Below are 112009 nucleotides of genomic sequence, written 5' to 3'. Positions count from 1 at the left end.
GAGGTGCCGAATGACCGGTGACCCGCAGCAATCAACCCTGTCGGGTTACAAGATCGAGCAGCTCGAAAAGTCGGTCGCGGAGCTTCGTGAGGCAAACACAGTCCTTGCGGCAGAGTGGCGAGCTGACAACCGTGCGCTGCATGACGAGATCACCCAGATGAAAGAAGCGGAGGCCGCCAAGGAGCGACAGCTGCTGATGGTCGGCATAACGACGCTGGGGGGTATCGTGGTGACGCTATTCGGCGTTCTCTGGACATATCGATCGGTGATTTTCAAATGATGCGAGTGTTTGGCTTTCTCGCGATCTTATGCGTTGCGCTTTCCATTGTGGTGGCGCTCACGGCCTTCAGATATGAGCGCGTGGACAGGACGCAGCCAGTTAGCGGTTTCGGCAAAGTGGAAACCCTGAAGAGCCCAATCGTTGCTGGTGAGGCTCTGCCAGTGCGCATCTGGCGTGAAAAGGCGCGTGGCGATTGCCCGGTGGTCTCCGAACGCACCGCGATCAGCCAAGATGGCGTGGTGTACGACCTGCCGGATGCGGAATGGTCAGGTGGAGCTGCGGACGATCCATATCTCGACTACCAATATCCGACATTGCCTTTCATGTCCGACGGGGAATATCAGCTGCGGGTTGATCTGACTTACTCTTGCCCTGGTGGGCTTACGTTCAAGTACACGCAGCCGCCAGCGTTCTTCAGGATCGCAGACTAACTACCCCAAACATCATAAATCCATGCCCCGCCTGCGGGGTTTCAAAAATTGGAGAATGCTTATGAAGATCAGCGATAGCGGTATCCTTGAGATTGCCGAACATGAAGGAATTGTGCTCGGCCCATATCGGGACAGCGTGGGAGTCTGGACCGTGGGCGTAGGCCATACGGCTGCAGCGGGCGGTCTCAACCCTGCACAAATGCAGCGTGGTATGCCTGCGGACGTAAGTGCTGCTGTTCTGGTTCTTCTGGGGCTTTTCGATGAGGACTTGGATAAGTACGAGGCGCGCGTGAATAGCGCAATCAAGGTGCCGTTGAAACAGCACCAGTTCGATGCGCTCGTGTCTTTCGACTTCAACACGGGTGGCATCTACCGGGCTAAGTTGACCGAGGCGATTAACCGAGGCGATATGCGTGGAGACGGCTTCATGGGCTGGCTCAAGCCGAAAGAAATCATCAGGCGACGCAAGGCTGAACAGGCGTTGTTCCGCACTGGCGACTATGACGCCAACGGCGACAACATCCCCATTTGGCGCGTCGATGAGAGCGGCAACCTGCGCGGCATCCTCAAGACGATCAGCGGCGCGGAAATGCGTCGGCTCATGGCCTCCGCCGGATCGTCCCGGCCAACCTCCACCGCACCGCCAGCCACAGAAACACCCGCTTCCCCATGGTGGGCGTCGATCATCGCGGCAATCTCACGCATCTGGAAAGGAAAATAGTATGGCACTCGCAATTCGCATGATCCTCTATGCCGCGTCCGCATTTATTGCGGGGCTCGGCTGGGCGTCCTTTGACGAAGCGGCCGGCACGATCACGGTCAACATCGATGATATCGTCACAATCATCGCTGGGGCGCTGACCTTCGCAGGCACGTTCATTGCGTCTCGGCTGGCAAAGGCGCGGGGCGGCAAGACATGAGCGCGCTAGGTTCCCTGCTAGTCGGCGCGGCTGGTGGGTTTGGCGTGGGCCTGACCATGGGGTTCCTCATCGCTATATTTTCGCGTGATGGGGTGTGGCCCGGTGTCTGGGCTGGGCTAATCATGGCCACCACTGGAATAGGCGCGGCGCTCGGCCTGCTCGAATGGGTGTTGTCATGAACCGCACCGAAGAGGTGGCGCCGTGTTTGGTCTGAGCCACCTTCAAGCGCAACTAATGGCCAGCGGGGTAGGGGTCTTAATCCTGATCGGCGTGGTGGTTTGGCTGCGCGCTGATGCGGCTGACGACCGCGAGCGCGACCTCCGCGCCAACCAAAACACAGACCGCCTAAAACACATTGAGGAATCGAAAGGAACGCGGAATGAAGTTGAAAGCCTTACTGACAACGATCTGGATTCCGCTCTCTGCCGGGTCTTGTCTACCCCCGAGCAATGTGAGCGGAGACGCTCTGTTCAAGGACGTGAGCCAGCGGCCACCGAAAGCGCAGCCAGCGACGATTGACGCGATTGCGCGGGATCGGCCCGTCGCTGAGTGGATCGTCTATCAGGCGCGGCAGTGTGATGTGCATGGCTGCTTGTGAAATAAAGCCCGTCTCTGTTGATGCAGGGGCGGGCTTTTTGCGTTCTGGGGGATCGAAACGAAAGATTGACCAAATGATTAAAACGCAAAACCGAAAGGCTGAATATCTGGCCGATCTCGCCTTGGAAGGTTTCAAGACCCTAAGGGATGGCCGCGATGTGGCGGTGGTCTTGCCGGATGCGGCTTCGGCAAACGCGCTTATTGATACCGTGGAGGCCATGGGGGCCTATCTCGATATCAAGAGGCGGCGGGCCCGTTTGCCGCGACGCAAGGGCGCGCGCTGCGGTGCCTTGCGGACGGTGGTGGCCGATCGGGTAGCCCCAAAGGCGCTTGCGCATTTTTCCGGCGAGATCATTCTGGCACCGGGTCTTGGCGATAAACATGATGTTTTGAGTTGGCGCCGGCTGGGTGAGATTATGGCCGCGCGCCTGCGGGTGCGCGCTGCCACGCGCTCGGGTGGCTTGGCCTCAACGGCCGATCTGGGAGTGCTCAAGCGGCGGATTTGACGGGCTGGCGGGCTATGTCCCGCGCCCTTTGACGAAATCCCGGTGCCTGGGTCCAGGTGCGTTCTCATAAACTAAAGAAAGGTTCATATTCAGCATTTCAAAATTGTCCTGTCTGTAATGCGAACCCAACTTGCCTGCGCTGCCTTGATCGGTAGCGCGGGCTTTTTTGCGTTTCAGGGAGTGCTTATATGCCCGTTGTGGAAAACCTATCGGAAGCGAGCCGCAAAGATTGGATGATCGACTGTTTCAAACCGGTACTACGCATATCGAGGTGAAATGTTGGGCTTGCGGCCATAGCGTCACACTTAGGCCGCCTGATTTGCCGGATGGTATCACAGATTACGAGTTTGAGAAACGCGCTACCTGCCGCTGCGGCACGGGATGGCCCTACGTCACCAAGTTCCCAAGGAAGGCTCCCATGACGATGTGAAGTCGTATGGTTAAGCAGGCAGCAACAGGTACTCCGCAAAGTCCTCAGTAAACTCGTAACGGTCTGCATTGTTGTAAGTCGTTTCGATGATCGCGCCGTAATTCTGCATCACTTTTAGCATTGGCTTCAGATTGTCGTGGTCCTCGAAGTAGTAAGAAAATATCGGGTTCTGTGGGTCGCTATTGTATGACATGCGTTTTGAGCCGATTATGAACTCGCGAATGAAAGGCGCACCTCCAATATCGGTCCTCATTTCTGCGATCAGGTCAGGCATCTTTTCTTCAAGTTTTTCATAGCTTCTCGAAATGACTATCGCAAAACCGCGAATGCCGAGATAGGCGCGCATTTCAGAAAACTCTTTCCACTCTCTTAGCTGATCCGGCGAATGGCTGCTATCATCTGAAGCGACCAGTCTGCTACACGTCTGACAAAGCCAAATACCGTTTTCAGCTGAGGCCCGTTCATCAACAGTTAATGTATCGTCATACCTTGGCCCACCCTTCGCGGCGGCAGTGATGTGCGCAGCAACACCAATGCTAGCGCTCTTGTCACTACCGTCTGGCCCAATGGTCGGACGTAAGCAGGTCTGGTTCGAGCAACGGTACCCTGCGCGTTGCGCAATAGTTCTTATAACAGGTGCTCTAAAATCATCACGGTTTGTCATGGCTGATTCATACGGCATCGGATATGCTGAGGAAAGCGTAAGGATTGAAACCTGCTAAAAGGCCGTGGAGTGGAAGCTGGTGGGCTTAAGGGCGCAACGGTCATTACTTAATTGTGCACGACCAGGCGTAGCTTTCCGAAACTGGCCGCATTACGCCGTCTTTCCCGAAGTCAAGATATGAGGGATGCTATGGCCGATAATGAGAGCCCGTCAATCGCGGCTTATAGAGAATACGCCAATCGTGGCATCCTCGCGGTCTCGACAATTAACTCTGGTGCGATTCTCGCGGCATTGGCAAACATTGAGAGCTTGCGGGGGCTGGATGGTGTGACAGTCGCCTTTCAAGCGTGGACGGTTGGGCTTGCTGCGGCTACTGCGTGTTGGCTCTTTGCGTACCGTGCAAACGCCGCCTACGCCCGTGCTCACGAAACCTGCGACCGTCTTTTTTCGGCACTAGGCTTGCTGTCTTTCGTTCTCAGCCTCGCCAGTTTTATCTGGGGTTCGTGGGCTATTTCAGCGGCGTTCAATGCAGAGGCCGAGACGGTGGCTAACCTGAGCGAGCGGTCGGCTGACGAATGATTGCGATCGTCATGATTTTTGGTGGGGTAGTTGGGTTTCTGGCATGCCTGGCGGGTTTCGCCTGACTAGATCGCTACAATCAACGGCGGGCATGGCGCAAGGCAACTATCGCGGCTCATCGAGCAATCCATGGCTACGCTTCTTCCGTTGCCAGCATTTCAAATCAAGATGGGAGCGAGGTTGATGGCTGATAAGACTCTGCATGGCAACGGCGAGGATTGCCCGGCCTGCGCGCTGCGCCGGGATTATCTTCGCGAGGCTGGCGCAATGGATCAGGTTGTTTCGTGCAATTTCTGCGGCGGCACGGGGCGGGTGGGCCGCGCGGTTGTTGACATCATTCGTGAGGCGGTTGAGTGGGCGGCCGTGCATTATTGGCCAAACGCTGAAGCGCGTTGGCACAAATCCGAATAGAACAATAGTTTGTCCTAGAAGCCCTCTGATTTGGCGCCAATTTTGCTCGGCGCAATATCTACTATCTCTTTGCGGTGCACTCCACGCGGCTAATTTTAGCGCCGCGGCTTTCGAGGGTGACTTGAGTTGCTGGGCTGGTACTGAGTGCCTGACCTACTTCGACCACTCTGTCAGCGTCATCATACGCTGCGCACGTTATGAGCCAATCACGGTCGGTTTCTGGGATGTGGGCGTAATAGTATCCCCCGTTTTCATCTGGCACGATTGAGTCCACGGGCAGCAATGAGGGCTCGTGGGCTGTTCCCTCGGTTGCCAAGAGGATTACGAAGGAGGCTGCAAGGATCTTTGTCATTCATTGTCCAAGTGCTGAAAAGCACAACTGGAGCACAAGCCAGCCGAATTATCAATTGGGCACTATTCGCCCCCGGTTTTCATTCGGCAGAATCACGTGGGGCACTTTGCTTGTAAGTCACTGATGTCTATAGCGACCAACAATGACCCATGGCGGCGTTAAGTTCCTGACTTTAAACAGAAATGGTAGGCCCGGCAGGACTTGAACCTTTCTAGTGCGATTACAGCGCGTCTTCGGAATTTCACTGTGCGGAGAAGAAGTGGGCTCGGGATCGAAGCCGGGATCAGATAAAAGAGTCTGCGCAGTCGCGAACCGCGCAAATTGATTACCTCATGGCGACATGGCGACATGGCGAGCCACGTTGCTCGGCAAACCAACGGGGCTTCCGGGACCAAGTCGGGGTGCCAAGCGCATCATGGGTGTGTTCGTCGGCAGTGAGGCTAGTTAGGGGACATCCAACTTGTTACGCGTAACAGTTACAACCGCCTCGAAGCTACGCAAACGTGAACGAAACCGGGTATAAATAGGGGTTTAAGCGTGAACATGGTGCGCGGTACAGCCCTCCGAAGGCAGAGGCCAGAGGTTCGAATCCTCTAGGGTCCGCCATTAAATCAATCACTTGATCGATCCGACTGATCTGCGTTTCTGTTACGGGTGACGGTTTGCGCTAACAATTCCGACTGCGCCTCCGTGGATTGGGATGTTTTTCTCGCCAGCAGCGTGAAATCTCATGGAAAACGCTAGAAAGTTTGGGAACGGCTATTTTATCCCGTCGTCCAGATCCGGGAGCAGGAAAGCCGCGGCTCAACCGTTCATTGAGTGGGCCGTTGAGGTGGCGCGGGACTAATATCCCCGCGGTCCGATGAAAGCCCGGATGCGACGCTCTTAGCGCCCTTTCCAGACCGGATCTCGCTTTTCAGCAAAGGCCCGCGCACCTTCGGCGTTATCCTCGGAGCCGTAAAGCACATCGACAGTCTTTAGCTGGCGTTTGGTAACCCGGTTCATGGTGTCCTGAAAGTTGCTATCTTCGGCATCCCGCACGATTTCCTTGATCGCGGCATAGACCAGCGGCGGGCCCGAGGCCAAAAGGCGTGCCATATCCCAGGCCTGCGCCATCAGATCATCTGCCGCGTGGACGTGGTTCACAAACCCCCAGCGGTTGGCTTCTTCGGCGTCCAGCCAGCGCCCTGTGAACAGCATCTCCATTGCGATGTGGTAGGGGATGCGCTTTGGCAATTTGATGGATGCCGCATCGGCCACCGTGCCGGACGTGATTTCGGGCAGTGCGAAACTTGCATGATCCGCCGCGAGGATAACGTCTGCCGACAGCGCCAATTCAAGCCCGCCGCCACAACAAATACCGTTTACCGCAGCGATCACCGGTTTGTTCATGTCGCGCAATTCTTGCAGGCCGCCAAAGCCGCCTACGCCGTAATCACCATCCACCTCGTCGCCATCCGCGGCGGCTTTCAAATCCCAACCGGGGCAGAAGAATTTCGACCCTTCGCCTGTGATAATCGCAACGCGCAAATCAGGGTCATCGCGAAAGGCGGCAAAGGTATCGCCCAAGATACGGCTGGTTTGCAGATCAATGGCATTGGCCTTTGGGCGATCCAGAGTGATTTCAAGTACGGCACCTTCGCGGCGGGTTTTAACGGGGCTTGTCATGTTGTTCCTTTCACCAAAAGCGTATCGGCGATGATCGCGCGGTCTTTTGTACAGATGAGGGGATTGATTTCGATTTCGGCAATTTCGTCGGCGTGGTCGGTGACGAAGTTTTGCAGCTTTAGGGCCGCGTCAACAATGGCGTCTATGTTGGCTGGCTCACCACCGCGATAGCCGCTCAACAGGGGGTGTATTCTTAATCGGCCCAAGGCGTGGCGAATATCTGAGTCCGTGGTGGGCAGCAGCAAGGATTGTCCGTCCTCCAGAATTTCCGTCAGGGTGCCGCCCGCGGCCAATGTCAGGACAAACCCATGGGCGGGGTCCGCGACGATGCCTAGCAAAAGCTCCGCGACAGTGCCGGTGATCATTTCTTCGACTAGGAAGGTTTCGGCCTGCATTGCCTGCGCCGCCGCGCTGACTTGTTCCGCGTCAGTGAGGTTCAGCTTTACCGCGCCGGTTTCGGTTTTATGGGCGACCCCTTCGCCCTTCAGGACAACGGGAAAACCGATCTCTTCGGCGCAAGCGATCACATCCGCGGGGGCGATGCCCGCACGGCTTGTGGGGATATCCAAGCCGTATGCCGCAAGGGCCCGTTTGGCATCGCCTTCGGTGACCGTGATCGTCGTTGCGAAGCTGGGGGCAGGTAGCAGGGGTTGGTGATTTTGGCGCGGCGGCATGCGCGCCGCGCTGATCGCTTCGCAGGCCGTGCCAAAGTCGCACAGCGGCACGATCCCCGCGCCAAGCAGGCGTTTTGCAATTGCTTCGGGCAGGTTTTCCACGATGGACCCAACCACCCCAAAGGGATGGCCCGTTTGACGGGCTGCCTCTTCGATCGCCTCGATTGCAATCATCCAATCATCGGCGGTGCAGTTGTCTAGGCGTGGGAAATCAAGCACCACGAGCGTCAGGTTGATATCATCGCCCGTCATGGCCGCAAACACGGCTGTCATGGCGGCCTTATCGCGCCAGATTTGTGTGTGATAATCCAAGGGGTTCGTCAGATTGACCAGCGAACTGAGGTGCTGGGAAAGCGTATCTGTTTGAGCAGATGTCAGGGGGGGGAAAGTCAGGCCACAGTGCGCGGCGGTATCCGCCATGACGCTTGCCTCGCCGCCTGAGCAGCTTAACGACGCAATGCGCCCCCCGGACAGGTGGCCATGGCAGTGAAACAGCTTTAACGTCTCAAGCAACGCAGCGGGGGAGCCGACCCGCGCAATGCTAAGCCGCGCCAGTACCGCATCTGACCCCGCGCTGCTGCCCGCGAGCGAGGCGGTGTGCGAAATGGTTGCCAGTTGCGATTCCTCCGAGCGGCCCACCTTCAGCGCCACAATCGGTTTGCCGAGCGCACGCGACAGCCGCGCCAGTTCTTCAAAATCCGCGATGTCGCCAAAGCTTTCGATGTAAAGGCCAAGTGCCGTCACGCGGTCGTCGCGGATGACAGTTTGGGCGATGCTGGCAAGCCCTTGCTGGGCCTGATTGCCCGCGGTGATGGTATAGGCAATGGGCAACCCGCGTTGCTGCATCGTGAGGTTGATCGCGATGTTGGACGACTGCGCCAAGATCGCCACGCCGCGTTCAACGGGCACCAGCCCATGTTGATCCGGCCAAAGCGCCACCTGATCCACGGCATTCAGAACCCCGTAGCAATTCGGCCCGAGAATGGGCATTCCCCCTGCTGCGGCCAGCAATTGGTCATTCAGAACGGCGCCGTCGGCGGTTTCTTTGAACCCGCTGGCAAAACACACGGCACCACCTGCTCCCATTTGGTTCAGCTCGCCAACCAGATCGATGGTTGCGCTGCGGTTTACACCGATGAACGTCGCATCCGGCGCGTTTGGTAAATCAGCAAGCGTCTTGAAGGCCGGCAAGCCGCCAACACTGTCTTTTTTGGGATGCACGGGCCAGATATCACCCTTGAACCCGATCTTCTGGTTCTGCTCGATCACGGAGTCGCACCACGCCCCACCGCCGACGACGGCAATGGAACGTGGTCGCAAGAGACGCGCAAGATCACTCATGTCTTGGTCCTAGGCGCCAAGGGGGCGCAATAGATCGCGGCTGATGATGTGGCGTTGGATTTCAGATGTGCCATCCCAAATCCGTTCGACCCGCGCATCGCGCCAGAACCGTTCAATGGGGAAGTCATCCATCAAGCCCATGCCGCCAAAGATTTGCAGGGTTGCATCCGTCACCCGCGCCAGCATTTCCGACGCGTAGAGCTTTGCACTGGCGATTTCGCGGTTAGCAGGCAGGCCTTGATCCAGCCGCCACGCCGCCGCCAATGTCAGGTGATCTGCCGCATCGATTTCGGTGATCATGTCGGCCAGCTGAAAGCTGATGCCCTGATACTTGCCGATCTGCTGACCAAACTGCTTGCGTTCAGCCGCGTAATTCAACGCCATGTCAAAGCAACGTCGTGCGCGGCCCACAGACATTGCAGCGACCGTGATCCGCGTGGCGTAAAGCCATTCGTTCATCACCGCAAAGCCGCCATCGACCTCGCCCAGAACCTGAGCATCCGGCAGGCGGCAGTTGTCAAATTCGAGGATCATGTTCTTGTAGCCACGGTGCGAGACCGATTTGTAGCCATCGCGAATGGTGAAACCGGGCGTGCCGCGGTCGACCAGGAATGTCGTGATGCGCTTTTTGGGGCCGCGCGGCGTGTCGTCTTCGCCGGTTGCCACAAAGACGATCAGGAAATCCGCATGATCCGCGCCAGAGATGAAATGCTTGGTTCCGTTCAGAACCCAGTCACCGCCATCGCGTTTGGCTGTGCATTTCATGCCGCGGACATCGGACCCTGCATCGGGTTCGGTCATGGCCAGTGCATCCATCTTTTCGCCGCGAATGGCGGGGAAAAGATAGCGTTCAATCTGATCGTCCTTGCAGGCCATCAAGATATTCTGCGGCCGCCCGAAAAAATGGTTCAACGCCATAGAGCCGCGGCCCAATTCGCGTTCAACCAGCGCAAATTCAAGATGCGAGAGGCCAGCCCCGCCAACGCTTTCGGGGAAATTGCAGGCATAAAACCCCAGATCCAGCGTCTTTTGCTTGATTGTCTGCGCGACGTTATGGGGGACTTCGCCAGTGCGCTCTACCTCTGCCTCGTGGGGGTATATTTCGTTTTCGACAAAGGACCGCACGGTGGAAACGATCATCCCTTGTTCTTCGGTCAATCCAAAATGCATCAGCTATGCTCCGGCTTGGGCAGGGCGGCTTGGGCCGCGATGATGGAGGCGAGCTTGTCGCTGACATGCGCCGCAGGGTCGCAGGATTTGCGGGTTTCCAGACTGACGTGCAGCAGGAACTGATTGCAGGTCGCCACCACATCACCAGCGGAGTTTTTCAATTCGTGGAACAGCCGCAGCTTCTTACCCGCACCCTCAAGAATGGTCGTGACAACGGTGACTGTGTCGCCTGCATGGCATTCATTGCGGAACTTGGTGTGGGTATCGGCGGTAAAGTAGCTGAAGCCGGATTTGATATAGGCGTCATCGGCCCCGATCATGCGCATGAGCGCGTCGGCCGCATCTGACCACAGCTGCCCATAGCGGCTTTCGTTCATGTGCCCGTTGTAATCCGTCCAATCTATTGGAATGGCGCGGGCAACAGTGATGATGGGTTTGGTGAAGTCAGGGTCGGCTTTGCCCTCAAGGCGGGTGTCATGCGCGTTCAGCAATGCGCCTGCACCCCAGTCACGGCCTTTCAGGGACCGCATCATGGATACCAGATTGTCGTCGCGAATGCGTTCAAGCTCGCGGATCGTATGGGCACCGGATTGCGCGTCCGATTGGCTGGCGATCTTCTGTACCAAATCATCGGTCAGTTCGGGCACGTCCATCAACTTGGTCCAAGGCCACTGCAAGCAGGGCCCGAACTGTTCGATAAAATGGGCCATCCCGGCCTCGCCGCCCGCCACGCGGTAGGTTTCAAACAGGCCCATCTGCCCCCAACGCAGACCAAAGCCGAACCGGATGGCGTCATCGATTTCCTCGGTCGTGGCGATGCCGTCCTTGATCAGCCAAAGCGCCTCGCGCCAGACCGCTTCGAGAAAACGATCGGCCACATGCGCGTCGATTTCCTTGCGTAGTTTCAGGGGCTTCATGCCGATTTCAGTAAGCACTTCCTGCGCGCGCGTGGTCGTGGCGTCGTCACCGACCAGTTCGATAAGCGGCAGCAAATAGACCGGGTTGAACGGGTGTGCGACGAAAATCTCGCCGGGGCGAAGCGCGCCTTGCTGCAGTTCGGACGGTTTGAAGCCCGAGGTTGAAGAGCCGATCAGCGCGTCTTTGCGGCAGTGGGACTGAATTTCGGCGAAGATCTTGTGCTTTATCTCAAGCCGTTCCGGCGCGCTTTCCTGAATCCAGTCGGCCTCTGTGACGGCGTCGGCCAATGTGGGGACGATTTTCACCTGACCTTCGGGCGGCAGTGCGACCTCGGACAAGGCGGGCAGGGACCGGCGCGCGTTCGCCATGACTTCGCTGACTTTGCGTTCGGCTTCGGGATCAGGGTCGAAAATAGCGACGTTCCAGCCTGACAACGCAAACCGCGCGGCCCAGCCGCCGCCAATGACGCCACCGCCGATGATTGCTGCTGTTTTGGTCATCGTGGCGCCTGCTTTGTCAGGCCCAGTTTTCGGCGCACGGCATCGGGGCCCATGATGGTCGCCCCCATGTTTTCGATGATCGACACGGCACGCGAAACAAGCGCCTCGTTGGTGGCAAGCTCGCCTTTGCCGAGCCACAGATTATCCTCAAGCCCGACGCGCACATGGCCCCCTGCCAAGATCGATGCGGCGACATAGGGCATCTCGTCACGGCCAATCGAAAACGCGGACCAGTTCCAGTCGTGGGGGACATTGTTGACCATCGCCATGAAGGTGTTCAGGTCATTGGGGGCCCCCCATGGGATGCCCATGCAAAGCTGCACCAGCGCGGGCGAAGATAACACGCCGTCTTTAACCAGTTGTTTTGCATACCAAAGGTGGCCGGTATCAAAGGCTTCGATCTCTGGCTTCACGCCAAGCGCTTCCATCCGCGCGCCCATCGTTGTCAGCATGCCGGGCGTGTTGGTCATCACATAATCGGCTTCGGCAAAGTTCATCGTGCCGCAATCGAGGGTGCATATCTCGGGCAGGCAGTCTTCGATATGGGCCAGCCGTTCTTCGGCGCTGACCATATCGGTGGCATCGTTCAACGGCAGCGGCGCGGAGGGCGGACCAAAGACGATGTCGCCGCCCATGCCTGCGGTCAGGTTCAGGACCACGTCGACTTCGGCATCGCGGATGCGTTCGGTCACTTCGCGGTAGAGTTTCGGATCGCGTGAGGGCACGCCGCTCTCGGGGTCGCGCACGTGGCAATGCACAATCGCCGCACCCGCTTTGGCGGCGGCAATGGCTGAATTGGCGATCTGTTCAGGGCTGCGGGGAACATGAGGTGACCGATCTTGGCTGCTGCCGGATCCGGTCACGGCGCAGGTGATAAAGACCTCACGGGTCATCTGCAGGGGCATCTTGGTCTCCTTTTGGCATTGTCTGCAGACTACCCGGATTGATCGGTGGGCATGTGCAGTGCTAGACAGAAACATGCAGGAAAGGACAAAATCATCAGGCGAGACGGTTAAGATCGACATTCTACTGTTCGATGGTTTCTCGAATCATTGTTTGGCCAACACTTTGGAGCCGTTTCGCGCCGCGAACAGCATCACCGGGCAGGTGCGGTATGACTGGCGCCTGCTTTCGCTTGAGGGGGGGCTTGTGCGGTCTTCAAGCGGGATGTTGGTACAGACCGAATTGGCCATGGCGACGAAGCCCCCCTGCGATTACCTCATGGTGACCGCCAGCTATGGCCATCTTGCGTTGAGCAGTAGTCGGGTTCTGTCCGCGCTGCGGGGGCTTTGCGCAAATGCGAAATGTCTGGTGGGGCTCGATATGGGGGCCTGGTTGCTGGCGGCTGCAGGGCTGTTGGACGACAGGCCCGCGACCATCCATGGGCATCTTTTCGAAAGCTTTTCAGAGACATTTCCGCAGGTAGATGCCCGGCAAGAGCGGTTTGTCATTGATGGCAACCGGATCACCTGCGGCGGTGCCATGGCTTCCTTTGATCTGGTCCTGACGTTGATCGGGGCGCACTGCGGCGAGATCACACGGCTCGATGTCGCGTCGCTTTTCTTGCATCAAAGCGATCAGCCGTTTGGGCAGCCCGACAACATATCGGGGCGGTCCAAACTGGTGTCTCGGGCGCTTGTCCTTATGGATGAGACTATCGAAGCGCCGGTGCCAATTCCGACCATTGCGCGGCACTTGGGGTGTTCGCTCAAAAGCCTGCAAAGACGGTTCGCGCGCAGTTTGAATGCGACGCCGGGCCAAGTCTATCGGCACCGACGCCTGATCGCTGCGAAAAGCTTGGTCGAAGGGACCAACCTGTCAATCTCTGAGATTGCGACGCGCTGCGGTTACGAAAGCGCAAGTGCTATGACGCGCGCCTTCAAGGGCCAGTTTGGCACAACGCCCATGGATTTGAGGGCGGACTGATCGCGTTCTCGATCTCGTCTGAGAAGCTGGATCCCATCCAACCGTTGCCCTTCGCTATCCCGGCACTTGGTTCTCGAACCGCCGGAAGAACAAGGCGATGACCCCGGCGATGATCATGTAAAACACAGCCAGCAAGATCAGCGGTTCATAGACGATAAACGTGTCCGAGCGCACTCGCGAGGATACGGCATAAAGCTCGACCACCGTGATTGTCGCGACCAGAGGTGTGGCCTTGAGTTGCAGGATGGTTTCGCCACCGAGCGTTGGCAGGACGTTGCGGATCGCCTGCGGCAGCCAGATGCGGCGGAACATGGTGAAACGCGGCATGCCGAAGGCGTTTGCAGCCTCAAGCTGCCCCTTGTTCACACTGGAAAACGCGCCGCGCATAACTTCGCCTTCATAGCCCGCATAAGACAGCGTCAGCGCCAGCACCGCATAGGGCCAAGCTTGGCGCAGGTAGGGCCAGAGTTCACTGCCGCGGATCCAAGGGATCTGCGGGAAAAGCGAGCCGAGGCCGTAGTAGAGCAGCCAGATCTGCAAGAGCAGAGGCGTGCCACGGATGACGGTGCAGAATATCCGGGCAGGGGCAGACAGGTACCAAGGCCCGATGGCCTGCGCGAGCCCCAATGGAATGGCCAAGAGAAAACCCAGCACGCAGGTGACGACCAATATCCAGATCGTGCGCCAGAGCCCTTCCAACGCCAGCGGGGCATATTCCGGTATCCAATCCCACCGCAGCGCCACGGCACACCAGATGACCACAGCCAGCAAAAGCGCCAGCATGACAATGCGGTGGGGCTGCATCAGAGCGCGAAAGGGGATCATCGGCCCGCTCCTTTCAGCGACGGCTGACCGCGCCGCGCCCATTTTTCGATCCGCGCAAAGACCGCGCCCGAACATAGGGTCACAATCAAATAGAGCGCGCCCGCGGCGAGGAAGAAGGTGAAATAGGCGCGCGTGCTGGCGGCAGCCTGTCGGGTCTCCAGCGTCAATTCGCTGAAGCCGACGATGGCCAGAAGCGCGGTATCTTTGGTCGCAATTAGCCACAGGTTCGCAAGACCCGGCGTGGCAAAAGACATCATCGCGGGGATCGTCACGCGGCGCAGCAGCATCAGCGGCGGCATCCCGTAAGCGCGCGCGGCCTCAATCTGGCCCGCGGGCACGGCTTGGATCGCGCCGCGCAGCACCTCGGTGGCATAGGCGCCCTGCACCACGCCGAGCACCCAGATCCCGGCGACGACACCGCTAATCTCGACCCGGCCATAACCCATGGCGCCTGAGACTTTGTTAATGAGATCGGTGCCCACGTAATAGAGGATCAAGATCAGCACCAATTCAGGCACGGCCCGGATCACAGTCGTATAAACGGCGAGGAGGTCGCGCAGGACCACCCCGCCATAGAGCTTGCCGTAGGCCCCAAAGAGCCCGATCAGCAGACCAAACCCGAAGGCGCCAAATGCGATCTGCAGAGAGTTCGCAAGCCCGCGCAACAGGTTGCCGCCCCAGCCCGGCGGGCTGAGGGACAGTAGTTGCGCACTCTCGGCAAGCCCGAGCGTTTCGAAGATCATCTCCACGATGGGCGCTTACTCTGCGTAGATGCTGGTATCGAAATAGCGCCCGGTGATCTCTTCGTGGGTGCCATCTTCGAGTATCTGCGCGATGCCTTTGTTCAGGCTTTCCCGCAGCGCGTCATCGCCCTTGCGCACGCCAGCGCCGACACCTTGGCCCAAGATGGCCTCGTCATTCTCCACCGATCCCTTGATCTCGCAGCAGGTGCCGATGTCGGAGTTAACGAAATCCGCCATGGCGATGCTGTCCGCCTGTGTGGCATCAATCCGACCCGAGACCAGATCCTGATTGGCTTCGTCCTGCGTCTGATAGACCCGGATCTCTGCCGCATCGCCGAAATATTCATTGGCATAGGCTTGGTGGATGGTTGAGGCTTGAATGCCGATGATCTTACCGGACAGCGACTCGGCCGTAGGTTCGATGTCCATCGACTTATCCGCCACGATCACCGCGGGCGTGTTGTAGTAGGGATCAGAGAAATCGATCGTTTTTTGACGCTCTTCGGTGATCGACATGGAGGCCATGATCGCATCGACCTGCTGGCCCGTCAGCGAGGGGATGATGCCGTCCCAAGCCACGGGGGTGATCACACAGTCCAACTCGGCCGCTTTGCAGACCGCGTCGATGATCTCAACTTCCCAGCCTTCCCATTCACCGGAGGCATTGAGAGAGGCGAAGGGCGGGTAGGGTTCGGCTGCGATGCCGATTTTGACCTCTTCGGCGGCCACGGCACCGGCGCTCAGCACTGCTGTCGCGATCGCACTCGTCATGAGTTTCTTAAATGTCATTGGTAGTCTCCCTGTTTTTTTCTTGGTGGTTTAGCCGACTGTCTGCAAAAACTGCCGCAGCCGGGCGGATTGAGGGTTGCCGAAAAGCTCTTCCGGCGGGCCTTGTTCTTCGATGCGCCCCTCAAAAAGGTAGACGACATGCGTCGCCACCTCGCGCGCGAATTTCATCTCATGGGTGACAAGTAGCATGGTGCGCCCTTCGGCGGCCAAATCGCGGATAACCGTGAGCACCTCACCCACCAACTCGGGGTCAAGCGCGCTGGTGGGTTCGTCAAACAGCATCACGCTGGGTTCCACCGCAAGGGCGCGGGCAATTGCCGCGCGTTGCTGCTGGCCGCCCGATAGAAAAGCAGGGAAGGTATCAGCCTTATCGCCCAGTCCGACCCGCTCTAGCAGCACGCGTGCGCGTTTGATGGCCTCGTCCCGCGGCACTTTGAGGACATGGACCGGCACCTCGATGATGTTTTCCAGCAGGGTGCGGTGGGTCCAGAGGTTGAAAGCCTGAAACACCATGCCAAGGCGGGTTCGGATGCGCTCGATCTGGCGGCGGTCAACGGGGGAGCCGTCTTGGCGCATCTTGATCTCTTCACCGTTGACGATGATCTGACCCGCACTTGGGGTTTCGAGGAAATTGATGCAGCGCAGGCAGGTAGATTTGCCCGACCCGCTGCCGCCGATGATGGCGACAACATCGCCCTTTTGCGCGGTCAGTGAGACACCTTTGAGAACCTCCAACGCGCCAAAGGATTTGTGCAGGTCGGTAATTCTGATCGCCTCGTTCTCCGCCGCGCTATCGGCACTGGCGTCTTCGGCTGCTTGTGTGGCTCTGATCGGCTCTCTTTGCAAAGCGTCCGCGCCCCTCATTTGATGTGTCCCAAATTTCTGTCTTGTAGTAAGGCCCGTATTTCGTAATCATGCAAGTGTATAATTAGGAGGTTCGGAAATCGCCTGTGTCGGAGAGCACGCCTAAATTCAAACGTGAGCCAGCGGAGCACCGCAGGGAGGCCCTGATAAAGGCCACCCTCTCGCTGATCGCCGAAAAGGGTGTTCAGGCCGCGACGGTCCGGGCAATCGCGGCCCGTGCTGACGTGTCACAGGGTATGATCAGGCACCACTTTTCGTCGAAAGAAGACCTGATTACCGCGGCCTATGAGCATCACATGGACCGGCTCACCGACCTGACATCGGCTTTCGCGGGGGGCGACTGTAGCGCGCCGGTGGCACGATTGTCGGCCTTTGTCGTCGGTAGTCTGACACCGCCGGTTGTCGACGCGGGGTCGGTCAGCCTTTGGGCGGGGTTTCTGACCAAGGTCCATGACGACGCGCAGATGCGCGAAAGTCACAAGCGGACCTATTACAATTTCCGCAACCGCCTTGAGGCGCTGATCGCAGCCGTATTGAACGAGGCGGGTCAGCCCCGCACAGCACAAGAGCTGCGCCATTTGGCCATCGCCTGCAACGCCGTGATCGATGGATTGTGGATGGAAGGCGGTGTTCTACCGAGCGCTTTCGCGCCGGATGAGCTTTCAGAAATCGGAATTCGCTCCGTCGGAGCACTCCTCGGGATAGACCTCACAAAAGCAGGGCAACAGACATGAGAACGACAGATATCACCCGACGGCTGGCAGGTCTTGGCGGCGCGAAATGGGAAGTGCATCTAAAGGCCCGCGAGCTTGCCGCACAGGGCCGTGATATTATTGAGCTGACCATCGGCGAGCCGGACGTGCCGACACCCGACGCGCTTATGGATGTGGCGGCCGATGCAATGCGCCGGGGCCGCACTGGCTATTCTGACGGTCGGGGTGAGACAGGTCTGCGCGCTGCATTGGCCGAACGATATTCGCACCGCGCGGGCCGTCGCATCACGCCGGACCAAGCCATGTGTTTTCCCGGCACGCAGACGGCGCTTTATGCCGTGCTGTTGGGCGTGGCCGAGGCGGGGCAGCAGGTTCTGGTCGGCGATCCGATGTATGCCACTTACGAAGGGGTTATCCGCTCCAGCGGTGCCGAGATGGTGCCCGTCCCGCTGCGCCCGGAAAACGGCTTTCGCCTTCATGCGGATGACCTCGCCGCAAGGATCACCCCGCAGACCACGGCAATCTTGCTGACCACGCCGCATAATCCCACCGGCGCGGTCCTGACCCGCGCGGAGATAGACGCGCTTGGTGAACTGGCCATTGCCCATGATCTGTGGATTATCTCTGATGAAGTGTACGAAGAACTGATCTTTGACCCCTCTGAATTCTGCTCGCCGCTGTGGCGTCCGCAACTGGCTGACCGCACCATCGTCGTCTCATCGATCTCAAAATCCCACGCCGCACCGGGCTTTCGCAGCGGTTGGTGTATCGGCCCCGAAGCCTTTACCGAGGCTCTCTTGCCGCTGTCGGAGACCATGCTTTTCGGCAACCAGCCCTTTATCGCTGACATGACCGAAAAAGCGGTGCGCGAGGGGTCGCCCGTGGCTGAAGGGATGAAACAACGCTTTGCCGCCCGCGCCGAGCGTTTGCACCGCCGTCTGTCGCAAGAAAGCCCGTTGAAGGTGCACCAACCGGATGCGGGCATGTTTGCAATGATCGATGTGTCCGCCACCGGTATGAGCGGCACCGACTATGCCATGCACCTGCTTGAGCAGGCTGGCGTGGCGGTCATGCCCGGTGCGTCCTTTGGGGAAACGCTCGATGCTTGGGTGCGTGTGGCGCTGACGACCGGCGACGCGGCCTTTGATGCGGCCTGTGACCGGATCATCCAGCACGCGGCGCAACTGCAACTGGAAACGGCATGACCAGCCTCGGCGAAGCGCTGGTCGCCCAGCTTTCACAGCGCGGTGTCGACTGTGTCTTTGGCATCCCCGGGGTGCACACGATCGAGCTTTACCGGGGCTTGGCGGCCTCGGGTATCCGCCATGTGACGCCTCGGCACGAACAGGGCGCGGGCTTCATGGCGGATGGCTATGCACGGGTCTCCGGCAAACCCGGTGTTGCCTTTGTCATCACGGGACCGGGGCTGACCAACACGCTGACCGCAATGGGGCAAGCGCGCGCGGATTCCGTGCCGATGCTGGTGATCTCTGGCGTCAACACGCTGCCCAGCCTTGGCAAGGGCAGGGGGCATCTGCACGAGCTACCGGATCAACGGGCGATGGCACGGACCGTCGCGCTGATCTCCGAGCGGGTTGAGACCGCCGATGAATTGGCCCCCATGCTCGACCGGGTCTTTGAGCCGTTCCAGTCCGGCCGACCGGGCCCCACACATCTTGAGATACCGCTGGACGTGGCCGGCGCGCCCTATACCGCCGAAGCGCCCTCTAGTTCCGCCACCTCTGTGACACCTCCGTCTGCCGAGCAAATCTCAAAAGCCGCTGCGATACTGGCGCAGAGCAAGGCGCCCCTGATCCTTGCCGGTGGAGGGGCTAGAAAAGCCGGGAATGCCCTGCAAATCCTCGCCGAAAAGCTAGGCGCGCCGGTGGTGCAAACGGTGAATGCCCGCGGCGTAATGTTCGAGCATCCTTTGGGCGTTCCGGCCAGCCCCAGCCTGCAAGCCGTGCGGGCACTGATCGCGCAGTCGGACGTGGTGCTGGCCTTGGGCACCGAATTGGGCCCGACCGATTATGATATGTACGCCTCCGGCACCATGCCCGAGTTCCAAAGGCTCATCCGCGTCGATATTTGCGCTGAGCAGCTTTCCCGCCATGCCGCTGAACTGTCGATCCACGGCGATGCGGCTTCCGCAATTGACGCGCTGAATACCGCGGTCGACGGGGATGCCGCGCCAGACGGGGCAGCGCGGGCGGCCAAGGCCCGCCGCGAGGCGTTTGAAGAGATCGGCCCGGAGATGCGTGCGGCTTGCGACACCCTCGCTGAACTGCGCGGAGCCGTTCCGGGGGCGATCATCGTCGGCGATTCCGCCCAACCAATCTATGCGGGCAACCTTTATTACGATCATGACCGCCCCGGCGGCTGGTTCAACGCCGCCACCGGCTTTGGCGCGCTTGGCTATGGCATCCCCGCTGCAATCGGGGCGGCGCTCGCGGCACCCGACACGCCGGTGATCTGCATCGCTGGCGATGGCGGTGCGCAGTTCAGCCTGCCGGAACTGATGTGCGCGGTGCAAGAAAACCTGCCGATTTGCTTCATCATCTGGAACAACCACGGTTATCAGGAAATCGCCACCTCCATGCAGGACGCGGGGGTGAGCGTCGTCGGATGTGACCCGGCCCCGCCGGACTTTGCCGCCGTCGCACAATCCTGCGGCTTGCCCTTCTGGCGTTGCAATACGCAAGCCGGCGCCGTTGCAGATGCGCTGCGCGCGGCCACCGCGATTGGTGGGCCGACGCTTATTGAGATTCAGGCCCAGCCATCCCCCCGCGCCAGCAAACAAGAGAGTATGACATGACAGACCCCACCTATGAATTCACCCGCGCCGTCACCCGCCGCCCCGCCGCCAGCATCGTCGACGGTCTGCGCGCCGAGGACATCGGCACCCCCGATCTTGCGCAGATGGAAAAGGCCCATGCGCATTACGTTGCCACATTGAAAGAAACCGGCGCCGAGGTGATCGAACTGCCCGCGCTGGACGCCTTTCCCGATTCCGTCTTTGTCGAAGATACCGCGCTTTGTTTGCCAAAGGGCGCCGTTCTGATGCGCCCCGGCGCACCGAGCCGCATGGGAGAGGTGGCCGAAATGGCGCCGACCTTGAGTACCCTTTACAGTGACCTGCGCCAGATCGAAGGCCCCGGCCATATCGAAGGAGGCGACATTCTGGTCACCGGGCGCGAGATCTTGGTGGGCAGATCAGACCGCACCGATGCCGAAGGCGTGGCCGAGCTCACGCGGATCGTCTCGGACTGGGGCCATAGCCTCCGCGAGGTCTTTACGCCGCCCGGCGTGCTGCATTTCAAGACCGATTGCTCACTGCTCGACGGGGACACCATCCTCAGCACCAAACGGCTCGACGCTTCGGGCTGTTTCGAAGGCTACCGCGTGTTGCACACCGCCGAGGGCGAAGAGGCCGCCGCCAATAGCATCCGGTTTAACCAATATGTGCTCTGTCCTGCGGGCTTCCCCCGCACCGCGGAAATGTTGACGAAAGCAGGCTTTGAAGTGGTCGAGATCAGTAATGCGGAATGCGCCAAACTGGACGGCGGCATGTCATGCCTGTCGCTAAGGTTCTGATACTGAGGGTCGCTTGGAAGGTTTGATCCCCTTGCGTCAGTGCAGCGTTCTGCGGTGACGAATACCTTCGTGTAGAGGGGGCGAAGGTCAAACCGCCTCCGCCATATCTCTCAGCGATACGAGTTGATGCGGTTTGACCGTTCTGCAGTCGACAGCTTTTGACCTTGGGAGCCTGTGCGGAGTGCGCACCGCGCAGGCGCCTTGCGTCCCCATTATCCTGCGTTTCGATAAACTCAATCCGGTTTCGCCCCGGTTTATACAGTCCGGCGAACTGATACTTCCTGTCCAACAACGAAATTCGGAAAGAAGGACAATCGAAATGAAAGCCATCGGCTATAACACCACCGGCGCGGCAGAGGTTTTGGAGGCGTTGGAAATCGACCGACCCACGCCGGGGCCGGGCGATCTTTTGGTTGAGGTAAAGGGCATCTCTGTCAATCCGGTGGATGTGAAGCTGCGCGCGCTTTCCGCCCCCGATGGCGGCCCAAAGGTCTTGGGGTTCGACGCGGCGGGTGTGGTCGTCGACTTGGGCACAGAGGTTACGGATTTCGCCATCGGGGATGCGGTGTTCTATGCCGGGGATGTGACCCGTGCAGGCACCAACGCCACTTTTCACGCGGTTGATGCCCGGATCGTGGGGCGAAAGCCGGAAACGCTCGATTTCGTTGAGGCCGCCAGTCTGCCGCTGACCGCGATCACCGCATGGGAAATGTTGTTCGATGCTTTCCGGCTGACGGAAGGGGCCGGTGAGGGGCAGGCGCTTTTGGTGATTGGCGGGGCCGGGGGCGTGGGGTCGATCCTTATCCAATTGGCCAAGACGCTGACCGGATTGACCGTGATCGCCACCGCCTCGCGTCCGGAAACCCAAGACTGGGTGCGCAAGATGGGGGCGGATCATGTGGTGGATCACCGGGGTGATCTGGTGGCGCAGCTTGCCGATCTCAACCTCACCCCCAGCTATGTTGCCGCGCTGACGGCCACGGACATGCATTGGCCAGCCATTATCGAAGCCATTGCCCCGCGCGGCCAGATCGCATTGATCGACGACCCCGAGACGCTGGACATGAAAGCGGCGAAACCCAAAGCTTTGAGCGTGCATTGGGAGTTTATGTTCACAAGGTCGATGTTCCAGACCGAAGACATGACCGCGCAGCGCGACCTGTTGAACCGGGTCGCGCAGATGATCGACGCGGGCAGGTTGCAATCTACCCTGACCGAACATGCGGGCGTGATAAATGTAGAGAACCTTCGCGCCGCCCATCTGCGGCAAGAAAGCGGGCGGGTGATCGGCAAGCAGGTTTTGGGCGGTTGGTGATCGTCCGACCGACGCATCCCGCGCCATCGCAGAGACGCGCAGAGACCCCGATAAGGAGAAAGCCATGACCAAAACCATCCTCATTACCGGCGCGACTGACGGCATCGGTCTGCTGACGGCAAAGAAACTTAGCGGGCAGGGGCATACTATTCTGCTGCACGGGCGCAGCGCCGAAAAATTAAGCGCAGCGGCGGCAGAGGTGGGCGGCACCCCCCAGACCTACCGTGCAGATCTGTCGCAGTTGGATGAGGTCGCGGCATTGGCAGAGGCGCTGCGCATCGATCACAGCCAGATCGACGTGGTGATCAACAATGCAGGTGTCCTGAAACTGCCCGATCCGCGCACCGAAGCGGGGCTAGACGCGCGTTTTGTGGTCAACACATTAGCGCCCTATCTGCTGGTTCAACTCTTGCTGCCGGTACTGCCCAAAGCGGGCCGGGTGGTGAACCTTTCCTCTGCTGCGCAGGCACCGGTGGATGTGGCCGCTCTTCGGGGCAACGGCACCTTGGACGATATGGCGGCCTATGCGCAGAGCAAATTGGCGATCATAATCTGGACTCAGGAAATGGCCCGCGTGCATCAGGATGGCCCGCTCTTCATCGCGGTGAATCCCGGGTCGCTGTTGGCGTCCAAAATGGTGAAGGAAGGCTTTGGCGTGGCTGGAAATGACCTCAGCATCGGTGCCGACATCCTTTGCCGTGCCGCGCTTTCGGAAGACTTCTCAAAGGCTTCGGGAAAGTATTTCGACAATGATATGGGCGGCTTTAATGAACCGCATAGCGCCGCAGCGGACGCCGACCATGTCGCGGCGGTTATGGCCGCGATCCAAGAACTCGTGAGCCAGAACCGGGCCGACTAGATTTTGCAGGGGCCGTCGGGATGGCGCCCGATTTCCGCCGATTGACCTTTCTGAAAAAACGGCTCTGCGTGGAGGCCGACAACAAAAGGCCCCGTGCAGCGATGCTGGCGGGGCCTTTCATCGTTCCGAGCAGGCTCAGCGGCGGCGGCGACCGCCGGTGCGGCCCGCGCGGCCTCGGCCTTCTTGACCGGCCTTGGGGGCGACCTTGTTGAACTCGATCCATGCGCTGCCATGCGGGTCACGGTCAAAGAGGAAGTTGGCGGCGCGGATGGCCTCCATCTCCTTGCCCGGACGGGGCTTGGTCGATCCCAGATTGAAGAGCGTCACGAAGGTCTCGTCATCCATCTCTTCGGGCAGGATGATCCCCGCGGCCGCCATCTCGGCGCGCTTTTCGGCGATCTTGGTTGCGTTGAGCGGCACGGCCACCGGGTTCATGATCGCGCTTGTCATGCCAGCACCCATCGCCATCGGCAGGAAAGCATTGTTGATGCCGTGACGGTTGGGCAGTCCGAACGAGATATTTGACGCGCCGCAGGTGGTGTTCACGCCCAACTCTTCACGCAGGCGGCGCACAAGGGTAAAGACCTGATGACCCGCCGTTGCCATTGCGCCGATTGGCATGACCAGCGGATCGACCACGATATCATGCGCCGGGATGCCGAAATCTGCAGCGCGTTCGACGATCTTTTTCGCCACGGCAAAGCGCACGTCCGGGTCTTCGGAGATGCCGGTGTCATCGTTAGAGATCGCCACCACTGGCACATTGTATTTCTTAACCAACGGCAGCACGAGTTCGAGCCGTTCCTCCTCGCCGGTGACGGAGTTCAAGAGCGGGCGACCTTCGCAGGTTTCCAACCCCGCCTCCAGCGCGCCAGGCACAGAGCTGTCGATACAGATCGGCGCGTCGACGGCGTTTTGCACCACTCTGATCAGTTCCGGCATCAGCATCGGCTCGACGAAGTTGTTGTCGGCATAGCGGGGGTCTTCGGCCATTTTATTGGAGAAAACCGCGCCCGAGTTCACATCCAGGACCGTAGCTCCGGCGGCGACCTGTGCGATGGCGTCGGCCTCGACGCGGGAAAAATCGCCTTGCTCAAGCTCTTGGCTGAGGATCTTGCGGCCCGTGGGGTTGATCCGCTCTCCGATCACGCAAAACGGCTCGTCAAAGCCGATGACTGCGGTCTTAGTCTTGGATTCGATGACGGTTCTGGTCATGTAACTTCCTTTAGGCTGCGTCGGCGGGTACGCCAGAGGCGCCGCCGTTTTCTTGGACCCATGTGGCACTGGTCTTGATCCCGCCAAGCGGGAAAAGATGCACATGAGTGACGTTGAAGTCCGGATGCGCTGTTTTGTAAGCGGCCAATTCGCTGATCACATCTGTCGGCTCATATGGCAACAGCAGCTTGGTGACATCCATCGCGCGTTTTTGCAGCACCTTGAGCGAGGGGCCGACGCCGCAGGCAATGGCGAATTTGATCAGCGTCTGCAATTTGGCGGGCCCTGCGATGCCAATATGAATCGGCAGAGTGATGCCCGCAGCCTTGAGACTGTCGGCCCATTCGATAATCGGCTGCGCTTCAAAGGCGAATTGCGTGGCGATGGCCATTTCTGCATCGGTGCGGGTCTGAAAATCGTTCTTCCATTTCATCGCCGCATCCACATTCAGTCGGCCACCGTCTGCGTCAATGTCGCGGTTGCCTTCTGGGTGGCCCGCCACATGCAACCGGGTAAAACCGGCCTCATCAAACAAGCCCGTCTCCATCAGTTGCATGGAGTCGCTGAATTCCCCTACGGGAGTGGTAACACCGCCCGCCAAAAGCAGCGCTTGGCGCACGTTTGCTTCCCCTTGATAGCGGGCGATCCAATCGGCCAGTGTGGCGCGGTCCTTGATGATGCGCGCCGGAAAATGCGGCATGACGTTGAAGCCATCGGCGTTCAGCCGTGCGGCGGTGGCGACCATATCCTCGATCGGCGTGCCATCAATGTGAGCGATATAGACACGGGTGCCTTCCGGCAGCAGGGCGCGGAAATCTTCGACCTTCTCGGCGGTGCGGGGCATCACCTCAATCGAATAATCTTTCAACAGCGCCTCGACTTCGGCCACCGGCGCCTGCGGGGCCGGTGTTTCCTTTTTGCGGAAGTTCAAAAGTGCCATGAGCGTGTCCTTGATCATAGGGCTGGCAGGCTATGCCCAGCCGTCGTTGTCAATCAGTTGCTTAATCCGGTCGCGGTCGTATTCCGCGTCGATCCGGGCGGCTTCGGCGTCGGCGATGGCATCGGGATCGCCTTCAACCTCAAAGGGGTCCGCCTTGCGCCATTCCGCCAGATAAGCGTCGGAATCTCCGGCGCCGATCTTCATCGCCGCGCGGTCGATCGCCTGTTCAAAGCGTTCGGGCAGGGGGCGTTTCGACCCACGGCGGCCCTTGCCGACGATCACCTGAGCGGGGATATCGCGCCAGTAAACGATGGTGACTGCGGGCATGGGACGATTCCTCCGGTTTAAACCTGTCTAACGAGCGTCGCGGTCAGGACAGGGCCGTTTTTCGACGAAACACGACCCATCCGCGACTTGGGGCTCGTGATAGCGCATCGGGCGGGCCATCACGAGGGCCCTGCGCCCCCATTATTCTCAAGATGATTGTGAGGTGGTCCTGAGATGCCGAAGAGTTGGGGCATGGCGCAGGACGCCGCGGAAATTGGCCCAAGGCACTGCGACCACTTGCACCGGCCCGGCGCAGGGAATACCTTGGGGGCAACTCGATATGAAAGGCGCGTAACCATGGCGCCACAGCGTCCCAAAGGTGCGGGTGCGCTCGACAAAGACATCCCGGCTCTGAGCCCCGCGCCAGTTCCGCCCAGATCTAATGAGCTATATGCGGCCCTAGATCTGGGTACAAATAGCTGCCGCATGTTGATCGCCCAGCCTCGTGGCAGCGGTTTCCATGTGGTGGACAGTTTCTCAAAATCGGTACAATTGGGTGCCGGTTTGGAAAAAACCGGGCGTTTGTCGCGCGGATCGATGGCGCGCACCATCCAAGCATTGCGTATCTGTCAGCAGAAGTTGCGGCGCAATAAGGTGCAAAACATGCGGCTTGTGGCGACCGAAGCCTGTCGCCGCGCACAGAATGGCGCAGAGTTCATGCGCCGTATCCAGCGCGAGACGGGTCTCAAGCTCGATATCATCCGCCCCGAGGAAGAAGCCCAACTTGCCGTGATCTCTTGCGCGCCGCTGGTCAGCCGCAAGACGGAGAACCTGCTGGTGGTCGATATCGGCGGCGGCTCGACCGAGCTGGTCTGGATCGACATCTCCAAAGTCCCTCGGGCGGATCGCGCCCGGTCGATCATGCGGCTTCAGGGCGGCTTCTATCAGGCGAAATCTGATGTGCCTGCCGCACGGGTGGTGGATTGGATCAGCGTGCCTCTGGGCGTGGCGACGCTGCGCGACCAATTCTCTGACGTCGAAGACGACGCCGCGCGTTTCGCCCTGATGAGCTGGTTTTTCGAAGAGAACCTCACCGATTTCACACCCTATCAGACGATCCAGTCGCAAAAGCGGTTTCAGATCGTCGGCACCTCGGGCACCGTGACCACCGTGGCGGCAAGCCACTTGAACCTGAAACGCTATGACCGGACCAAGGTCGATGGCCTCAGCATGACCAGCGCGCAGATCGACAAGGTGATCCACTCTTATATCGCCATGGGGCCGGGCGGGCGGCGCGCCGATCCGCGGATCGGGCAAGATCGCGCCGCCCTGATCATGTCGGGCGCCGCGATCCTGCAAGCCTTGATGCGCTGCTGGCCGACCGACAGGCTGTCAGTTGCGGATCGCGGTCTGCGCGAAGGCCTGCTATATGCACAGATGAGCGCCGATGGCGTATTAGAAGAAGGGGTCTTTTGATGGCCAAGACACCGGACGGAAAGAACACCTCGGGGCGCGGTCAGCGTGACCTCAAGGTCAAGGTGAAATCCGCACGCGGGCGCAAGCTCAGTTCCACCCGCTGGTTGCAGCGGCAGTTGAACGATCCATATGTCAAACGCGCGCAGGCCGAAGGCTATCGCGGGCGGGCGGCATATAAGATTATGGAACTAGACGATAAATATCGTTTCCTTGTCCCCGGTGCACGGGTGGTGGACCTTGGCGCCGCGCCGGGCGGTTGGTGTCAGGTCGCGGTTAAACGCTGCAATGTGCTGGGCGAGAAGAAGGGCAAGACGCAGGGCACCATTCTGGGCGTCGACCTGCAAGAGATGGAGCCGATCGCGGGGTGCGAGCTGCACCAGCTCGACTTTATGGAAGACGACGCTGACCTCAAGGTAAAGGAATGGCTGGGCGGCAAGGCGGATGTGGTCATGTCCGACATGGCGGCGGCCTCTTCGGGGCACAAGCAGACCGACCACCTGCGCATTATTTCACTCTGCGAGGCGGCGGCCTATTTCGCTTTCGACGTCTTGGAAGAGGGCGGCACATTCGTGGCCAAGGTGCTGGCGGGGGGCGCCGAGGGCGAGTTGCAAAAACTGCTCAAGCGCCGTTTCACCAAGGTTGCCAATATCAAACCACCCGCAAGCCGACCGGATTCATCGGAGAAATTCGTTGTGGCAACGGGGTTTAAGGGCGAAGAGGTCTAAGCGGTGATCGCCGTTCATGAGGCGTAAACCAATCGAACGCTAGGGTGTAGCTCTCCCGCGGTCTTTACGCCGCCAACCTCATGAGGGCTCCCCGATGCTTCGACACCTGCCACTTGTATCGCTCATCTTCATCCTGTGTTCCGGGCTCAAGGTTACCGCGTCCGAAGTGCCTTGGGCGCTGAACGATTATATCGACCGGGATCTGCTGTCTTGGGTCAATGATGCCCGCATCGTTGACGCGATTGCGCAGCAGAACCAGCGACACCGAGAGATGAATGTCTTGGCCGCCGCGTCTGCCGCAGCGACCGCGCAGGCCACCCCGACGAGCCAAGCAACGGCCCCTGTCGCCGTAGCCTTCTTAGCGGCGCAGATTGCCCGCGCCAAAGGTCAGATTGCCGAAGTGGCGCTGCTTGACGCCTATGGGTTGACCGTCGTCACCAGCGGCACCGCATCGGTCTATTTCAAAGGCGGCAAGCCCAAGAACAGCAATCGTTTCACGCCACCATCGGGGATGTTCGTAATCGATCAAGTGGCCATCGATGAAGGCTCCAAAGCGCATCAAAGCCGTGTTTCGATGCCCATTACAGAACCATCCAACGGAGCGATCATCGGGGTAATCACGGTGGAGTTGGAAGCGGCTGCCTTTTTCTGATGCCACCCTATGCCTGGGCGTGATCCGCCCTCGGGTCCTTAGGGTAAGCGGGGCCGAACTGGTGCTTGCGAGCGCTTTGGCTAGGATTATCGAAACATGACAGTGAAGTCTGGGACTATTAAATACAGCAAAACAACCTCGTCGCCGGTGGCGATGAAGCTTAGATTGTTGTTATGGCTCGCGTTTTCATAGGTCTACGGGGCGGTCGCGCCGACGGCAGAGCGCGCGCCGGGGACGACCGCATAGGGATTGTCGTAGAGCGACGAGCCGAGGTATCTGTCCGCAATTTCTACCGGTCGTGGTGTTTTAGGCGAGCAGTTGGGCGGTGATGCAAAGGAACCGATTCATCGCGCGGCTCCGACGAAACGATAGCCCTCGCCACGGCGTTCAACCCGGCCCAGACCGCCCTGTGGCAGGTGAAAGCCCATCAGCCAGATCTGTTCGTCCGCCAGCCGGTCCAGCAACCGCTGGCGGGTTTCGGCACCGCGCTCGGGGTCTTGGTCCGATCCGCTGGCCCAGCCGGGCCGGGCAAAGGCGAGATGGTGATTGCCGATGGCATCGCCGCCGATCATCATCGCGTCACTACCGCTGCCCAGCAGGAACGACATATGCCCGGGCGTATGCCCGAAACTCGCCTGTGCCATGATGCCGGGCAGCACTTCATCGCCGTCGGAGAAATGGGCCACCCGGTCCGGGATCGCCGCCAACCGCCGCGCGGCTCCGACGGCAAAGGCGGCGCGGGCTGCGCCGATTGTGTCCACGGTCGCCGGATCGCGCCAATAGTCCCATTCGACCTGACCCATGTGGTAGCGCGCATTGGGAAAGACCAGATCGTCGAAATCGTCCAGCACGCCCCAAAGGTGATCCGGGTGGCCATGGGTAAAGACAACGTCGGTCACCGCCTCCGGGGCGACGCCCGCCGCGTCCAAACTCTCTGAAAGCGATCCGGCCGATGGCATAAAGGCGGGGCCAGCGCCCGCGTCGAAGAGGATCACCCGGTCGTCATTGCGCAAAAGCGTCAGGTTGCAGGGCGGCGCCAACTGGTCCTGAGGGAGATCAAAGGGCGCCAAAACCTGCGCCAGTTCCTCCTGCGGCAAACCTTCAAAGAAGAAACTCCGCGGGAGCAGCAGATTGCCGTCGCTCACACTGACAAACTCATACCCACCGATCTGGGTAGAGGTTAGGGCAAAGGCACGCAGCGGGCCATGGGCAAGGGCCGCCGCGCCCATCCCTGCCAGCACCGTCCGTCTATTGACCTTCATCTTATGCCCTCCCCGCATTCATTCCGATTCGTGAATATAATTATCCTCATCGGATGACGGCACAAGGGGCGAATGCCCCGGCAAGAGATAAGTGTGCAAAACAAGGCAGCTATGCATGATCGTGGCTTGCATCGGGGGCAGGGGTTCTATCTAGGGGACACCACTCGAAACCCACCCCGACCCGGACAGAAAATGATTGATATCACAACAGAAGGTGCCTCGATCGCCTTTGACAAGGTCGGCAAGGCCTTTACCAAAGCAGGCGGGGCGACCGTGAATGCACTTGAGGGGATATCCCTCGACGTGGCACCGGGCTCAATCACCGGGATCATCGGGCGTTCGGGGGCGGGCAAATCGACCTTGCTGCGCATGGTCAACGGGTTGGAGCGTCCGACCACCGGCAACGTGCTGGTCGGCGGTGAGGATGTCAGCACCGCCAAAGGCGGCAAGTTGCGCGCGATCCGACGTGACGTTGGCATGATTTTTCAACACTTTAACCTGCTGTCTTCACGTACCGTGGCGGGCAATATCGCGCTGCCGCTCGAAGTGGCCGGGATGCCGAGCGCGCAGATCAAACCGCGTGTGGCGGACCTTATCGACCGGGTCGGGCTAAGCGCGCAGGCGGGGCGCTACCCGGCAGAGCTTTCGGGCGGACAGAAGCAGCGTATCGGCATCGCGCGCGCCTTGGCCACCGGGCCGAAAGTGTTGCTCTCGGATGAGGCGACCTCAGCTCTGGACCCTGAGACCACCCAAACGGTTCTGTCGCTTTTGAAGGACATCAACCGCGATCTGGGGCTGACGATCCTGCTGATTACCCATGAGATGGCCGTGGTGCGCGACATCGCGAGCCATGTGGCGGTGATCGACGCAGGCCAGATCGTCGAACATGGGGCCACCTATGACATCTTCACCGCGCCGCAACACGCGACGACGCGGTCCTTCCTTTCGGGCGTGACCGGCGTCACCCTGCCTGCTTTCGTCAAAGAACGGCTGACCCAAACCGCCCCTGCAACGGGCGGCGAAGAGGTGATCCGCGTCACCTTTGCAGGCGCCCATGCCACCGATCCGATGTTGGCGCGGCTGACGCAGGATATGGGCATTCCGGTCAATATCCTTGCGGGCGCTGTCGAAGAGATCGGAACCCGGCCCTTCGGCAACCTGCTGGTGTCTCTGCCGGTGGCGCAGGCCGCCCAAGCGCGCGCCTTTTTGGAACAACACGGGCTTCTGACGGAGGTGCTGGGCTATGTCGGCTAATCTGATTAACCTTTTGATCGAAGCGACGGGGCAAACGCTCTATATGGTGGCGGTATCCGCGATTCTTGGCACGGTCTTTGGCCTGCCGCTGGGGCTGTTTCTCGCCACCTCGCAACGCGGAGAACTGCTGTCCGCGCCTTGGGTGAACAAGGTGCTCGGGCTGGTGGTGAACGCCACGCGCTCCGTTCCGTTTATCATTCTCGTTGTGGCGATCATTCCCTTTACCCGGATGGTGGCCGGCACCTCTATTGGCACCACGGCGGCCATTGTGCCGCTGACTATCGCGACGGTCCCCTTCATCGCGCGTCTGGTGGAAAACGCGATCCGTGAAGTCGATTCCGGGTTGATCGAAGCCGCCCGCGCGATGGGTGCGACCCCGCTGCAGATCATCCGCAAAGTGCTGCTGCCCGAAGCGCTCCCCGGCATCACGCTGGGCCTGACCTTGGCGATTGTCAGCCTGATTGGCTATTCCGCCATGGTCGGGGCCGTAGGGGGCGAAGGGCTGGGAGACCTTGGTATTCGATATGGATATCAACGGTTTATGCCTGACGTTATGGCAATCGTCGTGATCATTCTTATCGTCTTGGTACAGCTTGTGCAGTCCATCGGCGAGCGTATCGCCAGCGCCGTGGACAAACGGGCCACCAAAAGCGGCGGCCAATAGGCCGCGCCTTACACCCGCTCTCTCAATCTAAGGAGACTACTATGCTTCGTCTTACGACACTCACCTCCGTTCTGGCGCTGATGGCCATCGGTCTTGCCGCCGAGGAAATCAAAGTCGGCGTTTCCCCCGGCGAGCACGCCGAGATCATGGAAGAGGTCGCCCGTATCGCCGAGCCGATGGGCTTGGACATCGATGTGGTCGAATTCTCTGACTACGTGGTCCCGAACCAAGCGCTGGCCGATGGCGACATTCAGGCCAACTCGTTCCAGCACGTGCCCTATCTTGAAGCGCAGATGAAAGACCGCGGCTTTGAGTTGAGCGTCGTTGGCAACACCATCACGACCCCCATGGGTGTCTATTCGGACAAGATCACCGCGCTTGCCGATCTGGAAGAAGGGGCCACATTCGGCATCCCGAACGATCCCACAAACGGTGGCCGCGCGCTGCTGGTCCTGCAAGAACTGGGTCTGATCAAGGTGGATGAGGCCGCAGGTCTGGTGCCGACCGTGCTCGACATCACCGAGAACCCCAAGGACCTGTCCTTCAAAGAGCTTGATGCCGCCCAACTGCCGCGGTCGCTGGCCGATCTGGATGCGGCTTTGATCAATACCAACTACGCGATTGCCTCGGGTCTGAGCCCCAAGGAAGATTCCATCGCGATGGAAAGCGCCGAGAACCCATATGTGAACGTCATCGCCGTGCGCAAAGGCGACGAGGAAGCCGCATGGGTTGAGACACTGCTCAAGGCCTATCATTCCGATGAAATCAAAGCCTTCATCGATGAAAGCTATCAGGGCACTGTTATCACCTCCTGGTAAACGCGCGCTTTCAGAGCGTCACGACAGACTTGACCCGCCCCGCGCGGGTCAAGATCACCATCGCCCCAAAGGGGCTGCATTTCGGCAGGTTAAGACTCCCTCTCCAATTAGGTTGAGTCTGACGGTCGGCCAAAACAATTAAATTACTGTTTAGGAATACCGCGTAGCTCTCGCCTATCGTTGCGAGGGGCAAAAGTGCCCCCGGCTAAATTCTACGCAGACTTCTTAACATGAAAATTATGTTGCGTTGCGGCGTGAGAATTTTGTTGAAAAGTTCAATTCCACCCGTATCGTGAAATCACGAGGGGTTTTTTCACATGACCCGGGGCTTGCCCTTCCTGATGTCTGACAGGGGCCGATGGTCGCGAAACATGTGAACGGGACGTTCAATTAGAAGAAGCGACCATAACAGACCTAGGGAGAATATCATGAAGACCGTGAAACTGATGGGCACCGCCGCCAGCCTGCTTGTGATGGGTGTCACCCAATCTGCCGCGCAGGATTTGACCGTGGGGTATTTCCTCGAATGGCCGATGCCGTTCCAATATGCCAAGGCCGAGGGGATGTATGACGAAGCCCTTGGCACCAGTGTGAATTGGGTCAGCTTCGACTCCGGCACAGCCATGTCGGCGGCGATGGCGTCGGGCGATGTGCATATGTCGGTAAGCCAAGGCGTGCCGCCCTTCGTGGTGGCGACCTCGGCGGGGCAAGATATTCAGATTCTTGATGTCGCAGTCAGCTATTCCGAGAATGATAACTGCGTGATCCGGGAGGAGTTAGAGATCGATAAATCCTCCGTCGCGGAACTGGCAGGCAAGAAGGTCGCCGTGCCACTCGGCACCGCTGCGCACTACGGTTTTCTCAAACAAATGAGCCACTTCGGCGTCGATGTTGGGTCGCTTGATGTGGTCGACATGGCGCCGCCTGATGGCGCTGCAGCCATCGCGCAGGGTTCGGTCGATATGGCCTGCGGCTGGGGCGGCTCTCTGCGGCGGATGCTGGAGCATGGCAATATCCTTTTGACGGGCGCCGAGAAAGAAGAACTGGGCATTCTCGTTTTCGATGTGACCTCTGGCCCGGCGTCTTGGGTGGCTGAAAATTCCGATACGGTGTCTGCTTTCCTGAAAGTCACGGCAGAAGCGAATGCGATGTGGGCCGATGAGGCCAATCAAGCCAAGATGCTGCCCGTGATCGCCAAGGACGCCGGCATGGACGAAGACGCCACGATGGAAACGATCGCGACCTTCACCTTCCCCTCGCTTGAGGATCAGATGGGAGAGAAATGGCTCGGGGGTGGCGCGCAGGAGTTCATGAAAGGCGTCGCAGATGTCTTTGTCGAAGCGGGCGCGATCGACGCGGCGCTCGACAGCTACGACGACGCGGTCAACACCGGTCCGTTGCAGGCCGCAGGCGAGATGTAAGCCAAGACGGCTCAATACGGGGCCGCCCCCAATCTTTGCCCGGTTCGTTGTAGCCGAAGAGCCGGGCAGGCGGGGGCGGTCTTACAAAAATAGCAGGGGGCACCGGGGCGGCATGTCGGGACTAAAAATCGAAAATCTGTCGATGCGGTTCGACCTGCCCAATGGCGGTCACGTACAGGCGCTTGAAAACGTATCGCTTGACCTTGCCGAAGGCCAATTGATGTCGGTGCTGGGGCCCTCGGGTTGTGGCAAGACGACGCTTCTGAACATCGTTGCGGGATTTCTTGCGCCAACCTCGGGCGAGATCGTTTTGAATGGCCACAACGTGACCGGGCCGGATGCAGAGCGGGGCATGGTCTTTCAGCAGGGTGCGCTGTTTGAATGGATGTCGGTGCGCGAGAACGTGAGTTTTGGCCCTCGGATGAAGGGGCAGAGCGAAAAGCAATACGGGGCCGAGGTCGACCACCTGCTCGATATCGTCGGGCTGCGGGACTTCAAGGAAAAGGCGATCTACGAACTTTCCGGCGGGATGCAGCAGCGGGTGGCGCTGGCGCGTTGTCTGGCAAATGATCCCGACGTGATCCTGATGGATGAGCCTTTGGGCGCGCTTGATGCCCTGACCCGTGAAAAGATGCAAAGCCTTGTTCTGAAGCTTTGGAAAGAGACGGGCAAGACCATCATCCTCATCACCCATTCGGTCGAAGAAGCGCTGCTGCTGGGCGAGCGGCTCTTGGTCATGGCACCGCGTCCGGGGCGCATTCACCGCGAATACCGTCTGCCCTTTGCCGATCTGGGTGTGGGCCATGATCTGCGCGAAGTTAAGAAACACCCTGAATTCGCCGAAAGACGCGAAGAGATCCTTGGTATGATCTGGGACATGGAAGAAGAGATTATGGGCCGGACGGAGGACGCATAATGGTTATCCTACTGATTTATATCGTTATCTTTGTCGTCTCATTCTTTTTGGTGCGTCTTGCCGTCGACCAGACTGCGAATGGATTTGTTGCGCGCAAGACCGTCACCTTTGGCGATGAAAGCGCTGTCACCTCGAACCGCACCGCCAGCGTAATCTCGATCCTGACGATCTTTTTGCTGTGGGGCGCTTTTACCGGCTCGTCGCTGCTGCCCCGGTTTTTGCATGCGCCCGGCCCCTTTGAGGGGCTGGCCGAGCTGACCTATACCGCAGAGGCCGAAGACGGCAGCCGCGATGATGCGACGATCACCGTCTTGGTGCATCCCGTGGGCGAAGATGCCGATACGCCGCAGGTCGATCCCGGCGAAGGCTGGGCCAAGAATGACGCTTTCACCATCGGCGCATGGCGGTCGGGGCTTTTGCGCGTCGATAAGAATGACGACAAGGGCCGCGATGTCGGGCACCGCGTCGTCGCGGTGAACGGCCAGGAGATCGTGCCGGGTGGGGAGGTGCTGACTGACTTTGGCCGCGTCGGCATGTCGCCCAAGGGCACGCTTAATTTTGAGCCTGCGAAGGGCTGGCAGATGGAGCCGATTTGGCTGCCGCCACCTGAGGCCGTGGTCGCCCGGTTGGGTGAGATTTCCAGCCAAGGTTACCGGGACAGCACCCTGTGGGAGCATCTGGGCTATTCGCTTTTCCGCGTTGTCGTGGGCTTTGCCCTTGGGGCGCTGGTGGGCATTCCGCTGGGCTATGCCATGGGCCTGTCGGGCTGGTTCCGCGGGTGGTTCGATCCGATTGTCGAATTCATGCGCCCCGTGCCGCCGCTTGCGCTGATTCCGTTGGTGATTATCTGGGCGGGCATCGGCGAGGTGGGCAAGATCATCCTGCTGTTCCTTGCGGCCCTATGGATCATGGCCATCGCTGCGCGGTCGGGCGTGTCGGGGGTGAATATCACCAAGGTCCACGCGGCCTATTCGCTTGGCGCGTCCAAGGCGCAAATCATGCGCCATGTTATCGTGCCGAACTCTCTGCCCGAGATCTTTACCGGGGCGCGGGTGGCGATGGGCGTCTGCTGGGGCACGGTGGTGGCCGCCGAACTGGTGGCCGCAGAAAAGGGGGCTGGGATGATGATCATGGTCGCCTCCAAATTCCAGCTGACCGACATCGTACTGATGGGGATCATCCTGATTGGCGTCATCGGTTTTGGCATCGACATGTTGATGCGCAAGGCCGAGCGGCTGTTGGTGCCTTGGAAGGGGCGGTCTTAACCCCGCCCGCCTCAGTTCATCGCTTTCGAGGAGAAACACTTGCCAGACGCCGAATTCCGCGCCGCAGTGAAAAAATGGAGGATATTTTCACATGACCCGAGCGAAAAGGCAGGGGGCCGAGGCCACGGCGCCACGCTCACTGGGGGCCGATTTACGCGCGATCCGCAAGGGGCGCAGACTGACCCTGACCGATATGGCCGAGGCGTTGGACCGTTCCGTTGGCTGGGTCAGTCAGGTCGAACGCGATATCTCGACCCCCTCCATCTCAGATCTGCGACGCATGGCCGAGATCTTGGACGTGCCGGTCTCTCTGCTTTTTGGCGAAGCGACAGTGACCCCCGAAGAACGCGGCTATGTTGTGCGCGCCGGGGCACGGCGGGCCATGGGAAGTGCGGCCAACGGGTTGACGGAAGAGTTGCTTTCCCCCGATCTGACCGACAGTTTCGAGGTCATCCATTCGACCTTTGCAGCCTATTCGGGGCTGGAGGCGCCCGTCATGCGCGAAACGCAGGAGGTGGGCTTTGTCATTTCGGGCCGGTTGAACCTGAAGATTGCAGAGCGCAGCTTTACCGTTTGCCCCGGCGACAGCTTTCGCATTCGGGGCGAATATTACACTTGGGACAACCCCTACGACACGCCCGCCGTGGTGGTCTGGGTGATCTCTCCGCCGGTTTACTGAACCGGGTTTTCATCAATTCAAATTGTTTCAAACTGACCGGGGGCGCCATTGGTCAGCTTTTGGCAGTGCTTGGCAAAGGGAGCTGAACGTGGCTGATTTTCCGACAACGGCGCGGGTCGTGATCATCGGGGGCGGCGTGGTTGGGGTCTCGACCCTCTACCACCTTGCCCGCGCGGGTTGGACCGATTGCGTCCTGCTTGAAAAGAACGAACTCACCGCGGGCTCTACTTGGCATGCGGCGGGCAATTGCCCCAATTTCTCGAATTCATGGGCGGTGATGAACATGCAGCGCTACGGGCTAGAGATGTACCGCAGCTTGGGCGAGGCGGTGGGCTATCCGATCAACTACCACGTGACCGGGGCGCTGCGTTTGGCCCATAGTCGTGAACGGATGCAGGAGTTTGAACATGTCGCCTCCATGGCCCGCGCGCAGGGGCTGGGGATGGAGATGTGCACCCCCGCCGAGTTGAAAGAGCATAATCCGTTCATAGAGCTACATGATCTTGCGGGCGGGTTGTGGGACCCCTTGGATGGGGACATCGACCCGGCGCAACTGACCCAAGCCCTTGCCAAAGGCGCGCGGGAGGCAGGGGGGCAAATTCACCGCTTTACCCCCGCCACCGGCATAGATCGCGATGGGGGCGAATGGATCGTCCATACCGAAAAGGGCGATATTCGCTGCGAGAAGGTGGTCAACGCTGCCGGCTATTACGCGCAGCGGGTCGGCGAATGGTTCCGCCCCCATGGCGGCCGCCGGGTGCCTGCCGTGGTGATGAGCCATCAGTATTTCCTGACCGAAGAAATCCCCGAGCTGGCCGCATGGACCGCCGAAAAGGGCCACAAAATGCCGATGGTCCGCGATGTGGACAGTTCCTATTACCTGCGGCAAGACAAGAACGGTCTGAACCTCGGTCCCTATGAGCGCAACTGCAAAGCCCATTGGATCACCCCCGACGATCCGATGCCCGAGGATTTCAGCTTTCAGCTCTACCCCGATGATCTGGACCGGCTGGAATGGTATATCGAAGACGCCATGGCGCGGATGCCGCTTTTGGGCCAAAGCGGTGTGGGGCGGGTGATCAATGGGCCGATCCCCTATGCGCCCGATGGCTTGCCGATGCTCGGCCCGATGGCCGGCGTGCCAAATGCCTTTGAGGCGCATAGCTTTACCTTCGGCATCGCGCAGGGCGGCGGCGCGGGCAAGGTCATGGCCGAATGGATCATGGCGGGTGAAACAGAGTGGGACATGTGGGATGTCGACCCGCGCCGCTTCACTGCCCATGCCGATCACGACTTCACCCTCGCCAAGGCTTTAGAGACCTATGGTCATGAATATGCGATGCATTTCCCGCATCACGCATGGCCTGCGGGGCGCGATAAGAAACTGTCGCCGCTGCAAGACCGCCTGCGCGCGGCGGGCGGTCAGATGGGCGCCTACAACGGGTGGGAACGGGCGAATTGGTTCGCAAAACCCGGCGATGATACTTCGGAAGAGGCGACCCAGACATGGGACAGGGCTGGCCCATGGGCCGTCCGGGTCCGGGCGGAGGTCGAGGCGGTGCGCGACCATGTCGGCGTGCTGGACCTGCCCGGTTTCTCACGCTTTGCGCTGGCGGGACCGGGCGCTGCGGACTGGCTGCTGGGGCGGATCGCAGGCGCGCTGCCCAAAGTGGGGCGGATGACACTGGGCTATTTCCCCGACAGCCGGGGGCGGGTGCTGACCGAAATGTCGATCCTGCGGCATGCGGAAGATGAATTCACCCTGATCACCGCCGCCCCCGCGCAATGGCATGACTTTGAACTGCTGCGCGATGCGTTGCCCAAAGGGGGGGCGATCAGCCTGACGGATCAAACAGATCAAGTCTCGACCCTGATCCTCTGTGGCCCGAAATCCCGTGCGCTTTTGGCACCACTGGCTCCCGATGCCGATCTGGCATTGCCGTGGCTCAGCCATCAAAAGGCATCTGTGCAGGGCAAGCCCGCGTTGCTTGCGCGGGTCTGTTTCGCAGGCGAGTTGGGCTGGGAAATCCACGCGGCGCCCTCGGATATGCCCGCGATCTATGATGCGGTCATCGCGGGCGGGGCCGTACCTTTCGGGATGTTCGCGCTCAATTCCATGCGGCTTGAAAAAGGCTACCGCACCTGGAAAGGCGATCTGTCGCAGGAATACACTTTGCTGGAAGCCGGGTTGGACCGGTTCATCCGGTTGGAGAAACCGCAGGCGTTTCCGGGCAAAGCGGCGCTGGTTGCCGAACGGGCGGCGGGGCCGCAGCGGCGCTTCGTCACGTTGGTCGTTGAGGGCAATCCACAAGACGCGCCAGCGATGGCCACACTGCGCCTGAAGGGCCGGGTTGTGGGCGAAGTGACCAGCGGCGGCTATGGCTACCGCGCCGATGCCTCCATCGCCCTCGGGGTGGTTCAGGCCGAGGCTGCCGTGCCGGGCACCGACCTCACGGTGGAAATCTTTGGCCAGAGTTACCGCGCCACGGTGCAGCCCGACGCGCCGCTTTGGGACAGTGAAAACACCCGCATCCGCGCGCAGGAGGTCTGAAATGGTACAGCTGCCTTCCAAAGCCCGCGCCGTCATCATCGGCGGTGGCGTGATCGGCTGTTCGGTCGCGTACCATCTGACAAAGCTCGGCTGGACCGATGTCGTGTTGCTGGAACGTAAACAACTTACCTCTGGCACCACATGGCACGCGGCAGGGCTGATCGCGCAGCTGCGCGCGACGCAGAACATGACGCGGCTGGCGAAATATTCCCAAGAACTCTACGGCGCGCTTGAGGCGGAAACCGGGGTCGCCACGGGGTTCAAGCGCGTGGGGTCGATCACTGCCGCGCTGACACCTGCGCGGCGCGAGGAAATCCTGCGTCAGGCCGCCATGGCCCGCGCCTTTGGCGTGGAGGTCGAGGAAATCACCCCCGCGGAAGTGCACGCCAAGTATCCCCACATTGAGACCGAAGGCATGACCGGCGCGGTCTATCTGCCGAAAGACGGGCAGGGCGATCCGGCCAATATTGCACTGGCGTTGGCCAAGGGCGCGCGGGCGCGTGGCGCGATCGTGGCAGAGCGGATCAAGGCCACCGGCGTGGTGCGCGCGGGGCGTAGGGTCACAGCAGTAGATTGGGCCGGGGAGGATGGCAGCGCGGGGCAGATCGAGGCCGAGCATGTCATCAATTGCGCAGGCATGTGGGGGCGGGACGTGGGCAGGATGCTGGGCAGCAACGTGCCGCTGCAAGCTTGTGAGCATTTCTATATCGTCACCGAAGCCATTCCCTCCTTGCGTGAATTGCCGGTGCTGCGTGTCCCCGATGAGTATGCCTATTACAAAGAGGATGCGGGCAAAATCCTGCTTGGTGCGTTTGAGCCTGTCGCCAAGCCATGGGCGCTGCAGGGCATCCCCGAGAGTTTCGAGTTTGACCAACTGCCCGAAGATTTCGACCATTTCGAGCCGATCCTTGAGATGGCCGTCAAACGGTTGCCACTGCTGGCGGACGCGGGGATTCACACCTTTTTCAATGGTCCCGAAAGTTTCACCCCCGATGATGCCTATCACCTCGGTCAGGCCCCCGAGATGGACAATGTCTGGGTCGCCGCCGGGTTCAACTCTATCGGGATTCAGTCGGCGGGCGGCGCGGGCATGGCGCTGGCGCAATGGATGGAAGACGGGCAAAAACCCTTTGATCTGGGTGACGTGGACATCGCGCGAATGCAGCCGTTTCAGGGCAATAAGACCTATCTGGCGACGCGGTCGACCGAAACGCTGGGCTTGCTCTATGCCGATCACTTTCCCTATCGCCAAAAGGCGACCGCGCGGGGCATCCGGCGCAGCCCGGTGCACGCACATCTGCTGGAGCATGGCGCGGTCATGGGCGAATTCGCGGGCTGGGAACGGGCCAATTGGTTTGCGGATGCCGGCCAAGAGCGTGAATACCGCTACGCTTGGGGGCGGCAGAACTGGTTCGACAATCAAGCCGCCGAACACGCCGCCATCCGCACGGGCGTCGGGCTTTATGATATGTCGTCCTTCGGCAAGATCCGGGTCGAGGGGCCAGAGGCCGAGGCTTTCATGAACCATATCTGCGGTGCGCAGATGGCGGTGCCGGTGGGCAAGATTGTCTATACGCAATTCCTCAACCCTCGGGGCAGGATCGAGGCGGATGTCACCGTGACGCGGCTCAGCGAAACGGCCTATCTCGTCGTCACCCCCGCCGCGACGCGGCTGGCGGATGAAACATGGCTGCGCCGTCATACGGGCGAGCGCCTTGTTGTGATCACGGATGTGACGGCGGGCGAAGCGGTCCTCGCCATAATGGGGCCAAAGGCGCGGGAGGTTTTGCAGGCGATATCCCCCAATGACTTCTCTAACGAGACGCACCCCTTCGGCATGGCGCGGGAGATCGAGATCGGCATGGGGCTCGCCCGGGCGCACCGCGTGTCATACGTGGGCGAACTGGGTTGGGAGCTTTACGTCAGCACTGAAATGGCGGCCCATGTCTTTGAGGTGCTGATCGAAGCAGGCGCGGCCTATGGGCTGAAACTCTGCGGGCTGCACGCGATGGACAGTTGCCGGATCGAAAAGGGCTTTCGCCATTTCGGCCATGACATCACCTGCGAGGACCATGTGCTGGAGGCGGGCTTGGGCTTTGCGGTGAAGACCGACAAGCCCGATTTCATTGGCCGCGACGCGGTGTTGCGCAAGAAGGAGGCGGGGCTGACCCTGCGAATGGTGCAATTCCGTCTGACGGACCCGGAGCCGCTGCTGTATCACGCCGAGCCGATCCTGCGGGACGGGCAACTCGCGGGCTATCTCAGTTCGGGCAATTACGGGCATCACTTGGGCGGCGCGGTCGGGCTGGGCTATGTGCCCTGCGAAGGGGAAAGCGTCCCCGACCTGCTGCGCTCGACCTATGAGATCGACGTCGCGGGCCGCCGGATCAAGGCCGAGGCGAGCCTGAAACCGATGTATGATCCCAGCGGGGCGCGCTCGAAAAGCTAGGCCCCGCGCCCGCCCAGAAATCGCGCCCTTCGCAGGCTTATGCCGCCCTCTTTGACATAGATCAAAGCGGTGGTCTCAGCCGCATGCGATCCGTCTCCCAAAGATGAAGGGATTCGGAATATGTTCGATACGCTCAAGTTGATCGTGCTTGCGCTTATAGTGTTTTTTGCAGCACTCGGGGCGGATTGGGCGCGCGATCCGGCTTATATGGTCCATGCCCTGCTGATCATGCTGGTGGCGGCGGGGTTGTTCTTTTGGCAGTTGCGCCGCATGCCTGTCGAGGATGCACGGCCCGCCGTGTCCATGGCGCCGCAGGGCTATATGGATGGTCCGATCCGCTATGGCGTGATTGCCACCGCCTTTTGGGGCGTGGTGGGGTTTCTGGTCGGTACCTTCATCGCCTTTCAGCTCGCCTTTCCGGCCCTCAATATCGAATGGGCGCAGCCCTATGCGAACTTTGGCCGGCTTCGCCCGCTGCACACCAGCGCGGTGATTTTCGCCTTTGGGGGCAATGCCTTGATCGCCACGTCGTTCTACATCGTGCAGCGCACCTCTTCGGCGCGGCTCTGGGGTGGGAACGCGGCGTGGTTCGTCTTTTGGGGCTATCAGCTTTTCATCGTGCTGGCGGCGACAGGCTATCTGCTGGGGGCCACCCAATCCAAGGAATATGCCGAGCCGGAGTGGTACGTCGACATCTGGCTGACCATGGTTTGGCTGACCTACCTCGCCGTATTCTTCGGCACGATTCTGAAGCGGCGCGAGCGCCATATCTATGTCGCCAACTGGTTCTTTCTGGCCTTCATCATCACTGTGGCGATGCTGCATGTGGTCAACAACCTTGCCATCCCCGTGTCGATCTGGGGCTCGAAATCGGTGCAGGTCTTTGCAGGCGTGCAGGATGCGATGACGCAGTGGTGGTACGGGCACAACGCGGTGGGTTTCTTCCTGACCGCCGGGTTTCTGGGCATGATGTATTACTTTGTGCCGAAACAGGCGGGCCGCCCGGTCTATAGCTACAAACTGTCGATCATCCATTTCTGGGCGCTGATCTTTCTCTATATCTGGGCGGGTCCGCACCACTTGCATTACACCGCCTTGCCCGACTGGGCGGCGACGCTGGGGATGGTGTTTTCGATCATCCTGTGGATGCCAAGCTGGGGCGGCATGATCAACGGTCTGATGACGCTCGAAGGCGCGTGGGACAAGATCCGCACCGATCCGATCATCCGCATGTTTGTCGCTTCGCTCGCCTTCTACGGCATGTCCACCTTCGAGGGGCCGATGATGTCCATCCGCGCGGTCAACTCGCTGAGCCACTACACCGATTGGACGATCGGCCATGTGCATTCCGGCGCGCTTGGCTGGAACGGGTTGATCACCTTCGGGGCGCTCTACTTCCTGACCCCGCGGCTCTGGGGCCGGGCGCAGATGCACTCCATGGCGGCGATCAACCTGCACTTCTGGCTCGCGACCCTTGGCATCGTTCTCTACGCGGCGTCGATGTGGGTCTCAGGCATTATGGAGGGGCTGATGTGGCGTGAGGTCGATGCCAATGGCTTCCTCGTCAACAGCTTTGCCGACACCGTCGAAGCCAAATTCCTGATGTATGTGGTCCGAGGTCTGGGCGGGGTGCTCTACCTCGCGGGCGGTGCAGTGATGGTCTGGAACATGTGGATGACCATCCGCGCCCCGCAAGCCCGTCCCGTCACCGTCGCCCTGCCAGCGGAGTAAGATCAATGGCCAAGAAGCCCCACAGCCCGAACTATGACCCCGCTGACGATCCCAAGGTCGTAACCGCCAGCGAAGGCGTGAAGACGGGCAAAATCCCCAACGAACTGCCGCCCGAGACGCAGACGATCACCTTTCACCAGCGGTTCGAGCGCAATGCGACCCTGCTGCTGATTGCCTCGCTCGGGGTGGTCAGCATCGGCGGGATCGTTGAAATCGCGCCGCTCTTTTGGCTGGAGAATACCATCGAAGAGGTCGACGGCATGCGCCCCTATTCGCCGCTGGAACTGGCGGGGCGGGAAATCTATGTGCGCGAGGGCTGCTATGTCTGCCACAGCCAGATGATCCGCCCGATGCGCGACGAGACCGAGCGCTATGGCCACTACAGCCTTGCCGCGGAATCGATGTACGACCACCCGTTCCAATGGGGCTCTAAACGCACCGGGCCGGATCTGGCGCGGGTCGGCGGGCGCTATTCGGATGAGTGGCATGTCGATCACCTGATGGACCCGCAGTCGGTCGTGCCGGAAAGCGTGATGCCGAAATACGCTTTTCTCATGGATGCCAAGCTTGAGCCTGAGGATGTGACCGATCTGGTGGCGACCCACCGGACGGTCGGCGTGCCCTATAGCGATGAGATGATCACAAATGTCCGTGGCGATTTCCGAGTGCAGGTCGATCCCATGGGGGACTACGACGGGCTGCTGGAACGCTACCCCGGCGCGCAGGTGCGCAGCTTCGACGGGCAGCCGGGCATCAGCGAAATGGATGCTCTGATCGCCTATCTGCAAATGCTCGGAACGCTGGTCGATTTCTCGACCTTCGTGCCCGACGCCACCCGCTGAGGAGCCTGCCATGGACACCTATTCTTTCCTGCGTGAACTGGCCGACAGTTGGGCGCTTCTGATCCTGACGTTGATCTTTCTCGGCGTCATTGGTTGGGCCTTTCGCCCCGGCGCGCGCGCCCTGCACGACGATGCCGCCGCCGTCCCATTTCGCAACGAAGAGCCTGACCAAGCCCGCCATGACGGAGCCCAGCCATGACCGACAATCGCAAGATCGACCCCGCCACCGGGACCGAGACCACAGGCCACAGTTGGGACGGGATCGAAGAACTGAACACGCCCCTGCCGCGCTGGTGGCTCTGGACCTTTTACGCCACCGTCGTCTGGGGCGTGATCTATACCATCCTCTATCCCGCATGGCCGATGGTCTCGGGTGCTACGGCGGGGCTTTTGGGCTATTCCACCCGCGGTGAAGTCGCCGCCGAGATCGCCCGCGTGGACCTGTCGAACGCCGATCTGACGCAGAGCCTCGTGACCGTCGATCTGGCGGTGCTGAAGGACAACGAAGAACTGCACCGTTTTGCGACGCAGGCCGGGCGCTCGGTCTTTGCCGCCAATTGCTCGCAATGCCACGGCGCGGGGGCGGGGGGTGTCGTGGCCTCGGGCTACCCCAACCTTTTGGACGACGATTGGCTCTGGGGCGGCACGATGGAGGATATCGCCTATACAGTGCGCCACGGTATCCGTAACGAAGATGACCCCGACGCGCGCTTCTCTGAAATGCCGCCCTTTGACTGGATGGAAGAGGCCGATCTCGACGCCACCGTGCATTTCGTTCGCAGCCTGTCGGGGCTTGAGCATGACGCGGGCGCGGCGCGGGCGGGAGCGGAAGTCTTTGCCGACAACTGTAGCGCTTGCCATGGGGAACGCGGCCTTGGCGACCGTGAGATGGGCGCGCCGAACCTTGCCGATGCGATCTGGCTGCGCGGCGGCAGCCATGATGCGATCCTGCGGCAACTCAAAACGCCGCGCATGGGGGTGATGCCGCCGTGGCAGGCCCGTCTGGGCGAGGCCGAGGTGCGCGCTGTGACCGCCTATGTCCACGGTCTGGGCGGGGGCGAGGCTGCGGTCGATGCCGAGGGTGCAGCCGCCGATTGAGTAGGTATGACAAAATGATCTGCGGATTGATGCAGATCAAAGCGGCCTGCGCCCCGCGGGTGTAGGCCGCAAGACGTAACCCCCGGAGCATACCGCCGATGTCCAACGCCGCCCCCCCGCTTTTTGCCGCACGAGAGCCGATTTTTCCCCGCCGGGTGAGCGGCTTCTTTCGCCGGTTAAAATGGGTGATCCTGATCCTCACGCTGGGGGTCTATTACGTCACCCCGTGGATTCGCTGGGACAGGGGGCCGAACCTGCCGGACCAAGCGGTTCTGGTCGATCTCGCCAACCGGCGCTTCCATTTCTTCTGGATCGAGATTTGGCCGCATGAGTTTTACTTTGTGGCCGGGTTGCTGATCATGGCGGGGCTGGGCTTGTTCTTGTTCACCTCCGCTCTGGGTCGGGTCTGGTGCGGCTATGCCTGCCCGCAAACCGTCTGGTCCGATCTCTTCATGACCGTCGAACGCTGGATCGAGGGCGACCGCAACGCCCGTATTCGTTTGCACAACGCGCCGTGGAGCCTGCGCAAGGCGCGGCTGCGGGGGGCGAAATGGCTGGTCTGGCTGCTGATCGCGGTGGCCACGGGCGGGGCGTGGGTCTTTTACTTTGCCGATGCGCCCAGTCTGGCGCGCGACCTAGTGACCCTGCAAGCCGCCCCCGTCGCCTATGCCACCATTGCCGTGCTGACCGCCACGACTTTTATCTTTGGCGGCTTCATGCGCGAACAGGTCTGCATCTACATGTGCCCTTGGCCCCGCATTCAAGGCGCGATGATGGACCCCGGCACGCTGACCGTCGGCTACCGCAAATGGCGAGGGGAGCCGCGCGGCAAGGGCGGGGTAAAGCGCCAGAAAGCGGCGGCAGAGGCGATCGGCAGCGGCAATGCGGTGGCGCGCTACGGCGCGGCGCTGGACAAAAACACCGCAGGCGACCGCCAATCGCGGGATGGAGAGGTCTTGGGCGATTGCATCGATTGCAACGCCTGTGTCGCGGTCTGCCCGATGGGGATCGACATCCGCGAAGGCCAGCAGATGGAATGTATCACCTGCGCGCTCTGCATCGACGCCTGCGACGATGTGATGGCCAAGATCGGCCGCCCGCGCGGGCTAATCGACTACCTCGCGCTGGATGATGAGCCGCCCACTGCGCCCAAGGCGAGCGCCGCCGTGGCGGGCCTTGCCGAGACACCGGCAGGGGATGTCGCCGGGGCCATCCAGCCTCCGTGGCAGCCCAAGCCGCTTTGGCAGCATGTCTTCCGCCCTCGGACGCTCATCTACACCGCCGCGTGGGCCACCATCGGTGTGGCGCTTGTCGTGGCCCTGTTCATCCGGCCCGAGATCGACATGACCATCGCCCCGGTGCGCAACCCGACCTTCGTTACCCTGTCGGATGGATCGATCCGCAACGCCTATGACATCCGTCTGCGCAACAAACATGGGGAGGCGCGGGCGTTCCGGCTGTCTCTCGCGGGGGACCATGGCTTGGGCCTCAGCATCGAGGGGGCGCCTGATCCGGTGGTTGCTGTGCCCGCCGACACCACCCGCCTGCAACGGGTCTATGTGATCGCCCCGCCGCAGACCGAAGTCGCCGCAGCGCCGCGCAGCGGTCTGCGTTTTTGGGTCGAAGATATCCGCTCAGGCGAGCGGGCCTTTGGCGATACGATTTTCAATGGAAAGGACAGCCAATGACCGCAGCAGAGTTGCAAAGGCAACGCCCCCTCACAGGCTGGCATGTGCTGGCGATCTTCGTGGGCGGCTTTTCGATCATCATCGCGGTGAACCTCGCGCTTGCGTTCAACGCGGTGCGCACCTTTCCGGGCAAGGAAACCGAGTCGAGCTACATCGCCTCGCAGAATTTCGACACGGACCGCGCGGCGCAAGAGGCTTTGGGCTGGATGGTTGAAACAAATCTGACCGCCACCGCGCTGCGCTTGGCGGTGCAGGACGCTGGAGAGGCGGTGGTACGGCCCGAGATCATCGCGGCGACACTGGGCCGTGCGACCACTGTGGCGGACGACATGACGCCTGCCTTCGCGTGGGATGGCCATGCATGGGTGGCACCGGTCACCGCAGGCGCTGGCAACTGGAACCTCCGGATCGAGATGCGCGCCGCCGATGGCACGCTCTTTCGCCGCCGCATTTCGTTGCGGGTGACCCCATGACCGTTGCCGCCTGTCCGGGCTGTGTCGCAGCCGCCCCCTCGGCCGAGGCCGCAGCGCAGCGGGTTGCAGAGAACGACGAGGCACTTCACCTCGCCTTGCCACAGATCCGCTGCGCGGCCTGTATTGCGGGGGTCGAGGGGGTCTTGGCCAAACTGCCCTCGGTCAAAACCGCGCGGGTGAACCTTGGGGCCAAGCGGGTGCGGATCGTCCTGATGCCCGGATATGACGCCAGCGCGGCGCTTCAGGCGTTGAACGATGCGGGCTTTGAGGCACATGAGTTGGATGCGACCGCCCTGCGCCCGGCGGGGGATGACACAGGCCGCCGTCTGCTGGCCCGTGCCGCCGTCGCGGGCTTTGCCATGATGAACGTGATGGCGGTTTCCGTCGCGGTCTGGTCCGGGGCGGGCGATATAACGCGAGAGATGTTTCACTGGGTTTCCGCGGCCATCGCGCTGCCTGCTCTGGCCTTCTCCGCGGTGCCGTTCTTTGCCTCGGCAGGGGTCGCCCTAAGGGCCGGGCGGATGAACATGGACGTGCCGATTGCGCTGGCGATCCTGCTGGCGGCGGCCACCTCACTTTATGAAACTTTTGCCGCCACGGGGGCGCATACATGGTTCGACGCGGCGCTGTCGCTGACCTTTTTCCTGCTGGTGGGCCGCTACCTTGAGCACCGCGCAAGGGCGACGGCGCGCTCTGCCGCGGCGGAATTGACGGCGCTGGAACTGCCGCGCGCCACCCGTCTGACCGCAAAGGGCCGTGAGACGGTGGAGGTGAGCGCCTTGATGCCCGACGACCGCATCGCCCTTGCCGCCGGGGCCCGCGCGCCGGTGGACGGCATGGCCTTGGGGGCCGCGATGGTGGACCGCTCCGCCCTGACCGGAGAGGCCGACCCCGTTGCCGTAGCGGCGGGCGGGGCGATCTGTGCGGGCGAGGTGATCCTCGGCGCGCCGCTGAACCTGCGCGTCACCCGCCGCGCCGAGGACAGCACCCTGCGCCGCCTTGCGGCCCTCGTCGAAGTGGCCGAGACGGGCAAGCACCGCTACAGCGGGATCGCGGACCGGGCGGCACGCCTTTACGCGCCGGTGGTGCATGGCTTGGCGGCGCTGGCATTCGCCGTTTGGTGGGGGCTGACGGGGGACCTCTATCAGGCGATCGCGGTGGCCACGGCGACGCTGATCATCACCTGCCCCTGCGCCTTGGCACTGGCCATTCCGGCGGTGACGGCGGCGATGACGGGGCGTTTGTTCCGCGCGGGCGTGCTGCTGAAATCCCCCACGGCGCTGGAGCGTTTGGCCGAGATCGACACGGTTCTGTTCGACAAGACCGGGACGCTGACTGAAGGCGTGGCGCGTCTGCCCGCTATTGATGCGCGCGCGGCTTCGGTGGCACTTGCCCTCGCGCAGGCGTCGGACCATCCGGCGTCACGCGCCCTGGCGGCGGCGCTGCAGGGTCATATGCCCGGCGAGTTGCGCGAATTGAGAGAGGTGCCGGGGCAGGGGATCAACGGTCTGTGGAACGGCGCGCCGGTTTCCTTGCGCCGGGGGCAGGATGGGCCAGAGCTGCAACTGCCAGACCGTTGCATCCCCCTGCCGCTGATTGAAACACCCCGCGCCGGTGCCGCAGAAGCGGTCAGCGCGCTGCAAGAGCGGGGGCTGGAGGTTGCCATGGTCACCGGCGATACCGCGCAGCGGGCGGCTATCTTGGCCCGAACATTGGGCATTGCCACAGTCTATGCCGCCGTCCGGCCAGAGGATAAGGCCGATCTGGTCCGCGATATGGCTGCGCAGGGCAGGCGGGTGCTGATGGTGGGCGATGGGCTGAATGACACAGCGGCTCTTGCGGGGGCCCATGCGTCCCTTGCCCCGGCCACGGCACTGGATGCGGCGCGGGTCGCCTCGGACGGGGTGATGCTGGGCGGTGATCTATCTGCGGTGGAGGATACGTTGCGTCTGGCGCGGCGGGCGCGCAGCCGCATCCGGCAGAACTTGGCCTTGGCCGCGGCCTACAATGCGGTTGCGATCCCGGTGGCGGTCATGGGCTTTGCCACCCCGCTGATGGCGGCGGCGGTGATGTCGTCCTCCTCTATCCTCGTGGTTTTGAATGCGGTGCGCCGATGAATATCCTGATCGTTCTGATCCCCGTCTCCATCTGCCTTGGCGCGGCCGGTCTTGCGGCCTGTCTTTGGACGCTGCGCAATGGGCAATACGATGATCTGGAAGGCGACGCCGCGCGGATTTTGCTGGAGAATGGGGAGGTGCCCAATGGCGAGGACCGACAGAACCCTAGGCCGGACAAAACGGCCTGAAGCGCAAAGGGTGGGCCGAAACCCGCGCTTTTGGTTCTGTGGCAGATTGCTTTCAGTCAGCGGCCTGCGAGGCCGAGATCAGCGCGTCCATGTCCTTGATCAGGACCGTCTGAGAGGTTTCAAGCGCGATGATATCCTGTTTGCGCAGGCGGGTCAGGGTGCGGCTGACGGTTTCGATCGTCAGGCCCAGAAAATCGGCGATGTCGCCGCGTGTCATGGGCAGGGCGCAGGTGGTGTGATTGCCGATCGACCGCCCGTTGCGCTCCGCCAGCGTGATCAGAAAGGACGCGAGTTTTTCCATTGCGGATTTGCGGGCCAGCATCATGAAGTGATCCTGCATCGCCGAGATCTCACGCAGGGCGGCGTTCAACAGCCGCTTATGCTTGTCGTTGTCTCCGCCGAAATCGTCGAGCGAATGGCGGCGGTGTGCGATCACCTCCGCCGCCTCGATCGCCTCGCAATCGCTGTGATGTAGCGCGCCATTGGGAAAGCCGATGATATCGCCCGGCAGGCCGAAGGCGATGACCTGCCGCCGCCCGTTGCCCAGCACGCGGGTCAGACGAAAGACACCCGAGGTGATCTCATAGATATGATGGGCGATGTCGCCTTCGCGAAACAGATGCGTCCCGACCGCCTGCCGCTTGCGAGGCGTCTGCGCGGCGGGGGCGCGGGGGCAAAGCTGTATCTCTGGCACTTTGACTGCGGGAGTGAACTCGTTTGATAGCGTCACGTACATGCGATCGTCCTTTCTGGGGCGCGGTCACATTCTCAGGTGTATGTCGCAGCAAGACCTGCGGTGTTGTATCCGTTTGTAACGCTTTGTCGCAGGGGGTGGTGCTGCGGGTGGTGCTCGCTTGGGTTGCGGACTATACAAGCGCAGCTTTTGTGGGTGATGGCTGTGACCGCGAAAAAAATCCTTGTTGTTGATGACGATGCCAAGATCCGAACGCTTCTGAGGCGCTGCCTTGAAAGCGATGGCTACCTTGTGACCGAGGCGCATAACGCGCAAAGCGTGCGGGCGGCCTTTGCGGCGGAAGCCTTTGATCTGGTGACCTTGGATCTCAACCTCGGCGCCGAAGACGGGCTGGACATCGCGCGTGAGCTGCAGCGCGACCATGACGTGCCGATCTTCATGGTGACGGGCAAAGACGATGTGATCGACCGGGTTGTCGGGCTGGAACTGGGCGCGGATGACTATCTGACCAAACCGTTCCATGTGCGAGAGGTTTTGGCCCGTGTGAAATCGGTTCTGCGGCGCAGTGGCAAACGCGAGGCGGGCGCGCCTGCGCCGCAAAGCGACGACCCGTGGCTTACGCTCGATGGGTTGAAGATCAACCTCGACCGGATGCTGCTGCTGGGCCGTGACGGGCAGGAGGGTGATCTGACCACGGCTGATTTCAAACTCTTGGCCGCCTTTCTAACCCACGCGAAGAAACCGCTGTCGCGCGACCGGCTGATGGACCTGATCGACGGGCAGAACTGGGCGCCTTTGGACCGGACAATCGACAACCAAGTGGCGCGGCTGCGCAAAAAAGTCGAGCGTGATCCGGCCCACCCGCAGTTGATCAAGACGGTGCGCGGGGTCGGCTATGTGCTGACAGAAAGCCCTGCCGAAAGCGCGGATTAATCTTGCAGCAAGCTGCGGAATGCCTCGGCCAAATCCGCCTGTCTGTAGGGTTTGCGCAGGATGGCGAAGGCATGGGTCTCCTCCTCTCCGCGCAGGACGTTTTCGGAAAAGCCTGAGGTGATCAATATCCGCAGGTGGGGCATGTCTTGCGCGACCCGTTTGGCCAAGGCATGGCCCGAAAGTTCGCCGGGCATCACCAGATCGGTAAAGACCACATCGATGTCGTCGCGCCGTTGCAGGATGTCCCAAGCGACATCGCCGGTCGTTGCCGTAACGCAGTCGAATCCCAGCGTTCTCAGCCGGGTTTCGGACAGACGCAGCACCATCGGGTCATCCTCAACCAGCAGCACGCGCAGGCCGCTGCCGATGGCGGCGTGCCGCGCGGGGTCCTCACTCAATACGGGGCGCGCCCGTGCGCTGTCTTTAAGCGCCGGAAAATAGAGGCTGATCGTCGTGCCCTTGCCCAATTCGCTGTAAATCGCGATATGCCCGCCGGATTGCTTGATGAAGCCGTAAACCATCGACAGGCCCAGCCCCGTGCCCTGACCAACCGGCTTGGTCGAAAAGAACGGCTCCATCGCGCGGGTGCGGGTTTCGGGGGACATGCCTGCGCCCGTATCGGCGATCGACAGGCGGATGTAGTTGCCCATGTCGATGCCGATCTCCTGCGCGACATAGGTGTCATCAAGCTGCATGTTGCGGGTTTCCAACGTGATCTTACCGCCCGAGGGCATGGCATCTTGAGCATTGAGCGCGATGTTCAAGACGGCGGTTTGGAGTTGGGTGGCGTCTACCTTAGCCTGCCAGAGATCCTCGGCAAAGGCCGTCTCGACCGCGATATGGCCATGGATGGTACGCTTGAGCATCGCCACGGCCTTGGAGACTTCGGCGTTAAGGTCGATCACCGCGGCGTTCAGCGTGCTTTTGCGGGCAAAGACCATCAGACGAGAGGTCAGGTCTGCCCCGATCTCTGCGGCTTCAAGCGCGTCGGAAATCAGCGCGCCGCTTTTGGCAGAGGTTTCCGACATTTCCAGCAGTTCCAGATTGCCAATCACCACCGTCAGCAGGTTGTTGAAATCATGCGCGATGCCGCCGGTCATCTGGCCGATGGCGTCCATGCGTTGCGAACGGGCGGTGGCTTCTTCGGCGGCCTTTCTGCGCGACAGATCGTGCATGATGCCGACAAAGGCGACCTCGCCAGAGATATCCGCACGGCCCACGGAAAGATGCAGCGGGAAAACACTGCCGTCGGCGCGCAGCCCTTCGACATCGCGGCCCACGCCGATGATGCGTTTCTCGCCGGTATCAAGGTGGTGACGCAGGAAGCCATCGTGTTGAACGGCCATATCCCCCGGCATCAACATACGCACGTTTCGCCCTACCAACGCCTCGACCGAATGGCCAAAAAGGGCCGCCGCGGCCTTGTTCACCCGCAGGATATTGCCCGCGCGATCCGCCACCACCATGGCGTCAACGGCGGCGTCCAGAAGGGCCAGCAGAACGGGGCTTTCATCGTTGATCTTCATGCACGGGGTCCGTTTGTGGGGATGCGGGGCAGGGCATGCGATAGCGCGGCTAAGGGCTTGGGCGCAATGGAGGGGGTGACGCTCAGGGCCGCGGTGGTTGTATTCTACACCGCGCCGTCCCTACCACTGGATCGCTTCCAGATAATCGAGCAGATTGGCAAAATCGGTTTCCAGCACCTCCCCATCCGCGCCGCCATTGGGGTAAACATGGCGCAGCCCAACGGCGGAAAAGTCGGGCATCGGGGAGGCAGGATCGTCTTTTGCAAGCTGGCCCATGACAAAGCGGCTGACAAATTCGCGCGGGAAATACCCGTCATTGCGCTGTTTCAGCCCAGCCAAGTCAGGCGGCACAACATCAAGCTGCAGCGACATGGGGCCAGCCCCTTCGCCCCGCGCACCGTGGCAGGCGGCGCATTCCTTTGCATAGACCCGCTGCCCTTCGCGGACCCGGTCGGCATCTTCGGAAGGCCCGTCTGAACAGGCAGCGAGAAGGGCGCAGGACAGCCCGACAAAGGCGGTTAAACAAGGGCGCATGTGCAGCAGGTCCTTTGTATCAGCGGGCATTAGTGCGACAGAAGCACGGGAAAGGCGCTTTGTTCAATCAGGCTGCGGGTCGTGCCGCCAAAAACCTTTTCGCGCAGGCGAGAGTGGTCATAGGCCCCCATGACGATCAGCTCGGCGCCGGTTTCCTTGGCGCGCTTCACGATCGCGGTAGCGATGTCCTCTCCGCCGCTTGCATATTGCTGCACCGCGACGTGGCACCCTTGGTGGGTCAACCATGCCGCGACATCTGTGCCGGGGTTTTCCCCGTCATAGGCAGAGATCGAGACCGGATCGAAGAGCGCCACAGTCACCTCCCGCGCGGTCCGCAGGCTTGGCAGAGCCGCCCGGATCGCCCGCGTGGCTGGGAGGCCCGCTTTCCATGCCACAAAGACCGATTGCGGGGCCAGAGCCGCCTGTGGGTTCGATATGTTCAGCAAGACGGGGGCAGCGGAATCGAACAGCGCGGCATGGACGATGTCTTCGAACAAGCGCGCGTCTTCGCGCAGGTCCGTCCCGATAAGCACCGCATCACAGGTCAGCCCCGCCCGCGCGACGGTGTTTCGTAGGGCCGTGGCTTCACCACAGACCGCGCGGACATCCGCGCTGGCACCTTGGTCGCTGAGATACTGCGAAAATTCCTTGCGCTGCTTTTCGACCGCGGCGCGGGCCTCATCCACATCCGATTGCCAGCCAGCGGGAAGGGAATAGGTGCTGAGCTCTCCCACGCCCATGGAATAGACCGGCACCGGAGCGGTTTCGCTGAGCAGAAGAACGATCAGATGGGCGCCATGGGTCTGCGCCTCGCGCGCGAGGGTCTCTAGCTGGTCGGGCCGGGCGTGGACCCCGAGAACGACTGTCAGTGTGGTATTTTGCATAGCGGCGCTCCTCATGTGACCGTGGCCAGTATGGGGCGGCGACGGGGAAGCTGCATTGATCTGGATCAATTGGAGGTGTGGGGATCACTTGGCGGCGGAGGTGCTGTGAAGGGGCATACGAGGGGCTAGAAAAACGCGCCAGCGCCTACTGGGGTTGAGCGATATTCAGCATATCGTCATCCATTATCGATCAGATAAAAAGTCACTACTCTCAAGGCGGTAGTGGCGGAGAGACAGGGATTCGAACCCTGGGAACCCGTGAAGGCTCAACGGTTTTCGAGACCGCCCCGTTCGACCACTCCGGCACCTCTCCGCGGGGGTCTGGGGGGTCCGTTTAGTCGCCTTTTCAGGCAGTGGCAAGAGGGGTTTTGCGCATCAAGGGAAAGTTTGGGGATTTTCATTGCGCCGGGGCTGGTACAGCCTAAGTTTAAAGGCAGAATTCCGCGAAAGGACAGCCCATGTTTCGCCAAAATAGATTGATCGCAGCCCCCTTCGTCATGGCGATGATGCTGCTTGTCGCCCTTGCCGTGCCGCTACGGGCGGCGGAGCGCGGCGCGTTGGAGCGGTTCTTGGAAGTGACCGGCTTTGACGTGGCGTTGGAGAGCATTCGCCTCTCAGCCGATTCCGCGCCCGAGATGTTGGGGCTGCAAAGCGAGGATTTCGGCTCGGAATGGTCGCGGCTGGTGCGGGATGTCTTTGACACCGAGTTGATGCACGGCATGGCGATGGATATCCTTTCGGAAACGCTGAGCGACGATCTGCTGGATCATGCCGCCGATTTCTATGCGAGCGATCTGGGCCAGCGTTTGGTGGCCGTAGAGAACAAGGCGCATATGGCCGAGGATGACGGGCTGAAGGCGGAAAGCGGTGCTGCGATTGTTGCGGGGCTTGAGCGCATTGGCTCGCCGCGATTGGAAACACTGCGGCGTTTGAATGTCGCCAGCGATGTCGAAGAGATCTCGGTCCGGGCCATTCAAGAGGTGCAGATCCGCTTCCTTTTGGCCGCCGCGGGCGCCGGGGTGATCGAATTGCAGATGGAAGAGCCTGACCTGCGCGAAGCGATGCGCGCGCAGGCCGATGAACTGGGCGCTCAGATTGCCGCGAATGCATTGGCCAACGCGGCCTACACCTATCAATCCTTCTCGGATGACGATCTGCTCGCCTATGCCGAGGCGCTGGAGCATCCCGAGATGCAGCAGGTTTATACGCTGATGAACGCGGTCCAATATGAGATTATGGCCAATCGGTTCGAGGCCGTGGCCACCCGGCTCGCGGCGATGCAGCCCAGTCAGGACCTCTGATGCGGGCTTGGGTATTTGCGCCACTCCTGTGGCTTCTGGCTTTGCCCGCTTGGGCCGACGCGCGCATGACCGTGCTTGTCGATTTGTTGGAGCTTCGGCAAGCGGCGGTGATCCTCAGTGACGAGGGGCAGGCCCATGCCGAGATGCTGAACCAAGACATGCTGGGCGGGCAGGGCGGTCCGGGCTGGCAGATGCAGGTCGAAAGCATCCATGACGCCGGGCGCATGGTCGAAATGGTGCGCCGGGCATTGGAAGAGACGATGACCTCTGGCGAAGTCGAGCAGGCGATTGACTTCTATTCAACGGAATTGGGCGGTCGGATCGTCGGGCTGGAGAACGCGGGCCGTGCCGCCATTGCCGAGCCGGAAGTGGAGCAGATCGCGCGGGCGCACTATGGCGTATTGGCCGGGGATCATGATCCACGGGTCGCTCTGATCCGCCGCTTGATCGACGCCGCCGATATGGTTGACCGCAATGTCAGCACGGCGCTCAACAGCAATTTCCAGTTCCTGCGCGGAATGCGCGACGGTGGCGCCTTGGAAGACAGTGACGAAGACCTCTTGGCCGAGGTCGGCGCCGAGCTGGAGGCGGTTACCGAAGACACCTCTGTCTGGATGCACGCCTATCTGCTGCTGGCCTATCACCCCCTGCGCGACGCCGAGATTGCACAATATGCTCAATTTGCCGAGACAGGCGCCGGGCGTGCCCTCAACCGGGCGCTTTTTGACGGGTTTGGCAGGGCTTATGAGGATATCTCTTACGGGCTTGGACGTGCTCTGGCCCTGAATATGGTGGCCGAAAGCCTCTGACAGGGGCAGAGAATTGAGCGCGAAAACCTACTTGACTTGTCCCGCCATTCCGAAGATAAGCCCGCATCCCGGCGGGTAATCCGTCTTAGGGATTGTTTTTTAATGACGCCCCATGGGCGCGCTGTTCGAGGCGGATCGGCCGGAAAGCCATCCACAAACTCCCAAGCGGGGGCCACAGAACGCGGATGACAGAAAAGGAAGACGCATGTTTGCGGTCATCAAGACAGGCGGCAAGCAATACAAAGTGCAATCCGGCGATATGCTGCGGGTTGAACGTATTGCGGCCAATGCTGGCGAAACAGTCCAGTTCAACGAAGTTCTGATGCTCGGCGGCGACAGCCCCGTGCTCGGCGCGCCTATGGTTAAAGATGCAGGCGTTCAGGCCGAAGTCGTTGACCAGATCAAAGGCGAAAAGGTTATCAACTTCGTCAAGCGCCGCCGGAAGCACTCTTCCAAGCGCACCAAGGGTCACCGTCAGAAACTGACCTTGATCAAGATCACCGATATCCTGTCTTCGGGCGCGGATAAGTCGGGCGTTGCTGCTGCCATCGGCACCGGCTCAGTAAGCGCTGCCGCTGTTGCTGCGATCACCGGCAAGTCCGATGATGCTGCAAAGCCAGCCAAGAGCAAGAAGGCCGCCGCACCTAAGGCGAAAGCCGAAAAAGCCGCGCCGAAGGCCAAGAAAGCCGACGCAGGCACCGACGACCTGAAAGAGCTGAGCGGCGTTGGCCCGGCACTTGAGAAGAAGCTGCACGAAGCGGGGATCACTTCCTTTGCCCAGATCGCAGCATGGACCGAAGCGGATATCGCTGAAGTTGACGAGAAACTGTCTTTCAAAGGCCGTATCCAGCGTGAAGGCTGGGTCGATCAGGCCAAAGAAAAGACCAAAGGCTAAGGAGAGACCGAGATGGCACATAAAAAAGCAGGCGGTTCATCCCGTAACGGGCGCGACTCAGCTGGTCGTCGCCTTGGCGTTAAGAAATATGGCGGCGAAGCCGTTATCCCTGGCAACATCATCGTGCGTCAGCGCGGCACCAAGTTTTGGCCAGCTAACGGCGTTGGCATGGGCAAAGATCACACGATCTTTGCAACCGTCGACGGCGCTGTGACCTTCCACAAAGGTCTGAAAAACCGCACGTTTATTTCGGTTTTGCCACGCGCGGAGGCCGCTGAATAAGCCGTACCCCAAAGGGTTTGAAAAAATCAGGGATCGGCGATACCGCCGGTCCCTTTTCTTTTTCCGGGACATGTCCCATGCGTTTGTTTTTCAGTTCAAGGCTCGACGGCCTGTCAGATCGTTTTACCGTTCTTGGCGGGACAGGGCCGAATTTTGATAAAGTCGTTACATTCGGCAGGGAGGAATATGTCGGATGTATCAACGCCCCGAAGCGCTGTTTGTGCCTCATCGGGGCAGGGGCGGCCAGCTTGGACCAAAGCCCCCAATCCAGTCTGTTCGGAGGAGGAACATGACGATGCAGTTGGAAGCGATTGTGAACCAACCAGTTATTGAGACAGAGCGTTTTGACCTACGCCCGGTGCGCCGGTCGGATATGGGCATGATTGAGATGTATGCCAGCGACCCTCGGGTCGCCAATGCGACATCCTCTATCCCGCATCCGCTGCCGCCGGGCAGTGTCGAAGCCTATGTGACCCGCGCAATGTCGGATGACCGGGAAGAAGACGTCTGGGTCATGGATGGCACCCGCGCGGAGAGTTCCGAGGTCATGGGGGTGATCTCTCTCACCCGGCTCGACCGCAACCAATCCGAAATCGGCTATTGGGTCGCCCCGGCGTTCTGGAACACCCATCTGGCCTCCGACGCGGTGCAGGCTTTGGTGGATGCCAACCCCTTGGGCAATGACGCGCTTTTTGCCTCTGTTTTCCATGACAACCCGGCCTCGGCCAAGGTGCTCACCAACGCAGGGTTTGTCTATCTCGGCGACGCGGAAACCTATTGCTTGGCCCGCGATGCTGCCGTACCCACATGGACCTATAGCTGCAAGCTGTAGCTCCGTTTCCCGCGCCTGAAAGGCAAGACCATGAAGTTTCTCGACCTGTGCAAAGTCTATATCCGATCCGGTGCCGGGGGCGGCGGCTGTGTGTCGTTCCGACGCGAGAAATACATCGAATATGGCGGTCCGGATGGCGGCGATGGCGGCACCGGCGGCTCGGTTTGGGCCGAGGCAGTGGATGGGCTGAACACGCTGATCGATTTTCGCTATCAGCAGCACTTCTTTGCCAAGAACGGGCAGCCCGGCATGGGCAAACAGCGCACCGGCAAGGATGGCGATGACATCATCCTGCGTGTGCCCGTCGGCACGGAGATCCTCGACGAGGATCAAGAAACGGTCATCGCGGACCTGACAGAGCTGGGCCAGCGCGTCCAGCTAGCGCGTGGTGGCAATGGCGGCTGGGGCAACCTGCACTTCAAATCCGCCACCAACCAAGCGCCGCGCCGCTCAAACCCGGGCCAAGAGGGCGTCGACCGTACGCTCTGGCTGCGGCTCAAGCTGATCGCCGATGTGGGGCTTTTGGGTCTGCCGAACGCGGGTAAGTCGACCTTCCTCGCCACGACATCGAACGCGCGGCCAAAGATTGCGGATTACCCTTTCACCACGCTGCACCCGAACCTTGGGGTGGTTGGTGTCGATAACACAGAATTCGTCGTAGCCGATATTCCCGGCCTTATCGAAGGCGCTTCCGAAGGGCGCGGGCTGGGCGATCTGTTCCTCGGCCATGTCGAGCGTTGCGCGGTGTTGCTACACCTGATCGACGGCACGTCCGAGACTGTGGCGGAAGATTACCATACCATCATCGGCGAGCTGGAAGCCTATGGTGGCGATCTGGCGGAAAAGCCGCGCGTCACGGTGTTGAATAAAGTTGATGCGCTGGATGAAGAAGAGCGGGCAAGTCGTTTGAGTGACTTGGAAAAAGCTTGCGGCGGCGAGGTGATGATGATGTCCAGTGTCGCCGGTGAAGGCGTGACCGAAGTGTTGCGGACCCTACGCCAAAACATCGATGACGACCGCCTGCGCTTCCGCACCACCGAGGAAGACACGCCTTGGCAACCCTAAGCACCGCCCGCCGTGTCGTTATCAAGATCGGCTCCGCCCTTTTGGTGGACCGCGACAGCGGTAATTTGCGCCGGGACTGGCTGACCGGATTGGCGCAAGATGTGTTGTGGCTCAAAGGGTTGGGCTGCGACGTTGTACTGGTTTCCTCGGGCTCAATTGCACTTGGACGGGGTGTCTTGGGCCTCCCGCCGACTGTCTTGGCGCTGGAGCAGGCACAGGCGGCGGCGGCTGTCGGGCAAATCCGCCTCGCGCGAGCTTACGAAGAGGTGCTCGCCCCCCATGGCATCACGACCGCGCAGGTCTTGGTCACGCTGGAAGACAGCGCCAACCGTCGCCGATACCTCAACAGCCGCGCCACGCTTGAGCAGTTGCTTTCGCTCGGCGTCGTGCCAATCGTGAATGAGAATGACACGGTCGCGACCGATGAAATCCGCTTTGGCGATAACGACCGTCTCGCGGCGCAGATCGCGGTGACAGTGGGGGCGGACCAGTTGATCTTGCTTTCCGATGTGGATGGGTTCTACAGCGCCAATCCTTCGCAGGATCCCACCGCGCAACGCTATGAGGTGATCGACAGCATCACGCCCGAGATTGAGGCGATGGCGGGCGATGCCGGGTCGGGTTTGTCCAAAGGTGGCATGAAGACCAAACTGATGGCCGCGCGCACGGCGACCGCGGCAGGCTGCGCGATGGCGATCACCGATGGTTTCGTCTCGCGCCCGCTCACTGCGCTTGAAGGTGGGGCGAATGCCACGTGGTTCAGCGCGCAGAGCGATCCGCAGGCCGCGCGCAAACGTTGGATCGCCGCGATGAAACCGCGCGGGGCGGTCACTGTGGACGCCGGCGCGGTCGCGGCCCTGGCGCGGGGCACATCGCTGTTACCCGCGGGGGTGACGGCTGTCGAAGGCCGTTTTGAGCGCGGTGACAGCATCGCCATGTACGACCCGGCGGGGCATGCCGTGGGCCATGGTCTCAGCCGCTATTCCGCCGAAGAGATCGGGCAGATCAAGGGCCACAAAAGCGCAGAGATCGAGGCCCTGCTGGGCTATCCCGGGCGGGCGGCCTTGATTCATCGGGACGACATGGCGCTCTAGGCGCGCGCAAGATTAAGACAGGGGCATAAGGCTATGAGTGACATCGAAAATATCTCTGAATTGATGGCCGATATTGGGGCCCGCGCCCGCGCCGCAGCAGCGCGTCTGGCAAGCGCCACGGCAGAGCGTAAACATGCCGCATTGATCAGCGCCGCCGACGCCGTTTGGAAGAACCGGGCCGAGATCATCGCCGCCAATGCGCAGGATCTCGACTTTGGTCGCGATAAGGGACTGTCGGATGCGATGATGGACCGGCTGATGCTGGACGAAGACCGCATTCGCAGCATGGTCGACGGGCTGCGCTCGGTCGCGGAACAGGCCGACCCAGTGGGAGAGATCATCGCCGAATGGGACCAGCCTTCGGGGCTAAACATCCAGCGTGTTCGGACCCCGCTTGGCGTGATCGGCGTGATCTATGAATCGCGTCCGAATGTAACGGCAGACGCGGGGGCGCTTTGCCTCAAGGCCGGTAACGCGGTGATCCTGCGCGGCGGGTCTGAAAGCTTTCATTCTTCCCGCGCCATCCACGCCTGCCTGCAACAGGGGTTGCGGGATGCGGGCATGCCCGAGGATGCGGTGCAACTGGTGCCCACACGCGACCGGGCGGCGGTGCGTGAAATGCTAACCATGACCGATACCATCGACGTGATCGTGCCGCGGGGCGGCAAGGGGCTTGTTGGGTTGGTACAGCGTGAGGCGCGCGTGCCGGTCTTTGCCCATCTTGAAGGGATCGTGCATATCTATATCGACGCCGAGGCCGACCCTGAGAAAGCGCTTAAAGTGGTGCTGAACGCCAAGACACGGCGCACGGGCATCTGTGGCGCGGCGGAGTGTTTGCTGATCCACGAGGGTATCGCCAAGACCATAGGCAAAGGTGTGATCCGGGCCTTGATCGATGCCGGTGTCGAAGTGCGCGCTGATGCGGCACTGCAGGATATCCCCGGCACGGTTCCGGCGAGCGAGACGGATTGGGGGCAAGAGTACCTCGACATGATCGTGGCGGCGCGCGTCGTGCCCGATGTCCAGGCCGCCATGGCCCATATTCGCCAGTACGGGTCGGGCCATACGGACTGCATCCTGACCGAGAACACTGAGACAGCGACGGAATTCTTCAGCGGGTTGGACTCGGCGATTCTGATGCACAACGCCTCCACTCAATTCGCGGATGGGGGAGAGTTTGGCATGGGTGCGGAGATCGGCATCGCGACGGGCAAACTGCACGCCCGCGGCCCCGTCGGTGCGGCGCAGTTGACGAGCTTTAAGTACCTCGTTCGGGGCGCGGGAACGGTGCGCGGCTGACCCTTAGAAAGACAGGGTGAGGACCGTGTCAGCGCTGTCTACTGTGATTTCTTTCCCCTGCGCTTGGGCCAAAATGGGCAAGAGCGCGAATTGGACCTGTGCAGGTTGTAGCGACTGGTCTGGATTCGGCTGAGACAATAGCGCCCAAAGTGCGGGGTCTATCGCGATCTTGTCGGCTTCGGCATGCAGACGCCATTGGCCAGCCTCTACGGTAATGGTGATCCGCCCGCCATGGTGCAAAGCCGTCTCCATACAAAGCAGCGACAGGAACGCCAATCGCACGCAGTTGCGCGATTGGGGGCTTGTGATCTGCCAGTCAATCTCAACCCGTGAGGCGGTATAGAGATCGCGCAGGATCGATGTCACTTCATTCTGGCCCATGGTCTGATCGCCAGCGGCCCCGAAAGCGATGCGGAAAAACCGGATACGGGCCGAGGCGCTTTCGACACTTTGGCCGATCAGGGCAAGCTCTGGCCCCGGTGCGGCCCCGGTGCCAGCCATTTCAAGCAGTTCAAGCCCGTTGTTGATGGCGCCGATTGGCGATATTAAGTCGTGGCAGATGCGGCTGCCGATCAGCGCGGGCAGGTCGATGTTAAATTGGTCCATGGTGGCCCCTTAGGATGATTGGAAACGGCATGGATGATCTGAACGCGCTGCTGACGCCGGGCATGCTGGTCATGCACCCGCAGCATCCCGAATGGGGCACGGGCCAAGTGCAAAGCAACATCGGCGGCAAGGTGACGGTCAACTTTCGTGACCAGGGTAAGGTGGTCATAGATAGCTTTCGTTTGGAATTAATGCCGGTCTTTGATGAGGGATGACCCTTTCCAAATCCTTAATGGTGGAAGAAATTTTCTTTGAAGCAACCAGAGGGAGAGTAACCGGTTTTCGCTTTCCTTGCAACTGTTGCGCCTTGCCAGCCGATTGCCTATCAGGCGAAGACTTTCATTTCGGGCATAGGATTGGCCGATGCCGCGGGGCGTTGCAGCAGATTTTCAAGTCAGACTGGCGCAGACGGACGCTGATGTGCAGGCCGCGCAGCGGCTCCGCTATGATGTCTTTGTGCAAGAGCTGGGCGGCGGCGGGCCGATGGTCGATCACACCGCCGGGCTGGAGCAAGACCGGTTCGACCCCTACTTTGATCATCTGCTTTTGACTGATCTGCGCAATGGCAAGCTTGCGGGCGTTTACCGGGTGATGCGCGGGGATATGGCCGCGCGGGCAGGCGGGTTCTATTCAGAGACGGAATACGATCTGACACCGCTGAAGAATTCGGGACGTAAACTATTGGAATTGGGGCGGTCTTGCCTTGATCCTGCCTATCGCGGTGGCACGGCGATGCACCACCTTTGGGCCGCGCTCGGGCGCTATGTGGCCGAGCATGAGATCGAGGTTCTGTTCGGCGTGGCAAGTTTTCACGGCACCGATACGGCCGCCTTGGCCGAACCGCTTTCGCTGTTGCATCATCGGCACTTGGCGCCCGCAGACCTGCGCGTGCGCGCCCGTGAAATCACACCGATGGACCTGATCCCTGAGGCCGAGCTTGACCGGCGCAAAGCCATGCTGGCCGTGCCGAGCCTGATCAAAGCCTATCTCCGGCTGGGCGGCACCGTGGGCGAGGGGGCCTATATCGACCGTGCCTTTAACACCACGGATGTCTGCCTGATCCTAGACACGAAACAAATGAGCGCGCGTCAGGCGCGGTTCTATGGCGGAGGCGCAGGATGACCACGACTTGGGACAGTGACCAGCCACCGCCCAAGCGGCACCTGACCCTTGGGGGGATGTTGCGCGTGGCGCTGCGCGGTGTGCTCTTGGCGCTTTTGGTCTTTGGCGGGCTGGTGGTCTTGCTGCTGTTGCGGCTGATCGAGCGGCCAATTTTCGGCCTGCACCGGCCCATTACGCCCCATATCACGCAAATGGTATGCCGAGCCGCTTTCTGGGTGCTTGGCATGCGCTTTGTCAGGCGGGGCACCCCGATGGAGCGGCGCGGCGCGGTGGTGGCCAACCATACGTCGTGGCTGGATATTTTCGCGCTGAACGCGGCCAAACGGATCTATTTCGTCTCCAAATCCGAAGTCGCGGGCTGGCCCGGCATCGGCTGGTTGGCGCGGGCGACGGGGACGGTCTTTATCCGCCGCGACCGGGCCGAGGCGCGCAGCCAGACAGAGGTTTTTCGGACGCGGCTGTTGGCGGGGCATAAGCTGCTGTTCTTCCCCGAGGGCACCAGCACCGACGGGCTGCAAGTGCTTCCCTTCAAAACAACGCTTTTTGAGGCTTTTTTCGACCCGGCCTTGCGTGACGAGATCGCGGTTCAGCCGGTGAGTGTGATCTACCATGCGCCTCAGGGCGAAGACCCGCGGTTTTATGGATGGTGGGGGGATATGTCATTTGGGGCGCATCTGCTGACGACACTGGCCGCGCGAAAACAGGGTGCGGTCGAGGTGGTCTATCACCCGCCGCTTCCGGTAGCCGATTTCGCGGGGCGCAAGGCGCTGGCGCAACATTGCGAGGCGATCGTGCGGGCAGGGCATGCCGATCCCCGGTCGGGCCTGCAATAAGCCCCTTGCGCTGCGGCGCGCGCTGGCATATATGCGCACCACTTGAACCCGCAGTCGGGGTTGGGCCTTTTGGGGAGAAATCCCAAAACGTCCGCCGGTTGGCAGCATGAAGCTGTCATACCCCCGATGAGGCTAAACCGGAAAGGTATAAAGACATGGCTCTTCCTGAGTTCTCCATGCGCCAACTGCTTGAAGCAGGCGTACACTTTGGTCACCAGACACAGCGCTGGAACCCCCGCATGGGCCCGTACATCTACGGCGCACGCAACGGCATCCACATCATGGACCTCACGCAAACAGTTCCTATGCTGGACGATGCGCTGAAAGTGATCCGTGACACCGTCGCCAAAGGCGGCAGCGTTCTCTTCGTTGGCACCAAGCGTCAGGCTGCTCAGCCGATCGCCGAAGCCGCAGAGAAATGCGCACAGTATTACATGAACCACCGTTGGCTCGGCGGCACGCTGACCAACTGGCAGACCGTTTCGCAGTCGATCAACCGTCTGAAAAACATCGATGAACAGTCCGAGCGCGGCTTTGAAGGCCTGACCAAGAAAGAGCGTCTTGGTATGGAGCGTGACCAGTACAAACTGGAAGCATCGCTGGGCGGCATCCGCGAAATGGGCGGCCGTCCTGACCTGCTTTTCGTCATCGACGTGAAAAAAGAAGCACTGGCCATCGCCGAAGCCAACAAACTGGGCATCCCAGTTGTGGCCGTGGTTGACACCAACTGCTCGCCCGACGGCGTTGACTACATCATCCCCGGCAACGACGACGCGGCCCGCGCCATCTCGCTTTACTGCGATCTGGCATCGCGCGCTGCTCTCGACGGCATGTCCGCTCAGCTGGGTGCGGCAGGCGTTGATCTGGGCGCCATGGAAGAAGCCCCCGAAGAGGAAGCCGTAAGCGAAGAAAGCACCGGCGTCGAAATCGGCAACGCATCCGAAGAGACCGTGCATGACGATGCCATGGGCAAAGACGCGCCGCTGGACATCGAATCCAAGAAAGAGACCGTCGCAAAAGCCGAAGGCTAAGCGTCACGGACCTGAAACACGGGGCAGGGTAACCTGCCCCGATTTCCACCAGTAGCGGGCCTTGGGCCTGCACCCGATTTCCAAAGGAGAACCAAGAGATGGCAATCACAGCATCCATGGTCAAGGAACTGCGCGACAGCACCGGCGCAGGCATGATGGACGCCAAAAAGGCACTGACAGAAAGCAACGGCGACATGGAAGCCGCCGTTGACTGGCTGCGCACCAAAGGTCTTGCCAAAGCGGCGAAGAAATCCGGCCGTACCGCAGCCGAAGGTCTTGTGGCTGTCAAGGTTGAAGGCAGCCGCGGTGTCGCGGTTGAGGTGAACTCCGAAACCGACTTCGTTGGCAAGAACGCCGAGTTCCAGTCCATGGTCAGCAACATCGCCGATGCAGCGCTGAAAGTGGACGATGTCGAAGCGCTGAAAGCGGCTGAGATCAATGGCAAATCCGTTGAAACCACGCTGACCGACGCCATCGCCAAAATCGGCGAGAACATGTCCCTGCGCCGCATGCAGAGCATCGAAGGCGAGACCGTTGTCTCTTACGTGCACAACGCAGCCGCGCCCGGCATGGGCAAGATCGGTGTTCTGGTCGCCATGAACGGTGGCAACGAAGAACTGGGCAAGCAGATCGCGATGCACATCGCCGCTGTGAACCCTGCATCGCTGTCCGAAGCTGATCTGGACCCAGCCGTGGTCGAGAAAGAAAAGCAAGTTCAGATGGACATCGCCCGTGAGAGCGGCAAGCCCGAAGCCGTGATCGAGAAAATGATCACCGGCCGGATGCAGAAGTACATGTCTGAAGTGACGCTGGTGAACCAGTCCTTCGTTGTGAACCCTGACTTGACCGTCGGCAAAGCTGCCGAAGAAGCGGGCGCGACCATCACCGGTTTCGTGCGTCTGGAAGTTGGCGAAGGCATCGAGGTCATCAAAGAAGACTTCGCAGCAGAAGTGGCAAAAGCCGCGAAAGGCTAAGCCTTTTCGTCATGCTGAATATGGGGCGGCGCATTCCAATGCGCCGCCCTTTTTCGTTGGAGGGATACGCATGGCGGCGCTGCCAATGCGCAGCGCGGGGGCCGTGAACGAAGAGTATCTGGGGATGGGTAGGGATCCGGTCAGCCAGGTGAAAAATAAACCTGACTGAAACCGGCGGACCAAAAAGCGCCTTGGTATTACAAGGATTTAGAGCCCGTCGTACCGTTGGTGCGAACACCCGCGATACTGGCGGACCATGGCCATCTACTACCTGAGGTGCCAGTAAGGTATTCCATACCCTAATATATTACGGATCCATCACAAACATCTGGTTCGCAAAAGCGGCCTTCAGCACCGCCTGAGCTGTCGTCTCAACCGACAGCGCCTCTCGGGCGAGGCGAAGGTGTTTTTCGACGGTGGGGGCTGTCAGACCCATCAACAGGGCGATGTCCTGCGTTGTTTTGCCATCTCCGACCCATTGCAGCACCTCCAACTGGCGCCGCGTGAGGCTACGGTTGGGGCTGCTATAGGGCAGGGACAGGATTTTTAGGTGTGCGATTTCATTCATCAACTGAATGTCGGCGCCATGCTCGTCCCAGATTGCATCGACCTCGTCTTGGGTCAGGCCACGCCGTGCCGTCAAGGCGATCGCGCCTTTGGACCGTGCCGAGATGGACCGGAAACTGATCGTGTAGCCCGCGGTCACCTCCATCCGCGCGTTGAAATCAACCACCCGTTTCTCGGACTCCGACAGGTCATCGCCATGCGTGATCTCGGGCAGGGCGCCCCAGCTACAAGCGCCTTCGTTGTTCAGCGCCCATCTGAGCATAGGCGCGTTGAAGTACAGCCCGCTATGAAGATAGCCGTTAAGATACTCCGGGCTTTGATTGCTCAGAATAACAAAATCCGCCGGATCCCCCAGCGATGTCGGCGTTCGGTAGCGCGTAAACCCGTAGATCAGCCGGTCAAACCCATAGTCAGCCATCTGTCGTGTATGGGCATCCCAGAGTTCTTCGATTGTCGGGCTATGCGCGATTTGATGAAGATAATCGCGCAAATTCATTAGCTTACAATGCAACGTTGAAGGGCTTGGATGGCCAAAACATAGCCGTGTACACCGAAACCGCAGATTTGTCCGATGGCCACAGGGGCGATGTAGGACCTATGGCGAAAGCTCTCACGGGCATGGATATTACTCAAATGCACTTCGACCACAGGGAGTTCGACCGAGGCAATGGCATCCATCAGCGCGATCGACGTATGCGTATAGGCGCCAGCATTCAGAATGATACCAGCATGTTGGCCACGGGCTTCATGGATCAAATCGATCAACGCGCCTTCGTGATTGGACTGCGCAAATTGCATCTCCAATTCCAGGCGCGCAGTTTCCGCCGCGCAGAGAGCCTCAACATCCGCCAAGGTCGTCTTGCCATAGACCTCAGGCTGTCGCGTGCCCAACAGGTTCAGGTTCGGGCCGTTCAAAATAAGTACAGAGGCCATAATCACTCGCTTTAAAACATCTAGATAGTGTTAGCGGAGCGAAACTGGCGCTGTCCAGCGTCAGGTGGCATTGAGGTGCTACTGTGGCGAGAAGATCGCAACAACAGGGCCAATACCGTAATATGTAAAACTCATAATCAGTATTATGTAAATAAATCGCGTCCTAAGGGTGAACCGAATGCCTTAGCCCAAGGCGTAGCCCGCGCCCCGTACGGTACGGATTGGATCACCACCGCCTTCACGGGTTAACGCCTTGCGCAGTCGTGCAATGTGAACGTCCACAGTGCGCGTGTCGACATAGATATCGCGGCCCCAAACGTGGTCGAGCAACTGGTCGCGGCTGAAGACACGGCCGGGTTTCTCAAGCAGCGTCGTCAGCAGCCGGTACTCTGTCGGCCCCAGTTTCAGTTCATTGCCCGCACGGCTTACGCGGTGGCGTTCTGGATCAAGCTGGATGTCATCGAAGCTGAGCAGCGCGCCTGCGGCTGCTGGTCGCGTGCGCCGCAACTGCGTACGAACCCGCGCCATGAGTTCGCGCAGATTATACGGCTTGATCACATAGTCATCCGCGCCGGTCTCAAGGCCCCGCACGGTGTCCACTTCCTCGGATCGCGCCGAGAGCATGATGACCGGGATATGCCGGGTGCTCTCTCGCGACTTCAACTGGCGGCAGACTTCGATGCCGCTCATCAAGGGCATCATCCAATCGAGGATCACCAGATCAGGTGCGGCCTCTGACACCAGCAACATGGCTTCTTCACCATCCTCGGCGCGCCGCACCTCAAAGCCTTCGGCTTCGAGGTTATAGGCCAAAACCTCACGTTGCGCGGGTTCGTCTTCTACCAGCAAAACCTGTGGCCGGGTCACGTCCATGGTTTCAGTCCTTCGTGGTGATCGAGGTGCGGTCGGCCTTGGGCCGGTCGTCCTCAGGCGTCTCACCGGTCACCAGATAGACGACCTGTTCGGCGATGGCGGTCACATGGTCACCCATACGCTCGACGTTTTTGGCGATGAAATGCAGGTGCATGCAGGCGGTGATGCTGCGCGGGTCTTCCATCATGAAGGTCAGGAATTCGCGGAACAGCGCATTATACATCTGGTCGACATCTTCGTCGCGGGTGATCACGTCACGCGCAAGATCGGCGTCGCGCTGGATATAGGCATCAAGCGCGTCTTTCAGCATCGCCTCAACTGCGCCGGCCATGCGGCGGATCGCACCGGTGCTGTCGCTGACTGGCTCCATCTGGTTCAGCACGCTGCTGCGCTTGGCCATGTTTTTCGCATAGTCGCCAATACGTTCGAGGTTGGCGCTAATCTTGATGACACTCAATGTCAGCCGCAGGTCAATCGCCGTGGGCGCGCGCAAAGCGATGACGCGGGCGGCGCTTTCGTTGATCTGCTCTTCCAGCCCGTCGATGGCCTTGTCCCCTGCCCGCACCTCATTGGCGAGCTCTTCGTCGCGGGTTTCAAGTGACTGGGCACCGCGGCGGATGGCGTCTTCGACCAAGCCGCCCATTTTGAGGATCTGGGCCTGAACCGCTTCCAGATCGCGGTCGAATGCTGATGCAATGTGTTGATCTGACATGATATTATCCAATACGGCCGGTGATGTAGCTTTCGGTGCGCGGGTCTTGGGGGCGCGTGAAGATGTCGTCGGTGTCGCCAAATTCCACAAGGTTGCCGAGGTGGAAGAAGGCGGTTTTCTGGCTCACTCGCGCGGCCTGTTGCATGGAGTGTGTGACGATCACGACGGAGTAGTTCTGACGCAATTCGTCAATCAATTCCTCGACTTGCGCGGTGGCAATTGGGTCGAGCGCGGAGCATGGTTCGTCCATCAAAAGTACTTCTGGCTCCGTGGCCACGGCGCGGGCAATGCAGAGGCGTTGCTGTTGTCCACCCGACAGGCCGGTGCCCGGCGCGTGCAGACGGTCTTTCACCTCGTTCCAGATTGCCCCACGGCGCAGCGCTTGCTCGACGATATCGTCCAGATCTGCCTTGTTGCGCGCCAGCCCGTGGATGCGCGGGCCATAGGCGACATTGTCATAGATCGACTTGGGGAACGGGTTCGGCTTTTGGAACACCATGCCCACCTTGGCGCGCAGCTGCACCGGATCGACGCGCTTGTCATAGATGTCTTCGCCGTCGATACGGATGTCACCGGTCACGCGGGCCGCATCAATTGTGTCGTTCATCCTGTTGATACAGCGCAGAAAAGTCGACTTGCCGCAGCCCGAGGGCCCGATAAAGGCGGTCACGGTTTTGTCGTTGATGTCGATGTCCACGTCGCGAATGGCGTGGCTGTCACCGTAGTAGACCTGCACATTGCGGGCCGCGATCTTGACGGGTTGGGTTGTCACGTCACTCTCCGAATATCTGTTGTCTTTCATGGGTCCCGTCCTTTGTTTACCAGCGTCGCTCAAAGCGGCGGCGCAGCAGCACGGCAATGGCATTCATCGAGATCAGGAACACCAGCAAGATGATGATACCGCCCCAAGCGCGTTCATAGAAGGCCGGGTCGGCGCGTTTGGCCCATTCGTAAATCTGGGCCGGCATGGCGGAGTTCGGGGACATCAGCCCTTCGGCGATGCTTTCCGGTGGGTTGGAGGCGATGAAGCCGACCATGCCGATCAGCAGCAAAGGTGCCGTTTCGCCAAGGGCTTGCGCCAGCCCGATGATGGTGCCGGTCAGAATACCTGGCGCGGCCAAGGGCAGCACATGGTGAAAGACCGATTGCATCTTCGAGGCCCCTACCCCAAGCGCCGCATCACGGATCGACGGCGGCACGGATTTCAGCGAAGCGCGGGTCGAGATGATGATCGTCGGCAGGGTCATCAGTGTCAGCACCAGACCACCGACCAAGGGGGCGGAGTTCGGCAGGTGCATATAGTTGATAAATACCGCAAGGCCGAGGATGCCAAAGACGATCGACGGCACCGCAGCGAGGTTGCTGATGTTCACCTCAATGATGTCGGTGATCCAGTTCTTGGGGGCGAATTCTTCGAGGTAAATCGAGGCCGCAACACCGATGGGCAGCGCCAGCACCAGCACCACCAGCATCATGGCAAAGGAACCGATCATCGACACCCCCATGCCCGCCGCTTCGGGCCGCGCGTCAGAGGCGTCGGCGCCCGTGATGAAGTCGAGGTTAAAGCGCTTTTCGAGGCTGCCGTCAGCAATCAAAACATCTACAAAATCAAGCTGTTCGGCGCTGATGTTCTTGTCATTGGCGATGCTTTCGCGAGTCACACGGCCCTTGAGGTAGCCATCGACGCGGCTGTTGGTCAGGAACTCGAACTCGGCTGCGGTCCCGATCAACTCTGGGTTCGCCAGAACATGATCGCGAAGCTGTGCAGCGGCGTCTTTCGACAGGATGTCAGCCATGTCTTTCGACTTGAGATCAGTCTCGATCCCCGCCGCTTCGACCTTGTTTTCAAAGGCCGCTTTCAGCAAAGGCGAATAGCCGAAGGTCGAGACCTTTTTAATGTCTTCCAGATCACGGTTGCCGTTCTTGTCGAGCTTGTCCTCCAGAAGTGGCACGGAAAGCGTCACATAGGTCTGCTGGAACGCGCCGGTACCGCGGGAGATGATGGTGAAAAGCAGCGTCAGCAGCATCAGTAGGCCGATGACGATGGCAATGATCCCATAGAGCTTGAAACGGCCCTCGGCGGCGTTGCGGCGTTTGGTCCGCCCGTCTTGCACCAGCAGGGACGCACCGCGCGGGTCTGCAAAAGGGGCTGCGGGGTTGGGGATATCGCTCATTCGTACTGCTCCCGGTATTTACGCACGATGTAGAGGGCCAGCACGTTCAGGCCCAAGGTCAGGACGAAGAGGGTCAGGCCAAGGGCAAAGGCCACCAGCGTTTCTGGGCTGGCGAAATCGCTGTCCCCGGTCAACTGGCTAACGATGCGGGTGGTGATGGTGGTCATGGCTTCCAGCGGATTGGCCGAGATGCGGGCGATGGCCCCTGCCCCCAGCACGACGATCATCGTCTCACCGATGGCACGGCTGGCGGCCAGCAAAACGGCCCCGACGATGCCCGGCAAAGCGGCGGGGATCACGACCTGACGGATTGTCTCGGACTGCGTGGCACCCAAGCCGAAGGAGCCGTCGCGTAGCGACTGGGGCACCGCGTTGATGATGTCGTCCGACAGGGAGGAGACGAAAGGGATCAGCATGATGCCCATGACCAAACCAGCGGTCAGGACCGAGGTCGCGCCAGACATCCAGTCAACGCCCAGCAGCCCCGCATCCCCCCGGCCAAAGACCTGCACAAGGAACGGCCCAACTGTCAGCAGCGCGAAGAGACCGTAAACGATGGTGGGGATACCAGCGAGGATCTCCAGCAGCGGCTTGGCTGTGGCGCGCAATTTGGGACCGGCATATTCACTTAGGTAAATCGCGGCGAAGAGCCCGATGGGCACAGCCACCAGCAGCGCAATGAAAGAGATATAGAGCGTCCCCCAAAGCAGCGGCAGGATCGACAGGTCACTGTCCCCGCGGAAATTCGGCGCCCACGACGAGCCGAAGAAGAAATCGGTCCACGGATGCAGATTAAAGAAGTTGATCGTCTCGAACAGCATCGACAGCACAATGCCCACGGTGGTGAGGATCGCGAGGGAGGCCGCAAGGATCAGCAGCGCTTTGATGCCACCCTCGACCCGGTTACGGGCGCGGAATTCGGCATCGGTTTCGCGCAGCACCAGAAAAAGCGCGATCAAGGCGATGAGAGCGACGACAATGTTACGCCAGAAATTGCCCGTGGCCGTCATCTCGCGGTAGGCCTGCGCGGCGGCGAGGACTTCGGGGCTGATCTCGGCCCCGATGGCGACGCCGCGTTCGGCCAGCCATGCGCGCAGATCGTCCGCGGCAGATAGGTCCGTTGCGTCGCCCGCGCTGAGAGCGCCGGCAGAAACCGCCGCATCCAGCCCATCGGCCAACCGGCGTACATCGCTCATGATCAGGTTAACGGAAGACCCTTCGGGCACAGCCTCGGCAGGGATCATGTCGACCACCGAAGATTGCACCAGCATCGGCTGCACCAGCAGCCAGAGGCCCAGAACCAAAAGCGCGGGCACCGCCACGCTCATCACCGCGTTATAGCCGTAATAGCTTGGCAGCGAATGCAGATTGCGGCTGTCGCCTTGGGCAGAGGCCAAAGCCCGCCGCCGCGCAAGAAAGTAGCCGCCCAGTGCCAAAGCCGCGATCAGGATGACCAGCGGCAGCACCGCGCCTGTTGTCAGTATTTGTCCCACATGTCCCCCGGTGGATCAAAAAGCGAAAAACCGGGGGCAGTTGCCCGCCCCCGGCGTCGTTTAGGTTTGGTTTAGGAACCGCTGCCCATGACGGTCTCGTCGGCAACCACGGACTGGGTGTCGGCCAGCTCGGGGTCGGACACCAGACCGTATTCGGCCAGCGGGCCGTCGGGGCCAGCAACTTCGTCCGCGACGAAGAACTCAGCGTATTCTTTCAGACCGGGGATCACGCCGATGTGGGCTTTCTTGACGTAGAAGAACAGCGGGCGCGACACGGGGTAGTCACCCGAGGCGATGCTCTCGGTGGTTGGCTCAACGCCGCCCATGGTGGCAACCTGCAGCTTGTCGGTGTTGTTCTCATAGAAGGCCAGACCAAAGACGCCGATGCCGTCTTGGTTGCTTTCGATGCGTGCCAGCGTTTCGGTGTAGTCGCCGTCGATGTCGACGGATTTACCATCGGTGCGCAGGCTGATGCACTCTTTCTCGGCGGCTTTCTTGTCGCCGTCCGCCGCTTCGAGGAAGGCCTCAAAATCGCCGGTTTCTTCGCAACCCGCGAGGATCACCTTGTCTTCGAACACTTCGCGCGTGCCGTGCTTGGTGCCGGGAACGAAGGCTTGGATCGGCTGGGCGGGGAAATCGGGGTTGACCTGATCCCAAGTTGTGTAGGGGTTTTCAGTCACTTCGCCGTCTACGACAACCTTGGCGCTCAGGGCTTTGTACCAATCGACCGGCGTGAACTCAAAAGTTTCGCCGTTGATGTCGGAGGCAAAGACGATGCCATCATAGCCAACGCGCACTTCGATGATGTCGGTCACGCCGTTTTCGGCACAGGCCGCCACTTCGGCTTCTTTGATCTGGCGCGAGGCGTTGGCCACGTCGATGGTGTTCTCGCCCACGCCTTCGCAGAAACGCTTGAGGCCAGCCGAAGAGCCGCCCGATTCCACGACCGGTGTCGGGAAGTCAAAGTTTTCGCCGAAGGCTTCGGCGACGATGGAGGCATAGGGCAGCACGGTCGAGGAACCGGCAACCTGTACTTGGTCACGCGCGGCAGCGGCAGTTGCGGATACGGCGGCAATCGCCAGGGCGGAAGTGGTGAGTTTTGCGAGTGACATGATATCTCCTGTCAGATGCGAATTGGTGACCACCCCATGGTGATCTGCGCCCCGTCTATGAAGGCGGTGCTGTGCTTTTGTGACAGCAACGTTACAGTTTCATGACAGTCGGCCTGAATCACCAAATTTCTGCAAAATTTAGTCAGATTCCGTTTTCATCGGCAAAATCACGCGGAATTCGGCCCCTTGGCCGGGGGTGCTGGTCACCTTAAGCCGCCCGCGGTGGCGATTCATGATGTGTTTGACGATGGCCAGACCCAACCCTGTCCCCCCAAGCGCGCGGCTGCGGTGACTGTCGACGCGGTAAAACCGTTCGGTCAGGCGCGGCAGGTGAATTGCATCAATGCCGGGGCCGTGGTCGCGCACGCTGACATAGATCGCCGGGCCGCGCATCGCCGGGTCATGGGCCGTGCTTTTAACCGAGATCTCGACCCTGTTGTCGCGCCCGCCGTATTTAATCGCGTTCTCGATAAGATTGGTAAAGACCTGCACCAATTGGTCCGCATCCCCCAGCACAAGCGCCGGGGCATCGCCCAATGTCGGCGCCAATGTCACGTTGCTATCCACCGCCAGCGGGGCGAGGTTGCGCAGGGTGCCGCGCAGCACATCGCGCAGGTCAATCGGCACTTCCGGGCGCACGCGCTCTTCGGCCTCGACCCGGCTGAGCGACAAAAGCTCGCCCACCAGTCGGTTCATCCGCTCGGCTTCCTGCGCCATGATCCCCAGAAAACGCTCGCGCGCCGCCGTGTCATCACGCGCCGGGCCTTGCAGCGTTTCGATAAATCCGATGAGCGCGGTCAGCGGGGTGCGCAACTCGTGGCTGACATTGGCCACGAAATCGCGGCGCATTTGCCCGGCCTGCGCCATCTCCGTCACATCGTTGAAGCTGAGCAGGACAATCCCATGCGCCCCCACCGGGCGCAGGCTGACGTCATAGGTGGTGCCGTGTTCGCCGCCAATGCTGGTGAAACGCGCTTGGCAGGGGCCCGCCCCCGAAAGACACCGCTCCACCGCTTCGACCAGCCCCGGCTGGCGCAGCGCGGTGACAAAGTGGCGGCCCAGTAGCCCCTTGCCCAGCAAATCTTCGGCGGGGGCGTTCAGAACGGTGATCCGCTCTTCGGCGTTGATGGCCACGCTTGGCAGCGGCAGCGCCGCCACCACATCGGCAAGGGTCACGGCGGTGTTGCCCATGTCAGAGCGGTTCAAGATCGCGACGGAAGCGCGCGGCGTTTTCGGCATAGTGTTTGGCGCTGGCGGTCAACTGTTGGATCGCCTGTGCATCGAGTTCGCGCACCACTTTGCCCGGCACACCCATAACGAGCGACCCATCGGGGATCACCTTGTTTTCGGTAATCAACGCCCCTGCCCCGATCAGGCAGTTCTTGCCAATCTTGGCCCCATTCAGCACCGTGGCCCCCATGCCGATCAAGCTGTTGTCGCCGATGGTGCAGCCGTGCAGCATGACTTTGTGGCCGATGGTGCAATCCTCGCCCACGGTCAGCGGATAGCCCATATCGGTGTGAAAGACGCAGTTCTCTTGCACGTTGCTGCCGCGGCCCACGGTGATCATCTCATTGTCGCCGCGCAGGGTGCTGCCGAACCAGACAGAGGCGTCAGGCCCGAGTGTGACTTTGCCGATCACATTGGCATCCGGCGCGACCCAAGCATCGGGAGAGACATCGGGGCGGGCATCAGCAAGGGCGTAAAGGGTCATTTCAACTCCTCAAATTCAGATTGCAGACGGCGGACATGGTCCTTGATCGCGGGCTGTTGGCTCAGCCGCAGCCGCGCGGCGGTGATGATGGATTTCAGCCGTGCCTCGGTCTGATCAAGGTCGTCATTCACCAGCACGAAGTCATAGCCATCCCAGTGGCTGATCTCGTCCCAGCTTTTGCCCATGCGTTTGGCAATGGTCTCGGCATCGTCCTGCCCACGGCTTTCCAAACGGCGTTTCAATTCGGTGATCGAGGGCGGCAGCAGGAAGATCGACAGCGTGTGGGTGTTTAGATCCGAGTTGCGGATCTGCTGTGCGCCCTGCCAGTCGATGTCAAAGAGGATATCTTGCCCCTGATCGATCGCCGCCTGCACGGGCGCCTTGGGCGAGCCATAGAAATTGCCGAAGACATGGGCATGTTCCAGCATCTCGCCCTCGGCCACGGCCTGACGGAAGTGCTCCTCGCCGACGAAGCGGTAATCGGTGCCGTCCTCCTCGCCCGGACGGGGGGCGCGGGTGGTGGCGGAAACCGAGAAGTTGATCGTCGGATCCCATGCGCGCAGGGCGCGGGCCATGGTCGATTTGCCCGCCCCAGAGGGGGAACTGAGAATGATCAGAAGGCCGCGTCGGCTTGGGTTGGTCACGTCTTACTCCACATTTTGCACTTGTTCGCGCATTTGGTCGATCACCGCCTTCAGGGCCAGACCGACAGTCGTTAATTCCGTGCTCTGCGCCTTGGAGCAGAGCGTGTTGGCTTCGCGGTTGAACTCCTGCATCAGGAAATCCAGCTTGCGCCCCACCGGCCCGCCCTGCCCGATCAGCGCGCGGGCGGCGGCGACATGGGCGGCGAGGCGGTCAATCTCTTCGGTGACATCGGCTTTGACCGCGATCAAGGCCAGTTCCTGCGCCACCCGGTCGGCATCCGCGCCTTCGCTGTTGTCGAGCACCCTTGCGAGGTTGCGGTGCAGGTTGGCGGCGCTGTCTTCGCGGCGCGCCTCGGCCAAAGCGGCGGCTTCGGCGGCAAGGTTTTCGACCTCGGTCAATTGCGCTTGCATGACCGTGGCCAGCGCCGCGCCTTCCTGCTCACGCATGGCGTTGAAGTCGCGCAGCAAGGCGGGCATTTCCGACAGCAAAGCGTCGCGCAGCGCGTCGATGTCCTGTGCCTGCTCGGCCTGTTCCAGCACGCCGCGCATGGTGAGAATGTCGCTTGCCCGCGAGGGCGCGAGCGACACACCGGCATCCATCGCGCGGGCCTCAATCTCATGCAGGGCGGTCAGCAGCGTGTCGACATGCGCCGCGTTGACCTGCAAGCTGCCGTCGCTCTCAGCCGAGGATATGCGCAGGTTGCAGGTGATATTGCCCCGCGCCACCTGAGCCGTCACCTGCTTGCGCAGGGCGACCTCCAGCCCGTCGACCCAATCGGGCACACGCAGCCGCAGGTCGAGCCCTTTGCCATTGACCGCGCGCAGTTCCCAAGACCAGCTCCAGCCTTCCAAAGTGCCTGAGGCAGAGGCGAAACCTGTCATGGACCTGATCATCGGTGCGTTCCTTGCAAGGGCGGTCATGTCCTGCCTTACGGCGAAACCCCCGCGAGGGGCAAGCCCCCGGCCCCGATGGACCGGCTGATCCCAAGGCAATGTCGTTAACCACTTCGTTGAAAGCGGGACGAATTCTCTTTCGGGGTGCGGTATTAATGATTTGGTAATGTTTTCGGCCACAGTGTGCCGCTGTCGTTTCAAAAACGGCAGCTGTATTGGCCAGGTCCTTATGGGTGAGTTTTAATGGGCAATACAGGCCACACCGCGCAGAATGTTGTCGCCATGTCAGATCATCGGACGCATGTTGGCTATGGCCCGCTGGCGCAGGTCGAAGCCTATTGGGAAGCCTTGCGTGGCAACAGATTGATGCCGCGGCGGTCCGATATCGACCCGCGCGGAATAGAGGCCGCGCTGGAATACGCCTTTATCCTTGAACGTGTCGCGGTGGGTGTTGGGCGGTTGCGTATCGCGGGCGGCCATCTGCGCGATCTCATGGGGATGGAGGTGCGCGGCATGCCAATCACCGCCTTTTTCGGCACGCAATCGCGTCCCCGCGTCAGCGAGGCGCTGGAAGAGGTTTTTCAACTGCCCGGTCAAACCACCCTGCATCTCAGCGCGGCTGCCTCCTATGGGCGACCGGCTTTGACGGGGCGCATGCTGCTTTTGCCGCTTAAAAGCGATCTGGGCGATGTCAGCCGGGTGCTGGGCTGTCTGGTCGTACGAGGCGAGGTCGGCCAAACCCCGCGGCGTTTCGATCTGGCGCAGGCGACGCGGCGCAGCGGCATTGGCGGTGCGACCAGAGCGTTGCGCTATGCCGCTCCGTTGCAACAATCAACTTTGCCAAGGGAAACCGGATTTGCAGAGGGAAAAGCCAGCTTCACCAGTGCCACGACGGGAAATCTGCCGCCCTACCTGCGGTTGGTGAAGTCAGAGCAGGAATAGCGCGCAAACCTGCCTTTCGAACGTAAAAAAACGCCGCCCTGCATTATGCGGGGCGGCGTCAATCTCATCGTGGGTCGGCCAAGGCCGCGTCTGTTACCCAGCTGCCCGCGCTGTCTGTGCCGTGCGGCGGTTCGACAGTTCTTCGGCAACCAAGAACGCCAATTCCAGCGATTGGCTGGCGTTAAGGCGCGGGTCGCAGGCGGTGTGGTAGCGGTCCGACAGGTCTTCGTCGCTGACCGCCCGCACACCGCCGGTGCATTCGGTCACGTCTTGGCCGGTCATCTCGAAATGCACACCACCGGGGACAGAGCCTTCGGCGTTATGCACGGCAAAGAACTCATGCACTTCGCGCAGCACGGAATCAAACGGCCGGGTCTTGTAACCGGTCGAGGATTTGATCGTGTTGCCGTGCATCGCGTCACAGGTCCAGACGACGTTCGCGCCCTCTTCCTGAACCGCCTTGATCAAACGCGGCAGGTGATCGCCCACCTGCCCCGCACCAAAGCGCGAGATCAGCGTTAGACGGCCTTCTTCGTTGTCGGGGTTCAGCTTGGCCATCAATTGCTTGAGGTCATCGCTGGTCATCGAGGGGCCGCATTTCAGGCCGATAGGGTTTTGCACACCGCTGGCGAATTCCACATGCGCGCCGTCGGGCTGCCGCGTGCGGTCACCGATCCAGATCATATGGCCCGAACCTGCCAGCCACTTGCCGGTCTGGCTGTCGCGACGGCATAGTGCCTCTTCATACTCCAGCAACAGCGCCTCGTGGCTGGTGTAGAATTCCACTGATTGCAAGGTATGCGCGGTTTCGGCGGTCACGCCAGCGGCGGCCATGAAATCCAGGGTGTCAGAGATGCGGTTCGCGATCTCGCGGTATTTCTCGGCCTTTTCGTCGTCGGTGAAGCCCAGCGTCCAGCCGTGCACCTGATGCACATCCGCATAGCCCCCGGTCGAGAAGGCGCGCAGCAGGTTCAGCGTGGCGGCGGCCTGTGTGTAGGCGCGCAGCATCTTTTGCGGGTCCGGAATGCGGGCCGCTTCGCTAAAGGCAAGATCGTTGATGATATCACCGCGGTAGCTGGGCAGTTCCACTCCATCCACCACTTCGGTCGGGGCCGAGCGCGGCTTGGCGAATTGACCGGCCATGCGGCCCAGTTTGATCACCGGCACTTTGGCACCGTGGGTCAGCACGATGGCCATCTGCAACATCACTTTGAATGTGTCGCGAATGGCGTCCGAGCTGAACTGCTCAAAGCTCTCCGCGCAATCGCCGCCCTGCAAGAGGAAGGCTTCGCCACGGCCAGCGGCGGCCAGATGTTTTTTCAGTCGGCGTGCTTCGCCCGCAAAAACGAGGACCGGATAGCGTGCCAGCTGTGCCTCAACCGCTTGCAATGCGGCTTGGTCAGGGTAATCGGGCATCTGGACGCGCGGTTTGCTGCGCCAGCTCGAGGTGCTCCAGTCTGTCATCTTTCTACTCCGCTCCACAGCGCCGAGTGTCGGCGCTTCGTGATCTTTCTCTATACAAAGGCGCGGGTAAAGTGACCAGAACCGAAATGCGCCCTATTGACGTTACGACAGGCCCGTGGGCAATGTTTTCGGCAAGTTCTGGCGGCTATGGCACATGTCGGCAGAGACGACCTGAGTAGAAAGACGCCGAGATGTCCCAACCGCGCCCGGCCACCCGCATGCCCCCCCAGACCGACAAGCCGCGGCGCTTCGTCTTTGTGCTGTTGGAGAATTTCACCCTGCTGAGCTTTGCCTCGGCGGTGGAATGCCTGCGTATCACCAACCGCATGCTCGAACGCGAGGTCTACCAATGGCAGGCCGTGGGCGAAAACGGTGAGACCTGCACAAGCTCAGCCGGCGCGGTCTTTGCGCTTGATGGCGGGTTAGAGGAATTGGGCCGCGACGACACGATTGTGATCTGCGGCGGCCTCGACGTGCAGGCGGCAACCACCAAGAAACTGTTGGCTTGGTTGCGCCGCGAGGCCCGCAAAGGGTTGGTAGTGGGCGGCCTGTGCACTGCGGCACATACGTTGGCCAAGGCCGGGCTGCTCGATGGCAAACGCGCGACGATCCATTGGGAGAATCAAGACAGCTTTGGCGAGGAATTCGAAGAGGTTATCCTGACGAAATCGGTTTTCGTGGTGGACGGCAACCGGTTGACCACGGCGGGCGGCACCTCGTCTCTGGATTTGATGCTGAAACTCATCGCCGATGATCACGGCGAAGAAACAGCCAATGCCGTGGCGGACCAGCTGATCTATTCGTCGATCCGCACGGACCAAGACACGCAGCGCCTGTCGGTGCCCACCCGAATCGGTGTGCGGCATCCCAAGCTCAGCCAAGTCATTCAGCAGATGGAGCGTAATATCGAAGAGCCGATCAGCCCCTCGATTCTTGCGCGGGATGTTGGCATGTCGACCCGCCAGCTGGAGCGGCTGTTCCGGCGTTACCTGAACCGCAGCCCCAAACGGTACTATATGGAACTGCGGCTGCAAAAGGCGCGTAACCTGTTGATGCAGACGGATATGAGCGTGATTAACGTGGCGCTGGCCTGCGGCTTTGCTTCGCCCTCGCATTTCTCCAAATGCTACCGGGCGCACTATCAAACCACGCCCTATCGCGAGCGCGGCAGCCAATCCACCCGGCAGCCCGCCTGAGGGTCAAGGCGTGATCCGGTAGACGGTGCCATTGCCCTCTGAGATGAACCAGATCGCACCTTCGGGGCCTTCGACGACATCGCGCACGCGGGCAGTCTCGGCGGTTTTGATCTGCTGGACCTCTTCCAGCGGGTCACCGCTCAGCCGAGCGATATAGTCGAACTTGAGCGAGCCTACGAAGATATCGCCCTCCCATTCGGGGAATTGCGCGCCGGAGTAGACCACCAGCCCCGCAGGCGCGATGGAGGGATCCCAGTAGAATTCGGGCTGCGCCATTCCCTCTTTCGAGGTGCCCTCGCCGATCTTCGCACCCGAATAATGCTCCCCGTAGGAAATTACCGGCCAGCCGTAATTCGTGCCCTTGGTGATGCGGTTCACCTCGTCGCCGCCCTTGGCCCCGTGCTCCGACACCCAAAGCCGCCCGTCCAAATCCAGCCCCGCGCCTTGCGGGTTGCGGTGGCCATAGGACCAAATCTCGGGCAGCACATCGGGCATATCGACAAAGGGATTGTCGTCGGGGATCGAGCCGTCGCGGTTCACGCGGATGATGCTGCCGTTATGGGTGCTGCGGTCTTGGGCTGCGGGGCGATCGCCCCGTTCGCCGATGGTCACCAGCAGCGTGCCATCCGGCGCCTCGACCACGCGAGAGCCGAAGTGCTGCCCGCCGTTGCTGCCCGGTTTCATGGCGAAAAGCTCAGTCAAGTTTTCCAGAGTGCGGGCGTCCTCAGACAATCTGGCGCTGGCCAAAGCGGTGCCCGCGCCGCCGCCCTCTTGGGGTTTGGCATAGGTCAGGAATAACAGGCGGCTCTGCGCGAAATCCTCGGCCAGGGTGATGTCCAACAGACCGCCCTGCCCGACCACGGCCACCTCGGGCAGGCCCGACACCTCATGCTGTGCGCCGTCTTTTTGGTAGATCAGCCGCCCGGCTTTCTCGGTGACCAACAGGCCGCCGTCGGGCATGGGGGCGATGCCCCAAGGCGCCTCTAGACCCTCGGCTATGGGGGTGATCGTCAGGCTGCTCTGGGCGCTTACCGCGCCTGCGGCGCAGAGGCTGCTAAGGCTGATGAAAGTGGCGGTCGCGAATTGTTTGGCGGATGTCACGGGCAGGCTCCTTTGGGCGTGGGGGCTTGGAACAAGACATAGCCAGCAAGCGGCCCATTTCCAGCATTCCACTCGGCACACGCGAAAAGCCGCCCGCGCAGACCACGTGATAAATCGCCTTTTCTTTTTCGAAACCACGACCTAACGTTCGATCAGAACGAGAGTTCAACTAAGGGAGAGTACCAAATGAAAAAAATATTGATGGCCACAACGGCCGTAGCTTTGCTCGCCACCGGCGCGCATGCAGAAGACACAAAAATCGGCATTCTGCTGGGCTTCACCGGCCCGCTGGAATCGTTGGCCAATGACATGGCTGCCGGTGCCGAACTGGCGATTTCCGAAGTTAATGAATCCGGCATGTTCCTCGACGGTGCCACCGTTTCGTCCGAGCGTGGCGACACCGGCTGCATCGACGCGGGTCTGGCCGTGGCTTCCGCTGAGCGTCTGATCACCTCTGATCGCGTCAGCGGCATTGTGGGCGGCATGTGCTCGGGCGAGACGACTGCCTCGCTGCAGAACGTCGCTATTCCGAACGGCATCGTGATGATCTCGCCATCGGCGACATCGCCTGCTCTGTCGACCGTCGAAGACAACGGCCTGTTCTTCCGCACATCACCGTCTGACGCGCGTCAGGGTCAGGTCATGGCCGACATCTTGAACGACCGTGGCATCAAAGAAGTCGCCGTCACCTATACCAACAACGACTATGGTAAGGGTCTGGCCGACAGCTTCGAGACCGCGTTCAAGGAATCCGGCGGCACCGTCACCATCAACACATCGCATGAAGACGGCAAAGCGGACTATTCCGCCGAAGTCGGCGCGCTGGCCTCTGCCGGTGGTGAAGTGCTGATCGTTGCAGGCTACGTCGACCAAGGCGGTGCGGGCATCGTGAACGGCGCGCTGGACGCAGGCGCGTTCGACACCTTCATGTTCCCCGACGGCATGGTCTCCGACACGCTCGAAGAAAAATTCGCCGAGATCGCGGATGGCTCTTTCGGTCAGAACCCAAGCGCCTCTGGCGAGGGTCCGGACAACTACAAGAAGATGGGCGAAGAAGCTGGTTTCGAGCCGACCAACGCCTTCTCGCCCGAAGCCTATGACGCGGCGGCTCTGATGCTGCTGGCGATGCAGGCCGCAGGGTCCAACGATCCGGCGATGTACAAAGAAAAAGTGATGGAAGTCGCCAACGCACCGGGCGAAAAAATCCTGCCGGGTGAGCTGGGCAAAGCGCTGCAGATCATCAAAGACGGCGGCGATGTCGACTATGTCGGTGCGTCGGCGGTTGAGCTGATCGGACCGGGCGAAAGCGCGGGCAGCTACCGTGAGATCGAAATGAAAGACGGTAAGATGGTGACGGTCGGCTACCGCTGATCTAAGCTTCGTCTGAAACACTTGCAGAGGCCCGGTTGCATCGCGATCGGGCCTTTTGCTTGGGAAATCGGCTTTTCTTCCGCGCAGGCAGCCAGTACAAAACTCCTATTGAGGACGTGGAAAACGCGTCCCGTCTGGGAGGACAGGATGAAAAAGCAACAGATGGCCGTGCCGGTCAGGGCTCTGAGCATGTATCTTGCTGGGTGTGATTTCGGCAATGCTGCGCGATCTGCCTTTAACGAGGCAGCGGCAAGCTTTCTTCATAAAAGGACCGCAGCGGTCCCTTCCAAGAATCTCAGCAGACTGTAAACAGGTAAGGCAGCGCGGATATGCGCGGCCCACCGCAAGACGACCAATAAAAACCAGCCACAAGGTGGCGGACACGGGGATGGACATATGATCGTCGTAGACGACGTACACAAACACTTCGGCGGGTTTCACGCCGTCGACGGGGCAAGCCTGTCGATTGAAAAGGGATCGATCACCGGATTGATCGGCCCCAATGGCGCGGGTAAAACCACGCTGTTCAACGTTATCGCAGGCGTGCTGCAGCCCACTTCGGGCCGGGTGACCATGGACGGTGAAGACATCACTGGCCTGCCCCCGCATGAGCTGTTCCATAAAGGGCTGCTGCGCACCTTCCAGATTGCGCATGAATTTTCGTCGATGTCATGCCGTGAGAACCTGATGATGGTGCCGGGCAACCAGTCGGGCGAAACACTGTGGAACACATGGTTCGGTACCAAGCGCATCGCCGATGAGGAACGCGCACTGAAAGCCAAGGCCGATGAGGTGCTGGAATTCCTGACCATCGAACATCTGTCCGAGCAAAAGGCCGGTCAGATCTCGGGCGGCCAGAAAAAGCTGCTGGAACTGGGCCGCACCATGATGGTGGATGCCAAGATCGTCTTTCTGGATGAGGTCGGCGCGGGCGTGAACCGGACGCTGCTCAACACCATCGGCGACGCCATCATCCGCCTGAACCAAGAACGCAATTACACATTCGTCGTCATTGAGCATGACATGGATTTCATTGGCCGCCTTTGCGATCCAGTGATCTGCATGGCCGAGGGCCACGTGCTGGCCGAAGGCACGCTGGATGAGATCAAGGCGAACGAGCAGGTGATCGAGGCCTATCTCGGCACTGGTCTGAAGAACAAGGACAAGGTAGGCGCATGAGCAATGATCCCTACGGCGACCGCGGCAACAAAGATTGGTCGGTCGGCAACGCAAAGGGCCAAGGCAGCATCATGCCCAAGGCCAGCGGCAAAACTCACCCCGCCCCCGGCGGCCCCTTTCTGATCGGCGACAGCATGACCGCCGGATACGGCGCGGGCCCCGACATTCTGCATGACTGCACCATCGCAGTGGATCGCGGCGAAATCGCCGTGATCGTCGGCCCCAATGGTGCGGGCAAATCCACGGGTATGAAGGCGGTCTTTGGTATGCTCGACATGCGCAAAGGCCATGTGCGGCTGGATGGGGAGGATATCACCAATCTCAGCCCGCAAGACCGGGTGGCCAAGGGCATGGGCTTTGTGCCCCAGACCTCAAACATCTTTACCTCGATGACGGTCGAAGAGAACCTAGAGATGGGGGCCTTCATCCGCCGTGATGATTTCCGCGATACGATGGCGCAGGTCTATGACCTCTTCCCGATCCTCAAGGAAAAGCGCAATCAGGCGGCGGGCGAATTGTCGGGCGGTCAACGCCAGCAGGTCGCCGTGGGCCGGGCGTTGATGACGCAGCCGAAGGTTCTGATGCTCGATGAGCCGACAGCGGGTGTCTCGCCCATCGTGATGGACGAACTCTTTGACCGGATCATTGAGGTGGCCCGCACCGGCATCCCGATCCTGATGGTCGAACAAAACGCCCGTCAAGCGCTTGAGATCGCAGACAAAGGCTATGTGCTTGTGCAGGGGGCGAACGCCTTTACCGGCACCGGCAAAGAGCTTTTGGCCGATCCTGAAGTCCGCAAATCGTTTCTGGGGGGCTGAACATGGATCTGCTCAACGCAATTATTGCACTTTCGAACTATGTGCTCATTCCGGGCATCGCCTATGGCTCTCAGCTGGCGCTTGGCGCGCTTGGCGTGACGCTGGTCTACGGCATCCTGCGGTTTTCCAACTTCGCCCATGGCGACACGATGGCCATGGGAACCATGGCGACGATCCTGATAACTTGGCTGTTCCAGTCCATGGGTCTCAGCCTCGGCGTGCTGCCCACGGCGCTTCTGGCCCTGCCCTTCGGCATCGCCTTTGCCATGCTGCTGGTGCTGGGCACCGACAGGGTGGTCTATAAATTCTACCGCGAGCAAAAGGCCAAGCCGGTGATCCTTGTGATCGTCAGCCTCGGTGTGACCTTTATCTATAACGGCATCACCCGCTTCATCATTGGCGCGGACGATCAGAACTTCCTCGACGGGCAGCGCTTCATCATGTCGGCGCGGGATTTCAAAGAGATGACCGGCCTGCGCGAAGGTCTGGCCTTCAAGACGACCCAAGGCATCACCATCATCACCGCGATCATCGTTGTGGCCGTGCTGTTCTGGTTCCTCAACAAGACCCGCGCGGGCAAATCCATGCGGGCCTATTCCGACAACGAGGATCTGGCGCTTTTGTCGGGCATCAACCCTGAGCGGGTGGTGATGATCACATGGATGATCGTGGCCGCACTCGCGACTATCGCGGGCACACTTTACGGCCTTGATAAGTCGTTCAAACCCTTCACCTATTTCCAACTTCTGCTGCCGATCTTCGCGGCGGCCATCGTCGGCGGGCTTGGCTCTCCGGTGGGGGCGATCGCGGGCGGCTTCGTGATCGCATTCAGCGAAGTCACGATTACCTATGCGTGGAAAAAGGTGCTGGGCTATGTGATGCCCGAAGGGCTGCAGCCTGACGGCTTGGTGCAACTTATGAGCACGGATTACAAATTTGCGGTCAGCTTCGTCATTCTTCTGATCGTTCTGCTGATCAAGCCCACCGGCCTGTTCAAGGGGAAATCGGTATGACCCAGACTTCGAAAAACACGATCCTTTTCGGGATCATCGCCCTGATGATCATCTACACTGGCTTTGCCCAAAGCTGGAACTCTGCCCTGCTTATCATCGCCATGGGCCTGATCTCTTCGATCATGGCGCTTGGGGTGAACCTGCAATGGGGTTTTGCGGGGCTGTTCAACGTCGGCGTCATGGGCTTTGTCGCCTTGGGCGGTCTGGCGGCTGTGCTGGTCTCCATGCCCCCGACCGAGGGCGCTTGGTCCACCGGTGGTTTCGCCATTCTGGGGGCGCTGGCCCTTGGGGCGGGCACCGTGGTGGCGGCGGTCATGCTGATGAAACGCATGGCCCCCGGCACGGCGCGCACCCTTGCGGTGATCGCGGTGCTGGTCATCGGTTTCTTCATCTTCCGCGCCCTGCTCGATCCTGCGGTTGAGGCTGTCGAGGCGATCAACCCCGCGCAGACCGGCTATCTTGGTGGTCTTGGCCTGCCGGTGCTGATCTCTTGGCCTGTGGGTGGTCTCTTTGCTGCGGGGGCGGCTTGGCTGATCGGTAAGACGGCGCTTGGCCTGCGGTCGGACTATCTGGCGATTGCCACGCTGGGGATTGCCGAGATCATCATCGCGGTGCTGAAAAACGAAGACTGGATGAGCCGCGGCGTGAAAAACGTGATCGGCCTGCCCCGTCCGGTGCCCTATGAGATCGATTTGCAGAACAGCGCCTCCTTTGTGGAACGCGCCGCCGGCTTCGGGTTTGACCCGGTGGAGGCCTCGACGCTTTGGGTCAAGCTGCTTTATATCGCGCTTTTCGCGGCGGTGCTGATCCTTTTGCTGTGGATGAGCCAGCGTGCGCTGCATTCCCCTTGGGGCCGGATGCTACGGGCAATCCGTGACAACGAGGTCGCGGCAGAAGCCATGGGCAAGGATGTCACCGCGCGGCATTTGCAGGTTTTCATCCTCGGCTCTGCCATCTGCGGCATTGCGGGTGCGATGATGACCACGATGGACAGCCAGTTGACGCCGGGCACCTATCAGCCGCTGCGCTTTACCTTCCTTATCTGGGTGATGGTGATCGTTGGCGGGTCGGGCAACAACTTCGGCGCGATCTTGGGTGGTTTCCTGATCTGGTTCCTCTGGGTGCAGGTCGAACCGATGGGTCTGTGGCTGATGAGCCTGATCACCGCTGGCATGTCCGAAGGCTCGGCTTTGAAGGCGCATCTGATCGAAAGCGCCGCGCATATGCGGCTGTTGACCATGGGCGTCGTGCTGCTGCTGGTGCTACGCTTCAGCCCACGCGGGTTGATCCCCGAGCGGTAAGCTGTGGGTGAGATCCCCTCACGAAAAGGGGCGCGGTATTGCTACCGCGCCCCTTTTTTTGTCTGTCCAGCCTCTCAGCGCCCTTTGAACAAGCCGCCTAAGATGCCGCGTACGATACGGCGCCCGGTGGTGCCTTTCAGCTCTTTGATCACCGCGCTTGCGATGGCATCGCCAAACCCGTCTGATGCCTTGCGGCCCGACCGGCTGCCGCCGCCGCTGCGCGCCCCGCCATAGCGGCGGGCCTTTTGAAACTCGCGGGCGGCTTCATCCTCTGCCTCGGCGGCGGCTTCGATTTTCTCGGCCTCTTTGGCCGCCGCTTCCGCGCGGGCCTTCAGCATCTCATAGGCCGAGTTGCGGTCTTGAATGGTCTCGTATTTCCCCGCCAGATCGGACTCCGCCAGCATCGCCGCACGCTCTGCCACCGTGATTGGCCCCAGCCGAGAAGACGGCGGGCGGATCAAGGTGCGCTCCACCACGCCCGGCACGCCCTTGCGTTGCAGCATAGAGGTCACCGCCTCGCCCACGCCGACCTCGCGGATCGCCTCTTCGGTGTCGAAACGCGGGTTTTCGCGGTAGGTCTCTGCGGCTTGGCGCAGTTCCTTGCGGTCGCGCGCCGTAAAAGCGCGCAGCGCGTGTTGGATGCGGTTGCCAAGCTGGCCCAAGATATCGTCGGGCACATCGGCCGGGTTTTGGGTGACAAAATAGACGCCGACCCCCTTGGAGCGGATCAGGCGTGCCACCTGCTCTACCTTGTCGACCAGCGCCTTGGGCGCGTCGTCAAACAGCAGATGCGCCTCGTCGAAGAAGAACACGAGCTTCGGTTTGTCGGGGTCGCCGACCTCGGGCAGTTCCTCGAAAAGCTCGGACATGAGCCACAGCAGGAAGGTGGCATAGAGCTTGGGCGAGGCCATGAGCTTGTCGGCGGCGAGGATGTTGATCCGTCCGCGGCCTTCGGCATCGCAGCGCATGAGGTCCGACAGCGCCAGCGCCGGTTCGCCAAACAACTGCGCGCCGCCTTGGTTCTCCAGCACCAACAACCGCCGCTGGATCGTGCCCACCGACGCGGTCGAGACATTGCCATAGCGCAGCGCCAAGTCCTTTGCATTCTCGCCCACCCAGACCAGCAGGGATTGCAGGTCTTTCAGGTCCAAAAGGGGCATCCCCTCTTCGTCAGCCACGCGAAAGGCGATGTTCAGGATGCCCTCCTGTGCCTCGGAAAGGCTGAGCAATCGAGCGATCAGCAGCGGGCCCATCTCGGAAACGGTGGTGCGGACGGGGTGGCCCTGCTGCCCAAAGAGATCCCAAAAGGTCACCGGAAAGGATTGATAGGCATAGTCGTTAATGCCGATCTTTGCCGCGCGTTCGGTGAAGGGGACATGCAGTTTGGCGGTCTCGCTTCCTGCGATTGCAAGGCCCGACAGATCGCCCTTCACATCCGACAGAAACACCGGCACCCCGGTATTGGCAAAACCCTCGGCAAGGATTTGCAGCGTCACCGTCTTGCCCGTGCCCGTCGCCCCCGCGATCAGCCCGTGGCGGTTGGCATAGCCGAGGTCGAGGAATTGCTTGGTCGCATAGTCGGGACCGCCGCCGCCGATAAAGATGTCACTGCTCACGCTGGGGCCTTTCTGTCAAATTTAGCCATTCGTCCGTTCCACTAGAGCATACAAACTTAACCTTTGCGCGCCATAGTGAAGGCACCCCGCCCGCATGTCCTTCTTTCGGGTGGGTGTACTTCCTCCCTGTTAGACTTGGCCGCGCCCTCGGGTGCGGCCCTTTTTCTGCCAAGGACTGTCGCGGGCCCCTGACAGATTGTCGCATTTTTCCTGTTGACCGGCATCACCTGCTTGCCTAACGTGGCATTAATAAGTCGGCCCAGTCCGACGGGGAGAAAGTACATGGAAAGGGGGCGCGCTGCGTCCCCTTTTGCATTTGTGCCGCCTAAACCCTTGAGAACGTAGGGAAACCGCCCCCGCGCAGGTCGGCATGAAATTGCCCGAACCATTATTGAAATGCGGCCATGGCCACTGACAATCCCGCGGCGGCGTGGTAAGGGGCGGTAACGCAACAAATGTGGATATGACATGAGCAAGTTTATGACCGCCCTGCCGCTTTGTGCAGCGCTTGCACTGACGGCCCCAATGACGGCTTTCGCCCAGACCGCCACGGAAGAAGAGCCAGCACAGACCGAAGAGCAGCAGCCCCAGCCCGGCACCAGCGGCAATGCCGCCCAGATCGAAGAACAGCTGAGCCTTGGCGAAGACGCGGACAAAGACCCCGAACTGGGCAAGCCCTACACCAAGAAAGAGATCGGCTCTTGGGAGATGCGCTGCATCAAGACCGAGGAAGAGGTCGACCCCTGCCAGATGTACCAGCTCCTCGCTGATGGCGAAGGCGCGCCGGTTGCCGAAGTCTCGCTTTTCCGTCTGCCTGATGGTGGTCAGGCCAAAGCCGGTGCCACGGTTGTTGTCCCGCTTGAGACCGCCCTGCCCGCACAGCTGACCCTGTCGGTCGACGGTGGAAAAGCCCGCCGCTATCCCTATGCCTTTTGCAACCCGGTGGGCTGCTACGTGCGCATGGGTCTGACCGATGCCGATATCGGCGCCTTCAAACGCGGCAAGCAAGCGGTGCTGACCATCGTGCCCGCCCTTGCCCCGGATCAAGAAGTGAAACTGACACTCTCGCTCGACGGGTTCACCGCGGGCTATGACGAAGTGTCGGTGATCGAGCAGTAAGACACTGCTGGTGACGTGAGTTTAGATGCCGCTCCCGACCTCGGGGGCGGCATTTTTCGTTGCCGGTTCTGGGATCAGGTGCGGCGCAGCGCCAAGACGGCGTTCATCCCGCCAAAGGCGAAGGCATTGCTGAGCGCCACATCGACCTGCGCCTCCCGCGCCTCATTGGGCACCACGTCTAGGGCGCATTCCGGGTCGGGTTCTTCATAGCCGATGGTGGGGGCGATCACCCCATCGCGCAGCGCCATGATACAGGCCAAAAGCTCAACCGCGCCGGTGCCGCCGATGACATGGCCGTGCATCGACTTGGTGGAGGAAATCATCAACCGATCCGCATGGGTGCCGAAAACATCCGCCACGGCGGCGCATTCGGTCTTGTCGTTGGCCGCCGTCCCGGTGCCATGAGCATTGATATAGCCGACCTCTTCGCGGTTGATCCCCGCATCCTGCAGCGCACCCTGCATGGCCCGCGCGGCCCCGGCCTTGGAAGGCATGACGATGTCGCTGGCATCCGAAGTCATGGCGAAACCTGCAACCTCGCAAAGGATTTCGGCCCCCCGTGCCCGCGCGTGGTCATAGTCTTCGAAGACAAAGACCCCCGCGCCCTCGCCTTGCACCATCCCATTGCGGTTGGCCGAGAAGGGCCTGCACGCATCGCGGCTCATCACGCGCAGCCCTTCCCACGCCTTAACACCGCCGAAGCACAGCATCGATTCCGATCCCCCCGTCACCATCACCGGGCTCATGCCAGAGCGGACCATAGCAAAGGCCTGCGCCATCGCGTGGTTGGACGACGCGCAGGCGGTCGACACGGTAAAGGACGGACCACGCAGGTTCCACTCCATGCTGACATGGCTAGCGGCGGCGTTGTTCATCAGTTTGGGCACCACGAATGGATGAACCCGGTTTTTGCCCTCTTCATAGACCGCGCGATAGTTGTCGTCCCACGTGGACACACCACCGCCCGCCGTGCCCAGCACCACCCCGGCGCGGGCGGCCAACTCATCGGTGAAGGTCAGCCCCGACTGCTCAATCGCTTCGCGTGCGGCGGCGAGGGTGAATTGGGTGAAACGGTCATAAAGTGCGATCTGCTGGCGGTTGTAGCGCCCTTCGGCCTCAAACCCGCGCACCTGCCCGCCAATCCGGATGGCCAGCCGCTCCACATCGCGGAACTCCAGCGGGCCGATGCCGCATTTGCCTTCGCGCATCGCGGCGAGCGTCTCTGGCACCGACAGGCCCAGAGCGTTGATCGTGCCGGCGCCGGTGATGACAACTCTCTTCATGCGCTTAGCTATGTTCGGCCTTTAGCCGCTCCACTCCGGCGACGATGCTGCGCACGGTCGAGATGTCGAAATCGCTTTCGCTGGGGCTATTGGCATTAAAGGGCACGTTGATATCAAACGTCTCTTCAATGGCGAAGATGCTTTCGACGACCCCCATGCTGTCGATGCCCAGATCCTCCAGCGTGCTGTCCAGCGTGACATCCTCCGGCTCAATCATGGCCTGTTCGGCGAGGATGGTGATGACCTGATCCTGAGTGCTCATGGCGGCGTCCCTCACATATGTCCGCGGCAGGTTTAGTCAGCCTTGTCGGCTTTGGAAACCAGCTTCTGCAAGGCTGCGACATCACGCAGCAGTTTGGGCAAGCGGCGCAGCGCCTTGTAGATTTCGGTCTGCTTGCTCATCTGCGTGGCGGGATAGCCGAGCATCGTGCGGCCCTCGGGTACGTTGGACAATACAATCGTCCCGCCGCCTGCGATCACCCGGTCGCCGATCGTGATGTTGTCGGCCAGACCGACCTGCCCGCCCAGCACGACATTGTCGCCCACGCGGGTTGAGCCGCCGACTCCGGCCTGCCCGCAAAGCAGACAGTTTTTGCCGATCACCGCGTTATGGCCGATGTGGACAAGGTTGTCGATTTTCGTGCCATCGCCCACGCGGGTATCCCGGATGGTGCCATTGTCGATGGTTGAGCCCATGCCCATTTCAACATCCGCGCCGATGGTCACCGCGCCGAGCGAATGAATGCGGGTCCAAGGCTGTGGCGCGGCGTCGCCCTGATCGCCCAGCGTTTGCCGGGCTTTTTCGACCGTGGACAGCTCTGCCGTCACAAAGGAGAAACCATCGCCGCCCAAACGCACGCCGGACTGCGCAATGAAGCGTGGGCCGATGGTGACGCGCGCGCCGATGCTGACGTGTTCTCGTAGGAAACAGCCCTCGCCCAATGTCGCATCCACGCCGACAAAGCACAGCGGTCCGATGACGCTCCCTGCGCCAATCGTAGCCCCGGCAGAGATCACCGCCAGCGGCCCGACCGAGACATCATCGCCAAGCACGGCCTCGGGGTCGATCACGGCTGTAGGATGGATGCCCGGCTTGAACTCCTGCCCTTTGTCGAGCATGCGCGTCACACCGGAAAGCGCATAGCGCGGACGGTTTGGCAAGATTGCCGCCTTGAGACCCAGAGCCCGCCAATCCGCGCCTTCCCAGAGCATCGCCACCTCGGCGGCACCCTCAGAAAGGCTGCTGGCATAGCGCGGGTCCATCGCCAGCGCCATCTGACCCTGTTTAGCACTGGCCGGTTCGGCAACGCCGCTGACCATGAGTTCGATGTCGCCCTCGGCGGTGGCGCCGACGGCTTTGGCGATTTGCTGAACACTATAGGTCATTTCGGGCGGCCCTTACTTGTTGCGCGCCCGAGAGTTACCCCTGAACGCCGCGCAAGGCCACCCCCGCCTTGGCCAGCGCGTTCCAGATCAGCGCATCCCGGCCATAGACGTCATCGCGGTATTCGGTGTGACCACGGGCGTTGGTAACGGCTGTGCGGTAGATCAGATGCACGGGGACCGGCTCTTTCAAGACGATCCGCGTTTCACGCCCGCTGCGCAGCACGGCCTGAAACTCCCCCTCAGGGTCTGCCGATTGCCGTGCCAGAAGCGCATAGGCAAACTCAAACGGCTCGGCCAAACGCACACAGCCATGGCTAAAGGCGCGCACGTCGCGGTCGAACAGGCTCTTGGCCGGGGTGTCATGAAGGTAGATGTTGTATTTGTTGGGGAACATGAACTTCACCAGACCCAGAGCATTGGTGTTGCTGGGCGGCTGACGCATGGAAAAGGGGAAGGTCCGCGCGGTGTATTTGCTAAAATTCACGGCACCGCGGTTCACCTTCCGGCCACTTCTGTCGGTGATTTCAATATGGCTCACCGCATTACGGTTCTGCTTAAGCTGCGGCAGGTATTCCCCAACGATGATCGAGCGTGGGACGTACCAGCTTGGGTTGACCACCATATGCTCCATCACATCCGAAAATTCGGGCGTCGGGCGGTCTTCGCGTGCGGCCCCGACGACAGAGCGGGTTTGGAAAGTGGTCTTGCCGTCGTCGATGATCTTGGCCGAGAAATCGGGGATGTTCACAAGGATATGACGTTTGCCGCGGTCGGTGTTGAACCACCGCTCGCGCTCCAGCGCCACCATGACTGATTGCAGCCGCTGCTCTACACCGATGTTGATCTGCTTCATCGTGGCCGGACCTGCGACACCATCGGTGTTCAGCCCATGGGCCTCTTGGAACTGGCGCACGGCATCGGTGAGGCTGGCGTCATAGCCAACGGCGTTGGACCGCTCCAGATAGCCCATGGCGATAAGACGGTTGCGCAGTGCGATCACGTCATTGCCAGTATCGCCCGGCTCAAGCTTGCCTGCGGGAACCGATGGGCCCCAGCCGCCCTGCGACAGCAGCTTTTCCATCGCGATTTTCTCTTTGAGCAGCGCATTGTACTCAAGGCTGCGCGGCGGCAAGGCGCGGAAATAAGCAGCGGGAGTGGATTTGGGCAGGTCTTGCAGATAGGTCTTGCGGTCACGGTAAGGGATTTCACGCACGATCTGGCTGATGATCCGCTTGGGGATCAGCACGCCGGTCTGTATGTCGCGAGCGTAGCGCAGGAAGACGCGGCTCAGTTCAACTTCGGCGAATCCCCGGTCGCGCGGGCTCTTCGCGTTGCGCAGCATGTCCAGAACGGCATCGGGGTTATAGCGCGTCACCGGCAGGCCGTGGTCATCCGCCGTGGTGATCGCCCGCAGCAGTTCCGAACGGCGCACACGGTGTTCCTCGGCGGCGCCGGTCCAGATCGCGGCGTAGTCATTTTCGCGGTAGAAAGCAGCGATATCATCGTCCTGCGCGGCGGCCTCGGCGACCGCCTGTTTGAAGGCAGTGACCTGCGCCGTGGCGGGCGCGGCAAAGATCAACGCCGTGATCATCAGGGCCAGCCCCGCGATAAGATTGGGCAGATGCCGTGAAGATGTCGCGCTGAATCCCATGTCGTTCCCCGTGAATTTACCATTGCCGCCGAGCGACCCTATTGCCTGCCCGGTTTGCCAATAATAAGACGCGCAAGTCCATTCAAATTTCCGTTCGCAGGGAAATCTGGTTTTGGTCTGTGCGCATCGGGCATCGGTTTTCCCTGTAAACATTGGGTTTTTTAACCACATTGCGCAAAAACTTGCCTAAATTTGTACCTCTCGGGAACCTTTCCGATTCAGCCCTTGGTCAGATTTTCCCGCTATGCAATAACAATGTTGCATCTGGGGATGAGATGAATGGCCCATGTAACATCTTGGGTAACTTAGGCAGACGACGGGACAGAGACACATGACAGGCACAAGCTCCTCGGGTATGACCCGACGCGCCCTTCTGGGTGCATTCGCAGCAACCACCGTTGCAGCAGCTCCCACCTTCTCTAACGCGGCAGGTTTTCTGCGTGGCGCTGGCGATATTCGCCGCATCCGCATGTTCTCCGGCCGCACAGGCGAACGGCTGGACATGATCTATTGGATCGAAGGTCACTATATCAAAGACGCCTTTGCCGAGATCAACCACTTTATGCGCGATTGGCGGACGGATGAGGTCACCAACATGGACCTGCGTACCGTCGACATCATGGCCGCGTCGCATAACCTGCTGGATGTGAATGAGCCCTATATGCTCCTGTCCGGCTACCGCAGCCCAAAGACCAACGCGATGTTGCGCTCCCGCTCTAGCGGTGTGGCCAAGAACTCGCTGCACCTCAAAGGTCAGGCCGCTGACCTGCGCCTCGCATCGCGCTCGGTGCATCAGGTGGCCCGTGCGGCGATGGCCTGCGGCGGCGGCGGTGTTGGGCGCTATTCCGGCTCCAACTTCACCCATATGGACTGCGGCTCGGTGCGCAGCTGGGGCGGTTGATCGCAGCCTCTCCGGTGAAATGAGTGGTTTGTTAAGGGCGCCTTCGGGTGCCTTTTTTTTAGCGCGCTTTTGTTGCGCGCGGGCTTTCCCCTGCCATGGCGCGCCTCTACGGTCGCGCTGGAATAAGACCGGGGAGCGACATGCAGCCAAAGGGTACAGCGCGAATTGCGGTGATCGGATTCGGGCCACGGGGCCTTGGCGCGTTGGAGGCCCTGTCACAGCGCCTCAAGTCCACCGACCGCCGCGTGCAGATCGATATTTACGAGCCCGGCCCCTACCCCGGCGCCGGACCAAACTTCGCCCCATCAGAGCCGGCCTATTGTCTGCTCAACATCCCATACCGCGATATCGCCATCCGGCCGCCGCAAGGAACGACCGTGGGACGCTTTGCGGACTGGCAAGACAAGCCCATCGATCCCGACAGTTTCCCATCCCGCGCCGATATGGGCCGCTACCTTAACGCGCGTTGGGACGATCTTTTTGCACAGGGTTTTAAGAAAACCGGCGCGATGCTCAGGCTAATCCCGGCCCAAGTCTCGCGGATCTCGCGGAAAGACTCAGGCTGGCGTGTCGAATCGGAGTCCGGCGCCGAAGCAGTTTATAACGAGGTCCTTCTTACCCTCGGCCAGCCGCCCGTAGAGGCGGACGCGCAATGGGCCGGTTGGCAAGATCACGCGGCGCAGGCCAAAGCGGAGGTCGCGCAGGCCTATCCTGCGGCAGCGCTCGGTGAACAGGCGGCGGGCTGGCAGGGCAAGCAAGTCGCCATCCGGGGCTTGGGTCTGTCGACCTATGACGTGTTGCGCAGCCTGACCACGGCGCAGGGCGGCGGTTTCGATGCGGCGGGCTATCACGCCTCGGGCCGGGAGCCGAGGCGCATTCTGCCCTTCTCGCTCAACGGTCAGCCGCCCTTCCCCAAACCGGGGAATGCCGCCCTCGACGCGTTTTTCGAGCCATCACCGGAGGAGACCGCCCGTTTCACCCAAGCCGCCACGGCAGCGGTCAGCGCGGGGCCTGAGGTGGCACCCTCGCTTATCTCTGGGGTCTTGGTGCCCGTGGTGGCCCGCATCCTTGGGCCGCAAAATGTGAGCGAGGCGGAGGTCTTGGACTGGCTGGAAACGGAATGGTCAGACCCCGGCGCGCAGGACCGTCTGCCCCCGATGGACGCCCTGCGCTATGGGATAGACCTAGCCGCCGGAGAGGTCGCACCAAGCCCCGGCTACGCGCTTGGGCAGGTTTGGCGCAAATGGCAGGATCAATGGCGCGCCGCCTTTAATCCGGGCCACGCAACCCCGGAGACGGCAAAGCGGTTGATAGACTTCGACGAGGGGCTAAAGCGGTATTCTTACGGGCCGCCCCTGTCGTCGGCGCGAGAACTGCTGGCCCTGATCGACGCGGGATTGGTTGATCTGGCGCTCACCATAAACCCCGAAATCGCGGAGACAGAGCAAGGTTGGACCCTCCGCTCACAAGGGCGGGAGGCGAAAGTCTCAGTTATTATCGACGCGGTGCTTCCCGCGCCGGATCTCTCCAACATCAAGGGCCCGCCCCTGCCCGACCTTATCACGCAGAGTCTTCTCGCGCCGGTTTCAACCGATCTGGCCGCGGCGATTGCGCCGGACGGCACCCTATGTGACCAAGGCGGACACCCCGTTCCCGGCCTGTGCCTATTGGGCCGTTTGGCGCTTGGCAGCGTGACGGCGGTGGATTCGCTGCATGATTGCTTTGGCCAATCCGCCGACCGTTGGGCGCAGGGCGTGATTGAGAGACTGTCGGCCTAAAGCGCTGTTGAAAAGCTACAACAGTTTGTGATCCCGTTATAATGATGGAACAGCCCGGCCCTGAAACGGTTTCCTCTTCAACACGAGACTGAAGAATAGGGGAAAGACGCAATGAGAAGACGACATTTCATCACCGGTATAGCAGCCAGCGGCGCAGCATTCAGCGGCGGCCTCGCCACGCCCGCATTGGCGCATCCGCCCAAGGAAATGCCGAACTATGATGTGCCGCCAGAGATGATGCCGCGCAAAGTGCCGATCGCGGCAGGCGCGCCGCCCTATGAGATCCACGTCGATCCCGATAACTTCGCGCTCTACTGGACGCTGCCCGACAATATGGCGTGGCGCTATACCGTGGGTGTCGGTCGCCCCGGTCTCTACGAATCCGGTGAGTTCTACGTGGGCGCCAAGAAGGAATGGCCAAGCTGGACCCCGACGCCGGATATGATCGACCGTGAGCCGGAGAAATACGAGAAATACGCCGATGGTATGGATGGCGGTCTGGACAACCCACTAGGGTCTCGGGGCCTCTACCTCTTTACCGAAGAGCGCGGCGACACCTTTCTGCGGATCCATGGCACCAACGATCCCAGCACGCTGGGCAAGCGCGTCTCCAACGGCTGCGCCCGTCTGGTGAACGACCAGATGGCCGAGCTTTATGACCGGGTGCCGATGAACACCCGTGTGGTGCTTTACGAGCCGCTGGGCTAAGTGATCCCGCAGTACAAACAGAGTGCCCGGAGCGGAGAATATCCGCTTCGGGCATCTTTTTGCCGCCAAACCAAACGCAAAGATTGAAACATTCTACACGGGCTGAGGAGCAGGCCGCGCAGCGGCGTGGGACACGTTCCTGCGACGGGTCTGCAACAGGGCTTGAAGGGGGCATCTGGCCCCTATTTGCAGTGCGCACTAAGCGTTTGAGAGTGATAAAAGCCTATACTAACCAGTCTGTTGGACAGTTTCCGCAAATTGTTACGGTTCAATCGCGGGGCGTCTCGCTTTGACACGGCGCGGTGAGCCGAGTTGCTTTGTAACAGCACACTGTCACCCTTTAATATCATTGTATCGAACGGGCCTCCCGACCTCCCCGCCTCTCCCCAGAGCGAGTAAGCCGCCGCCCTTTCCCAAACCTGAAAGGACCTGAAAATGAAACTCTTTATTGTAACTGCCGCCGCCACTTTGATCGCCACTGCCAGCCTTGCCGGTCAGTCGACCCGCTACGAAGACCTGCGGCTCGACACCTCCGTGACCTCTGGCGTCGTCTACGCTGAGCAGGCCGGTGCCACCCGTCCAAATGAACGCGCTGCAGACCTTCGGCTAGAAACATTCTCGGATGATCGCGCGCCTGTCGCCACCTTCTCAACCAACGGCTTGCAGAGCAGCTTGGGCGAAGGTTTTGCCTATGGCGGTTTTGGGGCGGGCAACGACTCCCGCTGAGCCGGCGTGAATAGGACTGAGAAGGCCCGGACCGAGAGGTGCCGGGCTTTCTTGCATGCACCAGCGAACGGCCCAGACGGGCTGAAAAACTATATTCTCAAAAAAAGGGGAAAATGGCGGAGCGACAGGGATTCGAACCCTGGAGACGGTCTCCCGCCTACACACTTTCCAGGCGTGCGCCTTCGACCACTCGGCCACCGCTCCGTTGATGCGCGGTTTAGCTTGGGGGGACAGTGAGTTGCAAGAGCGAAATCCTCCCAAGACAGATAAATTTGCCTAACCGCCCAGATGGACATAGACCCGGCGGTTCAACCGGCCCTTTTTCTCAATCTTTCCAAGGCGAAGCGCGCCGATTTCGCCGGTTCGGGCCACATGGGTGCCGCCACAGGGCTGCAAGTCGATGGGGTCTTGCGCGTCACCAATGCGGATCAGACGAATGTCACCCCGCCCGCGCGGCGGCGCGACGGACATGGTTTTGACCAGTTCCGGGGCCGCATCAAGTTCGGCTTCGGTGATCCAATCCTCGCTCACCCGCGCGTCGAGGGAGACGAAGTGGTTCAGCGCCTCTTCCAGCTCCGCCCGGTCTTGGGGCGCATCGGGCATGTTGAAATCAAGCCGTCCGTGGCTGGCCGAGATCTGCCCCCCCGTCACCGGATGCGGGATCACGACCGACAACAGATGCAGCGCCGTATGCACGCGCATATGTTTGTGGCGCCGGTCCCAGTCGAGCTCTTGGGTCACATAGGCCCCGACGGGCGGCAGGGCACGCGGCTCGGCCGGAACCAGCGCGATACGGCCACTGTCACGGTCGCGCACGGTGGTGGCGATGGAGAGTTCCTGTTTGTCCCATGTCAGCCAGCCGCTGTCGCCCGGCTGGCCGCCCCCAGTGGGGTAGAACAGGGAATTGTCCAAGATCACCCCGCCCTCTGGCGTATGGGCCGCCACGCGGGCCGGCGCGTCGCGCAGATAGGTTTCCTCTCGAAACAGTTCGCCTGTCATGCCTGTGGCTCCGCCTTTTCGCTGCCCTCGTCCTGCGCGGGCGCGGCATCGCTTTTCAAAGCCTCAGGATTGCGCAGCCAGAGATCACGCTGAGCAAAGGGAATTTCGATCCCTTCTTCGTTGAAGCGAGCGGCGATGGCATGGTTGATGTCGTTTTTGACTTTCATCATCCAATTGACATCCCGCAGGTAGCAACGGACCTCAAACTCCAGCGCGTCGGCACCGAAGTTTAGGAACAGCACCGCGGGCGGCGGGTTGGTCAGCACGATGGGCTGCGCTTGGGCGATCTCTTGCAAGATGCCTTCCACCCGTTTGGTATCGGTGCCATAGGCCACGCCCACGGGCACGATCAGGCGGCCCACGGTATTGCCCCGAGTGTAATTGGTGACCGTGCCGCTGATCAGATCGGCATTGGGCACGATGACATCGGTACGGTCAAAGGTCTCGATCCTTGTCGAACGCACCGAGATGTCGCGCACATAGCCCATCTGGCCGCCAACCTCGATCCAATCGCCTTCGGAGATCGGGCGTTCGATCAACAGGATGATCCCCGACACGAAGTTCGACACCACGTTTTGCAGACCGAAACCGATACCGACCGACAGCGCACCGGCGACATAGGCAAGCGCGGATAGGTCGATCCCGGCCCCGGTAATGGCCAGCAGCGCGGCGAGGAAAATACCGACATAGCCAATCCCCGAGACGATGGCGTTCTGTCCGCCGATGTCCATCCGCGTCTTTGGCAGGACGTTGCTGCGCAGCGCACCTTGAATAAGACGGGTGGCGGCATAGCCGATCACGAAAATCACTGCGAAAGAGAGGAAGTCCGTCGGACGGATCCGCGTCTCGCCAAAGGCGAAGCCTCGGCTGAAGAGCGCCCAAAGCTCGGTCAGATCGGTGACCCGCGCGCCCCATGCCAAAGCCATCACCGGCAGCGAGAGCAGCAGTAGGATCAGGCCAAAGAACACCGGCATCAGCGCATCACGCGCCTGCACGCCCTGCCCGGTCATCGCGCCGTAGACGTCCGCTAAGAAGCGTTGCAGCGTCATCACCAGCCCCAAGAGGACCAGCGTCGTGACGTAAGGCGGCAGCAGCGACACGGCGGCGTTGTAATAGCCACTGATCAGCAAAAGCGGTGCCACCACGGCCACGATCATCGCGCCCAAGCCCAGACCGCGCACCACGCGGCTAAGGGTCGAAACGCGCGGCTCTTCAGAGGCCGGGGCATCCTCCGCCACCGGGTCGCTGTGGCCGTGCAGAATGCGACCGATGCGGAACAGCGCAAAGGCGCTGAGCAGCATCACAGGCAGGCGCAGCACCGCTTCGGTGGTCTCAGCCGGTTGCTGCCCGTCGAAAATCGCACGGATAATCGCGCCCAGAATGACGGTCACTGTGATTATGCTGACGTAAAAGCGTACGGCTTTCCGCTCGGGGCGCGGAAGCAGGATCAGCGCCTCGTCTTCGTCGCGCGAAAACACCCGCTCGGCCACCCAGCGAACGCCGAGCATCGCGCCGCCAATTACAGGGAGAAGCTGCACCAAGGCAGAGCCGCGAGGCCCCAGCCAATCGGTCGCCAGTACGGCCATGGCCAGCAAGACCAGACCAACCGTGGGCAGGATGATCCGCAAAAGCGAAACCACGAAGCGCCAGATGCCAAAGCCGCGCGCGCCGAACTGCTGGAGCCGCCCAACGATTGTCGTCGACCAGTGGTGACCGCGGAAAATCAGCACCAGGCCGAGTACGGTGAGCCCCAGAACCGCAGGGAGCGATGATCTCAGGTTGCGACGTGCGGTATCGGCATCATCCGGCGCTTCGGCGGCGATTTCACCCGCTGCGGTGGCTAAATCGTCGATTGCCGTGCGCCAGTGAACCGGGTTGAGCGGCGTGGGCACGACCTCCATTAACTGTTCGGTCTGACGTTCGCGCAGTGCCACGTCGATTTGGCCGATCAGCGCATCGGCCCGCAGGTACGCCGCTTCGGCCCGCTGAACCGGCGTCAGCAGGGTGTTGAGCTGTCGGTTCAGCTCTTCACGGTTGGCGGCGACCTCGGGCGATTCTGGCTCTGCCCCCTCGCCTTCGGGCGGGGAGCCAAGGGCAGCTATTTGTTCCCGCAGCGCGTTGATCCGCGCCGCGTTTAGATTTCGCGCCGCGTCGAATTTAGTGCGGTACTCGACCAGCCGGGCGCGCTGCACCTCTAGCATGGTCTCGGTTGTGTCCGTCGCGTCGATGGCTTCTTCAGCGGTGGACGCGACGGATTCCCATTGGTCAAAATCCGGCAGAACCGGCTCTTGAGCGACTGCAGCGCCGGTCAGCCAGACCAGCAACGCGGTAAGGCCGAGGGCGAAGCGGAGCATTTGGGTCATGTATCCTCGAAAACACCTGGGATGGATTGTGGTGCGGCATCAAGCCAGTTGGGCGTCGGCAGCCCCTTCTCGCGCAGGAACTCTGGATTGAAGAGCTTGGACTGATAGCGCGTGCCGAAATCGCAAAGCACGGTGACGATCGTATGCCCCGGCCCCATCTCTTTCGCCATGCGGACGGCCCCCGCGACATTCACGCCCGAAGACGCACCAAGGCAAAGCCCTTCGTTCTCCAGCAGGTCAAAGACCACCGGCAGGGCCTCTTCGTCAGACACGTTATAGGAATAGTCCGGCTTGAAGCCTTCGAGGTTCGCGGTGATCCGCCCCTGCCCGATGCCTTCGGCGATGGAGCTGCCTTCGGACTTCAACTCGCCTTGGGTGTAGTAGTTGTGCAGTGCCGCGCCATCGGGGTCGGCCAGTGCGATTTTCACGCCCTTGGGCTGCAGCGCCATGGCCACGCCAACCAGCGTGCCGCCAGAGCCGACCGCACAGCAGAAACCATCCACTTTGCCGCCTGTCTGTTCCCAGATCTCGGGGCCTGTCGTCTCAATATGCGCCTGACGGTTGGCGGTATTGTCGAACTGGTTGGCCCAGATCACCCCTTCGGGCGTGGTCTTGGCCAGTTCCTTGGCCAAACGCTCGGAATAGCGGACGAAGTTGTTGGGGTTTTTGTAAGGAGCCGCAGGCACCTGCACCAGTTCGGCACCGGCAAGCCGCAGCATGTCTTTCTTTTCCTGCGACTGGGTCTCAGGAATAACGATAACGGTTTTGAACCCCATCGACGCGCCCACAAGCGCAAGCCCGATGCCGGTGTTGCCCGCCGTGCCTTCGACAATGGTGCCGCCGGGCTTCAACTCGCCCCGCGCAATGGCATCGCGGATGATGAACAGCGCCGCGCGGTCCTTGACCGACTGACCGGGGTTCATGAATTCCGCCTTGCCCAGAATTTCGCAGCCGGTCTCTTCGCTCGCGCCGCGCAGCCGGATCAGCGGTGTGTTTCCAATGGCCTCGGCCAGATCTTTTGCAACCTGCATGTTTGCCCCCAGTTCATGTTCCGTCCGGTTTAGCTGTCGCGCTCGCGGACCTCAAGCGTTCGCGGTGGCGGGCCAGCCAATAGGCGCTTGCCACCAATGGCGCATTGGCAAGCGCCTGCGCATCGGCCAAGGCCATCAGATCGTCAAAGGACATCAAATGCGACCGTATATCCTCGCCCTCTGAGGCCAAACCGCCCGTGCCGATGATATGATCCGGCAAATCCGCCAATCCCACGAAAATGTGAAAGAATTCCGTCGCATTGCCGGGAGAGGCATAAACGTTTCCTACGGGTTCCAAGGCACCTAATGTGATCCCCGCCTCTTCGAGCGCCTCGCGCCGTGCGGCGGCCTGCGGTGTCTCACCGGGATCAATATGGCCCGCGATGGGCTCTAACTGCCAGCAGGTGTGATCGCCCCGCGCCAAAGGGCCCATGCGGATCTGCTCAACCAGCAGCACGCGGTCGCGTGCGGGGTCATAAGGCAGCACCAACGCCGCATCCGCGCTGACAAAGACCGCGCGGTCGATCTCCTCGGACATGGCACCGTCGAAGGTCTCATGGCGGAGGGAAATTTCATCAAGGGCAAAGAACTTTGCGTAAACGCGATCTCGGCCGGTAATCTCAATCTTTCCGTCGAGGGCCAGCGGATCATGCGCGCTCGTTTCAGCCAGCACCTGTTGATGGGCGCGGCGGCGGATCATCGGGAACATCGCGTCGACCTCGGCGCGGGGGCGTTTGCCCATATAGCTCATCACCTCGCGCGCCGCGTGGCACGACAGCGCAGCCCAATCGGCCTCCCACTGTGCGAGCGACCACGGCCCCTGCGCCGTCCAGCGCCCCGGTTGCGGCAGATAGACCTCTGCCGCCTGCCCGTCTGCCAGCGTCACCGGCACCAGATCATAGTCAAAGGCGCCTTCATAGAAATCGAGCCGGGCAAAATCATCCGCACTCAGCCCTTGAACCAGCAGCCCTTCGGCCTGCGCGGCCTCGCATGTCTCAATCGTGGGAAACGGCCCCTCGGCGGCGGCTGAGACGCGGTAGCCCGGCAAGGTCGCAGGCCGCAGGTCAATCGCTCCGGCGGAACGGCCAAGCACAATTTCCAAAAGCGGCAAATGCCGCAGGGTGCCGTAAATAAAAAGATGTCGCATGGGGATCAGGACCAACGGTTATAAGCAAATTCGGTCAAAAGACCTGCGATCACAGCCCCGACAACGAGCGCCACACCGATGGGAAGTGTGGCAATCATCACCCCGAACTCCGCGCCGATCTGAAACACGGCAACGATGGCTTCGAAAGGATCGTCATAGCGGTTGCGCAGGGCCAGACGGACCATCTCATTCGCCGCCTGCAAAAAAATCGCCCAGAGCATCAGCACAAAGACCCCGGCCAACCCGTTATTGATCGCGGCCACTATGCCGCGCCCGGCGCGCTTGCCCATCACCCGCCAGCCCACCACAAGGCCAAGAAGGATGTTCAGCGGGAGGAAATACCCGAAATCCGTGCTTTCCGGCATCAGGGGCACCACCATGCCCGACAGGACAAAGGCCAGCACCGCGAGTGAGATCGCTGCCATAAGTCGTGCACCAGTCGGCATTTTCCGGCTCCTTGCGGGGATGGACCGCAGGGGCGGTCACACAGGTCGCCGTACCGTAATCTGCGTCACGTCGCAATTGCCACTGTCAAATGTCGCGGCACAGGAAGTGAGGTAAAAATTCCACATCCGGCGAAAGCGTTCGTCAAAGCCAAGCGCGGTGATCTGATCCCATTTTGCGTTAAAGGTCTCATGCCAGCGGCGCAGCGTGATGTCATAGCTCTTGCCGAACTCGACCGAGCGGTCGACCACCAGACCGGCGCGTTCCACCTGCTCGCGCAGCACCTTAGGGCTGGGCAACATGCCGCCCGGAAAGATGTATTTCTGAATGAAATCCACGCCGCGTTTGTAAACATCCCAGCGGGCGTGATCGACGGTGATGATCTGTAGCGTGGCTGCGCGTCCGGGCTTCAGCCTCTGGCGGACGGTCTCGAAATAGATCGGCCAATATTGCTCGCCTACCGCCTCGAACATCTCGATACTGGCGATGCCGTCATAGAGCCCGCGTTCATCGCGGTAGTCCTGCAATTTAAAGGTCACTCGGTCTGACAGCCCGGCTTTTTTGATCCGGTCCACGGCGTATTTATATTGCTCGGCACTGATCGTCAGCGCGGTGACGTGCAAGCCCCGTTCGGCAGCGGCATATTCAGCGAAACCGCCCCAGCCGCAGCCGATTTCCAACACGTGATCGCCCGGTTGAACCCCCATCTGATCGACCATGGATTTGTATTTGGCGGTCTGCGCGGCCTCTAGCGACATCTGCGCGCCGTCCTCGAACATGGCCGAGGAATAGGTCATCGTCTCATCCAGCCAAAGCCCGTAGAACTCATTGCCAAGATCATAGTGCTTGCTGATGTTGCGTTTGGCCTGCTTGCGGTTGTTGCGTTGCAGCCAAAAGCGGAACTTTTCGAACTGGCGCAGCAACCCTTGGCCCGGAAAGCCGTCGTAAACCGTCTCGTTCCCCGCATGCACCAGATCCATGAAGGCTTGCAGGTCGGGGGTCGACCACCATTCGTCAAGGTATGCGTCACAAAAGCCCAGATCGCCCTCGCGGATCAACCGGGCAAAGAGGTCATCGTTGTGGATATGCACTTCGGCCACCGGGCCGGGTTTGGCCCCTTCGGCCCGGAACGCGCGGCCATCGGGCAAGACGAAATCCACCCGCCCATGCTGCATCGCCTGCGCCATGGCAAAGACCTGCGGGAAATAGCGCGGCAGACCCTTCTGCCCCTCTGTTGTCGTCAGCTTCATACCTCGGTTCCGTTCTTGTTCTTGGCGCCTACTGTAACCGCAGGCTGCTGTTTCGCAAAAATTTAAAATTCACGATTGCGGTAGGCATCAAGCGCCCGTTCGCGCCCTTCCGAAAGATCGACGATCGGGTCGGGATAGTCGTCATCCGGGCTGAGGCCCCAGCGGCGCGGGACTGCGTCGAAATAGGCCAGCGCATCCTTGCTTGGCTTCGCGCGGCCCTCGGCGATCCAGCGGCGGGTATAGTCTCGGCCCTTGTCGAACCGATCAAGCTGGGTCTCAGGATTGAAGATGCGAAAGAACGGCGTTGCATCGGGGCCAGAGCCTGCGGCCCACTGCCAGCCCATCGCGTTATTAGCCGGATCCCAATCGATCAGGTGCTCTTCGAACCACTTTTGGCCGATGCGCCAGTGACACATGAGGTGTTTGGTCAGATAGCTCGCCACGATCATGCGGCCCCGGTTGTGCATTCGCCCGGTGACCTGCAATTCGCGCATGGCGGCATCGACAAAGGGCACGCCGGTGCGCCCCTGTTTCCACGCCAAGACCTCGGCGCGGCGCTCATCCTCGTTCCACGGGAAAGCCTGCCATTCCTCGCGCCAGTTTTGGTCAAGGATGCGCGGCGTGTGGTACATCAGATGATAAGCAAACTCGCGCCAAGCGAGTTCTTTCAGAAAGGTCTCTGCCCCCCGCTTGCCTTCTTGCATCGCACGCTGACCGGCATGCCAGCATTGCGCCGGGCTGATTTCGCCCAAAGAGAGGTTTTCGGACAGTGCAGAGGTGCCGTCTTTGCCCGGCATGTCGCGGCTTTCATCATAGCCTTCAATGATATGCGCGATGAAGGACCCCAGTCGCGCCTGCGCTGCGGCCTCGCCCAGACGGAAATAGGGGCGCACGATATCACGCCCGCGCTGCATCTCGGCATCCATCTGCCAATCGTCCAAGGCGTCACTCTCGGGCCAATTTTGGGGTGCTGCAATTTCGCTCGGGGTCGCCACGGGTGCCGCCACATCGCGGCCACGGACGGATTTCCAATAGGGGGTGAAGACCTTGTAAAAACCGCCGGTCTTGGTCTCGACCGTCCAAGGCTCGAACATCAGGTGTCCGGCAAAGCTGCTGGCCTCAATGCCCCCCTCTTTCAGCGCATCTTTGACCTTGGTGTCGCGGTCGATCGCGGCGGGATCATAGAGGCGGCTCCAATACACCGCCCCTGCCCCGGTCTGCTTGATCACATCGCGCAGAATGTCCAGCGCATCCCCCCGCCGCAGGGTCAGACGGCTGCCCTTTTCTGCAAGCGTCTCCCCCAGACAGGCCAGCGCCAGCCCCAGCCGAAACTTCGGTGCGGCCCCCAGAGCCTCTGACTGGTCGTCATGAATGAAAAGCGGGATCACCGGGCGGCCCGTCTTGCAGGCCGCCGCCAATGCAGAATGATCGCTCAGCCGCAGATCGCGGCGGAACCACATGATGATCGGGGAATTTTCGTTCACGTTCGGGGTCTTGCTCCTGGCCTGACCCCGAAACATAGCGCCCCCGCGCCGGGGTCAAGGCTCAGAGCAGATCATCCAGTGCGTTCAGCAGTTTATCCATCTCGTCCTTGGTGGTGTAATGGGTGAAGCTTAGCCGCAGCACGCCCGTGCTGTCATCCACCCCCATCGCGCCAAGCGCACGGCCCGCGTAGAAGGTCCCGCCGCCCGCCATGATGTCCCGCGCGGCCAGCGCCTGCGCCACGTCAAAACCGGGCCGGTCAAGCGCCAGTGCCACGGTCGGCGCACGTTTTTCCGCATCGCTCGGGCCGATCAGCCGTACGGAATTCCGCGCCGCCATGGCGTCCAGCAGCGGTTGCAGCAAAGCCGTCTCATGGGCCCGCATCGCATCATGCACGGCGACACCGCGCGCCGTCGCATCGGCGCTGCCGCCGATGTGGTGGGCGTGGAAAGCGTCGATATAATCCGCCATGCCTGCGCTGGCCGCGATCTGTGCATGATCCGGGCCCGCCGGGGTGAACCGCTTATAAAGTACATCGCCGTTGAAGTGATGCGCTTGGTTCGGCAGCAGTTCCGCCAGCGCCCGGCGGATAACCATGACGCCCTGATGTGGCCCAAAGGTCTTGTAGGCGGAGAAGAGGTAGATATCCGGCCCCAGCCCCCCGACATCGGCAAAGCCGTGGGGTGCATAAGACACACCGTCAACGCAGACGAAGGCACCAGCGGCATGGGCCAGCGCCGTGATCTCGGTCACAGGGTTGATTTCCCCCACCACGTTGGAGCAATGGGGAAAGCAGACCAGCCTGACCTTCTCGTCCAAGAGTTCTTCAAGCTTGGCCGGATCCAGATGCCCCGTCTCTGGATCGATCTGCCATTCACGGATTTCGATCCCCCGCTCGGCCAGCCGCCGCCATGGGCCGGTGTTGGCCTCATGGTCTTGGTTGGTCACGACGATCGCCTCACCGGGCTGCATCATCTGGCCGAAGGCCTGTGCCAGCACATAGGTGTTTTGCGTGGTCGAGGGGCCAAAGCTCAGCTCTTCCGGTGTCACGCCGAGGATCGCGGCCATGCGGGTGCGGGCCTCGTCCATCTCTTCTCCGCCAAGGCGGCTCGCCTCGTAGGGGGCGTAGGGCTGCACCTTTCGCTGGGTGTAAAAGCGATGCAACCGGTCGATCACTTGGCGGCAGGTGTAAGACCCACCGGCGTTCTCGAAAAAGGCCTGCCCCTGAAGGCTCGGCTCGGCAAAGGCGGGGAATTGGGCGCGGACCCAGTCGGAATCAATATGCATGGCGCGAAGGTCCACCGCTGCGCGGCCAAGGTCAAGCGCCCAAAGAAAACGGCGGCCCCAAGGAGCCGCCGTTGTTGGTGTCGCACTGCCTGTGGGGCCTAGCGAATTTTGCGCTCGTCCTGCAGGCCGCGGAAAATGCAGAAGCACATGAACAGCAGCAGCAGCGTGAACAACAACCCGGTAGAGATCACCATGGATTGCAGCGCCGCCAACCCGCCGCCGATCAGCAGAGCGATGGCCACGGCACCTTCAAAGATGCACCAGAACACCCGCTGCGGCACCGGCGCGTCGACCTTGCCGCCTGCGGTGATCGTGTCGATGACCAGCGAGCCGGAGTCCGACGAGGTGACGAAGAACACCACCACCAGCACGATGCCGATGAAAGAGGTGATCGAGGCCAGCGGAAGCGCGTCCAGCATCTTGAACAGCTGCAGCGGCAGGCCCGCATCTTGGGCTGCGGTGTAGCCGTCGTTCAGCACCTGATGGATCGCGGTGCCGCCAAAGATCGACATCCACAGCACACAGACGAGCGACGGGATCAACAGAACGCAAACGATGAATTCGCGCACGGTACGGCCCCGGCTGACGCGGGCGATAAACATGCCAACGAAAGGTGACCAGCTGATCCACCACGCCCAGTAGAACGCCGTCCACCCTTGGGAGAAGTTCACGTCTTCGCGGCCAAAGGGATTTGCCAGCGCGGGCAGATACTCAATGTAAGCCACCAGCGAGTCCCAGAAGAAGGTCAGCAGGAACACTGTCGGACCAACGATCAAGGTGAACAGCGCCAGCAAGGCGGCCAGCCCCATGTTGATCTCACTCAGCACCTTCACGCCGCCATCAAGGCCGCGCAGCACCGAAATCAGCGCCACGGCAGTAATGAGCGAGATCAGAACGACCTCGGAGGTGGTGCCAATCGGGATCCCGAACAGCTCGTTCAAACCCGCGTTCGCCTGCGTCGCGCCCAGCCCCAGTGAGGTGGCCAGACCAAAGAGCGTGGCAAAGACCGCGATGATGTCGATGATATGCCCGGGCCAGCCCCAAACACGTTCGCCCAGAACCGGGTAAAAGGCCGAGCGGATCGTCAGCGGCAGACCTTTGTTATAGGTGAACAACGCCAGCGCCAGCGCAACGACCGCGTAGATCGCCCAAGGGTGCAGACCCCAGTGATAGATCGTCGCCGCCATGCCAAGGCGGAGCGAACCGGCCTCATCACCTGTTGCCGCGCCCAGAGGGGCCCAGTCGGTGCGCAACCCGTTCTCTGTCGTGATTTCGCCCATGGAGGTCGAGAAATGCGTCAGCGGCTCGGACACGCCGTAGAACATCAGCCCGATGCCCATGCCCGCGGCGAAAAGCATCGCGAACCAGCCCAGATAGGTATAATCCGCAACCGCCTCATTACCGCCAAGACGGACATTGCCGAAAGGCGTGACAATCAGCAAAAGCGCAAAGATCACCACCAAATCGGCAGCGCCGATCAGGAACCAATCAAAGTTCTTGGTCGTAAAGTTAAACATGGCCGAGAAGATCGCGGCGGCCTGCTCTGGCAATGCAATGGTGTAAAAGACGAAGATCACCACAGCGATCCCCGAAATCAGAAAGACCGGGTTGTGAATATCCAGCCCGAACGGCCCGATCTGCCGCTCGATATTGTCTTGACCGATTTCATAATCGGTATTGATGACATCCGCCTTGCCCTCAGGCTCGGGGATGCCGTGCGAATTTGTATCGCTCATAATCTGTTCCCTCTTTGATGACAGATCACCACGCAGGACGCGGCTTCTGTTTTTCTCATCCGTGCGCAAAGGATAGAGGCTTGCGACCATTGGGCAAGCTCTTGCGGCCAAGCTCCCTTGGAAACTTGGCTAAAACGACCTTTTCGTTATCCGCTGCGACGTAAGTTTGGGGGGGTTACCCTGTCCCGAGCGCCGCTGCAATCGCATCGGCCTGTTCGCGAATCCGGTCCATGTCCCCTTGGACGCCGGGCGGGCGCAGCTTGTCGCCCTCATGGCGGGGCAAGATATGGTAGTGCAGGTGAAAGACCTCTTGCCCGCCCGCGGCTTCGTTGAATTGCTGCACCGTGATGCCATCAGCACCAAAGGCCCGCAGGCAGCCATTGCCGACCTTTTGAACCGTCGCCAGACAATCGGCCAACTGCGGTTGGCTGGCGTCGAGCATATTGCGGCAAGGCGACTTGGGGATCACCAAGCAATGCCCTTCGGCGCGGGGCATGATGTCCATAAAGCAATAGGTCTTGTCGTCTTCATAGACCTTGAAGCTGGGGATTTCTTTGCGCAGGATCTTGGCAAAGATATTGTCGTCGTCATAGGTGGCCATCATGCTCTCCTTCTGGCGGTCGGGGCGGCGTGGACCATTAACCACACCGCCCCGCGCCGAGGCAATATCAAGCGTTTACGTCGACAACCACCCGGCCCTTGACCTGCCCTTTGAGGATGTCCGCACCGAGTTGGGGCAAATCGCTGAGACCCGCGGGTTGAACCATCGCCTCCAGCTTCTCCATCGGCAGGTCTTTCGCCACCCGCTCCCATGCGCGCAGACGGTTGTCATAGGGCTGCATGACGCTGTCGATGCCCAACAGGTTAACGCCGCGCAGCAAGAAGGGGATCACCGTGGCGGGCAGTGCCGCGCCGCCCGCAAGGCCCACTGCAGCGACGCTCGCGCCATATTCCATCTGCCCCAAAACACGGGCCAGCATCGCGCCGCCCACGGCGTCAACACAGCCGCCCCATGTCTCGCCCTCGAGCGGGCGTTTGACCGTCTCATTAATCTCATCGCGCGCGACAATCCGGCTGGCCCCGAGGCTTTTGAGGTAGTCCTCGGTCTCGGTTCGCCCGGTGACGGC

Annotated in this window: 111 protein-coding genes, 2 tRNA genes and 1 pseudogene (1 of these 114 only partly in view); 62 read left to right on the top strand and 52 right to left on the bottom strand. The window is 60.9% G+C overall.

Annotated features, from left to right (window positions below):
- Nucleotides 1-10: 10 nt before the first annotated feature.
- The 7 genes from K3762_RS09980 (at nucleotide 11) to K3762_RS09950 (ending at nucleotide 2734) form a co-directional block, all read left to right on the top strand.
- Complete coding sequence (locus K3762_RS09980) at nucleotides 11-280, top strand: hypothetical protein (RefSeq protein WP_260009246.1); 270 nt, start codon at nucleotides 11-13, stop codon at nucleotides 278-280.
- Nucleotides 277-711 (top strand): hypothetical protein, encoded by a 435-nt coding sequence (locus K3762_RS09975; protein WP_260009238.1) that lies wholly within the window; start codon nucleotides 277-279, stop codon nucleotides 709-711. Before K3762_RS09980 ends, K3762_RS09975 begins: the two co-directional genes overlap by 4 nt.
- Nucleotides 712-772: 61 nt before the next feature.
- Nucleotides 773-1432, top strand: a complete 660-nt coding sequence (locus tag K3762_RS09970; RefSeq protein WP_260009236.1) for a lysozyme — start codon at nucleotides 773-775, stop codon at nucleotides 1430-1432.
- Between the two features lies 1 nt (nucleotide 1433).
- The gene (locus tag K3762_RS09965; protein ID WP_260009235.1) at nucleotides 1434-1631 is read left to right on the top strand and encodes a hypothetical protein; all 198 of its coding nucleotides are present in this window, start codon (nucleotides 1434-1436) and stop codon (nucleotides 1629-1631) included.
- Nucleotides 1628-1810, top strand: coding sequence for a hypothetical protein (locus tag K3762_RS09960; RefSeq protein WP_260009233.1), 183 nt, complete (start codon nucleotides 1628-1630; stop codon nucleotides 1808-1810). The genes K3762_RS09965 and K3762_RS09960 overlap by 4 nt, the downstream gene beginning before the upstream one ends.
- A gap of 200 nt (nucleotides 1811-2010) precedes the next feature.
- The gene (locus K3762_RS09955) at nucleotides 2011-2229 is read left to right on the top strand and encodes a hypothetical protein (RefSeq protein WP_260009231.1); all 219 of its coding nucleotides are present in this window, start codon (nucleotides 2011-2013) and stop codon (nucleotides 2227-2229) included.
- Between the two features lie 73 nt (nucleotides 2230-2302).
- On the top strand, nucleotides 2303-2734 hold the full coding sequence (locus K3762_RS09950; RefSeq protein ID WP_260009229.1) for a hypothetical protein: 432 nt from the start codon (nucleotides 2303-2305) through the stop codon (nucleotides 2732-2734).
- A 440-nt stretch (nucleotides 2735-3174) separates the two neighbouring features.
- On the opposite strand, the gene K3762_RS09945 is transcribed toward K3762_RS09950, so the two are convergent.
- Nucleotides 3175-3828 carry a hypothetical protein gene (locus K3762_RS09945; RefSeq protein WP_260009227.1) on the bottom strand — a complete coding sequence of 218 codons (654 nt, stop codon included), beginning with the start codon at nucleotides 3826-3828 and terminating at the stop codon, nucleotides 3175-3177.
- A gap of 189 nt (nucleotides 3829-4017) precedes the next feature.
- Here K3762_RS09945 and K3762_RS09940 point away from each other — a divergent pair, with 189 nt between their 5' ends.
- Both K3762_RS09940 and K3762_RS09935 read left to right on the top strand, forming a co-directional pair.
- Entirely contained in the window at nucleotides 4018-4407 is a 390-nt protein-coding gene (locus K3762_RS09940; protein WP_260009225.1) for a hypothetical protein, read from the top strand.
- Between the two features lie 129 nt (nucleotides 4408-4536).
- The gene (locus tag K3762_RS09935; RefSeq protein WP_260009223.1) at nucleotides 4537-4818 is read left to right on the top strand and encodes a hypothetical protein; all 282 of its coding nucleotides are present in this window, start codon (nucleotides 4537-4539) and stop codon (nucleotides 4816-4818) included.
- A gap of 1237 nt (nucleotides 4819-6055) precedes the next feature.
- Here the strand turns inward: K3762_RS09935 and K3762_RS09930 are convergent.
- From K3762_RS09930 to K3762_RS09910, 5 genes are read right to left on the bottom strand one after another with little or no spacing between them, the layout of a single operon-like run.
- Complete coding sequence (locus K3762_RS09930) at nucleotides 6056-6838, bottom strand: carnitinyl-CoA dehydratase (RefSeq protein ID WP_132443351.1); 783 nt, start codon at nucleotides 6836-6838, stop codon at nucleotides 6056-6058.
- Nucleotides 6835-8853 (bottom strand): acetate--CoA ligase family protein, encoded by a 2019-nt coding sequence (locus K3762_RS09925; protein ID WP_260009221.1) that lies wholly within the window; start codon nucleotides 8851-8853, stop codon nucleotides 6835-6837. The genes K3762_RS09930 and K3762_RS09925 overlap by 4 nt, the downstream gene beginning before the upstream one ends.
- 9 nt (nucleotides 8854-8862) lie before the next feature.
- Nucleotides 8863-10023 carry an acyl-CoA dehydrogenase family protein gene (locus K3762_RS09920; protein ID WP_132443353.1) on the bottom strand — a complete coding sequence of 387 codons (1161 nt, stop codon included), beginning with the start codon at nucleotides 10021-10023 and terminating at the stop codon, nucleotides 8863-8865.
- Nucleotides 10023-11441, bottom strand: coding sequence for a carnitine 3-dehydrogenase (locus K3762_RS09915; RefSeq protein WP_132443354.1), 1419 nt, complete (start codon nucleotides 11439-11441; stop codon nucleotides 10023-10025). Before K3762_RS09915 ends, K3762_RS09920 begins: the two co-directional genes overlap by 1 nt.
- Nucleotides 11438-12346 (bottom strand): 3-keto-5-aminohexanoate cleavage protein, encoded by a 909-nt coding sequence (locus tag K3762_RS09910; RefSeq protein ID WP_132443355.1) that lies wholly within the window; start codon nucleotides 12344-12346, stop codon nucleotides 11438-11440. The genes K3762_RS09915 and K3762_RS09910 overlap by 4 nt, the downstream gene beginning before the upstream one ends.
- A 73-nt stretch (nucleotides 12347-12419) precedes the next feature.
- Here K3762_RS09910 and K3762_RS09905 point away from each other — a divergent pair, with 73 nt between their 5' ends.
- The gene (locus K3762_RS09905) at nucleotides 12420-13367 is read left to right on the top strand and encodes a GlxA family transcriptional regulator (RefSeq protein WP_132443356.1); all 948 of its coding nucleotides are present in this window, start codon (nucleotides 12420-12422) and stop codon (nucleotides 13365-13367) included.
- Between the two features lie 54 nt (nucleotides 13368-13421).
- Here the strand turns inward: K3762_RS09905 and K3762_RS09900 are convergent, their stop codons facing one another.
- The 4 genes from K3762_RS09900 to K3762_RS09885 are packed head-to-tail and all read right to left on the bottom strand — an operon-like array spanning nucleotide 13422 to nucleotide 16588.
- A complete protein-coding gene (locus tag K3762_RS09900; protein ID WP_132443357.1) occupies nucleotides 13422-14192 on the bottom strand; it encodes an ABC transporter permease in 771 nt (256 codons plus the stop codon).
- Nucleotides 14189-14935 (bottom strand): ABC transporter permease, encoded by a 747-nt coding sequence (locus K3762_RS09895; RefSeq protein ID WP_386283966.1) that lies wholly within the window; start codon nucleotides 14933-14935, stop codon nucleotides 14189-14191. Before K3762_RS09895 ends, K3762_RS09900 begins: the two co-directional genes overlap by 4 nt.
- A 15-nt stretch (nucleotides 14936-14950) precedes the next feature.
- Nucleotides 14951-15724, bottom strand: coding sequence for a transporter substrate-binding domain-containing protein (locus tag K3762_RS09890; protein WP_067626317.1), 774 nt, complete (start codon nucleotides 15722-15724; stop codon nucleotides 14951-14953).
- 30 nt (nucleotides 15725-15754) lie between these two features.
- On the bottom strand, nucleotides 15755-16588 hold the full coding sequence (locus K3762_RS09885) for an ABC transporter ATP-binding protein (RefSeq protein WP_132443358.1): 834 nt from the start codon (nucleotides 16586-16588) through the stop codon (nucleotides 15755-15757).
- 86 nt (nucleotides 16589-16674) lie between these two features.
- On the opposite strand from K3762_RS09885, the gene K3762_RS09880 reads away from it, so the two are divergent.
- The 6 genes from K3762_RS09880 (at nucleotide 16675) to K3762_RS09855 (ending at nucleotide 23069) form a co-directional block, all read left to right on the top strand.
- A complete protein-coding gene (locus K3762_RS09880) occupies nucleotides 16675-17322 on the top strand; it encodes a TetR/AcrR family transcriptional regulator (RefSeq protein ID WP_132443359.1) in 648 nt (215 codons plus the stop codon).
- A complete protein-coding gene (locus K3762_RS09875; RefSeq protein WP_120351120.1) occupies nucleotides 17319-18506 on the top strand; it encodes a pyridoxal phosphate-dependent aminotransferase in 1188 nt (395 codons plus the stop codon). Before K3762_RS09880 ends, K3762_RS09875 begins: the two co-directional genes overlap by 4 nt.
- Entirely contained in the window at nucleotides 18503-20116 is a 1614-nt protein-coding gene (locus tag K3762_RS09870) for a 5-guanidino-2-oxopentanoate decarboxylase (protein ID WP_132443360.1), read from the top strand. Before K3762_RS09875 ends, K3762_RS09870 begins: the two co-directional genes overlap by 4 nt.
- On the top strand, nucleotides 20113-20895 hold the full coding sequence (locus tag K3762_RS09865; RefSeq protein ID WP_132443361.1) for a dimethylarginine dimethylaminohydrolase family protein: 783 nt from the start codon (nucleotides 20113-20115) through the stop codon (nucleotides 20893-20895). Before K3762_RS09870 ends, K3762_RS09865 begins: the two co-directional genes overlap by 4 nt.
- 319 nt (nucleotides 20896-21214) lie before the next feature.
- Complete coding sequence (locus tag K3762_RS09860) at nucleotides 21215-22210, top strand: zinc-binding alcohol dehydrogenase family protein (protein WP_132443362.1); 996 nt, start codon at nucleotides 21215-21217, stop codon at nucleotides 22208-22210.
- Between the two features lie 64 nt (nucleotides 22211-22274).
- Nucleotides 22275-23069, top strand: coding sequence for an SDR family NAD(P)-dependent oxidoreductase (locus tag K3762_RS09855; RefSeq protein ID WP_132443363.1), 795 nt, complete (start codon nucleotides 22275-22277; stop codon nucleotides 23067-23069).
- 135 nt (nucleotides 23070-23204) lie between these two features.
- Here K3762_RS09855 and K3762_RS09850 read toward each other — a convergent pair whose 3' ends face one another.
- Genes K3762_RS09850 through K3762_RS09840 form a run of 3 tightly spaced genes read right to left on the bottom strand, consistent with a single transcriptional unit; the run spans nucleotide 23205 to nucleotide 25551 of the window.
- Nucleotides 23205-24284 (bottom strand): methyltetrahydrofolate cobalamin methyltransferase, encoded by a 1080-nt coding sequence (locus tag K3762_RS09850; protein WP_120351115.1) that lies wholly within the window; start codon nucleotides 24282-24284, stop codon nucleotides 23205-23207.
- A gap of 10 nt (nucleotides 24285-24294) precedes the next feature.
- Nucleotides 24295-25224, bottom strand: coding sequence for a methylenetetrahydrofolate reductase (locus tag K3762_RS09845; protein ID WP_260009207.1), 930 nt, complete (start codon nucleotides 25222-25224; stop codon nucleotides 24295-24297).
- Between the two features lie 30 nt (nucleotides 25225-25254).
- Complete coding sequence (locus tag K3762_RS09840; protein WP_067625152.1) at nucleotides 25255-25551, bottom strand: virulence factor; 297 nt, start codon at nucleotides 25549-25551, stop codon at nucleotides 25255-25257.
- 297 nt (nucleotides 25552-25848) lie between these two features.
- Between K3762_RS09840 and K3762_RS09835 the strand changes: the two genes are divergently transcribed.
- The 3 genes from K3762_RS09835 to K3762_RS09825 all read left to right on the top strand — a co-directional run bounded on the left by K3762_RS09835 (nucleotide 25849) and on the right by K3762_RS09825 (nucleotide 28344).
- The gene (locus tag K3762_RS09835; protein ID WP_067266266.1) at nucleotides 25849-26967 is read left to right on the top strand and encodes a Ppx/GppA phosphatase family protein; all 1119 of its coding nucleotides are present in this window, start codon (nucleotides 25849-25851) and stop codon (nucleotides 26965-26967) included.
- Nucleotides 26967-27692 carry an RlmE family RNA methyltransferase gene (locus K3762_RS09830; RefSeq protein ID WP_067627424.1) on the top strand — a complete coding sequence of 242 codons (726 nt, stop codon included), beginning with the start codon at nucleotides 26967-26969 and terminating at the stop codon, nucleotides 27690-27692. Before K3762_RS09835 ends, K3762_RS09830 begins: the two co-directional genes overlap by 1 nt.
- Nucleotides 27693-27786: 94 nt before the next feature.
- Entirely contained in the window at nucleotides 27787-28344 is a 558-nt protein-coding gene (locus K3762_RS09825; RefSeq protein ID WP_132443366.1) for a hypothetical protein, read from the top strand.
- A gap of 125 nt (nucleotides 28345-28469) precedes the next feature.
- Here K3762_RS09825 and K3762_RS09820 read toward each other — a convergent pair.
- Nucleotides 28470-28688 (bottom strand): annotated as a pseudogene (locus K3762_RS09820) (hypothetical protein); the annotation flags it as partial.
- Entirely contained in the window at nucleotides 28689-29606 is a 918-nt protein-coding gene (locus tag K3762_RS09815; RefSeq protein ID WP_132443367.1) for an MBL fold metallo-hydrolase, read from the bottom strand.
- 192 nt (nucleotides 29607-29798) lie between these two features.
- Here K3762_RS09815 and K3762_RS09810 point away from each other — a divergent pair, with 192 nt between their 5' ends.
- The 17 genes from K3762_RS09810 (at nucleotide 29799) to ccoS (ending at nucleotide 49760) form a co-directional block, all read left to right on the top strand.
- The gene (locus K3762_RS09810) at nucleotides 29799-30860 is read left to right on the top strand and encodes a methionine ABC transporter ATP-binding protein (RefSeq protein ID WP_260009202.1); all 1062 of its coding nucleotides are present in this window, start codon (nucleotides 29799-29801) and stop codon (nucleotides 30858-30860) included.
- Nucleotides 30850-31524 carry a methionine ABC transporter permease gene (locus K3762_RS09805; protein ID WP_067629388.1) on the top strand — a complete coding sequence of 225 codons (675 nt, stop codon included), beginning with the start codon at nucleotides 30850-30852 and terminating at the stop codon, nucleotides 31522-31524. Before K3762_RS09810 ends, K3762_RS09805 begins: the two co-directional genes overlap by 11 nt.
- Before the next feature lie 41 nt (nucleotides 31525-31565).
- Nucleotides 31566-32342, top strand: coding sequence for a MetQ/NlpA family ABC transporter substrate-binding protein (locus tag K3762_RS09800; RefSeq protein ID WP_132443368.1), 777 nt, complete (start codon nucleotides 31566-31568; stop codon nucleotides 32340-32342).
- A 428-nt stretch (nucleotides 32343-32770) separates the two neighbouring features.
- Complete coding sequence (locus tag K3762_RS09795) at nucleotides 32771-33763, top strand: ABC transporter substrate-binding protein (protein WP_067629393.1); 993 nt, start codon at nucleotides 32771-32773, stop codon at nucleotides 33761-33763.
- A 112-nt stretch (nucleotides 33764-33875) separates the two neighbouring features.
- A complete protein-coding gene (locus tag K3762_RS09790) occupies nucleotides 33876-34679 on the top strand; it encodes a taurine ABC transporter ATP-binding protein (RefSeq protein ID WP_067629395.1) in 804 nt (267 codons plus the stop codon).
- Nucleotides 34679-35944, top strand: coding sequence for an ABC transporter permease (locus K3762_RS09785; protein ID WP_132443369.1), 1266 nt, complete (start codon nucleotides 34679-34681; stop codon nucleotides 35942-35944). Before K3762_RS09790 ends, K3762_RS09785 begins: the two co-directional genes overlap by 1 nt.
- 91 nt (nucleotides 35945-36035) lie before the next feature.
- Nucleotides 36036-36623 (top strand): helix-turn-helix domain-containing protein, encoded by a 588-nt coding sequence (locus K3762_RS09780; protein ID WP_132443370.1) that lies wholly within the window; start codon nucleotides 36036-36038, stop codon nucleotides 36621-36623.
- An 88-nt stretch (nucleotides 36624-36711) separates the two neighbouring features.
- Nucleotides 36712-39174, top strand: coding sequence for an FAD-dependent oxidoreductase (locus K3762_RS09775; RefSeq protein WP_260009195.1), 2463 nt, complete (start codon nucleotides 36712-36714; stop codon nucleotides 39172-39174).
- A 1-nt stretch (nucleotide 39175) separates the two neighbouring features.
- Nucleotides 39176-41623: an FAD-dependent oxidoreductase gene (locus K3762_RS09770; protein WP_260009192.1), complete on the top strand. Its 2448-nt coding sequence runs from the start codon at nucleotides 39176-39178 to the stop codon at nucleotides 41621-41623.
- Nucleotides 41624-41743: 120 nt separating this feature from the next.
- Nucleotides 41744-43354 carry a cytochrome-c oxidase, cbb3-type subunit I gene (gene ccoN, locus K3762_RS09765; protein WP_132443373.1) on the top strand — a complete coding sequence of 537 codons (1611 nt, stop codon included), beginning with the start codon at nucleotides 41744-41746 and terminating at the stop codon, nucleotides 43352-43354.
- A 5-nt stretch (nucleotides 43355-43359) separates the two neighbouring features.
- Nucleotides 43360-44196, top strand: coding sequence for a cytochrome-c oxidase, cbb3-type subunit II (ccoO, locus tag K3762_RS09760; RefSeq protein WP_260009187.1), 837 nt, complete (start codon nucleotides 43360-43362; stop codon nucleotides 44194-44196).
- 10 nt (nucleotides 44197-44206) lie between these two features.
- The gene (locus tag K3762_RS09755; protein ID WP_120351105.1) at nucleotides 44207-44395 is read left to right on the top strand and encodes a cbb3-type cytochrome c oxidase subunit 3; all 189 of its coding nucleotides are present in this window, start codon (nucleotides 44207-44209) and stop codon (nucleotides 44393-44395) included.
- Nucleotides 44392-45294, top strand: coding sequence for a cytochrome-c oxidase, cbb3-type subunit III (gene ccoP, locus K3762_RS09750; RefSeq protein WP_120351104.1), 903 nt, complete (start codon nucleotides 44392-44394; stop codon nucleotides 45292-45294). Before K3762_RS09755 ends, ccoP begins: the two co-directional genes overlap by 4 nt.
- A 98-nt stretch (nucleotides 45295-45392) precedes the next feature.
- Entirely contained in the window at nucleotides 45393-46982 is a 1590-nt protein-coding gene (ccoG, locus tag K3762_RS09745; RefSeq protein WP_132443374.1) for a cytochrome c oxidase accessory protein CcoG, read from the top strand.
- Nucleotides 46979-47455 (top strand): FixH family protein, encoded by a 477-nt coding sequence (locus K3762_RS09740; RefSeq protein ID WP_120351102.1) that lies wholly within the window; start codon nucleotides 46979-46981, stop codon nucleotides 47453-47455. Before ccoG ends, K3762_RS09740 begins: the two co-directional genes overlap by 4 nt.
- The gene (locus K3762_RS09735; RefSeq protein WP_132443375.1) at nucleotides 47452-49572 is read left to right on the top strand and encodes a heavy metal translocating P-type ATPase; all 2121 of its coding nucleotides are present in this window, start codon (nucleotides 47452-47454) and stop codon (nucleotides 49570-49572) included. The genes K3762_RS09740 and K3762_RS09735 overlap by 4 nt, the downstream gene beginning before the upstream one ends.
- Nucleotides 49569-49760: a cbb3-type cytochrome oxidase assembly protein CcoS gene (gene ccoS / locus K3762_RS09730; RefSeq protein WP_067628064.1), complete on the top strand. Its 192-nt coding sequence runs from the start codon at nucleotides 49569-49571 to the stop codon at nucleotides 49758-49760. Before K3762_RS09735 ends, ccoS begins: the two co-directional genes overlap by 4 nt.
- Nucleotides 49761-49812: 52 nt before the next feature.
- Here ccoS and K3762_RS09725 read toward each other — a convergent pair whose 3' ends face one another.
- Nucleotides 49813-50496 (bottom strand): helix-turn-helix domain-containing protein, encoded by a 684-nt coding sequence (locus K3762_RS09725; protein WP_132443376.1) that lies wholly within the window; start codon nucleotides 50494-50496, stop codon nucleotides 49813-49815.
- A gap of 156 nt (nucleotides 50497-50652) precedes the next feature.
- Between K3762_RS09725 and K3762_RS09720 the strand changes: the two genes are divergently transcribed.
- Nucleotides 50653-51387: a response regulator gene (locus K3762_RS09720; RefSeq protein ID WP_260009174.1), complete on the top strand. Its 735-nt coding sequence runs from the start codon at nucleotides 50653-50655 to the stop codon at nucleotides 51385-51387.
- Here the strand turns inward: K3762_RS09720 and K3762_RS09715 are convergent.
- The 4 genes from K3762_RS09715 to K3762_RS09700 all read right to left on the bottom strand — a co-directional run bounded on the left by K3762_RS09715 (nucleotide 51384) and on the right by K3762_RS09700 (nucleotide 54644).
- Nucleotides 51384-52913, bottom strand: a complete 1530-nt coding sequence (locus K3762_RS09715; RefSeq protein WP_260009172.1) for a PAS domain S-box protein — start codon at nucleotides 52911-52913, stop codon at nucleotides 51384-51386. The genes K3762_RS09720 and K3762_RS09715 overlap by 4 nt on opposite strands.
- Nucleotides 52914-53033: 120 nt before the next feature.
- Nucleotides 53034-53447, bottom strand: a complete 414-nt coding sequence (locus tag K3762_RS09710; protein WP_120351098.1) for a cytochrome c — start codon at nucleotides 53445-53447, stop codon at nucleotides 53034-53036.
- A 29-nt stretch (nucleotides 53448-53476) separates the two neighbouring features.
- Nucleotides 53477-54331 (bottom strand): universal stress protein, encoded by an 855-nt coding sequence (locus K3762_RS09705; protein ID WP_260009160.1) that lies wholly within the window; start codon nucleotides 54329-54331, stop codon nucleotides 53477-53479.
- Between the two features lie 223 nt (nucleotides 54332-54554).
- Nucleotides 54555-54644 (bottom strand) — tRNA-Ser (locus K3762_RS09700).
- A 145-nt stretch (nucleotides 54645-54789) separates the two neighbouring features.
- Here K3762_RS09700 and K3762_RS09695 point away from each other — a divergent pair.
- The 8 genes from K3762_RS09695 (at nucleotide 54790) to K3762_RS09660 (ending at nucleotide 61908) form a co-directional block, all read left to right on the top strand.
- On the top strand, nucleotides 54790-55632 hold the full coding sequence (locus K3762_RS09695; protein WP_409202454.1) for a DUF2059 domain-containing protein: 843 nt from the start codon (nucleotides 54790-54792) through the stop codon (nucleotides 55630-55632).
- On the top strand, nucleotides 55632-56441 hold the full coding sequence (locus K3762_RS09690; protein ID WP_120351096.1) for a DUF2059 domain-containing protein: 810 nt from the start codon (nucleotides 55632-55634) through the stop codon (nucleotides 56439-56441). Before K3762_RS09695 ends, K3762_RS09690 begins: the two co-directional genes overlap by 1 nt.
- Nucleotides 56442-56646: 205 nt before the next feature.
- On the top strand, nucleotides 56647-57336 hold the full coding sequence (locus tag K3762_RS09685) for a 50S ribosomal protein L21 (RefSeq protein ID WP_067624931.1): 690 nt from the start codon (nucleotides 56647-56649) through the stop codon (nucleotides 57334-57336).
- A gap of 12 nt (nucleotides 57337-57348) precedes the next feature.
- The gene (gene rpmA / locus K3762_RS09680) at nucleotides 57349-57618 is read left to right on the top strand and encodes a 50S ribosomal protein L27 (RefSeq protein WP_007119633.1); all 270 of its coding nucleotides are present in this window, start codon (nucleotides 57349-57351) and stop codon (nucleotides 57616-57618) included.
- 295 nt (nucleotides 57619-57913) lie between these two features.
- Nucleotides 57914-58450, top strand: coding sequence for a GNAT family N-acetyltransferase (locus K3762_RS09675; protein ID WP_132443717.1), 537 nt, complete (start codon nucleotides 57914-57916; stop codon nucleotides 58448-58450).
- A 30-nt stretch (nucleotides 58451-58480) separates the two neighbouring features.
- Nucleotides 58481-59515, top strand: a complete 1035-nt coding sequence (gene obgE / locus K3762_RS09670; RefSeq protein ID WP_067936061.1) for a GTPase ObgE — start codon at nucleotides 58481-58483, stop codon at nucleotides 59513-59515.
- Nucleotides 59503-60609, top strand: a complete 1107-nt coding sequence (proB, locus tag K3762_RS09665; protein ID WP_260009149.1) for a glutamate 5-kinase — start codon at nucleotides 59503-59505, stop codon at nucleotides 60607-60609. Before obgE ends, proB begins: the two co-directional genes overlap by 13 nt.
- A gap of 33 nt (nucleotides 60610-60642) precedes the next feature.
- A complete protein-coding gene (locus K3762_RS09660; protein WP_132443388.1) occupies nucleotides 60643-61908 on the top strand; it encodes a glutamate-5-semialdehyde dehydrogenase in 1266 nt (421 codons plus the stop codon).
- A gap of 3 nt (nucleotides 61909-61911) precedes the next feature.
- Here K3762_RS09660 and K3762_RS09655 read toward each other — a convergent pair whose 3' ends face one another.
- Nucleotides 61912-62514 (bottom strand): histidine phosphotransferase family protein, encoded by a 603-nt coding sequence (locus tag K3762_RS09655; RefSeq protein WP_132443389.1) that lies wholly within the window; start codon nucleotides 62512-62514, stop codon nucleotides 61912-61914.
- 29 nt (nucleotides 62515-62543) lie between these two features.
- On the opposite strand from K3762_RS09655, the gene K3762_RS09650 reads away from it, so the two are divergent.
- The 5 genes from K3762_RS09650 (at nucleotide 62544) to tsf (ending at nucleotide 66474) form a co-directional block, all read left to right on the top strand.
- Nucleotides 62544-62729: a DUF3553 domain-containing protein gene (locus tag K3762_RS09650; protein ID WP_067262087.1), complete on the top strand. Its 186-nt coding sequence runs from the start codon at nucleotides 62544-62546 to the stop codon at nucleotides 62727-62729.
- A gap of 148 nt (nucleotides 62730-62877) precedes the next feature.
- Nucleotides 62878-63636 (top strand): GNAT family N-acetyltransferase, encoded by a 759-nt coding sequence (locus tag K3762_RS09645; protein WP_132443390.1) that lies wholly within the window; start codon nucleotides 62878-62880, stop codon nucleotides 63634-63636.
- A complete protein-coding gene (locus K3762_RS09640) occupies nucleotides 63633-64469 on the top strand; it encodes a 1-acyl-sn-glycerol-3-phosphate acyltransferase (protein ID WP_132443391.1) in 837 nt (278 codons plus the stop codon). Before K3762_RS09645 ends, K3762_RS09640 begins: the two co-directional genes overlap by 4 nt.
- Before the next feature lie 155 nt (nucleotides 64470-64624).
- Nucleotides 64625-65500 (top strand): 30S ribosomal protein S2, encoded by an 876-nt coding sequence (gene rpsB, locus K3762_RS09635; protein ID WP_067629648.1) that lies wholly within the window; start codon nucleotides 64625-64627, stop codon nucleotides 65498-65500.
- 98 nt (nucleotides 65501-65598) lie between these two features.
- A complete protein-coding gene (gene tsf, locus K3762_RS09630; RefSeq protein WP_120351087.1) occupies nucleotides 65599-66474 on the top strand; it encodes a translation elongation factor Ts in 876 nt (291 codons plus the stop codon).
- Nucleotides 66475-66781: 307 nt separating this feature from the next.
- Here the strand turns inward: tsf and K3762_RS09625 are convergent, their stop codons facing one another.
- The 12 genes from K3762_RS09625 to K3762_RS09570 form a co-directional block, all read right to left on the bottom strand.
- Nucleotides 66782-67537: a LuxR family transcriptional regulator gene (locus K3762_RS09625; RefSeq protein ID WP_120351086.1), complete on the bottom strand. Its 756-nt coding sequence runs from the start codon at nucleotides 67535-67537 to the stop codon at nucleotides 66782-66784.
- Nucleotides 67537-67974, bottom strand: coding sequence for a type II 3-dehydroquinate dehydratase (gene aroQ, locus K3762_RS09620; protein ID WP_120351085.1), 438 nt, complete (start codon nucleotides 67972-67974; stop codon nucleotides 67537-67539). The genes K3762_RS09625 and aroQ overlap by 1 nt, the downstream gene beginning before the upstream one ends.
- Before the next feature lie 183 nt (nucleotides 67975-68157).
- Nucleotides 68158-68847 carry a phosphate regulon transcriptional regulator PhoB gene (gene phoB / locus K3762_RS09615; protein ID WP_067936042.1) on the bottom strand — a complete coding sequence of 230 codons (690 nt, stop codon included), beginning with the start codon at nucleotides 68845-68847 and terminating at the stop codon, nucleotides 68158-68160.
- Between the two features lie 4 nt (nucleotides 68848-68851).
- Entirely contained in the window at nucleotides 68852-69559 is a 708-nt protein-coding gene (gene phoU / locus K3762_RS09610) for a phosphate signaling complex protein PhoU (protein ID WP_067628605.1), read from the bottom strand.
- A 4-nt stretch (nucleotides 69560-69563) separates the two neighbouring features.
- Complete coding sequence (gene pstB, locus K3762_RS09605) at nucleotides 69564-70361, bottom strand: phosphate ABC transporter ATP-binding protein PstB (RefSeq protein WP_120351083.1); 798 nt, start codon at nucleotides 70359-70361, stop codon at nucleotides 69564-69566.
- Between the two features lie 16 nt (nucleotides 70362-70377).
- Entirely contained in the window at nucleotides 70378-71733 is a 1356-nt protein-coding gene (pstA, locus tag K3762_RS09600; protein ID WP_067628609.1) for a phosphate ABC transporter permease PstA, read from the bottom strand.
- A complete protein-coding gene (gene pstC / locus K3762_RS09595) occupies nucleotides 71730-73226 on the bottom strand; it encodes a phosphate ABC transporter permease subunit PstC (RefSeq protein ID WP_409202453.1) in 1497 nt (498 codons plus the stop codon). Before pstC ends, pstA begins: the two co-directional genes overlap by 4 nt.
- Before the next feature lie 71 nt (nucleotides 73227-73297).
- Nucleotides 73298-74338, bottom strand: coding sequence for a substrate-binding domain-containing protein (locus K3762_RS09590; RefSeq protein WP_120351081.1), 1041 nt, complete (start codon nucleotides 74336-74338; stop codon nucleotides 73298-73300).
- 138 nt (nucleotides 74339-74476) lie between these two features.
- A complete protein-coding gene (locus tag K3762_RS09585) occupies nucleotides 74477-75529 on the bottom strand; it encodes a cell wall metabolism sensor histidine kinase WalK (RefSeq protein ID WP_132443719.1) in 1053 nt (350 codons plus the stop codon).
- A 1-nt stretch (nucleotide 75530) separates the two neighbouring features.
- Nucleotides 75531-76052, bottom strand: coding sequence for a gamma carbonic anhydrase family protein (locus K3762_RS09580; protein WP_120351080.1), 522 nt, complete (start codon nucleotides 76050-76052; stop codon nucleotides 75531-75533).
- A complete protein-coding gene (gene gmk / locus K3762_RS09575; protein ID WP_120351079.1) occupies nucleotides 76049-76696 on the bottom strand; it encodes a guanylate kinase in 648 nt (215 codons plus the stop codon). The genes K3762_RS09580 and gmk overlap by 4 nt, the downstream gene beginning before the upstream one ends.
- Nucleotides 76697-76699: 3 nt before the next feature.
- Nucleotides 76700-77590, bottom strand: coding sequence for a YicC/YloC family endoribonuclease (locus tag K3762_RS09570; protein ID WP_132443394.1), 891 nt, complete (start codon nucleotides 77588-77590; stop codon nucleotides 76700-76702).
- A gap of 243 nt (nucleotides 77591-77833) precedes the next feature.
- Here K3762_RS09570 and K3762_RS09565 point away from each other — a divergent pair, with 243 nt between their 5' ends.
- Nucleotides 77834-78532: a PAS domain-containing protein gene (locus K3762_RS09565; protein WP_260009131.1), complete on the top strand. Its 699-nt coding sequence runs from the start codon at nucleotides 77834-77836 to the stop codon at nucleotides 78530-78532.
- Between the two features lie 93 nt (nucleotides 78533-78625).
- On the opposite strand, the gene K3762_RS09560 is transcribed toward K3762_RS09565, so the two are convergent.
- Nucleotides 78626-79996, bottom strand: a complete 1371-nt coding sequence (locus K3762_RS09560; RefSeq protein WP_260009128.1) for a class II 3-deoxy-7-phosphoheptulonate synthase — start codon at nucleotides 79994-79996, stop codon at nucleotides 78626-78628.
- A gap of 191 nt (nucleotides 79997-80187) precedes the next feature.
- Here K3762_RS09560 and K3762_RS09555 point away from each other — a divergent pair, with 191 nt between their 5' ends.
- Complete coding sequence (locus K3762_RS09555) at nucleotides 80188-81192, top strand: GlxA family transcriptional regulator (RefSeq protein WP_132443396.1); 1005 nt, start codon at nucleotides 80188-80190, stop codon at nucleotides 81190-81192.
- 3 nt (nucleotides 81193-81195) lie between these two features.
- On the opposite strand, the gene K3762_RS09550 is transcribed toward K3762_RS09555, so the two are convergent.
- Nucleotides 81196-82293 carry a PQQ-dependent sugar dehydrogenase gene (locus K3762_RS09550; RefSeq protein ID WP_132443397.1) on the bottom strand — a complete coding sequence of 366 codons (1098 nt, stop codon included), beginning with the start codon at nucleotides 82291-82293 and terminating at the stop codon, nucleotides 81196-81198.
- A 186-nt stretch (nucleotides 82294-82479) separates the two neighbouring features.
- On the opposite strand from K3762_RS09550, the gene K3762_RS09545 reads away from it, so the two are divergent.
- The 5 genes from K3762_RS09545 to K3762_RS09525 all read left to right on the top strand — a co-directional run bounded on the left by K3762_RS09545 (nucleotide 82480) and on the right by K3762_RS09525 (nucleotide 87975).
- Nucleotides 82480-83664 carry an ABC transporter substrate-binding protein gene (locus K3762_RS09545; RefSeq protein ID WP_120351073.1) on the top strand — a complete coding sequence of 395 codons (1185 nt, stop codon included), beginning with the start codon at nucleotides 82480-82482 and terminating at the stop codon, nucleotides 83662-83664.
- Between the two features lie 396 nt (nucleotides 83665-84060).
- The gene (locus K3762_RS09540; RefSeq protein ID WP_067628634.1) at nucleotides 84061-84843 is read left to right on the top strand and encodes an ABC transporter ATP-binding protein; all 783 of its coding nucleotides are present in this window, start codon (nucleotides 84061-84063) and stop codon (nucleotides 84841-84843) included.
- Nucleotides 84840-85661, top strand: coding sequence for an ABC transporter ATP-binding protein (locus K3762_RS09535; protein ID WP_093926183.1), 822 nt, complete (start codon nucleotides 84840-84842; stop codon nucleotides 85659-85661). The genes K3762_RS09540 and K3762_RS09535 overlap by 4 nt, the downstream gene beginning before the upstream one ends.
- 2 nt (nucleotides 85662-85663) lie before the next feature.
- Nucleotides 85664-86674, top strand: coding sequence for a branched-chain amino acid ABC transporter permease (locus K3762_RS09530; RefSeq protein WP_067628635.1), 1011 nt, complete (start codon nucleotides 85664-85666; stop codon nucleotides 86672-86674).
- On the top strand, nucleotides 86671-87975 hold the full coding sequence (locus K3762_RS09525; RefSeq protein WP_132443398.1) for a branched-chain amino acid ABC transporter permease: 1305 nt from the start codon (nucleotides 86671-86673) through the stop codon (nucleotides 87973-87975). Before K3762_RS09530 ends, K3762_RS09525 begins: the two co-directional genes overlap by 4 nt.
- 74 nt (nucleotides 87976-88049) lie before the next feature.
- Here K3762_RS09525 and K3762_RS09520 read toward each other — a convergent pair whose 3' ends face one another.
- Entirely contained in the window at nucleotides 88050-89591 is a 1542-nt protein-coding gene (locus K3762_RS09520; RefSeq protein WP_132443399.1) for a helicase HerA-like domain-containing protein, read from the bottom strand.
- Between the two features lie 468 nt (nucleotides 89592-90059).
- Here K3762_RS09520 and K3762_RS09515 point away from each other — a divergent pair, with 468 nt between their 5' ends.
- Nucleotides 90060-90710, top strand: coding sequence for an invasion associated locus B family protein (locus tag K3762_RS09515; RefSeq protein ID WP_132443400.1), 651 nt, complete (start codon nucleotides 90060-90062; stop codon nucleotides 90708-90710).
- A gap of 74 nt (nucleotides 90711-90784) precedes the next feature.
- On the opposite strand, the gene K3762_RS09510 is transcribed toward K3762_RS09515, so the two are convergent.
- From K3762_RS09510 to K3762_RS09495, 4 genes are read right to left on the bottom strand one after another with little or no spacing between them, the layout of a single operon-like run.
- Nucleotides 90785-91993, bottom strand: coding sequence for a beta-ketoacyl synthase (locus tag K3762_RS09510; RefSeq protein ID WP_120351069.1), 1209 nt, complete (start codon nucleotides 91991-91993; stop codon nucleotides 90785-90787).
- 4 nt (nucleotides 91994-91997) lie between these two features.
- Complete coding sequence (locus K3762_RS09505; protein ID WP_132443401.1) at nucleotides 91998-92255, bottom strand: acyl carrier protein; 258 nt, start codon at nucleotides 92253-92255, stop codon at nucleotides 91998-92000.
- A gap of 32 nt (nucleotides 92256-92287) precedes the next feature.
- Complete coding sequence (gene lpxD, locus K3762_RS09500) at nucleotides 92288-93379, bottom strand: UDP-3-O-(3-hydroxymyristoyl)glucosamine N-acyltransferase (RefSeq protein ID WP_260009115.1); 1092 nt, start codon at nucleotides 93377-93379, stop codon at nucleotides 92288-92290.
- Between the two features lie 34 nt (nucleotides 93380-93413).
- Nucleotides 93414-95030, bottom strand: coding sequence for a murein L,D-transpeptidase (locus K3762_RS09495; protein WP_260009111.1), 1617 nt, complete (start codon nucleotides 95028-95030; stop codon nucleotides 93414-93416).
- 331 nt (nucleotides 95031-95361) lie between these two features.
- Between K3762_RS09495 and K3762_RS09490 the strand changes: the two genes are divergently transcribed.
- From K3762_RS09490 to K3762_RS09475, 4 genes are all read left to right on the top strand, one after another.
- On the top strand, nucleotides 95362-95931 hold the full coding sequence (locus tag K3762_RS09490; protein ID WP_120351067.1) for a DUF882 domain-containing protein: 570 nt from the start codon (nucleotides 95362-95364) through the stop codon (nucleotides 95929-95931).
- Nucleotides 95932-96071: 140 nt separating this feature from the next.
- Nucleotides 96072-97709, top strand: a complete 1638-nt coding sequence (locus K3762_RS09485) for an FAD/NAD(P)-binding protein (protein WP_260009109.1) — start codon at nucleotides 96072-96074, stop codon at nucleotides 97707-97709.
- Between the two features lie 111 nt (nucleotides 97710-97820).
- Entirely contained in the window at nucleotides 97821-98417 is a 597-nt protein-coding gene (locus K3762_RS09480) for a L,D-transpeptidase (RefSeq protein WP_386283378.1), read from the top strand.
- A gap of 435 nt (nucleotides 98418-98852) precedes the next feature.
- Nucleotides 98853-99143 carry a hypothetical protein gene (locus K3762_RS09475; RefSeq protein ID WP_132443405.1) on the top strand — a complete coding sequence of 97 codons (291 nt, stop codon included), beginning with the start codon at nucleotides 98853-98855 and terminating at the stop codon, nucleotides 99141-99143.
- Nucleotides 99144-99257: 114 nt separating this feature from the next.
- Here the strand turns inward: K3762_RS09475 and K3762_RS09470 are convergent.
- From K3762_RS09470 to acuI, 12 genes are all read right to left on the bottom strand, one after another.
- Nucleotides 99258-99347 (bottom strand) — tRNA-Ser (locus K3762_RS09470).
- 72 nt (nucleotides 99348-99419) lie between these two features.
- Nucleotides 99420-100142: an alanyl-tRNA editing protein gene (locus tag K3762_RS09465; RefSeq protein WP_067936316.1), complete on the bottom strand. Its 723-nt coding sequence runs from the start codon at nucleotides 100140-100142 to the stop codon at nucleotides 99420-99422.
- On the bottom strand, nucleotides 100139-102505 hold the full coding sequence (locus K3762_RS09460; RefSeq protein ID WP_132443406.1) for a DUF3772 domain-containing protein: 2367 nt from the start codon (nucleotides 102503-102505) through the stop codon (nucleotides 100139-100141). Before K3762_RS09460 ends, K3762_RS09465 begins: the two co-directional genes overlap by 4 nt.
- On the bottom strand, nucleotides 102502-103536 hold the full coding sequence (locus K3762_RS09455) for a cysteine synthase A (protein WP_132443407.1): 1035 nt from the start codon (nucleotides 103534-103536) through the stop codon (nucleotides 102502-102504). Before K3762_RS09455 ends, K3762_RS09460 begins: the two co-directional genes overlap by 4 nt.
- A 13-nt stretch (nucleotides 103537-103549) precedes the next feature.
- Complete coding sequence (locus tag K3762_RS09450; RefSeq protein ID WP_132443408.1) at nucleotides 103550-104683, bottom strand: NUDIX domain-containing protein; 1134 nt, start codon at nucleotides 104681-104683, stop codon at nucleotides 103550-103552.
- Between the two features lie 5 nt (nucleotides 104684-104688).
- Nucleotides 104689-105129, bottom strand: a complete 441-nt coding sequence (locus K3762_RS09445; RefSeq protein ID WP_132443409.1) for a TrgA family protein — start codon at nucleotides 105127-105129, stop codon at nucleotides 104689-104691.
- A 36-nt stretch (nucleotides 105130-105165) separates the two neighbouring features.
- Complete coding sequence (locus tag K3762_RS09440; protein WP_120351059.1) at nucleotides 105166-106377, bottom strand: cyclopropane-fatty-acyl-phospholipid synthase family protein; 1212 nt, start codon at nucleotides 106375-106377, stop codon at nucleotides 105166-105168.
- A 62-nt stretch (nucleotides 106378-106439) separates the two neighbouring features.
- Nucleotides 106440-107861, bottom strand: coding sequence for a deoxyribodipyrimidine photo-lyase (locus K3762_RS09435; RefSeq protein WP_206054256.1), 1422 nt, complete (start codon nucleotides 107859-107861; stop codon nucleotides 106440-106442).
- Between the two features lie 61 nt (nucleotides 107862-107922).
- A complete protein-coding gene (locus K3762_RS09430; protein WP_132443411.1) occupies nucleotides 107923-109146 on the bottom strand; it encodes an aminotransferase class V-fold PLP-dependent enzyme in 1224 nt (407 codons plus the stop codon).
- A gap of 98 nt (nucleotides 109147-109244) precedes the next feature.
- A complete protein-coding gene (locus K3762_RS09425) occupies nucleotides 109245-110882 on the bottom strand; it encodes a BCCT family transporter (RefSeq protein WP_206054257.1) in 1638 nt (545 codons plus the stop codon).
- A gap of 175 nt (nucleotides 110883-111057) precedes the next feature.
- Nucleotides 111058-111483, bottom strand: a complete 426-nt coding sequence (locus K3762_RS09420) for an HIT family protein (protein ID WP_260009084.1) — start codon at nucleotides 111481-111483, stop codon at nucleotides 111058-111060.
- Nucleotides 111484-111550: 67 nt separating this feature from the next.
- Nucleotides 111551-112009 carry the 3' portion of an acryloyl-CoA reductase gene (acuI, locus tag K3762_RS09415; protein ID WP_260009081.1) on the bottom strand. The gene runs 528 nt beyond the window's last position, so only the last 459 of its 987 coding nucleotides appear in the window; the start codon falls outside the window, past its right edge; it ends in the stop codon at nucleotides 111551-111553.

Origin of the sequence: Sulfitobacter sp. W074, from assembly GCF_025142275.1 — a bacterium.
Classification (GTDB): domain Bacteria; phylum Pseudomonadota; class Alphaproteobacteria; order Rhodobacterales; family Rhodobacteraceae; genus Sulfitobacter; species Sulfitobacter profundi.
Note: the sequence above shows the minus strand (reverse complement) of the source record. Positions and strands in the feature narration are given on the sequence as shown.

Bases quoted from the DNA above. Each gene is read 5' to 3' on its own strand.
- K3762_RS09590 (WP_120351081.1), bottom strand. From the start codon at position 74,338: ATGTCACTCGCAAAACTCACCACTTCCGCCCTGGCGATTGCCGCCGTA.
- K3762_RS09560 (WP_260009128.1), bottom strand. From the start codon at position 79,996: ATGACAGACTGGAGCACCTCGAGCTGGCGCAGCAAACCGCGCGTCCAG.
- K3762_RS09960 (WP_260009233.1), top strand. From the start codon at position 1,628: ATGAGCGCGCTAGGTTCCCTGCTAGTCGGCGCGGCTGGTGGGTTTGGC.
- lpxD (WP_260009115.1), bottom strand. From the start codon at position 93,379: ATGACCTATAGTGTTCAGCAAATCGCCAAAGCCGTCGGCGCCACCGCC.
- K3762_RS09895 (WP_386283966.1), bottom strand. From the start codon at position 14,935: ATGATCTTCGAAACGCTCGGGCTTGCCGAGAGTGCGCAACTACTGTCC.
- K3762_RS09495 (WP_260009111.1), bottom strand. From the start codon at position 95,030: ATGGGATTCAGCGCGACATCTTCACGGCATCTGCCCAATCTTATCGCG.
- K3762_RS09805 (WP_067629388.1), top strand. From the start codon at position 30,850: ATGTCGGCTAATCTGATTAACCTTTTGATCGAAGCGACGGGGCAAACG.
- K3762_RS09535 (WP_093926183.1), top strand. From the start codon at position 84,840: ATGAGCAATGATCCCTACGGCGACCGCGGCAACAAAGATTGGTCGGTC.
- ccoS (WP_067628064.1), top strand. From the start codon at position 49,569: ATGAATATCCTGATCGTTCTGATCCCCGTCTCCATCTGCCTTGGCGCG.
- K3762_RS09580 (WP_120351080.1), bottom strand. From the start codon at position 76,052: ATGACCCTTTACGCCCTTGCTGATGCCCGCCCCGATGTCTCTCCCGAT.
- K3762_RS09525 (WP_132443398.1), top strand. From the start codon at position 86,671: ATGACCCAGACTTCGAAAAACACGATCCTTTTCGGGATCATCGCCCTG.
- K3762_RS09510 (WP_120351069.1), bottom strand. From the start codon at position 91,993: ATGAAGAGAGTTGTCATCACCGGCGCCGGCACGATCAACGCTCTGGGC.
- tsf (WP_120351087.1), top strand. From the start codon at position 65,599: ATGGCAATCACAGCATCCATGGTCAAGGAACTGCGCGACAGCACCGGC.
- K3762_RS09755 (WP_120351105.1), top strand. From the start codon at position 44,207: ATGGACACCTATTCTTTCCTGCGTGAACTGGCCGACAGTTGGGCGCTT.
- K3762_RS09480 (WP_386283378.1), top strand. From the start codon at position 97,821: ATGAGAAGACGACATTTCATCACCGGTATAGCAGCCAGCGGCGCAGCA.
- K3762_RS09910 (WP_132443355.1), bottom strand. From the start codon at position 12,346: ATGCCCCTGCAGATGACCCGTGAGGTCTTTATCACCTGCGCCGTGACC.
- K3762_RS09970 (WP_260009236.1), top strand. From the start codon at position 773: ATGAAGATCAGCGATAGCGGTATCCTTGAGATTGCCGAACATGAAGGA.
- K3762_RS09540 (WP_067628634.1), top strand. From the start codon at position 84,061: ATGATCGTCGTAGACGACGTACACAAACACTTCGGCGGGTTTCACGCC.
- K3762_RS09725 (WP_132443376.1), bottom strand. From the start codon at position 50,496: ATGTACGTGACGCTATCAAACGAGTTCACTCCCGCAGTCAAAGTGCCA.
- K3762_RS09445 (WP_132443409.1), bottom strand. From the start codon at position 105,129: ATGCCGACTGGTGCACGACTTATGGCAGCGATCTCACTCGCGGTGCTG.
- K3762_RS09835 (WP_067266266.1), top strand. From the start codon at position 25,849: ATGGCGCCACAGCGTCCCAAAGGTGCGGGTGCGCTCGACAAAGACATC.
- obgE (WP_067936061.1), top strand. From the start codon at position 58,481: ATGAAGTTTCTCGACCTGTGCAAAGTCTATATCCGATCCGGTGCCGGG.
- K3762_RS09645 (WP_132443390.1), top strand. From the start codon at position 62,878: ATGCCGCGGGGCGTTGCAGCAGATTTTCAAGTCAGACTGGCGCAGACG.
- K3762_RS09690 (WP_120351096.1), top strand. From the start codon at position 55,632: ATGCGGGCTTGGGTATTTGCGCCACTCCTGTGGCTTCTGGCTTTGCCC.
- K3762_RS09565 (WP_260009131.1), top strand. From the start codon at position 77,834: ATGGGCAATACAGGCCACACCGCGCAGAATGTTGTCGCCATGTCAGAT.
- K3762_RS09660 (WP_132443388.1), top strand. From the start codon at position 60,643: ATGAGTGACATCGAAAATATCTCTGAATTGATGGCCGATATTGGGGCC.
- K3762_RS09875 (WP_120351120.1), top strand. From the start codon at position 17,319: ATGAGAACGACAGATATCACCCGACGGCTGGCAGGTCTTGGCGGCGCG.
- K3762_RS09460 (WP_132443406.1), bottom strand. From the start codon at position 102,505: ATGACCCAAATGCTCCGCTTCGCCCTCGGCCTTACCGCGTTGCTGGTC.
- K3762_RS09885 (WP_132443358.1), bottom strand. From the start codon at position 16,588: ATGAGGGGCGCGGACGCTTTGCAAAGAGAGCCGATCAGAGCCACACAA.
- K3762_RS09650 (WP_067262087.1), top strand. From the start codon at position 62,544: ATGGATGATCTGAACGCGCTGCTGACGCCGGGCATGCTGGTCATGCAC.
- ccoO (WP_260009187.1), top strand. From the start codon at position 43,360: ATGGCCAAGAAGCCCCACAGCCCGAACTATGACCCCGCTGACGATCCC.
- K3762_RS09705 (WP_260009160.1), bottom strand. From the start codon at position 54,331: ATGCAAAATACCACACTGACAGTCGTTCTCGGGGTCCACGCCCGGCCC.
- pstA (WP_067628609.1), bottom strand. From the start codon at position 71,733: ATGAGCGATATCCCCAACCCCGCAGCCCCTTTTGCAGACCCGCGCGGT.
- K3762_RS09715 (WP_260009172.1), bottom strand. From the start codon at position 52,913: ATGAAGATCAACGATGAAAGCCCCGTTCTGCTGGCCCTTCTGGACGCC.
- K3762_RS09455 (WP_132443407.1), bottom strand. From the start codon at position 103,536: ATGCAGGTTGCAAAAGATCTGGCCGAGGCCATTGGAAACACACCGCTG.
- K3762_RS09425 (WP_206054257.1), bottom strand. From the start codon at position 110,882: ATGAGCGATACAAATTCGCACGGCATCCCCGAGCCTGAGGGCAAGGCG.
- phoU (WP_067628605.1), bottom strand. From the start codon at position 69,559: ATGTCAGATCAACACATTGCATCAGCATTCGACCGCGATCTGGAAGCG.
- K3762_RS09655 (WP_132443389.1), bottom strand. From the start codon at position 62,514: ATGGACCAATTTAACATCGACCTGCCCGCGCTGATCGGCAGCCGCATC.
- K3762_RS09450 (WP_132443408.1), bottom strand. From the start codon at position 104,683: ATGCGACATCTTTTTATTTACGGCACCCTGCGGCATTTGCCGCTTTTG.
- K3762_RS09430 (WP_132443411.1), bottom strand. From the start codon at position 109,146: ATGCATATTGATTCCGACTGGGTCCGCGCCCAATTCCCCGCCTTTGCC.
- K3762_RS09950 (WP_260009229.1), top strand. From the start codon at position 2,303: ATGATTAAAACGCAAAACCGAAAGGCTGAATATCTGGCCGATCTCGCC.
- K3762_RS09825 (WP_132443366.1), top strand. From the start codon at position 27,787: ATGCTTCGACACCTGCCACTTGTATCGCTCATCTTCATCCTGTGTTCC.
- rpsB (WP_067629648.1), top strand. From the start codon at position 64,625: ATGGCTCTTCCTGAGTTCTCCATGCGCCAACTGCTTGAAGCAGGCGTA.
- K3762_RS09675 (WP_132443717.1), top strand. From the start codon at position 57,914: ATGCAGTTGGAAGCGATTGTGAACCAACCAGTTATTGAGACAGAGCGT.
- K3762_RS09785 (WP_132443369.1), top strand. From the start codon at position 34,679: ATGGTTATCCTACTGATTTATATCGTTATCTTTGTCGTCTCATTCTTT.
- K3762_RS09475 (WP_132443405.1), top strand. From the start codon at position 98,853: ATGAAACTCTTTATTGTAACTGCCGCCGCCACTTTGATCGCCACTGCC.
- K3762_RS09790 (WP_067629395.1), top strand. From the start codon at position 33,876: ATGTCGGGACTAAAAATCGAAAATCTGTCGATGCGGTTCGACCTGCCC.
- ccoG (WP_132443374.1), top strand. From the start codon at position 45,393: ATGTCCAACGCCGCCCCCCCGCTTTTTGCCGCACGAGAGCCGATTTTT.
- K3762_RS09795 (WP_067629393.1), top strand. From the start codon at position 32,771: ATGAAGACCGTGAAACTGATGGGCACCGCCGCCAGCCTGCTTGTGATG.
- K3762_RS09920 (WP_132443353.1), bottom strand. From the start codon at position 10,023: ATGCATTTTGGATTGACCGAAGAACAAGGGATGATCGTTTCCACCGTG.
- K3762_RS09625 (WP_120351086.1), bottom strand. From the start codon at position 67,537: ATGAATTTGCGCGATTATCTTCATCAAATCGCGCATAGCCCGACAATC.
- ccoP (WP_120351104.1), top strand. From the start codon at position 44,392: ATGACCGACAATCGCAAGATCGACCCCGCCACCGGGACCGAGACCACA.
- K3762_RS09975 (WP_260009238.1), top strand. From the start codon at position 277: ATGATGCGAGTGTTTGGCTTTCTCGCGATCTTATGCGTTGCGCTTTCC.
- K3762_RS09695 (WP_409202454.1), top strand. From the start codon at position 54,790: ATGTTTCGCCAAAATAGATTGATCGCAGCCCCCTTCGTCATGGCGATG.
- K3762_RS09735 (WP_132443375.1), top strand. From the start codon at position 47,452: ATGACCGTTGCCGCCTGTCCGGGCTGTGTCGCAGCCGCCCCCTCGGCC.
- K3762_RS09810 (WP_260009202.1), top strand. From the start codon at position 29,799: ATGATTGATATCACAACAGAAGGTGCCTCGATCGCCTTTGACAAGGTC.
- K3762_RS09505 (WP_132443401.1), bottom strand. From the start codon at position 92,255: ATGAGCACTCAGGATCAGGTCATCACCATCCTCGCCGAACAGGCCATG.
- K3762_RS09955 (WP_260009231.1), top strand. From the start codon at position 2,011: ATGAAGTTGAAAGCCTTACTGACAACGATCTGGATTCCGCTCTCTGCC.
- K3762_RS09980 (WP_260009246.1), top strand. From the start codon at position 11: ATGACCGGTGACCCGCAGCAATCAACCCTGTCGGGTTACAAGATCGAG.
- K3762_RS09685 (WP_067624931.1), top strand. From the start codon at position 56,647: ATGTTTGCGGTCATCAAGACAGGCGGCAAGCAATACAAAGTGCAATCC.
- K3762_RS09925 (WP_260009221.1), bottom strand. From the start codon at position 8,853: ATGAGTGATCTTGCGCGTCTCTTGCGACCACGTTCCATTGCCGTCGTC.
- K3762_RS09930 (WP_132443351.1), bottom strand. From the start codon at position 6,838: ATGACAAGCCCCGTTAAAACCCGCCGCGAAGGTGCCGTACTTGAAATC.
- K3762_RS09770 (WP_260009192.1), top strand. From the start codon at position 39,176: ATGGTACAGCTGCCTTCCAAAGCCCGCGCCGTCATCATCGGCGGTGGC.
- K3762_RS09485 (WP_260009109.1), top strand. From the start codon at position 96,072: ATGCAGCCAAAGGGTACAGCGCGAATTGCGGTGATCGGATTCGGGCCA.
- K3762_RS09815 (WP_132443367.1), bottom strand. From the start codon at position 29,606: ATGAAGGTCAATAGACGGACGGTGCTGGCAGGGATGGGCGCGGCGGCC.
- K3762_RS09890 (WP_067626317.1), bottom strand. From the start codon at position 15,724: ATGACATTTAAGAAACTCATGACGAGTGCGATCGCGACAGCAGTGCTG.
- K3762_RS09940 (WP_260009225.1), top strand. From the start codon at position 4,018: ATGGCCGATAATGAGAGCCCGTCAATCGCGGCTTATAGAGAATACGCC.
- K3762_RS09515 (WP_132443400.1), top strand. From the start codon at position 90,060: ATGAGCAAGTTTATGACCGCCCTGCCGCTTTGTGCAGCGCTTGCACTG.
- K3762_RS09915 (WP_132443354.1), bottom strand. From the start codon at position 11,441: ATGACCAAAACAGCAGCAATCATCGGCGGTGGCGTCATTGGCGGCGGC.
- K3762_RS09830 (WP_067627424.1), top strand. From the start codon at position 26,967: ATGGCCAAGACACCGGACGGAAAGAACACCTCGGGGCGCGGTCAGCGT.
- K3762_RS09865 (WP_132443361.1), top strand. From the start codon at position 20,113: ATGACAGACCCCACCTATGAATTCACCCGCGCCGTCACCCGCCGCCCC.
- rpmA (WP_007119633.1), top strand. From the start codon at position 57,349: ATGGCACATAAAAAAGCAGGCGGTTCATCCCGTAACGGGCGCGACTCA.
- K3762_RS09720 (WP_260009174.1), top strand. From the start codon at position 50,653: ATGGCTGTGACCGCGAAAAAAATCCTTGTTGTTGATGACGATGCCAAG.
- K3762_RS09640 (WP_132443391.1), top strand. From the start codon at position 63,633: ATGACCACGACTTGGGACAGTGACCAGCCACCGCCCAAGCGGCACCTG.
- K3762_RS09570 (WP_132443394.1), bottom strand. From the start codon at position 77,590: ATGATCAGGTCCATGACAGGTTTCGCCTCTGCCTCAGGCACTTTGGAA.
- aroQ (WP_120351085.1), bottom strand. From the start codon at position 67,974: ATGGCCTCTGTACTTATTTTGAACGGCCCGAACCTGAACCTGTTGGGC.
- K3762_RS09420 (WP_260009084.1), bottom strand. From the start codon at position 111,483: ATGGCCACCTATGACGACGACAATATCTTTGCCAAGATCCTGCGCAAA.
- K3762_RS09870 (WP_132443360.1), top strand. From the start codon at position 18,503: ATGACCAGCCTCGGCGAAGCGCTGGTCGCCCAGCTTTCACAGCGCGGT.
- K3762_RS09905 (WP_132443356.1), top strand. From the start codon at position 12,420: ATGCAGGAAAGGACAAAATCATCAGGCGAGACGGTTAAGATCGACATT.
- K3762_RS09945 (WP_260009227.1), bottom strand. From the start codon at position 3,828: ATGACAAACCGTGATGATTTTAGAGCACCTGTTATAAGAACTATTGCG.
- ccoN (WP_132443373.1), top strand. From the start codon at position 41,744: ATGTTCGATACGCTCAAGTTGATCGTGCTTGCGCTTATAGTGTTTTTT.
- K3762_RS09490 (WP_120351067.1), top strand. From the start codon at position 95,362: ATGACAGGCACAAGCTCCTCGGGTATGACCCGACGCGCCCTTCTGGGT.
- phoB (WP_067936042.1), bottom strand. From the start codon at position 68,847: ATGGACGTGACCCGGCCACAGGTTTTGCTGGTAGAAGACGAACCCGCG.
- K3762_RS09935 (WP_260009223.1), top strand. From the start codon at position 4,537: ATGGCTACGCTTCTTCCGTTGCCAGCATTTCAAATCAAGATGGGAGCG.
- K3762_RS09900 (WP_132443357.1), bottom strand. From the start codon at position 14,192: ATGATCCCCTTTCGCGCTCTGATGCAGCCCCACCGCATTGTCATGCTG.
- pstB (WP_120351083.1), bottom strand. From the start codon at position 70,361: ATGAAAGACAACAGATATTCGGAGAGTGACGTGACAACCCAACCCGTC.
- K3762_RS09555 (WP_132443396.1), top strand. From the start codon at position 80,188: ATGTCCCAACCGCGCCCGGCCACCCGCATGCCCCCCCAGACCGACAAG.
- K3762_RS09545 (WP_120351073.1), top strand. From the start codon at position 82,480: ATGAAAAAAATATTGATGGCCACAACGGCCGTAGCTTTGCTCGCCACC.
- K3762_RS09530 (WP_067628635.1), top strand. From the start codon at position 85,664: ATGGATCTGCTCAACGCAATTATTGCACTTTCGAACTATGTGCTCATT.
- K3762_RS09840 (WP_067625152.1), bottom strand. From the start codon at position 25,551: ATGCCCGCAGTCACCATCGTTTACTGGCGCGATATCCCCGCTCAGGTG.
- K3762_RS09845 (WP_260009207.1), bottom strand. From the start codon at position 25,224: ATGGCACTTTTGAACTTCCGCAAAAAGGAAACACCGGCCCCGCAGGCG.
- K3762_RS09740 (WP_120351102.1), top strand. From the start codon at position 46,979: ATGACCGCAGCAGAGTTGCAAAGGCAACGCCCCCTCACAGGCTGGCAT.
- K3762_RS09465 (WP_067936316.1), bottom strand. From the start codon at position 100,142: ATGACAGGCGAACTGTTTCGAGAGGAAACCTATCTGCGCGACGCGCCG.
- K3762_RS09965 (WP_260009235.1), top strand. From the start codon at position 1,434: ATGGCACTCGCAATTCGCATGATCCTCTATGCCGCGTCCGCATTTATT.
- K3762_RS09780 (WP_132443370.1), top strand. From the start codon at position 36,036: ATGACCCGAGCGAAAAGGCAGGGGGCCGAGGCCACGGCGCCACGCTCA.
- K3762_RS09850 (WP_120351115.1), bottom strand. From the start codon at position 24,284: ATGACCAGAACCGTCATCGAATCCAAGACTAAGACCGCAGTCATCGGC.
- K3762_RS09855 (WP_132443363.1), top strand. From the start codon at position 22,275: ATGACCAAAACCATCCTCATTACCGGCGCGACTGACGGCATCGGTCTG.
- K3762_RS09440 (WP_120351059.1), bottom strand. From the start codon at position 106,377: ATGAAGCTGACGACAACAGAGGGGCAGAAGGGTCTGCCGCGCTATTTC.
- K3762_RS09710 (WP_120351098.1), bottom strand. From the start codon at position 53,447: ATGCGCCCTTGTTTAACCGCCTTTGTCGGGCTGTCCTGCGCCCTTCTC.
- K3762_RS09800 (WP_132443368.1), top strand. From the start codon at position 31,566: ATGCTTCGTCTTACGACACTCACCTCCGTTCTGGCGCTGATGGCCATC.
- K3762_RS09860 (WP_132443362.1), top strand. From the start codon at position 21,215: ATGAAAGCCATCGGCTATAACACCACCGGCGCGGCAGAGGTTTTGGAG.
- K3762_RS09585 (WP_132443719.1), bottom strand. From the start codon at position 75,529: ATGGGCAACACCGCCGTGACCCTTGCCGATGTGGTGGCGGCGCTGCCG.